Below are 114,159 nucleotides of genomic sequence, written 5' to 3' on the forward strand. Positions count from 1 at the left end.
TGGAAAGCTTGGTTCCTCGCCCCCACAAAGTGGGGGAGAGGTGGCTCGGCGAAGCCGAGACGGAGAGGGGGAGCGCCATATGCGATTGCCCTGCCACGAGGGGGGAGATTGGCAGCTTCGGCGTTCAGACCAGCCCGCGCTTGGCCATCATCGCTTCGGGCGAAGGCATCTTGCCGCGGAAGGCGGTGTAGAGTTCTTCCGGGTCCTTCGAGCCACCCGCGGCATAGATGTTCTTCCTGAGCCGCTCGGCCAGCGCCGGATTGAATGGGTCGCCGGTTTCCTCGAAGGCGGCGAAGGCGTCGGCGTCGAGTACCTCCGACCACATGTAGGAGTAGTAGCCGGCCGAATAGCCGTCGCCGGAAAATATGTGGCCGAATTGCGGGGTGCGATGGCGCATGGAGATGGTGTCGGGCATACCGAGCTTTTCGAGCGTTTCGGCTTCGAAACGAAGCGGCTGGTCCGGCGCATCCGGCCGCGCATGGTAGGCCATGTCGACCAGCGCCGACGCAGTGAATTCGACTGTGGCGAAGCCGGCGCCGAAGGTGCGCGCGGCCAGCATCTTGTCGACCAGCGCCTTCGGCATCGGCTTGCCGGTCTTCACATGCAGCGCATGCTTTTCCAATACCGCCGGCACCGTCAGCCAGTGCTCGTAGAGCTGTGATGGCAGTTCGACGAAATCGCGGCTGACCGAGGTGCCGGCGACCGAAGGCCAGGTGACGTCGGTCAACATGCCATGCAGCGCATGACCGAATTCGTGGAACAGGGTCTTTGCCTCGTCGACCGACAACAGCGCTGCCTCGCCTTCCGGCGGCTTGGCGAAATTCATGATGTTGTAGATGATGGGCTTGGAGCCATGGCCAAGCTTGTAGCCGGATTTCAGCGCGCTCATCCACGCGCCGGAGCGCTTCGAGGGCCGCGCGAAATAATCGGCCAGGAACAGTCCGCGCTCGCTGCCATCGGCATTTTTCACTACGAAAACACGGGCGTCCGGGTGCCAGGTGGCAATGCCTTTCTTCTCCTCGAAGGTGATGCCGAACAATCGTGTCGCAACGTCGAAACAGGCGTCGATGACGCGGTCGAGCTGCAGATAGGGCTTCAACTCGGCCTCGTCGAAAGCGAATTTCTCGGCGCGCAGCTTCTCCTGATAGAAGCGCCAGTCCCAGGCCGCGAATTCTTCGTTACTGCCGGCCTCGGCCGCCAACCGCTGCAATTCCGCCTGGTCGCTTGCAGCCTTTTCCAAGGCTTTTTCCCAGACCGGGTCGAGCAGCATATGCACCGCCTCCGGCGTTTTCGCCATGGTGTCGTCGAGCTTCAGCGCGGCGAAGGAGGCGTAGCCGAGCAGCTTCGCCTTTTCGGCGCGCAGGCGCAGCATGTCGCGCACCACGGCTGTGTTGTCGCTGGCGCCGCCATTCTGGCCGCGCATGGTAAAGGCGCGGAAGGCGATCTCGCGCAGGTCGCGGCGTTCGGAGAAGGTCGAGAACGGCTCGTAGATCGAGCGCGACAAAGTGACGGCATAGCGGCCCTTCTGGCCGCGCATCTCGGCGGCCTCCGCCATCGCGCTTTTCAGGAATTCCGGCAGGCCGGCAAGGTCGGCCCCGTCAAGAAACAGTGCCCAGTCGCGCTCGTCGGCTAACAGGTTCTGGCCGAAAGTGGTGCCGAGCGACGACAGTTCCTCATTGATCGCCGCCAGCCGCTTCTTGCCCTCGGCGTCGAGCTTGGCGCCGGAGCGGACGAAGCTTTTCCAGGTCTTTTCCAGCACCCGCAGCGTCTCGGCATTGAGCTTCAGCGCCTCCCGGCGCTGGTAGAGGTCGTCGATGCGGGCAAACAGCCTCTCATTCATCGAGATCGCCGAGAAATGCCTGGACATCTTTGGCGAGATCTCGCGCTCCAGCGCCTGGATCGCTTCGTTGGTGTGGGCGCCTGCCCGGCACCAGAAGATCGACGATACATGGTCGAGCGCCTCGCCGCCAAGCTCGAGCGCCGCGAGTGTGTTCTCGACGGTTGGCGTCTCGGCATTGCCTGATATTGCCTCGATCTCGGCCTCATGCGCCTTCAATGCCGCATCGAAAACCCCGGAAAAATCGCCGTCGCCGATGCGGGTGAAATCGGGCAGGCCGAGCGGCCCTTGCCAAGTGGTCAGCGGATGGGCGGCGAGGTCGACGGCTTTTGTGGACGGCATGGACAAATCTTTCGCTGAGATGGCTGTAGAGGCAGGGCGGGATCATCACCGATGTAAGGCGCTGGCTTGCCGCACGCAATATCGCGGCTGGCCCGCTCAATAGCCGTCGCAGTTTTCCGCGATCGCCGCCTGCGAACTGGCGGTGATGCGGTTGTCGGCGATCGCGAAGGTTTCCTGCATCAGCATGTCGTTTTTGGGAAAATCATAGCAGGCGATCACCGTGGTGACGCCACCCTCGGTCTTCTCGATCCGATGCCGGATTTCAGCCCCGGCGACAGCGCCTTTCCATTCGTCGATCGCGGCGATGAACTCCTGCTTGGTCTGGACGACGCCGAGGTCATCGAGTTTTATCCGGACGTCGTCGGCGAGCAGGTCCGACAATTCCGTGCGATCGGCGACCAGCAGCGCCGCATACCAGCGCCCGATGAGCGCGCCGTCATCGGCGCGGGCGGACATGACTGAAAACAGCAGCGCCGTTACGGCGAAGGCGATCGGACGGCATGCCATGCAATCCTCCTATGAGATTTCCGGCCGCTCGAAGTCACCGGTGTCCTTGTTCATCACCCAGAGCTCGCCGGTCGAGATGTCGAACCAGGCGCCATGCAGCGACAGCCGTCCCTTGCCTTCCAGGATCGAGACGCAGGGGAAGGTCCTGAGGTTGGCGATCGAATAGCGGATCGAAATGCGCTCCAGCGCGGTCTGGCGCTCCGTGGCCGTCATGAAGGTGCTGGAGGAGACGGTCTCGGCCGCCGGTGCAATCAGGCTCATCCATTTGCCGATGAAGTCGCCGGGCGACAGCGGCGCGGAATTAGGATCGAGTGCTGCGCGGATGCCGCCGCAGCGACCATGGCCCATCACCACGATGTTCTTCACCTTGAGGCTCTGCACGGCGAATTCGAGCGCCGCGGAGGTCGAGTGGAACTGGTCATCGGGTGCATAGGGCGGCACCAGATTGCCGACATTGCGCAGCACGAAGAGTTCGCCGGGGCCGGCGTCGAAGATCGCCTCGGGAGCCGCGCGGGAGTCGCAGCAAGCGATTATCATTGTTTCGGGTGACTGGCCCTCGCGAGCGAGCGAGCGATAGCGTCCGCTTTCTGCGAGATAGCGGCCGCTCATGAAATTTTGGTAGCCGGTGAGTAGATGGTCAGGGAGATGAGGCATGGGCAGCGTCTGGAGCCTTTCCGGGTTGGGCGGCAGCTCTTTAAGTCAGGAAGGCTCTAGCGGCAAAAGCCGGTCGCGAGCAATGCCGAATTGCACAGGACTGCAATTGCCATGCTGGAAAGCTCCTCTCATTCGGCCTTCGCCCGATGCGGTTGCCTCAGCAAATTCATGCCCAAATGGCGACAGGAATGCCAAAACGATCGGCGAGCGGCGGATCCGGAAACGGCCTTGCCTCACCGCTGGCGATGCGGCCAGCGATCAGCATCATCACCGCGGCGTCGAGAAAGTCGTCGGCAGCGGCGCCTCGCGGCGGCGACCGATCGAGAAAGGCCCTGGTATAACCGCGCCGGCAAAGCAGCGCCTTGCGCTCCGCCATACCGGCCGGGTTGACGGCGCCTTTGATCTTTTTCGGCAAGTGCATTGCCTGATCGTTATTCAGCCGGCAGAAGGCGACCTCCGGATGCGATTCGAACACGCGGCTGCGCAGTTCGGGACGCGCGATCAGCACGGCATCGATCTCGCGGATCTTGGCGAAGATGCCAAAGGCCTGGATCGAGACGCCACGCGGCGGATCGGAGGTCGCCTTCGCCACTTCACTTGCCCGGCGATGGGCGGCATACCAGGCCTCGATCGTGGTGAAGCCATCTGTGTGCGCGTAAAGCGCCGCACGCGAAGGGATGCGGAAGACGCTGGATTGCCTGTTACCGAGCAGCGGCCGCACCAGCGCCTCCGGCCCGCGTCCGCCTCTTTGCGAAAGGTCGGGCAGGCCGATCGGCATGTCGATGGCGACCATCGCATCGGCCGGCAATGCGTCGAGAAGTGCTGCGAAGCTTGGAAAAACCGCTACCGAGGGTGCTGCGTCGGGGTTACGAAGTATCGAACCGGGGTTACGAGGTGTCGAACCGGGGTTACGAGATGTCGAACCGGGATCGCGGCAAACGGCGATCCAGCCGGCCTTGCAGCCGTCGACGCCGACAAGCGCGACATTTTTGGCAAAAGTCACGCCCTTTTGTCCCGCCCCGGATGCAGGAGATGGCGAAGCTGCACCATCGCCATCGGGTGCGACAGGCTCTGTGCATCGGTTTCGAGCTGCAATTCGTCGCCGCCGCGCTTAGCGGTGCGCGCCAGGATCTCGTAAACCGCCGCCGTGGTCGACTGCAGCGCCTTGATCGCCGGCTGGCCGGATAGGATGCGCGCCAGATAGACGGCCGCGGTCAGGTCGCCGAGCCCATTGGGCGGCTTGTCGATGAGGCGATGCTCGGCCAGCAACGCCTGGTTGCCGTTGAGCAGCAGATTGCCGGTGCCGCCGGCCATCATCGCCGGCGCCGAAGTGACCAGCATGGTCGCTGGCCCGGCATGAAGGGCGGCCGTCATCACCGCTTTCAGGTCGGGCAGCGGCGCTCCCGCCATCCATTCCAGCTCGTAGCGGTTGGGCGTGGCGACGTCGGCGATCGGCATCAGCCGGTCGCGCATGGCGCGGGCGGTGGTCTCGGGCACATAAAGCCCACCCGAATCGCCCATCACCGGGTCGCAGATATAGACGGCATCCGGCGTCTTCGCTTTGACCGCGCCAACCAGCGAGGCGACGGCGTCGGCCTGGCCGCCTTCACCGAGATAGCCGGACAGCACCGCGCCGACCTCGCCCAGCCACGGCGCGCGCTCGAGATCGGCCATCAGCGCCTTGAATTGATCGAGCGGCGGCACGATGCGCGTCGCCCGTCCATGGCCGGGATGCCAGGGCAGGATGACGGTCGGCACCGCCCACACCGGAAAGCCCAGCGTCTCGAGTGCAAAGACCGCGGCGCGGTTGCCGACCGAGCCGCGCGCGACATGGCTGGAGATGACGATGACCGCGCGCGGCGCGTCGTGTTCTTCGGTGTTCACGGGATTCCTAACTTTGGGTGATGAAAAGCACGAGCCAGATCAACAAACCAATGGCGATAAAGAGCCCTAGCGCCCGGCCAATGCGCGTGCCCCAATATTCGATCGGGTCCGACCGGTCGGCATCCACTGCTGCGACGTGATCGCGCGCGCCCTTCGCGGCTCCGCTAGTGAACGAGGTGCCGCCCGGATCGGTCTCACGTGCCACGCGCTCGATGATGCGGCGCGATTCGTCGTCGCTGTCCTGGCGTCCGGCCATGGCGAATGTCCTGTTTTCGCGGCGACTTTAACCCGTTCGCCCGGCCAATCACAGGGCCTTGCAGCGAATGATAAAGAACCAGTAACGCTTCCACGCGGAGGTCATGTTCTTGCGCGTGGATTGTGGTAATGCTTCGCCTGTCAGTCTTCTTGAGGGATCTTACCATGCTTGCCCAGCGTCTTTCCTCTCCTTTCGTCTTCCGCAATCTGCCAGCCTTGCTGATGATGGCGATCGTGCTGCCGCTGCTTGCCGGCTGCGGTTACAACACCATCCCGACGGCGGAGGAAAACGCCAAGGCCGCATGGAGCCAGGTGCTGAACCAGTACCAGCGCCGCGCCGATCTCATTCCCAATCTGGTCGAAACGGTCAAGGGCTATGCCGCGCACGAGAAGGATACGCTCGATGCCGTGGTCGAGGCGCGCGCCAAGGCGACGCAAGTGACGGTGACGCCGGAAACGCTGAGCAATCCGGAGGCCATCAAGAATTTCCAGGACAGCCAGGCCGGCCTGACCAGCGCGCTGTCGCGGCTGCTGGCTGTGGTGGAGAATTACCCCGACCTCAAGGCCAACCAGAATTTTCTGGCGCTGCAGGCGCAGCTGGAAGGCACCGAAAACCGCATCGCGGTCGCCCGCCGCGACTATATCCAGGCGGTGCAGGAGTACAATCTGACGCTGAAGACCTTCCCATCGATCATCTGGGCGACCTTGTGGTTCCGCGGCAACCAGCCGTTCGCCAACTTCACCATCGAAGAAGACAAGATGCAGACGCCGAAGGTCGATTTCGGCACGACGCAGGGCGGGTGATCGGCACTTAGTGAGCGCAGTTTCTATTGACCTTGTACTCCGTCGCGCCCCCCTCTGCCCTACCGGGCATCTCCCCCACTTGGGGGGAGATTGGCAGCTTTGGCCTCACCGCCCATTCTGCAACGTTGGAGGTTGGCGAAAACAGCCGTGACAGCCGATCTCCCCCCAAGTGGGGGAGATGTCCGGCAGGACAGAGGGGGGCGCGAAGGAACACCAGCCTGGTATTCCTGTTTGTCGTTCTAAGCCTTCTCTTCCTCCCTCTCGCCGCGCTTGCCGCCGAATTGCCTGCGCTGACCGGGCGCGTGGTCGACAATGCCGGCATCCTCGATGCCGCGACCGAGGCGGCGCTGACCCGGAAGCTTGCGGATTTCGAAGCCAAGGGCTCGGACCAGATCGTCGTCGCCACCGTCCCCAGCCTCGACGGCGAGGAGATCGAGCCCTACGCCAACCGGCTGTTCCGCGCCTGGAATCTCGGCCAGGCCGGCGAGGACAATGGCGTGCTTTTGCTGGTGGCGCCGAACGACCGCAAGATGCGCATTGAGGTCGGCTACGGGCTGGAAGGCACGCTGACTGATCTGCACACCAAACTGATCATCGAAAACGACATGGTGCCGGCCTTCCGCGCCGGCGATTTCTCCGGCGGCATAGTCAAGGCCGTCGACGACATGATCATGGTGCTGGAAGGCAATCCCGAAGAGCTGGAAGCGCGCGGGACCCGCAACCAGCAGGCGCCGTTCAACGCCGACGATCTCTTCGTCACGGTATTCATCGCCATCTGGGCGATCATCTTCTTCGGCAGCATCGCCGCCTCCATCCTGCCGCCGATCTTCGGCCAAAAGATCGGACCTGGCCGCTATCGCTGGCTGGGCATGACTTTCGAGCCGAGCCGGCGGTCGTCCAGCGGTTGGTCTGGCGGCGGTTGGTCGTCGGGCGGGGGAGGCTGGTCGTCCGGCGGTGGCGGCTTTTCGGGCGGCGGCGGCTCGTCCGGTGGTGGTGGCTCTTCGGGAAGCTGGTGAGAGACAACATGGCGACACGACCGATCAGCCCTGAGGATCATGACCGCATCGCCGAAGCGATCCGCGCCGCCGAGACAAAGACCGACGGCGAAATCTACTGCGTGGTGGCCTATGCCAGCGACGGCTATTTCTTTCCGGCCGCCTTCATGGCCACGCTGGCCATGCTCGTCGTAAGCCTCGCGGTCAGTTACGGGCTGGAAGTGTGGTGGCTGTCGATCCGCTTACCGCATTTCGTCATTGCGCAGCTCCTGGCGATGGCCTCGGTGCTCGTTCTGTTGTGGGCGCTGCCCGGCTTGCGCATCCATCTGGTGCCGAGACGGCTGCGCTACCAGGCCGCGCACGCCAATGCGATAAAGCAGTTCCTTGCCCGCAACGTCCATCGCACCACGGCGCGCACCGGCGTGCTGGTCTTCGTCTCGATTGCCGAGCGCTACGCCGAAGTGGTCGCCGATAGCGGCATCGACAGCCGTGTCGGCCAGGATGTCTGGGACAGTGTCGTCCGCGACCTTACCGCGCATGCCGGCGACGATCGTCTCGCCGATGGCTTCATCAAGGCAATCGAAGCGACGGGCGCGGTGCTGGCCGAGCATTTCCCGGTCTCGGCCGGCGACAGCAACGAGCTCGACGATCATCTGGTCGAAATCTGAGTTCGTTACGAACGGGGTTCATTCAGCGTTCAACGGCACCTCGATGGCCTGTGCGAAAGCCTGGGAGCCGCTGACCGGACTCTTGCAATCGGGCGATGCGGGTTTATGGTTAACCAATCATGAACACGCTGAGCATCGACATCAGGAAAGCCGAGCCGCGCGACGCAAGCGCCATCGCCGACGTGCACCTGCTGGCCTGGAGCGGCGCCTATGCCGGCATCATCCCGCACCGCACGCTGACATCGATGATCAACCGCCGCGGCGCCGACTGGTGGGCGAACGCCATCCGTCGCGCCGCCACCGTTCTGGTCGTCGAGATCGGCGGCAAGATCGCCGGCTACGCCACGATCGGCAAGAACCGCGCCCGCGAGCTCAAGCAGCAGGGCGAGATCTACGAACTTTACGTGCGCCCGGAATATCAGGGCATCGGGCTCGGCAGTCGGCTACTCTCAGCCGCACGAGCGCGATTGGCCGACCACGGGCTGAAGGGGATGGTGGTGTGGGCGCTGGAGGACAATCAGAACGCACTCACCTTCTATGCCGGCGCCGGTGGCCGCGACGTCGCCGAGGGCGTCGAGATCTTCGAGCAGAAGGCCCTGAAGAAGGTCGCCTTCGTCTGGGAATGACGGCTCAACACGCCTCCCGCTAAAGCCCTCAGTCTGTCTTCAGTACCATTCGCCGCATTGCACCATGCGCCGCCGCCCGCTATCGGTCTCCAATCGAAAGAGGGACAAAAACCATGCGTATCGAAGCCATAGCCATCGGAAAGAACCCGCCGGAGGACGTCAACGTCATCATCGAGGTGCCGATCGGCGGCGAGCCGATCAAGTACGAGATGGACAAGGAGGCCGGCACGCTGTTCGTCGACCGCTTCCTGCACACCTCGATGCGCTATCCCGGCAATTACGGCTTCGTGCCGCACACGCTGTCGGGCGACGGCGACCCGATCGACGTGCTGGTCTGCAATACGCGCGCGCTGGTGCCGGGCTGCGTCATCAATGTGCGGCCGATCGGCGTGCTGGTGATGGAAGACAATTCCGGCCAGGACGAGAAGGTCATCGCGGTGCCTTCGCCCAAGCTGACGCTACGCTACCAGAACGTCACCGAATACACGCAGCTGCCTGACATCACGCGCGATCAGGTTCAGCATTTCTTCGAGCACTACAAAGACCTCGAACCCGGCAAATGGGTCAAGATCGAGGGTTGGCACGATGCCGCCTACGCCAAGAAGATGATCGTCGAGGCGATCGAGCGGGCGAAGGCGAGCAAGTAGGCCAAGGCCCGAAGGACGAACGATGGGCCGTCGCAACCGTTGAGGTTGGCCAAAGCCCCTCAGCCTCGTCATCCTGGGGCGGAGCAAGGAGCGTAGCGACGCAGCGCAGACCCCTGGATCCATTCCGTGACGTCAAAGTGCCGCTACGGTGCAGAATTCTGGTCCGCTGCGCACTTCGGTTGATGTCACGGAATGGATCCCAGGGTCTGCGCTCCGCTTCGCGTCGCTCCGCCCAGGGATGACGAAGTCAGTTATCGACGCGCCCGAAGGCTGGGACGTCGCCGACCGTCACGCGCATGTCCGTGCCACAGACGAAGCTCCGCGCCTTCTCGTCGGCGAGCTTGCGCGCCTCATCGTTGGCGGCCGGATTGCCGGTGGCCAGCACCAATGCGACCGTACAGCCCTCATACTTCTCCGGCTGGGAGACCTTGGCGACGACCAGCACCTCGGTCGATTTGTTCTCGTCCTCGGGATTGCTGATCGAGCGGCGGTGGATGACGGCGAAGGGAACGGCGAGATCGCCGTTCGTCTCGATGCGCCATTCGAGTTTGGGTCCAGCCGAATTGAAGCCGACGAAGCTCTCCCAGACCGTGGTCATGTCGCTGGACGGAAAACCATAGAAAAGCGATTCGCGCGCATCGTCGTAAGCGATCAGCACCGGGTAGCCGCGATAGCCCGAACAGGTGAGGCTCGCCCAGTCGCCATCGCCTTCCTCTGCCTGCGCATAGGTCACACAGTCCTTCTTCGCGTCGAGATCGGTGTAGGCGCTGGAAATATCGCCGGCCTGGGCAGCCTGGCTGAGGGCGGCGAGGGCAAGCGGGATCATCAAAAGAGCACGCATCGCAGGCAACTCCGTTTCGGGCTGCCGCAGCGTATCGCATGACCGCGAAAATCGAAACCGATTTCGGAAAGGATCATGCGCAGAATCAAAGTGTTACAGCGTCCTTTGCGCGTCCGAAAGGACGCGCGGCGCTGTAATCCAAACGCTATTTCTTCAAGCTCGCTTCGATCAGGAGGTCGGCGTTGCGGGCGACGGATTTCGCCGGTCCGCCGGCGCCGAACAGCTGCCCGCTGATATAGGCGCCCTCGATCAGAAGCAGCAGCCCGTCGCCCAGCGTATCGGCGTCGCCGGCACCCATCGCCGCCGCCATGGCGCGCAGGCGTCTTCGCAATTCCTGCTTGTTGGCCTCGCTCACCACGCGGGCCGGATGGCCGTGCTCGGGATATTCGACGGCCGCATTGGTCATGCCGCAGCCCCGGTAATCGGGTTTTTGCGTGCGCTTGCCGATGCGGGTCAGGAAAGCGGCGATCTGCGCGCGCGGATCGCCGGGATGGGCAGCCACCGCCTCGTCGAAGCGGGCCCAGAACTCGAGGTCGTATTGCCGCAGATAGGACGCCGCCAATTCGTCCTTGGAGGGAAAGCTGCGATAGAGGCTGGGCTTGGTGACGCCGGCACGCCGTACGATCTCGTCGACGCCGATTGCCCTGATGCCTTGCCGATAGAACAGGTCGCGGGCCACGCGAAGGATTTTCTCGCCGGCCCTCGGCAAGGCTAACGCGCGAGGGTCCTTGATGGACGTTTCAATATTTTTGTCCGATGGCATGCAACAACTCGCTTGACAATGTTACTGACCGGTACGTATTGATGGCCTCAAGCAATTGCAACGTACCGGTCAGTAACATGATAGCTCAATCTCGCCCGTTTGGCCAGCGCTACGCTTTCGTCGTGGTCGCCGTCATTTTCCTCTGCCTGTTGATCGCAGCAGGTCTCCGGTCGGCACCGTCGGTCATGATGCTGCCGCTGGAGGAGAGTTTCGGCTGGCGGCGCGATGTCGTCTCGCTCGCCGCGGCGATTGGCATCTTTCTCTACGGCCTGACCGGGCCGTTTGCCGCGGCACTGATGGAACGGATCGGGCTGCGCCGCACGCTACTGGCTTCGCTGGTGGTGATGTCGGGCTCGACGGCGCTCAGCCTGTTGATGACCGAGCCGTGGCACCTGCTTCTCACCTGGGGCGTGTTTTCGGGCGTCGGTTCCGGCGCGGTCGCCACGGTGCTTGGCGCCACCATCGTCAACCGCTGGTTCAAAACCAATCGCGGCCTAGTGATGGGATTGATGTCGGCCTCCGCCGCCACCGGCCTGCTGGTGTTCCTGCCGCTGCTCGCCGCGCTCGCTCAATGGGGCGGCTGGAAGCCGGTCGCCATCGCCATCGCGGTCGCCACTGCCTGTCTGGTGCCGCTGGTATGGCTGCTGGTGCCGGAGCGTCCGGCTTCTATCGGCATGGTGCGCTACGGCGCTGACGCCGACGACGTGCCGCCGGTTCCGCCGGCCTCGCAGGGCAATTTCCTCTCGCACACGCTCAGCACGCTGCGCCGTGCCGCCGGCACCCGCGTGTTCTGGTATCTGTTTGCCACCTTCTTCATCTGCGGCTTCACCACCAATGGACTGGTCGGCACGCACCTGATCGCGTTTTGCGGCGACATGGGCATCGGCCAGGTGCAAGCCGCCGGCCTGCTGTCGCTGATGGGCATCTTCGACCTGATCGGCACGACGCTGTCGGGCTGGCTCACCGACCGCTTCGATCCCCGCAAGCTGCTCGGCGTCTATTATGCGATCCGCGGCCTGTCGCTGATCTATCTGCCCTATTCCGGTTTCTCGTCGACCAGCCTGATCATCTTTGCCGTGCTCTACGGATTGGACTGGATCGCCACCGTGCCGCCGACACTCAGACTGTCGAACGAGGCGTTCGGCGACCGCAGCGGGCCGATCGTCTTCGGCTGGATCGTCGCCGGCCACCAGGTGGGTGCGGCGACCGCCGCTTTCTTCGGCGGCACCATGCGTGAATTGCAGGGCAATTACGAGCTTGCCTTCCTCATAGCCGGCATGACGGCAATAGCCGCAGCCTGTATCTCGCTGTTGATCAACACCAGTAGGCCGGCATTCGACCCGGAACCGCAAGCGGCTTAAGGTGTGACGGCTGAGCGCTAATCTCCCCCCTCGAGGGGGAGATGGCCGCGAAGCGGCCAGAGGGGGTCGGTCCGACCGGGCTCGGCCCCATATTGCAGACGCATGAGGTCGGCGCTCCACGCGAGACGACCCCCTCTGTCGCCTCCGGCGACATCTCCCCCTCGAGGGGGGAGATCGCCTGCTTGTCGATTGTCAGAAAACCTTCATGGTTTCGAGATGCGGCTGAAACATTGACCCTGGAGCTTGGCGGCGACGTTCAACGCCATCCAGGAGACAGCCATGAACAAGATTTCGCGCCGCGCTTTCGTCACGTCGGCGAGCGCCATTGGCCTCGTCGGCGCCTCGGGCCTCGCGCTGCCCTACTATTCGCGCGCCAATCAGCGGCCGGCATTCACCCATGGCGTCCAGTCCGGCGACGTCGACGCAACCAGCGGCATGATCTGGACGCGCACCGATCGCCCGTCGCGCGTCATGTTCGAAGTCTCCTCGACCGAGAATTTCGCCAACGCCGTCCGCCTTGCGCCGCTCGATACCTCGCCGGCAAGCGACTACACGGTGAAGCGGCTGCTCACCGACCTCGCCTCCGATCAGGACATCTTCTACCGCATGACAGCGGCCGATCTCGCCGACATCAACGCCGTCTCCGAGCCGATCGTCGGCCGTTTCCGCACGGCGCCGGCCTCGAAGCGCAATATCCGGTTCGCCTGGTCGGGCGACACCGCCGGCCAGGGTTGGGGCATCGACGAAACCGGCATGAAGACCTACGCCACGATCGGCAAGCATACGCCCGACTTCTTCCTGCATTCCGGCGACACCATCTATGCCGACGGCCCGATGAAGGACGAGGCGGACCTGCCCGGCGGCGGCAAGTGGAAGAATACTGTTCTCATCGACGAAAAGCGCAAAGTTGCCGAGACGCTGGACGAGTACCGGGGTCAGTGGAAGTACAATCTGATGGACAGGAACGTGCTGGGGCTCAACGCCATCTGCCCGACCTTCTACCAGTGGGACGACCACGAGGTGGTGAACAACTGGTCGGATTCGAAGGACCTGAGCGCCGACGACCGCTACTCGGAAAAATCCATTCATGTGCTGGCAGCACGCGCGGCACGCGCCTTCCACGAGATGACGACGATCCGCTACGAGCCGTCGGAACCCGGCCGGGTCTATCGCAAGATCGCCTATGGGCCGTTGCTCGACATGTTCTTCCTCGACATGCGTTCCTATCGCGGCGCCAATGGCCCTGGCATGCAGGATACGGTGACGCCGCAATCGCGCCTCCTCGGCGAGCAGCAGACGAAGTGGCTGAAGCGCGAACTGGCAAATTCCAACGCGACCTGGAAAGTCATCGCCGCCGACATGCCACTCGGTCTCGTCGTCTGGAACGACGCCACGGAGAAGGCCGGCGCCGAAGCCGTCAGCAATGGCGACAATGGCCCGGCCAAGGGCCGCGAACTGGAAATTGCAGACCTTCTTCGCTATATAAAGAACGCTGGCATCAGCAACACCGTCTGGTTAACCGCCGACGTGCATTACACGGCGGCGCATTACTACAATCCAGACAAGGCGCAGTTCCAGGACTTCAATCCGTTTTGGGAATTCGTCTCGGGTCCGCTCCATGCCGGCACGTATGGACCCAATGATTTCGATATGACCTTCGGTCCGGAGCTGAAATTCATCAAGGCGCCGACAGCCGAGCAGGGGCAGAACCTGCCGCCGTCAGCCGGCCTGCAGTTCTTCGGCCTCGTCGACATCGACGGCGCCACCGAACAGATGACGGTGCGGCTGATGGATCGCGACGACCACGAACTCTACAAGATGACGCTCGATCCGGTGCGATCGGCGTGAGGAGCCATCCTCGGGCGGAGAAACGCGAAGCGGAGCGCAGATCCAAAGTCCCAGGCGTCGAAGCGCGGCGTCGCTTCGCTCTTGCTACGCTCCGGGATGACGACTGCGGACGGCGGCAGTCAGTCCGGATAGCAGACGGTTGGAATCTCGGGCCAGACCGCGCTGTCGCAGCCGGCGTTTTCCTGCCTCTGCTTGAAAGCGGCGCTGACCGGTCCGGTCACCACCGGGTCGACGCCATCGGGAGCATCGGCAAAGCGCTGTTCCGCCAGACGCGTATCGGACGGCAGGGCAAAGCCTGCTTCCAGCGTCGCGGCCGAGTGCGCCGCGCCAGCCGCAAGGAGGACGGCGAGGGCAGCCCATGCGAGGATTGGCCGATATCCGATGCCCGTTTTGCTCATGAAATTTGAACTGTCCCGACCGCGAAAGGTTCCGCTTTGGTTAATAAATCCATTTCACACCAAGACGCTTAAGATTTGGTGACCATGTATTTGGTGGCACGCCTCCTCTTTCGCAATTGCGAAAAACCCTGTATGAGCCGCCCAACCGAAAGAGGCAGCGCCTTTTGGCCTGCTGCCTGCAACGCTCCCGAGACCACAACATGAAAATTCGTAATATCGCGATCATCGCGCACGTCGACCATGGAAAAACCACCCTCGTCGACCAGCTTCTGAAGCAGTCCGGCTCGTTCCGCGACAACCAGCGCGTCGCCGAACGTGCCATGGATTCCAACGACCTCGAAAAAGAACGCGGCATCACCATCCTGGCCAAGGCGACCTCGGTCGACTGGAAGGACACCCGCATCAACATCGTCGACACCCCCGGCCACGCCGATTTCGGCGGTGAAGTCGAGCGCATCCTGTCGATGGTGGACTCGGCCATTGTGCTGGTCGATGCCGCCGAGGGGCCGATGCCACAGACCAAATTCGTCGTCGGCAAGGCGCTCAAGGTCGGATTGAAGCCGATCGTCGTCATCAACAAGATCGACCGGCCGGACGCCCGCCATGTCGAGGTGGTCAACGAAGTGTTCGACCTGTTTGCGGCGCTCGACGCGACCGACGAACAGCTCGACTTCCCGATCCTCTACGGTTCAGGCCGCGACGGCTGGGTCTCGGAAAACCCTGAAGGTCCGAAGGACCAGGGCCTGTCGCCGCTATTCGACCTCGTTATCAAGCATGTGCCGGCGCCGACCGTTCATCCCGGCCCGTTCCGCATGATCGGCACCATTCTGGAGGCCAACCCGTTCCTCGGCCGCATCATCACCGGCCGCATCGAATCCGGCACGCTGAAATCCAACCAGGCGGTCAAGGTGCTGCACCACGACGGCACCCAGGTCGAAACCGGCCGTATCTCGAAGATCCTGGCTTTCCGCGGGCTCGAGCGCCAGCCGATCGACGAGGCGCAGGCGGGCGATATCGTCGCCATTGCAGGCCTGTCGAAGGGCACCGTCGCCGACACGTTCTGCGACCTGTCGGTGACTGAGCCGCTGCATGCGCAGCCGATCGATCCGCCGACCGTGACGATGTCGTTCCTCGTCAACGATAGCCCGCTGGCCGGCACCGAGGGCGACAAGGTGACCAGCCGTGTCATCCGCGACCGCCTGCTGCGCGAGGCCGAAGGCAATGTCGCGCTGAAGATCGAGGAATCGCCTGATAAGGATTCGTTCTTCGTCTCAGGGCGCGGCGAATTGCAGCTTGCCGTGCTGATCGAGACGATGCGCCGAGAAGGGTTTGAGATTGCCGTGTCGCGTCCGCGCGTCGTCATGCAGCAGGGCGAGAACGGCGAATTGCTGGAGCCGGTCGAGGAAGTCGTTATCGACGTCGACGAGGAGCATGCCGGTGTCGTCGTGCAGAAGATGTCGGAGCGCAAGGCCGAGATGGTCGAATTGCGGCCGTCAGGCGGCAACCGCCAGCGCATCGTCTTCCACGCACCGACGCGTGGCCTGATCGGCTATCAGTCGGAACTGTTGACCGACACGCGCGGCACCGCTGTCATGAACCGGCTGTTCCATGCCTACGAGCCCTACAAGGGTGAGCTGCCGGGCCGCACCAACGGCGTGCTGATCTCCAATGAACAGGGTGAATCGGTGGCCTATGCCATGTGGAACCTGGAAGACCGCGGCCCGATGGTCATCGATCCGGGCGTCAAGGTCTATCAGGGCATGATCATCGGCATCCATAGCCGCGACAACGACCTCGAGGTGAACGTGCTGAAGGGCAAGAAGCTGACCAACATCCGCGCCGCCGGCAAGGATGAGGCGGTGAAGCTGACGCCGCCGATCCGCATGACGCTGGAACGCGCGCTGGCCTGGATCCAGGACGACGAGCTGGTCGAGGTGACGCCGAAGACGATCCGGCTGCGCAAGCTCTATCTCGACCCGAATGAGCGCAAGCGTTTCGAGAAGTCGGCGAAAGTGGTCGGCGCGGCGTAAGCTTTTTTCTCCGGAAACAATTGTCGAGGGAGGGAGCATTGCTCCCTCCCTTTTACCCGCCGGCGGCCGAGATAATGGCCTCGCGGTCGGATTCTGCGGCAAGATCGATCAGGATCGACGTTCCCTCGCGCGCCGGCTTGCGCAAGGCCTTGGCCTCGTCCAGACCGACGACCAGCAATCGCTTCTCTTCCCAAGCCTGAAGCCGCGATCGCGAGATACGGAGTTCGCTGGCGAGCAGCCGGTCGAGCCGCAAGGCTGTCGGCATCTCCAGCCCGAGTTGGAGTTCGAGAGCGGTGTTTCGCGGCCTGCCGCCGAGCACCTCCTTATGAACGGCTGCTTCAGGAAACTCCTCGACGCGCCCGATCCTGCTTCGCAGTGCGACAACATCGAAGGCATGGCGATGCGCCAGGGCGGGGTCGTTGCTTTCGAGCGCCTGCAAAAGCGCAGGCTCGATGTCGCGGCGGTTGCACCGCTCCAGAATGCCGAAATTCCAGGAATTTTCGCAATCGATGCAGCGGTAGATCAACCACGCATCGATGCGTTTGCCATTGGCGTTGACGCGGAATTTTCCGCTGCTGTGATAGGCCTTCAGGCCGCCGCAGCGGTTGCAGTTGATCAGAGGTCGAGGTGCGGTCTTGGGTGCGATCACCCAGCGGATACGCAGTATCGAAGACATGCCGAAAAGCCCTTCCCGTCGGGAAGTTCGTCAGATCGGCGATGTCGAGATGCCCATGCGGGCACGGCGTGGCGAGAGGCTGCGGCGATCGGGAATCAGGTGTCGCGGATGCTTGTGCGCGACAGCGGTTCAGCAGTGCCAAACCGGTCTCGAACCGCCACCCTGAAGAACACGTGATATGAAACAGAGGTCGCGAATGCGGCGCCCTGCATTGTGTCGGGGGAGTTGACGAGACCGGCGGTTACGTAGGCAAAATGAAGCTCGAAATTGTGTTGGGGCGCAACTTCTAGCCGTGGGGCGGCGAGCCGACAAGCCCTTTCCACTATCGATGCTACCGCTGCGGGGACAGTTGGGTTAATATCGATCGGTCAACTCCCAAGCAAAGATCCCGGTCATGCAGTTCACGTCGCTTCTGATCTTCGCCGCCGCTCTCTTCGTCGCCGCTGGCTCGCCTGGCCCCTCGATCGCTGCTTTGGTGGCGCGGGTCATCGCAAAGGGCTTTCGCGACGTGTTCCCGTTCCTGCTCGCCATGTGGATCGGCGAGGGCATCTGGCTGTCGCTGGCGGTGTTCGGGCTGGCGGTGGTGGCGCAGACCTTCCATCTCGCCTTTGTCGTGCTGAAATGGGTCGGCGTTGCCTATCTTGCCTACCTCGCCTGGAAGATGTGGACCGCCCCGGTCGAGGCGCGTGAGGGCGAGATGCCGCGCGAGGAGTCGGCCGTCAAACTGTTCTTTGCCGGCATGGCGGTGACGCTCGGCAATCCCAAGATCATGATGTTCTATCTGGCGCTGCTGCCGACCATCATCGATCTCGCCTCGGTAACGGTCGTCGGCTGGATCGAGCTGACGCTGACCATGGCTGTGGTTCTGGTCGCCATCGACCTCGGCTGGGTGCTTGCCGCGGCGCAGGCGCGGAAATTGCTGAAGAGCAGGCGGGCGATGAAGATCGCCAACCGCGTCAGCGCCGGCACCATGGCCGGCGCCGCGGCGGCGATCGCAGCGCGGTCCTGAGCCGGCGCGTCACATCATTTCGATGATTGGGGCGATCTCGACGCTGAAACCCGGATCCGTCAGGATAGGACAATCCTTGGCTTTGGCGACGGCATCGTCGATGTCGTTCGCTTCGATGATCGTGTAACCGGCGGTCGGATTGCTGCCGCCATTGTTCTCGACCTTGCCGCCGGGCAGCACGGTCTTCGACATGCCAACCGGATTGCCGCCGTCGACAACGGCCGAGCCAAGCTTGCCGTACCAGCCGTTCCAGGCATCCATCGCTGCCTGCCGCTCGGCCTCGCCGGTCGGCATCTTGCCCGAGCCGTGATAGACATAGAGAAACTTCGCCATGGTCTCCTCCGTTGATCGCGGCATCGAACCGGCATGCGGCACGCCGCATGGTGATCATCGGACCAAACCGGCAAACAAGCAACGAAAATGAGGACTATCTAATATACCGCGGGTTGGCGCGCTGCGGCCATGCCTCGTAGAGCCATCGTGTGATATTCACCATTTCGGCCGCACGGTTATAATCGTGCTTAAGCAGGTCCTGGGCCCTATCCATCCCGTTAGAACCGGGGCCGGAGCCCAGCTAATTGGGCAGCACGCCGGCCGTCGGTACCGTTGCACTCTTCGGTGCCTGCGGCCCACCCTGGTAGAATTTAGACGCGGGATTGTCCTGCATGAAGTCATAGGCAACCATGCCGAGCGGGCGCTTTTGCCGTTCGGCGGCCGGCTGGCGCCAAGGGATCAGCTGGCGGAGCGCTGCCAGAGCGGCAGTTGGCGCTTCGCCGAATTTCCGGCCCGGGTCCTGCGCCTTGCGCAGCTCCATCCAGTAGCTCGCCGTCAGCAGATCCTGCGCCAGAAGGTGAAACGACAGATCGACCGCCTGGCGGGCGCGTGCTGTCTTGATCCGCGTCTGAGCCTCCAGATCCTCGACTGTCGCGACGATGGCCTGTCCGGCAGGCGTCACCGGCGTGCCCATGCCGGCGAGTTCCTGCCACAAATCGGTTGCCAGATAGCCGTCGAAGGTGGGAATGTCCTTGCGTTCGTCAGCGTTCAGGACATCGGCGGGTTTGATCACGGTGAAGAACGGGTTGCGGAAGCGCTCGATGCGCTGGGCGACGGCAACCCCCAGATTGGTCAAGGCAATGGTGAAGGCCTCGACCTGGTTGGCCATCGGATACGGATCCCAGTTGGCGTTGGAGAAGATGTAGCCGGACTTGCCGTTACTCAGCGGCCCCCCCTTGATGTAGTATTTCATGAATTGCGGCGTGCTCAATTCCCAAGAGCTTTCGGGCGTCAGGCCAGGCAGGACGGCTGGATTGTGGTCGGAGGAATTGATGGACAGCAGCACGGAATCGCGTAGCTCGGCCCAGGACTGCCACGCCGAGCCCTGGCGCTGGCTCGAAGCCCGCATGCTTTCCGGATCCTGGATGATGCGGGCTGGATCCTCGTCAAACAGGTAGCTGCCCTTGATCATATTCATGATCCGGGCGGCGTCCCACGTCAGCCACTCGTAGGGCCGCATCGATTGCACCGGCACGGAGATCGGCGTGACGCTGGAATTCATACCGGTAAGGCCCATCGCGTAGCTGAGATCCGTCCACTCCAGGAGCTTTCGTGCATCCTCGACCAGCAGGACCGCCTGCGCCTGCGCATAGGCGTTGGTGCTGATGAGCGCCGCCTGGTCGGCCGCAAACGGCTCGAGCGGCTTCAATCCGGCTTCGGCAAGCGCCTGCGCCGCCGGCATGCGGACGCCGCGGTAATGGGCCTCGCCCTCGCCGACCATGGCGGCGGCGATGTTGCCCATCGTCGGGAGGTCGCCTTCTCCCAGCGTACCGCGCGATTGCACGACCGGCGTCACGCGCTTGTTCAGCATGTCGACAAGGCTGCGGGTCAGTTGCGGGCTTGCTGCCTCATAGGACATCGTGTTGGCCCGGATTGCCATGATGGCGCGTACCAGCGCTTCCTCGTCCATCTCGGGCCCATAACCGCGCGTCACGCCGCCCTTGAAGCGGGCCAACTGCTGGTCTTTCAGCAGTTTGGTGTTTTCGGGCGTGGTCGGATCGCCAGAGAAGATCACCGTTTCGCGCTGGTCGCCGGCGCCACGGTTGAACCAGTAGATCGTCACGCCTTCCGCCGCGCCCTGCAAAAGCAGGCCGTATGCATCGGCTGAACGCTGCAACGCTTCGGCGCTGAGCTCGACCTTCGCGCCGTTGCGCGCGATATCGACGACCTGTTCGATGGTCAGGTCGCGGCCGGTGAGCTTGATCGTCTTGCCGGCGGCGGTCTCGGTGATGGGCTGGTAGATTTGGGTCGCTTCGAAGGCGAGCGTTGGTGTCGCGACGAGCGCCCATGTCATGGTCAGGGCGCATAGAAAAATCTTGGGCGTATGAGCGGAAATTCGGTCCAGCATAACGGCTCCCATCTCTGAAGCTAGGTTTCAGGTACGAGTTTCACCCCCTGGAAATTTTGTTTCCTAGAAAACTAGCCGGCGGCGCCTGCCTGTCAAACGATTGTTGGCCCCAGGACCGATAGTGGGACCGCCGTGGCCCTATCGTGCCATCGCGTGGTATTCATCGTTCGGCCGCATGTCGACTGCCGCCGCCACCCGGTTCGACATGTTGAAGAAGGCGGCGGTTGAGGCGATGTCCCAGATGTCGCGGTCGGAAAAGCCGGCCTCGCGCAGCGCTGCCCGGTCGGTCTCGACGATCTTAGCCGGCTCTTCGGTCAGCTTCACCGCGAATTCGAGCATCGCAATCTGTTTCGCAGAAAGGTCGGCGGCGCGGAAATTCATCGCCATCATCTCGCCGAAGGCCGGGTCCCCGGAAAGCTGGCGTACCGCCGCGCCATGCGCGGTCAGGCAATAGTAGCAATGATTGATCGAGGAAACTGCCACCGCGATCATCTCACGCTCCAGCTTCGACAGGCCGGATTGGCCCAGCATCAGATCATTGTACATGTCGGTGAAGGCGCGCAGCTTCTTCTCGTCGAAAGCGTAGGCCAAGAGCACATTGGGAACGAGGCCGAGTTTCTCCTCGCATTTGGCGAAATAGGCTTTTGTCGCTTCGCTCAGCTCCGCGGTTGCGAGATCGAGTGCGGTGATTTTGTCCGTCATGGCGGATTTTCTCCTCATTTTCAGGCGACCGCAGGCGAATTCCGACATTTCGTCGCAAGCCGTCAAACCTTTGTCGCCAAATATCGGTCATCTGCTACCATAGTTGCAAAAGCATGTGACGGGAGGGAATTAGCGCCTATGGCCAGCCTGAAATCAGCAAGCCAGTTGAAAAAGATGAGCACGGCCAAGGGCAGCGAAAAGCCCGGCAGGCTTGCCGATTACCTGCTGGCACGAGCGCCGGCCGAAGATGTCGCCGCTTATGATGTCACCGACCTCGAACGCGCCGCCGATCTCGCCGGCCGCGCCGTAGCCCGTCACAAGAAGGGTGATTGCGTCGTCGCCATAGAGGTCGATTCCGGTGTTGTCCGCCAGGGCAGGCCGATGACCGTGATCACCGTCGTCAATGACAACATGCCGTTCCTGTTCGATTCCATCCTCGGCGAGATCACCGAGAGCGCCGGCGAACCGCTGCTGGTTACCCATCCGGTGATCGTCGTCAGGCACGGCAAGAGCGGCGTCGACGAAATCCTCGGCGATGGCGGCTTTGCCAAGGGCGATCATAGTCATGAACGGCTGAGCGTCATCCACGTCCATATCGGCCGTCTTTCGGCCGAGCAGGCCGAAGCATTGGCCGGGCGGCTGAAGAAGATATTGGAACAGGTGCGCGCCGCGGTCACCGACTGGAAGCCGATGCTGGCCCGCCTCGACCAAGCGATCTCGGAGTTCCGCTACGCTCCGGTGCCGCTCGACAAGGCCCATGTCACCGAAGCAATCGCCTTCCTCGAATGGCTGCGCGACGACAATTTCACCTTCCTTGGCATGCGCGAGTTCAAATACACCGGCGGCGAGAAGAGCGGCACGCTGGAGCGCACCGAAAAGCCCGGGCTCGGCATCCTCTCCGATCCCGACGTGCTGGTGCTGCGGCGCGGCACCGAAGCGGTGACGACGACGCCGGAAATCCGCGCCTTCCTGCACGGACCGGAACCGCTGATCGTCACCAAGGCCAACGCCAAATCGTCGGTGCACCGCCGCATCTATCTCGATTACATCGGCATCAAGACCTATACCGCCAAGGGCGTGCTTTCGGGCGAGTTGCGTATCGTCGGCCTGTTCACCTCGACCGCCTACACGCGCTCGGTGATGAAGATCCCTTATCTCAGGTCGAAAGCCGCAACCATCATCGCCAAATCCGGCTTCAACCCTGAAGATCATTCCGGCAAGGCACTGATCAACGTGCTGGAGAGCTATCCGCGCGACGAGCTGTTCCAGGTTCCGGTGCCGGTCCTGCGCAAGCACGCCGAAGCCCTTCTGGGGCTGATCGAGCGGCCACGGATCAGGGCGCTGGTGCGCGTCGACCAGTTCGACCGCTTCGTCTCGGTCCTCGTCTTCGTGCCGCGCGACCGCTATGACAGCATCGTACGCGAGAAGATCGGCACGTATCTGAAGACGGTGTTCGAAGGCCGGTTGTCGGCCTACTACCCCGCCTTTCCGGAAGGCGGACTGGCGCGCGTCCATTTCATCATTGGCCGCTCCGGCGGCAGAACGCCGAAGATCGAGCAGGCGACGATCGAGGCCGCGATCCGCGACATCGTGCGGACCTGGGACGATACGCTGCGTGAAGCCGCCGCCGAGACCGGCGCTGAGGCGGCGCTTACAACCATCGCCTCACGTTTCTCGGAAAGCTATCGCGACAGTTTTCCGCCGGCCGTAGCATTGGCCGACGCTGAACGCATATCGAGGATCAATGCCGACAATCCGATCGCCATCGACTATCACCGCCATGCTGACCAGAAGCCGCATCAGGCCGCGCTGAAGATCTACCATCACGGTGAGCCGGTGGCGCTTTCCAGGCGGGTACCGGTTCTGGAAAACATCGGCTTCCGTGTCATCAGTGAGCGCACCTTCGAGGTCGGCGACCAGACCTCAGGCATGATCAATAGTGATCAGCCGGGCATGGTCTTCATCCACGACATGGAGCTCGAAAACAGCTACGGCGAACCGATCGACCTTAGCGACGGCGGCGCGCTGTTCGAGGACGCCTTCCTTTCCGTCTGGCGCGGCGACATCGACAATGACGGCTATAACGGCCTTGCCCAGACGGCGGGGCTGTGGTCGAGCGAGGTCACCATCCTGCGCGCCTATGGCCGCTATCTGCAACAGGCCGGCATTCCGCAGAGCCAGGATTTCATTGCCGCCGCGCTCAACCGCTATCCCGACATCGCGCGGGGCCTGCATGCGCTGTTCGTCGCGCGCCTCGGACCGACGGCCGACACCGAAGGGCTGATCGCGGCCAAGCACCTCAAGGCCAAGATCAAGGATGCGTTGGAGGAGGTTCCCAACATCGATGACGACACAATCATCCGCCGCTACCTCAACCTGATTGAAGCCTCGCTACGCACTAATCATTTCGTTGCCGATTTGAAGGAGAAGGGCCAGTCGCTGGCGATCAAGCTCGATTCGCAGGCGGTTGACGGCCTGCCGGCGCCGCGGCCGTGGCGGGAGATCTTCGTCTACGGTTCCGAGGTCGAGGGCGTGCATCTGCGCTTCGGCCCGGTCGCCCGCGGTGGGTTGCGCTGGTCGGACCGCGCCCAGGATTACCGCACCGAGGTGCTCGGCCTGGTCAAGGCGCAACAGGTCAAGAACGCGGTGATCGTGCCGGTCGGCGCCAAGGGCGGCTTCTATCCGAAGAAGCTGCCGATGAGCGCCGGCCGCGACGCCATCTTCGAAGCCGGCACCTCGGCCTACAAGAACTTTGTCTCGAGCCTGTTGTCGATCACCGACAATATCGGCCTGGACGGCGTCATTCCGCCAGCCGGCGTGGTGCGGCGTGACCAGGACGATCCCTATTTCGTTGTTGCCGCCGACAAGGGCACGGCGACCTTCTCCGACACAGCCAATGCGATCAGCGAGAAGCATGGTTTCTGGCTCGACGACGCTTTTGCCAGCGGCGGCTCGGCCGGCTACGATCACAAGAAGATGGGCATCACCGCCAAGGGCGCCTGGGAAGCGGTCAAGCGGCATTTCCGCGAGATGAACCGCGACATCCAGACCACACCCTTCACCGTGGTCGGCGTCGGCGACATGTCGGGCGACGTGTTCGGCAACGGTATGCTCCTATCCGAGCAGACCCGGCTGATCGCCGCTTTCGATCATCGCGACATTTTCATCGATCCCGCTCCCGACACGGCGGCTTCGATGGCCGAGCGCCGGCGGATGTTCGCGCTGCCGCGTTCGAGCTGGCAGGATTATGACAAGACGAAGCTGTCGGAAGGCGGCGTCATCGTCTCGCGCGGTCAGAAGTCGATCACGCTGCCGCCGGCCGCGGCCGCGGCGATCGGCCTCGGCAAGACAACGGCCACGCCGGTTGAGATCATGAGCGCCATCTTGAAGGCGCCGGTCGACCTTTTATGGTTCGGCGGCATCGGCACGTATCTGAGGGCTTCGACGGAAACCAACCAGGAGGTCGGCGATCGCGCCAACGATGCTATTCGGGTGACCGCGCTCGACGTGCGCGCCAAGGTCATCGGCGAAGGCGCCAATCTCGGCGTGACGCAGCGGGCCCGCATCGAATTCGGGCTGAATGGCGGACGCTGCAATTCCGACGCGATCGACAATTCGGGCGGCGTCAACTGCTCCGACGTCGAGGTCAACATCAAGATCGCGCTGGCATCCGCCATGCGCAAGGGAGTGCTGACCCGCCCAGTGCGCAACAAGCTTCTTGCCGAGATGACCGACGAGGTGAGCGGGCTGGTGCTGTCCAACAATTACGAACAGACGCTGGCGCTGTCCCTTGCCCGCAAGCGCGGCCTTGCCGACATCGCCCATCAGAGCCGTTTCATGGCCGCGCTCGAGGCGCGCGGCCTGCTCGACCGCAATGTCGAAGCTCTGCCGTCGCCGGCAGCCCTTGCAGAGCGCGAGGCGCGCAGCGAGCCGTTGACCAGGGCTGAGCTCGGCGTGCTGTTGGCCTATGCCAAGATCGTGCTGTTTTCCGACATCGTCGCCAGCGACGTGCCGGACGATCCGCATTTCGACCGTGACCTGATGGGCTATTTTCCGGACCGTATGGCGAAGAAATACGCGGCCGAGATCCATGGCCATCGCCTGCGCCGCGAAATCATCGCCCGTGTCGTCGCCAACGATCTGGTCAATCGAGGCGGCCCATCCTTCGTCAACAGACTGCAGGAAGCGACCGGCCGCAGCGCGGCCGACGTGGTCCGGACCTTTGCGGTCGTGCGCGACGGCTTCGGCTTGCCGGCACTCTACCGCCAGATCGACGCGCTCGACAACCAGATCGACGGACAAGTGCAGCTCGATCTCTATCAGTCCGTTAGCCGGCTTACTTATGTGGCCAGCGGCTGGTATCTCAAAAACGATACCAGCACCGCACCGCTCGGCCAGCGGATCGGCGAACTGCAGGACGCGCGCAAAGCACTGGAGCCGAAGCTCGTTTCGCTGCTGCCGGCCTTCTCGCGCGAACGGATCGAGGAACGGCGGCATGGTCTGGCCAAGGGCGGCGCGCCCGAAAGCCTGGCCGAACAGCTGGCGCTGACCGATGTGGCTGGCCTCGTCCCCGACATCGCGCTGACCGCACGGACGGCGGATGCCGACATCGTCGTCGCCGCGAAGGCGTTTTTCGCGGTCAGCGACGCCTTCCGCATTCCGCGCGTCGAGGATGCGGCACGGTCGATCTCGCCGTCCGACTATTACGACCAATTGGCTCTCTCCCGCGCCACCGACACGATCGGCGCGGCCAGGCGCGGCATCGCGGTGGCGGCGCTGACCGGCCATGCCGAGGCGACGGACCCGGTTGCGGCATGGCTGGAGGCCGGCGGCGAACGGGTCGCGCGCATCCGCGAGCGGCTGCAGGCGCTGACCGAGGGCGGCGACATCACCGTGTCGCGGCTATCGGTGGCGTCGGGGCTGATCAGCGACCTGACGGGAATGTGAGAAGTCTTCGACATCGCGCGGGATTGCCGACAGGAACTGCGCTATAGAGCGAAGCGGTTCCCTGCTTCGGGGCGCCGTTCGCGGGAGGGCACATGGCCGAAGTAGCAGTGCAGCGGGCATCGGGACGCGGCATCTGGGGATGGATGCTGTTCGACTGGGCGGCGCAGCCGTTCTTCACTGTTATCACCACTTTCATCTTCGGGCCCTATTTCGTCTCGCGCATGGCGAGCGATCCGGAAACGGGCCAGGCGGCATGGGGCTACGGCATCGCCGCAGCGGGTCTGGCCATCGCCGTGCTGTCGCCGATCCTCGGCTCGATCGCCGACCAGACCGGCCCGCGAAAACCGTGGATCGCCTCTTTCGCTGCGATCAAGATCGCCAGCCTCTGCCTGCTGTGGTTCGCTGCTCCCGGTTCGAACATTTTCCTGGTTGTGCTGTTCTTCTCGCTGGCTTCGGTCGCGGCGGAATTCTCGACCGTTTTCAACGATTCGATGATGCCGCGCCTGGTGCCCAAGAGCGAAATCGGCCGAATCTCGAACATGGCCTGGGGTCTTGGCTATCTCGGCGGCATGGTCGCGCTGATCTTTGTCGTCGCCTTCATGGCCAGTTCCCCGGAAACCGGCAAGACGCTTCTCGGCCTCGATCCGATCCTCGGGCTCGACCCGAAACTCGGCGAAGACGCACGGGCAACCGGACCGCTCTCGGCAGCCTGGTATTTCCTGTTCATCCTGCCGATGTTCTTCTTCACGCCGGACGCGGCGAAGGGCATTCCCCTACGACCGGCGGTGCGCGAGGGACTGTCGGAACTGCGATCGACGCTGGGCGAAATACGCAAGCGCAGCGGCATCTTCCGCTTTCTCGTCGCCCGCATGATCTATCAGGATGGCGTCAATGCGTTGCTTGCGTTGGGCGGTGCCTTTGCGGCGGCAATGTTCCATTGGTCGATCACCGAGATCGGCCTGTTCGGCATCATCCTCAACGTCGTCGCCATCGTCGGCTGCCTGGTTGCCGCACGCCTCGACACGGCGCTTGGCTCCAAGACCATCGTGATGATTTCGCTTGTTCTGCTGAGCATCGCCACGATCGGCATCGTTTCAACCGGCCCGGGCTATACGCTGTTCGGTGCCTGGACGATGCCTGGAGCCGATAGCGGCGGGTTGTTCGGTACACCGGCGGAAAAAGCCTACATCTTCTTTGGTCTGCTGATCGGGATTGCCTTCGGGCCGGTGCAGGCATCTTCGCGCTCCTACATGGCGCGTAGCGTCACGGCGGCCGAATCGGGCCGCTATTTCGGCATCTATGCGTTGGCCGGGCGGGCGACCAGTTTTGCTGCGCCGTTCATGGTGGCGACAATCACGCTGGCCAGCGGCTCGGCGCGGCTCGGCATGGCGGCTATTATCCTGTTCCTCGGTGTCGGCCTGGCGATCCTGGTCCGCACGCCGTATCCAGCGGACCAGCCGGCGGAGTAGCTGCTCTTGCCTTCTCCCCTTTGTGGGAGAAGGCAAAAGTTCTCAATGCCTGAAATGTCTCACACCGGTAAACACCATGGCGATGCCGTGCTCGTCGGCGGCGGCGATGACATCGTCGTCGCGCATCGAGCCGCCGGGCTGGATGACGGCGGTGGCGCCGGCTTCGATCGCCGACAAAAGCCCGTCGGCGAAGGGAAAGAACGCGTCTGAGGCGACAACAGAACCTTTGGTCAATGACTCCACCAGGCCGGTAGCCTCGGCCGCGTCGAGCGCCTTGCGCGCGGCAATGCGCGAGGAATCGACCCGGCTCATTTGGCCGGCGCCGATGCCGACGGTGGCACCATCTCTGACGTACACGATGGCGTTCGACTTGACGTGTTTTGCGATGCGGAAGGCGAATTTGAGATCGGCCATCTCGGCCGGCGTCGGCGCGCGCCTGGTCACTACTTTCAGGTCGAGGTCATCGACAACCGCATTGTCGCGGCCCTGGACGAGCAATCCGCCGGAAACGGATTTCACGGTGGTGCCGGCCGAGCGCGGATCGGGCAGGCCGCCGGAGATAAGCAAGCGCAGATTCTTCTTGGCGGCGACGATGCGGATTGCGTCTTCCGAGGCGCCCGGCGCGATGATGACCTCGGTGAAGGTTTTGACGATCTCCTCGGCGGCTTCGGCATCGAGGGTACGGTTCATCGCGACAATACCGCCAAAGGCCGACACCGGGTCGCAGGCAAGCGCCTTGGCATAGGCCGTCTTCAGCGAAGTACCCTCGGCGACGCCGCACGGGTTGGCATGCTTGATGATAGCGACAGCGGCGGAGCGCGCCGGGTCGAACTCGCCGACCAGTTCGAAGGCTGCATCGGTGTCGTTGATGTTGTTGTAGGAAAGCTGCTTGCCCTGAAGCTGGCGCGCCGTCGCGACGCCCGGCCGCTTGTCGCCATCGACGTAGAAGCCGGCGGCCTGGTGTGGGTTCTCGCCGTAGCGCATCACCTGGTCCAGCCTGCCGCCGAAGGCGCGCCAGGTAGGATGCTCGATCTCCAACGCCTCTGCGAACCAGCCGGAGATCGCCGCATCATAGGTGGCGGTTCGGGCAAAAGCCTTGGCTGCCAGCTTCTTGCGGAAATCCAGCGAGAGCGAGCCGAAATTCATCTCCAGGGCGTTGAGCACCGAGGCATAGTCCTCGGGGTCGGTGACGATGGCGACGTAAGCGTGGTTCTTGGCGGAAGCGCGGATCATCGCCGGGCCACCTATGTCGATGTTCTCGACGATCGAGGCATAAGCAGCGCCGGATCGGCGGACATCCTCAAACGGATAGAGATTGGAGACGACGAGATCGATCGGCTCGATGCCATGAGCGCGCATCGCCGCGGCGTGTTGGGGATCGTCGCGCACGCCAAGCAGCGCTCCATGCACCGACGGATGCAGCGTCTTGACGCGGCCGTCCATGATCTCGGGAAAACCGGTGAGGTCGGAGACGTCGCGTACCGCCATGCCGGCCTCAGCGATTGCCTTTGCCGTGCCGCCGGTTGAAACCAGCTCGACACCGGCCGCGGCCAGCGCCTTGGCGAAATCGATGAGCCCGGTCTTGTCGAAAACGGAAAGCAGCGCGCGACGCACGGGAACTAGATCGGGCGCGGGAATGTTCTTGGCGGCGACGGCCATGGGCTGGCGGCCTTTCACGGCTGGTTGGGAAAGTGTCGGCGCGCCGTAGCACATGACATCAGGAAATCAAGCCGCTACAGCATTCCTGCTCCAGGCTCGGACCATTCGCCACGGGCAGTTTCAGCTTTTTTCCGGATAGCCGGCGATGACGGTCCGCGTCAGTTGCCAATGGACCTCGGAAATCTCCGATGCCTTGAAGGCCAGTACGATCTGCCGGCTGCGGCGCGGGCCGCCAAGGCCTGCGAAATAGATGGATTCATCGACCTCGGGCGCCACTTCGGTACAGGTAAACACCCAGCTGTCGGCCTGGTCGGCGGCCAACACCAGGCGGCCGTGCTCGTCCTGGAGCAGGCCAATGTCGGGATGGATGTGGAAGCGCACCGTGACGAAATCGCGGCCGTTGTTGCGGATCGCAGCATTGCCCGGCCGCAGAAAGCGATCCCTGCCGGCGAGCACATTGCCGTTCGCCGACAATTTCAGCTCGCGCTCATGCAGCAGGCCGAAGCGCGCGACATAGCCGTCGTGGCGGGCCAAAAACCCTTGGCTGCCCTGCTGGTCGGTGCGCTTGCAAGGCACATGCTGCGGGCCGCCGATCAACGGCGTGCCGAGCAGATCGTTGACGCGCAGCGAATGGCTGAAACGCGCCGACGACGTATCGTTGATGGTGGCGGTCGAATGGGCGGCGGTGGCGCGGGCAAGCGGCCGGAATTCGGCGGCGCCATAAGTGTCGACGCCAGCGTTGACGACATAATGCTGACGGCCGGAGGACAGCTCGAAGGCCAGGCATCCGGCGTGCGCCGCGTTGGAAACATCGATGGGGGGCGGCGGGCCGGTATCGGCGATCACGGTGACGCCGCCCATGGAGAGGCGCTCGTAGCCCGAATGCGGCGCGTGCAGCAACGGCGCGCCGGCGGTGTCGTCGTGGCGCAGAATGGTGGCGATGCGGTCGTGGATGGTGGCGCCCATGCCGTTGAAGCGGGCGAGGCTGCCGTCCTGGTGGCGAAAGAAGCGCAGCGCCGGCAGCATACGGTCGATGGCGCCCATCAGCGCCGGCGGCGGTGTTTCGGCTTGATTGGCATAAGTCTGGCGCAGCGGCAGAAGGTCAGCGAGAATTTCAAGAACAGCTATCGGATTGCGGGAAATATGGCCGCCATCCGGCAGGATCTGGCGGTCGAGTTCCTCGGCGAGATTGCGGGTCGCGCCGCGCAGCGTCGATGCCGACGCCGGCAGCGACAAGGCCGCGAAGGCGAGCGCGATGCGGGCGCGCAGCAGTTCCTTGCCGTCCGGCATCTCACGTGCCATCGCCCTGAGATAGCGGATCTGCACGGCCAGCGATTTCAGGAACGCCCGATAGAAGGGAAATTCAGCGCCCTGCAGCACCACCGAGGAATGCTGCAGCCAGGCAATGACGCGCTTGGCCGTGGTGCCGGGCTCCCAGGCAACACCGGAAATATGGCTGCCATGGATGGTGATCCAGTCGGAGACCAGCGCGCGGGCATTGGCGGCGGCGAGTTCGGTGCCGGCGGCGCGCATATGGCGCAGCCAGCGAAAGCCGTGCAGCGTCTTTTGCCAGCCGGGATTTTGCACGGCGATCTGGAAGGGCGACTTGCCGCCGGTCTCGACCAGATGTCCCGACAGCGGATAGCGGCCATAATAGATCTCGAGCGCGATCTGCGGGTCGGCCAGGCGCAGGTCCGGCGGCGCGATCAAAACGCGTTCCGGCGTGCGGCCGGAATAGCGCCAGCGATAGATCGGCCCGGCACGCAGGCGCCGGCGCGCCTTGCGCCAGAACTCCTTCGCGACAAGCGTCCATAGGCGCGTCGTGCTGCCGGCAGCGATCGCCAAAAGCCCTCCTCAAGTCCTCATCCGAGAACAAGCTTATATGATTCAAGAACTTATGCGAAGGCGAATTCAACGGAAGCCTTGGAGTTCAGCCTGTTTTCCGCAGGATTCTTCCTAAAACAGTCGGCGATTTTTCCGTGTTAGCCAGCCCTGCGCATGCGAGCGGCGAAGAAGCCGTCCAGGCCTGACCGTTCCGGTGTGCCGAGTTCGAGATCGGCGGGCGTGGTGCGCAGCGTGCCTTGCGGCGTCAGGAACGGATCGATGCCGGCGATCTCGCCCGGGCGGAGCGGATCATCGGCGATATCGGCCGTGCCGGCGAGGAAGGTACGGTGAAGCGCCTCGCCTTCGAGCGGGTCGAGCGAACAGTTGGAAAAGACGATCCGCCCTCCGGGCCTGACCAGGGTGACGGCGCGGGCGAGCAGCCTTCGCTGCAGATCGGCCAGCTTTTCGACGTCGGTCGCTGTTTTCGTCCAAGGCACGTCGGGATGCCGCCGCACGGTGCCGGTCGAAGAACAGGGTGCGTCGAGGAGAACGGCGTCGAACAGTTGTTTCTGCTCGTATTTGAGCAAATCGGCCTGGACGATCTCTGCGGACAGACCGAGCCGTTCGAGATTCTGCGAAAGCCGCGCCAGCCGGTTTTTTGAGGAATCGATCGCGGTGACCTCGGCGCCGCCGAGAATGAGCTGAGCGGTCTTGCCGCCAGGGGCGGCACAGAGGTCGGCGACGCGCAAACCCCTTATGTCGCCCAGGAGCCGGGCCGGAAGGCTCGCGGCGGCATCCTGAACCCACCAGGCGCCGTCTTCGAAACCGGGCAGCTCGGTAACCGAGGCGCTGAGTTTTTCCACCCGCACCGTGCCGGTCGGCAGCACGATGCCGCCGAGCCGCTCGGCCCACAGCGCCGGATCGGACTTGACGGTGAAATCAACCGGCGCCTCGTACCGATGGGCAGCGAGGATTTGCCTGGCCTTGTCGACGCCATAGGCGGCTTTCAGGCGGTCGGAAAACCATTTCGGCGCTTCGTCGGTAGCGGCAAGCGCTGCGGCCAGTTCTGTCTCCTTGGATCGGGCCAGCGTGCGCAGCACGCCATTGACGAGACCGGAAAAGCGCACCGTGCGCGGATCCGACTTGGCGTGGGTCACGGCAAGGTCGACGGCGGCGCTGTCGGGAATGTCGAGGAACAGGATCTGCGCCGCCGCCACATGCAGAATATGCGAAAGCGCGGTGGCGTTGGGCGGCAGCGGCTTTTCCAGCCGACGCCCCAGCAGCCCCGATATGGTCATGCGGAAACGCAGCGCAGTGACCAGTATGGCGCGCACCAGCGCCCGGTCGCGCAGGTCGAGCGTCTTGTATTGCGGATGGCCGTTCTCGTGGTCGGTCAGCCCGTCGAGCGGCGTCTTGGCATCGATGACGGCGGCAAGCAGCCTTGCTGCCGCCTTGCGCGCCGCAAGGCCGGCAACGGGCTCGCCGGGGCTCACCGCATGGTTTTCATGATCGCCTGAAATTCGATGTCGGCGTTTCGCTTCGCTCACGACCACGGACCATTGGGTCCGGTCGGATTGCGGCCCCAGGGATTGGATTTCGGGCGAGCCGGTTGCGCCGGCGGCTGCTCAGGCTGCTGTGCCTTCCCCCACGGGCCGGATGGCTGCTGCTCGCCAGCCTGCTTTGGCATCGGAGTTTGCGGCCGCGGCGGGGCGGATGCGCCACCAACCGTCATGTCCCGCGCCATCGCCTGCAGGGCTGCGATGCGGTTATCGGTGTTTGGGTGGGTGGAAAACAGGCTGTCCATGCGCTCGCCGGATAGGGGATTGATGATGAAGAGGTGGGCGGTCGCCGGATTGCGCTCGGCATCCGGGTTGCGGATGCGTTCGGCGCCGCGGGCGATCTTGTCAAGCGCCGAGGCAAGCCAGAGTGGCTGTCCACAGATTTCGGCACCGCGCCGGTCGGCCTCATACTCGCGGGTGCGGCTGACCGCCATCTGCACGATCATGGCCGCGAACGGCGCGACGATCATCGCCACCAGCACGCCGACGAAGCCGAACGGATTGTTGTTGTCGCGGTTGCCGCCGAAAAAGAAGGCGAAATTGCCGAGCATCGAGATCGCGCCGGCAAGCGTGGCGACGATCGTCATGGTCAACGTGTCGCGGTGCTGCACATGGGCGAGCTCGTGCGCCATCACCGCGGCGACCTCTTCAGGCGACAGCTGCTGCAACAGTCCGGTGGTGGCGGCGACCGCGGCATTCTGTGGGTTGCGGCCGGTGGCGAAGGCGTTGGGCTGCGGGTTGTCGATCAGATAGGTTTTCGGCATCGGCAGGCCGGCCTGTTTGGCCAGGCTCTGCACGATGGCGTAATATTCCGGCGCGTTCCTTTCGTCGACCTCGACGGCGCGGTTCATCGACAGCACCATCTTGTCGGCGTTCCAATAGCTGAACAGGTTCATGCCGGCGGCAATCAGCAACGCGATGACCATGCCGCCCGATCCGCCGATCATATAGCCGACGCCCATGAACAGCGCAGTCATAGCGGCCAAAAGCATGGCGGTGCGAAGTGTGTTCATTGTCTGCTCCGTTTCTGCCTGCGCTGCGTAAAAGGGGTCGATCCTTGTCGACTGATCGCTATATGATGGGAAACGCTGGCCCCTGTTTCAATTGGCGCCGGTTTCTCTGTCGGGAATATCGCATGATCGACGAATCCAGTAAAACAGGCCAAACCAGCAATACAAATACCGATCCCGGTTACGATGCGTCGCGAACGACGCTAACGCCGGCAGCCCGTCGCGCTTTGGCGGAAGCAGAAGCACGGCGCGACCGCTATCGCCGGCAGGAAGCCGCAATGCCGCGGGAGATCGGCGGCCGTGGCGGCAAGGAACCCGGCCGCTATGGCGACTGGGAGGTCAAGGGCCTGACCAGCGATTTCTAAGGGCAGGTTGAGATTCAGGTGATGCGGGCCTGCGAATAGCGGGTTCCTGCGCTCCCGGTACTTGTGTTGTCGATCACGCACGTCGGAGATTGCCGGAAACGCCCTTCCTTTAGGAGGCTGCGGCCGCCAGTTGTTGCGGCTCAAGGGCGATCCAGCCGCGGTCGTCGACGGCGATGCCGATCGCGTCGTAACCGGCGATCGCAGCATGCGGCGTTTGCAGCGGGTGCTGGTGCGTGGCGCTGATCACCATGACCGTAGCCCCTGCGGCCTCGGCCGCCGATATTCCGGCCGGCGCATCTTCGAAAACGAGGCAGTCGCGCGCGTCGACGCCCAGCTGCTCGGCCGCCAGCTGGAAGCAATCGGGCGCCGGCTTGCCGCGGGAAACATCCTCCGCCGCAACAAGCACGGCGGGAAGCGGGATGCCGGCTGCTGCGATGCGCAGGAGCGCCAGTTCGCGCGGCGCGGAGGTGACGATGGCCCAACGCTCGGGCGGCAGCGACGCCAGAAACGCCGCGGCACCGGCGATCGGAAGGACACCGTCGACGTCGGCCACCTCCGCCTTCAAAAGCGCATCAGCTTCGCGCATCGGATCAACGCCTGGCAGCGCCAGCCGGGCGATGGTCTCGATCGCCCGCACGCCGTGGATCGTCGGCAGGAATGCGGCAACGTCGAGGCCTTGCCGGCGTGCCCAATCTGCCCAGACCCTTTCTGCCGCGGCAATCGAATTGACCACCGTGCCGTCCATGTCGAAAAGGAAGGCTGCGAATTTCTTGCCTGCGAACATCTGCTATTCCGGTTGTTTGGAGGGATCAAAGCCTGTTGGGCGACCGTAACGTCGCATCGGCTGCATGGGAAGCGCGAGACCGCGTTTTCGACGATGCCAGGGAACCACGACGAGCCCTCACGCGTTCACCAGACTGCCTTCCATGACACTCAACGGGGGAACCGCGATGCTGATTAGGCTCGGCTATGAAATCGCCATCGATTGTGCCGAAGCCACCCCAGTGATTTCGCTGCTCGAGATCCACAAGGAGCGCCAGGCCGACATCAAGCGGCAGACGCGCGTGCTGACCTCGCCGTCGGTCCCAACCACGGTCTATCACGATCTTTATGGCAACACCTGCCGCCGCTTCACGGCGCCCGGCGGCGGCTTTCGCATTCTCTACGATGCCGTCGTCGAGGACAGCGGCGAAACCGACCAGGTCAACACACTGGCCAGGGAAGTGCCGGTGACGGAGTTGCCCGACGATGTGCTCTGCTATCTGCTCGGCAGCCGCTATTGCGAGACCGACCATCTCAGCGATCTGGCCTGGCAGGTTTTCGGTCCTGTTCCATCCGGCTGGGCGCGGGTGCAGGCGATCGTCGACTATGTCCATAATCGTCTGTCGTTCGGTTACGGCTATGCGCGCCCGACCCGCACGGCTGCGCAGGCACATGAAGAGCGCGTCGGCGTGTGCCGCGACTTCGCTCATCTGGCGATCACGCTTTGCCGCTGCATGAACATTCCTGCGCGCTACGTGAACGGCTATCTCGGCGACATCGGTGTGCCGGTCGACCCGGCGCCGATGGATTTTTCGGCGTGGCTGGAAGTGTTCCTCGACGGCAAATGGTACACGTTCGACCCCCGCCATAACATCCCGAGGATCGGCCGCGTCGTCATCGCGCGCGGCCGCGACGCGACCGACGTGCCGCTACTGCACAGTTTCGGCCCGCATCGCCTCAGCCTGTTCAAGGTCTGGACCTACGAGCAGGAAAGCAACCTGTTCAACCCACCCCATCGCGGCGTCGACAGAACCGTCAGCGCGCAGATGCTGGCTTAGAAGCATTGCGATGATCGGGGCTGTCCTGCGGTCTGATGCGTCTGATCCGCTCCGGCACAGCCCGCCTGTGCCGGATCGGGACCGAGTACTTATGCTCCGCGGCACACGGAAGGTTATGGTAAGCGCTTTGTAAACAAAACCGCCGCAGGGGCTTGTCGTTTACCGGCTGTTCACCCTGCCGCAATTCGAAGCCAAGCAAAAACAATGAGTTGACGGCGAGCCGCCGGTGTTGGCCGCTTGGCGGCGCCGTTTCGGCCGGAATCCTGCAATGCGCCTCGCACGGCCTTGAGGTCGTGGCGAACGGAGGCGAAAAGCATGCGGCATTTTGGGGGTCTTGTTGACGCGATCGGCGGCTTTGCCAGCGATCGAAGCGGAAACTTCGCGGTTCTGTTCGGCATGGTCGCGTCGGTGCTGGCACTGAGCGTCGGCTTTGGCGTGAACGTTTCCCAACTCTATAACGCCAAGTCGAGCCTGCAAGGTGTGGTCGATGCGGCGGTGACCTCGACGGCCCGCGACCTGACCACCGGCGTCATTAAGGAGGCCGATGCCAACAGGTCGGTGCAGGCTTTTCTCGACGCCAACGGAACGGCCGGCATCCTGGAGGCCGACCAGATCGTTCTCGACAAACTGACCGTCAACAGGACCGCCAAGACGGTCCAGGCAGACGCCCACGTCAACGTCGGCCTTTATTTCCCGATCTTCGGCCTTGAAAGCGCTCGGCGAGTCACCGCTACCACCACCGCCCTCTATTCGGATAAGACGGTCGAGGTGGCGATGATGCTCGACATCACGGGGTCGATGGCGAAGAAGGGCAACGTCGACAAAATCGGCGATCTGAAAGCAGCGGCGAAAAACGCCGTCCGGACTATGCTTCAGAACCAGGATCCGAAGAACCCCCGCATCCGCGTCGCGCTTGTGCCTTATGCATCCGCCGTGAACGTCGGCAAGCTGGCGGAAAACGTCTATTCCGAGAAGCAGGGGGGCTCTGACCTGCCGCCCGTCGCCGGTAGCTCGCTTCTCGTCGCCAAGACGGGCAACAAGCTGCTGCCGTCTTTCAGCGACTACATCTCCATTGTTGGCGCGGCGATGCCTCGTTCCGATGATTGCGCCACGGAGCGCAAGGACAAAAACGGCGATCCGGATTTTAGCGCCGACGGCCCCGAGACGGTTCGCACGAACACGAACGGCAAGAAATACTACGCCCTGGTCAACCGGGATGATCATCTGAGTGGCGGAGGAATGAACAAGTGCCCCGATGCGACGGTGATCCCGCTGACCGCCGATTCCAGCGCATTGCTTGATTCGATCGACGACTTCCGGGCCGATGGTTATACGGCCGGCGCGATCGCCATTCAGTGGACCTACTATATGCTGTCGCCGCATTGGCGTGCGGCGATCAAGAATGCCGGTCTCGGCAGCGGCCCCTCGGATGCCAATGCGAAGAAGATTGCCAAGGTCGCGATCCTGATGACCGATGGCCAGTTCAATACCGCCTTCGCCAGCGCGTGGGGCAGCTACAACAGCCAGGGCAACCTGGCGCGCGGCAACGCTGAAACGCTATGCGACAACATGAAAAGTGACGGGATCGAGATTTTCACCATCGGCTTCGATCTGAACGGCAAGGATATGTCGGCAACCGAACGGAACCAGGCGAAGGCGGTGCTGAAGAACTGTTCGTCGAGGGACGCGTCCGCCACCAGACATTATTTCGAGGTGTCCACCGGAGCAGAATTGGACGCGGCCTTTCAGGAAATCATCCGCAACACCGAAAAGATCAGGCTGACGCAGTAACTCGCTAAGGAAAAGGCCGCCGCTTCTTGCGAAGCTGGCGGCCTTCCGTGTTTCCGTCCATGGCGCGGCTCATTGGCGGCGACGTTTTGCGTCACCCGCCGCGCATCTCGCGCCTTAACGGGAAGACTGCTTCCCGAAAGTGCAATCCGCTGAGGCCACGTTCTGGAAAACGAAATCACTCGACATCGGATCACCTCCTTTCGATTTGTTGAACACACCCTCATGATGGGGTGTCGGTCGGCGAATGGCAAGGCGCGATGGTGAAAATGCCGCGCGGGCGTGTCGCTGGCGGCTTGCGACGATCCGATCGGACAGGCAAAGTCGACGTAGGGTCGCCAGCGTGCCAACAGGGGAGGACCAGGGATGGAGGCAGCCGAAAGGGCCGCGCGGATCGTTCGAACCGTCATCGAAACGCTAAAGCCTGGCTTCGCGGTCAAGCTGTGGACCGGCGAGCGGATCGGGCCCGCCACCGGTCCCGTGCTCACCATCAACGACCAGGACATCGTCTGGCAGGTGATGCGCCGGCCCAATCTCTCGACGCTGATCGAAATGTGGATTTCCAAGACCATCGACGTGGAAGGCGGATCGCTGTTCGATTTTTACGCCCTGCCTTCGCAAGGCAAGCTCAGGACGAAGCTAAAGTCGTTGCCCAAGCTTGCGGTCCTGCGCGACCTGCCGGCCGTGCTGTTTTCGAGAAAGCAGATGGCGGCGCGGACCGACCTTTCCGGGCGCAATCCTTTCGTCAGCGGGTCGAACAGGCAAGCGATCCAGCACCACTACGACATTTCGAACGCCTTCTACCGGCTCTTCCTCGACGAACGCATGGTCTATAGCTGCGGCTATTTCACCGATTTCGCCAACGGTATCGACCAGGCGCAGAAGGACAAGCTCGACCACATCTGCCGCAAGCTCCGGCTGAAGCCGGGCGAAAGGCTGCTCGACATCGGTTGCGGCTGGGGAGCCATGCTCATCCATGCCGCGAAAAATTACGGCGTCGTCGGCCACGGCGTTTCGCTCTCGGAAGCCCAGACCCAGCTCGCCCGCGAGCGCATCCGCGCCGAGGGGCTGGAGGATCGCATCACTATCGAGATAAAATCCTACGCCGAGCTGTCCGGCTCCTTCGACAAGATATCGTCGATCGGCATGTTCGAGCATCTGGGGCTCGCCAACCACGCCACCTATTTCTCGACCATCCATCGCCTGCTCAAACCGGGTGGCATCTATCTGCACCACGCCATCACCCGGCGCGACAAGGGCAACATCAAGAAGACCCTGCGCAAGGGTCCGGAATTCAAGGCGCTGATCAAATACATCTTTCCTGGCGGCGAGCTAGACACGATCGGCATGACGCTCGGCAATCTCGAAGCGCACGGCTTTCTCGTCTACGATGTCGAGAATCTGCGCGAGCATTACGCCCGCACCTGCCGCCTGTGGGCTGAGCGCCTCCACGCTCGTTTCGACGAAGCGATCGCCGAGGTCGGCGAAGCCAAGGCGCGCCTCTGGCTGCTTTATCTCACCGGCTGCTCGATCACCTTCGAACGCGCTTCGGCGCAGATATTCCAGACCGTCGTCACCAAGCGGGCGCGGGGACCAAGCGGTCTGCCGCCTACGCGGGCGGATTTGTATCGGTAGCGCGAGAGGGGAGGCATAAATGGCTGAGCGGAAGGTCCTAGACATCGGTGTGCCGTGGCTATTGGCCATAGCAACCCTGGTGATGTGGTTTGTTACTATTGCGCTAATGTGGAACCGGCTCAACGTGGATGAGACCACATGGGGCCGCATGATGTCCATCATGACGGCGCTTCAGTCGCTGGCGTTTGCCGCTGCCGGGGCGCTATGGGGCGTCAAAGTGCAATCCGTCGAGACTGACAAGGCCAAGGACGGTGAGGCCAAGGCAAAAGAGGATAAAAGCAAGGCTGTTGATGTTGCCAGGGAAGGCAAGACCCTTGCAGACATGTTGGACCAGGCGTTAGCCAGGGGCGGCTCTGGAACGATCAACCTTCGCGCGGATGATGTTGGCATGTCAGGCCTAAGGGAGCAGGCCCGGAAAGTCCGAGCCATGGCACTGCCCTAAACCAAGCGCATCGTTGCGCCGATTTCTACCCGCGCCGGCCTGTCCACCGTGCAATAGACGCCGAGATTATGCGCGTTGTGGCGGACCAGGTTGCGCAGGATTGCCGGGTCGTTGTCGAAGCCGTCCTGGGCGATGATAGTGAAGCCGCAGCGACGGCATGGTTCGGAGATGGTCAGCAGCAGATCGCCGATCGCCAGCTTGCGTCCGATCCATTCCGTCTCCGGGAATGATCCGTCGACTGCCGCCATGTCGACGACGATGTTGGGGCGGAAACGGCGCGGGTCGGCGGCGCCTTCCGGATGCAGCGCCTTCAGACGCGCCAGCGAAGCGGTGGTCAGGAGATGGATAGGCGCCTTGCGGTAACGCTCGGCGGTCAGAAGGCCGGCGTAGTCAGGCGCATCTTTCTGGCGAAACGGCCGGATCGAGGCCGCAAAGCCGAGAAAGGCAGAGACGGCATAGTCGCTCTCGACGCTCGGCGCCGTCAGCCACTTGCCACCGGGAACGGCAATCTCAAGCGCACGGTCACCACTCAGCCGGGTCCGAATGAGCGGCACCTTGTGCCATTTCCCCTCGCGGTCAGGCCGCGCGATCTCACCGTCAGAGGCGTCGACAAGGCCGAACAGGCGGTCGCCGTCGATGGTCTCGAGGCCGACGGAGATCACATCCTGGCGTTCGCCGGCGAGCGAACTCGCCGGATAGCGCCAGAGCTCGCTGACAGTGCCGATCCTCGTCGAGGCGGGCATCAGGCCCTCTTGTTCTGCCGGTTGGCGACGAGGTCGTCGACGACCGCCGGGTCAGCCAGCGTCGAGGTATCGCCAAGCGCTGAAAAATCGTCCTCGGCGATCTTGCGCAGGATGCGCCGCATGATCTTGCCCGAACGGGTTTTCGGCAGACCGGGAGCGAACTGGATCTTATCGGGCGTGGCAATGGCGCCGATATCCTTGCGGACATGGGCGACAAGTTCCTTGCGCAGCTCCTCGCTCGGCTTCTCGCCTGCCATCAATGTGACGTAGCAGTAGATGCCCTGGCCCTTGATGTCGTGTGGGTAGCCGACGACTGCGGCTTCCGAGACTTTCTCGTGCGAAACGAGTGCGGATTCGACCTCGGCCGTGCCCATACGGTGGCCGGAGACATTGATGACATCGTCGACGCGGCCGGTGATCCAGTAGTAGCCGTCGGCGTCGCGGCGGCAGCCGTCGCCGGTAAAGTATTTGCCCTTGTAGGTCGAGAAATAGGTCTGCACGAAGCGTTCGTGGTCGCCATAGACGGTGCGCATCTGGCCCGGCCATGAATCGGCGATGCAGAGATTGCCGCTTGCAACACCTTCCAGCACCTTGCCGTCTCCGTCGACCAGTTGCGGCTTGACGCCGAAGAAAGGCCGCGTCGCGGACCCCGCCTTGAGGTGGGTGGCGCCGGGCAGCGGCGTGATCAGGATGCCGCCGGTCTCGGTCTGCCACCATGTGTCGACGATCGGCACCTTGCCGCTGCCGACGACGTTAAAATACCACTCCCAGGCCTCCGGATTGATCGGCTCGCCGACCGTGCCGAGCACGCGCAGCGACTTTCGCGACGTCTTGGCGACGTGGGCGTCGCCGGCGCCCATCAGCGCGCGCAACGCCGTTGGCGCGGTGTAGAAGATGTTGACCTTGTGCTTGTCGACGACCTCCCAGAAACGGGAGTGCGACGGGTAGTTCGGCACACCTTCGAACATCAGCGTGGTGGCTCCGTTGGCGAGCGGCCCGTAGACGATGTAGCTGTGGCCGGTAACCCAGCCGACATCGGCGGTGCACCAGTAGATATCACCGTCATGGTAGTCGAAGACATGTTGGTGGGTCATCGAGACATAGACGAGATAGCCGGCAGTGGTGTGCAGCACACCTTTCGGCTTGCCCGTCGAGCCTGATGTATAGAGGATGAACAGCGGATCCTCGGCCTTCATCTTCTCCGGCTTGCATTCCGCCTTAACCGTCGCGACCTCGTCGTGATACCAGACGTCGCGCCCGGCCACCCAACCGGTCTTGCCGCCGGTGCGGCGCACGACCACGACCTTCTCGACTTTCGTTCCGGCCTTGGCCGCGATCTCGATCGCCTTGTCGGTGTTCTCCTTCAGCGGGATTGGCTTGCCGCCGCGCACGCCCTCGTCGGCGGTGATGACGAAGGTCGATTTGCAGTCGTCGATGCGGCCGGCCAGCGCGTCCGGCGAGAAGCCGCCGAAGACCACCGAATGGATGGCACCGATGCGTGTGCAGGCGAGCATCGCATAGGCGGCTTCCGGGATCATCGGCATATAGATGGTGACGCGGTCGCCCTTCTTGACGCCGTGCTTCTTCATCACATTGGCGAGTCGGCAGACATGTGCGTAGAGCTCGTTATAGGTGATCTTCCTGTCGTCGTATGGGTTGTCGCCTTCCCAGATGATGGCGGTCTGGTCGCCGCGCTTCTTCAGATGCCGGTCGATGCAATTCCACGAGACATTGGTTTCGCCGTCCTCGAACCATTTGATCGAGACCTTGCCGTCGAACGAGGTGTTCTTGACCTTGCTGTAAGGCTTGAACCAGTCGATGCGCTTGCCGTGCTTGCCCCAGAACTTGTCCGGGTTCTTCACGCTGTCGGCGTACCATTTCAAATAGGTGTCATTGTCGATCAGCGCATTCTTCTTCCACGCCGGCTGGACGCGATGGACATGAACCTCGGACATATTTTCACTTTCCTCCCAAAACCAGGCCGCCCGGCTTCACCGCCGGCGGCATCGCGGCGAAGCGGCCACGAATTCGCGCGCATTATTAACAGTTCCGCGGTGACGGCAACATTAGACGTTGGGTTCGCGCGGCGGGATGCCGCAGAAGCTTTCCTCGCCGCTGTCAGCACTCAGGCTGGATCGCTGCTAACTGCATGTTTTTATGTAGTAAATCCGGTCTACGCCACAAAAAATCAATAGACGATTAAGCAAATAGCGCGCACAATTTTGCATTGGGAGGAAAGGAGAATCAACCCAGAGGATCGAAATGCGCGACCAATCGGAAATGGACCTGATGCTTAGGGGATATGGCTTGACCACGGCCAAGATTCTTTATCATTTTCCCGATCATCCGCATCTGCTGCAGAGCTTCATCTGGCAGGACTACGACATCGCTCCGAAATTTCCGGTGCTGATCCGGTTCATCGAGTTTTGGCAGACCAAGCTCGATGGCCCGCTGCATTCGGTGAGCTACACGCACCAGAAGCTGATTGCGCCCAATGAATGGCACAAGGTCGACGGCGAGTTCGTGCTGCATTAAGGGCTACGGCGCTGAAGTTTGACGGACCGTTGCGTCAGCGGATCCCACGCCTTGGCGATTGGCGAAAACATCAACCACTTCGTCATCCACGGGCGGAGCAAGGAGCGTAGCGACGCGGCGCAGACCCGAGGATCCATGCCGCGACTTCCGAGCGCTGCTGCGGTGCAGAATTCTGCTCCGCTGCATACTTCGGCTAAGGTAACGGCATGGATCCCAGGGTCTCCGCGACGGAGCTTCGCTCCTGCTGCGCCCTGGGATGACGAAGTTGGGGTCACCCGAAACGAATGATCGAGCGGGTTCACACCGCGGGCGGGCTGAGCCTGGCGAAACCTTCCTGCCGGCGATAGGGAAAATAAGGATAGGGCGCGGTGACTTCGCTTGCCGTGTCGAGCTTCTTCATCTGCTCGGCCGTTAACGTCCAGCCGATCGCGCCGAGGTTCTGGCGCAGCTGTTCCTCGTTGCGCGCGCCGATGATGACTGACGACACGGTCGGGCGCTGCAAGAGCCAGTTGATGGCGATCTGCGGCACGGTCTTGCCGGTTTCCTCAGCTATCGCGTCGAGCGCATCGACCACCCGGTAGAGCTGCTCGTCCTCGACCGGTGGCCCAAAGCTTGCGGTGTCGTGCAGCCGGCTTTTCTCCGGCAGCTTCTCGCCGCGGCGGATCTTGCCGGTCAGGCGGCCCCAACCGAGCGGGCTCCAGACCAGCGCGCCGACACCCTGGTCGAGGCCGAGCGGCATCAGCTCCCATTCATAGTCGCGCCCGACCAGCGAGTAATAAACCTGATGGGCGACGTAGCGCGGGTAGCCATGCTTATCCGCCAGACCGAGCGATTTCATCACTTGCCAGCCGGAAAAGTTGGAGACGCCGACATAGCGCAGCTTGCCGGCGCGCACGAGACTGTCCAGCGTCGACAGCACCTCCTCGATCGGCGTTGCGGCGTCGAAAGCGTGCAGCTGCAAAAGGTCGATGTAGTCGGTGCCGAGACGCCTCAGCGCGTCTTCCACCGATTTGATCAACCGCGAACGTGAGGAGCCGTAGTCGGCCGGCCCGTCACCCATCGGCAGCGAGGTTTTGGTCGAGATCAGCACCGCGTCGCGGCGGCCCTTGATGGCTTCGCCGAGCACTTCCTCGGAAGCGCCGTTCGAATAGACGTCGGCGGTATCGAACAGGTTGACGCCGGCCTCGAGGCAGATGTCGATCAGCCGCCGGGCCTCCTTGGCATCGCTGTTGCCCCACGCGCCGAACAGTGGCCCCGAACCGCCGAAGGTTCCAGCGCCGAACGAGAGCGCCGGGACCTTCAGGCCCGATGCGCCGAGACGTCGATAGTCCATGATCTTATCCTTTTGAGTTGCGAGCTAGGCAGCCGATGTTCCGCTCAGTTTTTGACCAGCATATTGAGGTCGATGGCGTCGGCCATGGCCCGGTTTCCGTTGTCGCCCGGATGAAGATGGTCGCCGGAATCGAACTCGGGCAGCAGGCGCGTCGGATGCGATGGGTCGCGGAGCAAGAGGTCGAAGTCGACTACGGCATCGAAGGCGCCGCTGGTTCTGATCCAGCTGTTGACCTTCTGGCGCAACGCCTCCTTTTCAGGCGTGTAATAAGCATCGAGAGGCGTGCCGCTCAACGCACCCTCGAACGGGGTCAACGTGCCGCCGACAATACTGAGATTGTGAGCGTGAGCCTGGGCAGCGAGTTGCAGGTATCCGCTAATCAAGCTTTCGAACGAAGGCAGGGATTTTTCGGGCGCGAATGGCGTTCCGGGCCAACTGATGTCGTTGATGCCGATGAGCAGGATCACGGCCTTGACACCGGGCTGAGCAAGGACATCGCGGCTGAAGCGGGCGGATGCTTTCACTCCCATTGCATCGTCCAGCAGCCTAGCCCCGGATATGCCCGCGTTGACCACCGCCATTTGTTTCGGGACGAGGCGCTCGGCGAGGAAGTCGGGCCAACGGTTGTCTGTGTCCAGCGAAGCCCCGTTCCCGTCGGTGATCGAATCGCCGATGGCGACGATGGCACCGTCATTTGCGGGCGCATCAACCAGGATTTCGGTAAGCAGGATACGTGCGTCGGTGGTTTGGGTGGTCGCGAATGCTTCCGAAGTCGTCTGGTTGCCGGCGCCGATGTAAGCAGTCTGCTTGCCATCCCAATGGAAGGTGGAGAGCGGCGTTTCCTGCGGCAGATAGACCGACACGGAAAGGTGGCTCAGAGCGTCGACGGGCAAGTCCACGGGGTCGCTGGTCAGGGATGCGCCTGACGGAATTATTGCCTTCTCCCGCCCGCCGAAAGTCATTACGCGATCGGTGCCGGAGACAATTTTTGAGCCATCGCCGGCGACCGCCACATGAGCTTCGCCGATCTGCACCGGCGTGCTTGCATACTCGTTCGACAACACGACGCGGAACCTCTGGCCGCCAAGGCTGATCCTGGCTGTCTGGCGGATGGTCTGGTTCCCAAGCTTCGGCGGTATCTTAACCGGCAGGGCAAAATCGGCTCCCCATGTCGATTGAGGACTGGCCAGCCAAGTGCCCACCCAAGCCTGCTTTTCGCCGGCGATGGCCGGATCGAATATTAAGGAAGCTACCAATGCGAGCAGAGCGAGCTTCAAGTGCTTGGTTGTCACGGCAGTGATGGCGCGGCGAACCGGGTATCTCATGCTGGTCACAACGGTCTCTCCTCTTGGGTCGTGTCGTGGTTTCTGTCGGGATCGGGCATTCGGATCATTCGGGCAGCAGTTACTCCGTTGTGCCGGGGCAGACAGCGACCGGTGCGAATCGCTCTTCGCTTCTTTCGAGACGCAGCGCCAGTGTGGCGACGCCGAGCGCCGCGACCGGCAGCAGGGCGGCGACCCAGGTGACGGCGCCCAGGCCGGGGCCATGGGCGATGACCACGCCGCCGAGCCAGGCGCCGGCGGCATTGCCGAGATTGAAGGCGGCGATGTTGAAGGACGAGGCGAGGCTCTGGCCGGCGCCTTGCGCCTTCTCCAGCACCCACATCTGCAGCGGTGCCACGGTGGCGAAGGCGGCGGCGCCGAGCAGGCCGACATAGATGACGGCCATCGCCTGGCTGTGCAGGGCAAAGGTCATCGTGCCGAGCACCAGCGCCAGGACGACGAGACTGCCGAGAACGGAAGGCACCAGCCAGCGGTCGGCGAACTTGCCGCCGAGCAGATTGCCGGCGATGAGGCCGCCGCCGAAGACAAGCAGGATCGGTGACACAGCGGCTTCCGCAAAACCGGTGATCTCGGTCAGCAAGGGGGCGATATAGGTGAAGACGGCGAAGACGCCGGCATAGCCAAGTACGGTGGTGGCGAAGCCGAGCAGAACCGGTGCGCGGCCGAGCACGGCGAGATCGCCGCGCAAATTGCTCTTCTCAGGCGCCGCCTGGCTGCGCGGCACCAGCAGCAGAATGATGGCGAAGGCGACGATGCCGACCAGGGTTACCGCCCAGAAGGTCGCCCGCCAGCCGAAGGCCTGGCCGAGCCAGGTGCCGAAGGGCACGCCGAGGATGTTGGCAATGGTCAGGCCAGTGAACATCAGGGCGATCGCCGAGGCCTTCTTGTTGGGCGCCACCAGGCCGGTCGCAACGACCGAGCCAACGCCGAAGAAGGTGCCGTGGGCAAAGGCGGTGAGCACGCGGGCACCCATCAGTGTCCAGTAGTCTGGGGCGAGCGCGCAGGCGAGATTGCCCAGCGTAAAGATCGCCATCAGCGCCAGAAGCACGGTCTTGCGCGGCCAGCGGCCGGTGGCGATGGTCAGCAGCGGTGCGCCGATGACGACGCCGAGCGCATAGCCTGAAATCAGCTGGCCGGCGGCCGAGATCGAGACGCCGAGATCGGTGCTGACGTCGAGCAGCAGGCCCATGATGACGAATTCGGTGACACCGATGCCGAAGGCACCGGCGGCGAGGGCATAAAGGGCAAGAGGCATGGCGGTTCCCACTTCGATCGCGGCCGTTTTACGAAGGGACGCCGCGTCCTAAGGCGCCCCGACCCGGAAGATCGTGTCGCCATGTGCTGTGAACCAGTCTTGCATTGGGCACATTGTCTGTGAAATAGATTCACGAATGGCGAGACCCGACATCAACCGCTCCGGCGAGATCGAAGTGTTCGTCCGCGTCGTCGAGGCCGGCAGCTTTTCGGCCGCCGCACGCGCGCTGCGCATGACGCCATCGGCGGTCAGCAAGCTGATTGCGCGGCTGGAGGCGCGTCTTGGCGCTCGGCTGGTCAGCCGTTCGACACGCAAGCTGCAACTGACACCGGAGGGAGTGGCCTTCTTCGACAGCGGCGTGCGCATCCTGGCCGACATGGCGGCAGCCGAGCGCGAGGCGGCGGCGGGCGCTGCCCCGCGTGGGCGGCTGCGCGTCAACAGCTACGTGCCGTTCGGGCAGCACCGGCTGATCCCGCTTTTGCCGCGTTTTCTAGAGCGCTATCCGGAAATCGTAATCGATCTGGTTTTGACCGACAGCGTCATCGACCTGATGGAGGAGCGCGCCGATATCGCCATCCGCGCCGGGCCGCTCGGCGAATCACGGTTGGTGGCGCGCAAGCTCGGGCAAAGTCCGGTGGTCGTCGTCGCCGCGCCATCCTACCTCGGGAGGCATGACACGCCGCGAACGCCGGCCGATCTCGATCGTCACAATCGGATGGGTTTCTGTTTCGTGCGCCATGTCGACGGCTGGCCTTTCGTCGACGCGACCGGCAAGGCTGTTTTCGTGCCGATCACCGGAAATGCACTGGTCAGCGATGGCGAGGCGATGCGGCTGATGGCGCTCTCCGGAGCGGGCATCGCCCGGCTGGCGCGCTGGCATGTGGAACCCGACATCGCAGCCGGGCGGCTGGTACCGCTTCTGGAGGACTTCAACCCCGGCGACGAGGAGCTTACCCACGCCGTCTATGTCGGGCAGGGCAAGCATTTGCCGGCGCGGGTGCGGGCCTTTCTCGATTTTCTGGTCGAGACGGTCCGGCTGCCGTGAGGCCAAAAGGGATCGGGAGCCCTGCCGGCTCCCGAAACATCAATCGAAGGGTAAGATTGAATTATTTTTTCGGCGCAAAGGGCGCCGGCCGCCGCCCCGCCGCCTGACGCTCGAGCATCCAGCCCGGATATTCGGCCGGCAGAGCGCTGACCTCGTCGAGGCGAGCAAGATCATCGGCATCGAGCTTCAATTCGGTGGCGGCAAGGTTCTGTTCGAGCTGCTCCATACGGCTGGCGCCGATGATCACGCTCATCACGAACGGTTTGGCCAGCACATAGCCCAGCGCGACCGTGGCGACACTGACGCCGTGCTTGCCGGCGATCTCGCGCATGACGGCAACCGCCGCCCAGGCGCGATCTTCATTGACCGGTGGGAAATTGAAGCTGGCGCGGCGGCCCTCGCCATTGCCGGGAGCACCCGGTCCGTATTTGCCGGAGAGCAGACCGCCGGCCATCGGCGACCAGACCATCAGCCCAAGCTTTTCCTCGTTTAACAGTGGAACGATCTCGCGCTCCAGATCGCGGCCGGCTATCGAGTAGTAGGACTGGACGGTCTCGAAACGGGCAAAGCCTTTGCGCTCGGCAATGCCGAGCGCCTTGGCGATGCGCCAGGCTGCCCAGTTCGAGACGCCGACATAGCGGACCTTGCCGCTGGCAACCAGATCGTCGAGCGCCCGCAGCGTCTCGTCGATCGGCGTCACCGTGTCGGTGCCGTGAAGCTGGTAGAGATCGATATGGTCGAGCTGCAGCCGCTCGAGGCTGGCATCGACCGAGTCCATGATGTGGCCGCGTGAGGAACCGCGCTGGTTGGGGCCGTCGCCCATGGCGCCATGGACCTTGGTGGCGATGATCACATCCTGGCGCTCGACGCCGAGGTTCCTCAGCGACTGGCCGAGAAGCCGTTCCGATGCGCCGAAGGAATAGACGTCCGCCGTGTCGAAGAAATTGACGCCGGCGGCAAGCGAGCGCTCGACGATCCTGTCGACGCCATCCTGGTCGAGGCTGGCGATCAGGCCCCACTGGGCGTTTTCGCCAGCGGCGCCGAAGGTCATCGTGCCGAGGCAAAGTTCGGAGACGAACATCCCCGTGTTTCCGAGTTGGTTGTAGCGCATGGTGCTGCTCCAGAAATTTGGTGTGACGTCAGGCAAATAGGAACGGAACGTTTCGTTTCAAGTCTGCTGGCGAAACGAATTTCGGCCTGGCAGAAGGCCAGTGCCGTTACGAACAGCAAAGCCGCCGCCTCAACCGGCCAGGCGCGCCACGATCGCAAAGGCCGTCATGCCGAAGGCGACTGCGGCGAGCGGCAGGAGGAGCTCGACCAGCGCGGTCTTGGCGCTCACGCGACCTTGCCCGGTGTCGAATTCGCCGGCGATCCAGTCCTCGAAGCTGTGGGCGGCTGTGCCGCCACGGTGATGGTGCCGAAGCCAGACACGCCCGGCAATGGCCGGCAGCGCCACCGAGATGATGATAAATCCGGTCATGACGACGAGAAGATAATCGGTATAGCCGCCGTCGCCGAAGCCTATCCAGGCCGACAGCGCGTACCACGCGGCAAGCCCGACCATCGCCAGATAGACGTGCGGGTGCAGCCCGTGGGAGACATATCGATTATGGGGGATGCGTTCAGTGCTCATGATGCCCTCCTTCGGCGTGCAAAGGAACGGCCATGCTTGGTCGCTCGGATTCTCCCTCGGAGCTAGCGCGCGACCAGGGCCTCGCAATGCGGTGCTATGACGCGGCCGCGTTGTCCCTGCTACCGAAGATTGCCGACCCGACCCTGACGCTGGTTGCGCCGAAGGCGATCGCCGTCTCGTAATCGCCGGACATGCCCATGGAGAGCTTTTCGACGCCGGCCTCAAGCCCAAGTTTCTCCAGCAGCGCGAAATGCGGGCCGGGATTCTCGTCGGCCGGCGGAATGCACATCAGGCCCTCGATGGCGAGGCCGTGAACCGTACGGCAGCGGGTAACGAAGGCGACGGCTTCGCGCGGTTCGATCCCTGCCTTTTGCGGTTCCGAACCGGTGTTGACCTGAACGTAGAGTTTTGGTGATCGGCCCTGTCTGGCGATTTCCTTGGCGAGTTCGGCGGCGATTTTTTCGCGATCGACCGTCTCGATAACGTCGAACAACGCGACCGCTTCCTTCGCCTTATTCGATTGCAGCGGACCGATGAGATGCAGCTCGATGTCGGGGAAAGCTTCCTTCAGCGCCGGCCATTTTCCTTGTGCTTCCTGGACGCGGTTCTCGCCGAAGATACGCTGGCCGGCCTCGATGACCGGGCGGATATCGTTAGCGTCGAAGGTCTTCGAGACCGCGACCAGCGTCACCGCGCCGGCCTGCCGTCCCGCCTCGCGCTCGGCAGCTGCGATCTTCGCCTTGACCGTGAAAAACTGTTCGACGGCGCTCGTCATGCCTATATCTGCCTCTAGTTTTGATACTCGCCGGATCGCCGCAGTTGACGGGTCCGGCAATCCATGGTGAACACCGCGACGACATTTCCTGAGCCGCCGGGCATTGTCCGGCCGTTTGCGCCTGCTTTTAAGTGAAAAACATCCAATGGCAACTGAACGATACAATCCGCGCGCATCAGAGCCCAAATGGCAGAAGGCCTGGGCTGAAAAGAAGCTGTTTGAAGCGCACAACGACGACCCGCGCCCGAAATACTACATGCTGGAGATGTTCCCCTATCCATCGGGGCGCATCCATATCGGCCATGTGCGCAACTATACGATAGGCGACGTGGTGGCGCGCTACAAGCGGGCCAAGGGTTTCAACGTGCTGCACCCGATCGGCTGGGATGCCTTCGGCCTGCCGGCCGAAAACGCGGCGCGCGACAACAATGTTAATCCACGCGATTGGACCTACGCCAATATCAAAACGATGAAGGGCCAGTTGAAGTCGATGGGTCTGTCTTGGGACTGGGCCCGCGAGTTCGCCACCTGCGATGCGAGCTACTACAAGCACCAGCAGAAGATGTTCCTGGATTTTTGGAAGGCCGGGCTGGCCGAGCGCAAATCGGCGAAGGTCAATTGGGATCCGGTCGATATGACGGTGCTCGCCAATGAACAGGTCATCGATGGGCGCGGCTGGCGATCCGGCGCACTGGTCGAGCAGCGCGACCTGACGCAATGGTTCTTCAAGATTACCTCGATGGCGCAGGAATTGCTGGACGGCCTGTCGACGCTGGAGCGCTGGCCGGACAAGGTCAAGCTGATGCAGGCCAACTGGATTGGCCGCTCGGAAGGCCTGCTGATACGCTGGCCGCTGGCTGCCGCTACGGCGCCCGCCGGCGAGCGCGAGCTTGAGGTCTACACGACCCGGCCCGACACTATTTTCGGCGCCTCGTTCATGGCAATTGCGGCAGATCATCCGCTGGCGAAAAGGGCTGCGGAAGACAACTCCGAGTTGGCCGCCTTCATCAAGGATATCAAGCGCGGCGGTACGGCGACTGCTGAGATCGAGACCGCCGAGAAAAAGGGATTTGATACTGGCATCCGGGTCGTTCATCCGTTTGACGAGAGCTGGACGCTGCCGGTTTATGTCGCGAATTTCGTGCTGATGGACTATGGCACCGGTGCCATCTTCGGCTGTCCATCTGGCGATCAGCGCGATCTCGACTTCGCCAATAAATACGGGCTGCCGGTCATTCCGGTAGTGATGCCGGAAGGCGCCGACGCCACGACCTTCCAGATCACTGAGGAGGCCTATACCGACGACGGCGTGATGATCAATTCGCGCTTCCTTGATGGTATGACGCCAAAGGCCGCATTCGATGAGGTAGCGACCAGGCTGTCAGGCATCGCTATCGGCAGTCGGCCGCAGGCCGAGCGCAAGGTGCAGTTCCGGCTGCGCGATTGGCTGGTGTCGCGCCAACGTTGTTGGGGCGCGCCAATACCGGTGATTTATTGCGACGATTGCGGCGCCGTGCCCGTGCGCGCCGAGAATTTGCCGGTCGAGTTGCCGGATCACCTTTCCTTCGACAAGCCAGGTAATCCGCTAGACAATCATCCGACGTGGAAGCATGTCGACTGTCCGCAATGTGGCAAGCCGGCGCGACGCGACACCGATACGATGGACACGTTTGTCGATTCATCGTGGTATTTCGCGCGCTTCACAGACCCGTGGAACGAGTCTGCGCCGACGACGATGGCCGCGGTCGATGGCAAGAACGGCTGGCTGCCGGTCAACCAATACATCGGCGGTGTCGAGCATGCGATCCTGCACCTGCTCTATTCGCGCTTCTTCACCCGCGCCATGAAGGCGACTGGCCATCTCAATGTGGTCGAAGAGCCGTTCGATGGCCTGTTTACCCAAGGCATGGTTGTGCACGAGACCTACCGTATCGGCAGCGGCGCCAACGGCCAGTATGTCACTCCGGCGGAGGTCAGGGTTGACATGGTCGAAGGGGAGCGAAAGGCGGCTTTGATCAGCGACGGCACGCCGGTAGAGATCGGCGCGATCGAGAAAATGTCGAAGTCGAAGAAGAATGTCGTCGATCCCGACGATATCTTGGCAAACTACGGCGCTGATACCGCACGCTGGTTCGTGCTGTCCGACTCGCCGCCCGACCGCGACGTGATCTGGACGGAAGCTGGCGTCGAGGGCGCACACCGCTTCGTACAGCGCGTCTGGCGTCAGGTGTCGGAGGCAGCGCCCGCGCTGGCAGGGGTATCACCTGCACAAGGCGTTTCCGGTCCTGCGCTTGAACTGTCGCGTATGGCGCATCGTGCCGCCAAGCAGGTGGCGGAGGATATTGAGAGGATCGCTTTCAACAAAGGCATCGCGCGGCTCTATGAATTGGTCAATGCTATCCAGGCGCTTGCGCCCGCCGGCGCCTTCACGGCCAGCAAAAGTGAGCTCAGCGGGGACAATGTCTTGGGTGGCAGAAGTCTGAACCCGGAAAATGCTCCAGCGTTGCGTCAGGCACTGGAAATGCTCGTCATCATGATCGCACCCATGATGCCGCATCTGGCTGACGAATGCTGGTCGACCTTGGGCGGGACAGGATTTGTCGCCGAACGGCCGTGGCCGGTCTATGATCCGGCGCTGGTCGTCGACAGCGAGATCGTGCTGCCGGTCCAGGTCAACGGCAAGAAGCGCGGCGATTTGACAATTGCCCGCGACGCGGACCAAGGTGCGGTCGAAAAAGCGGTTCTGGCTCTCGACTTCGTGCAGAAAGCGCTCGAAGGTAAGGCGCCGCGCAAAGTGATCATCGTCCCGCAGAGGATCGTCAATGTCGTTGCCTGACTTAGGGAAGACAGAAGTGACGCATTTGCTGCGCCGTATCGCCCTTTGCGGCCTGGTCGCTTCGGTTGCGCTGGTTTCGGCCTGCACGGTGCGCCCGCTCTATTCGAGCGCGCCGCTGTCGGCCGGCTCGCAAGTTGGCGCTGCCGCCGAACTCGCGTCCATCTCGATCAAGCCGGTCAACACCCGCTACGCCCAGCAGGTCCGCAACAACCTGATCTTCGCGTTGGGCCAAGGTGCGGGGGAGCCGGCTTCACCTGCCTATTCGCTCGATCTCGGCGTTTCCGAAATTGTCGAGTCCGCCGCGACTGTGCAGATCACGACCGATGAGGACGAGCCGACGGCGGGCACGGTGACGCTGACCGCGAATTATGTGCTGACCGACGCCAAAACCGGCACGAGGATTGCGATCGGCAGGCGCTCGATAGCGTCGTCCTACGACAAGCCCCGTCAGGAGTTTGCCACCTATCGGGCGCAAATCGATGCCGAGAACCGCGCGGCGCGCGAACTGGCGGAGCTGCTGCGCCTGTCGATCGCCCAGGATCTGGTCAAGCACGGCAAGACGGTGGCGGGTTAACTTTCCGGCCTCGATCAAGACGTTCCGGTTCTCGCCCACAGCCATTTGCTGGCGCACAAAAAAGGCCGATTGCTCGGCCTTTCTCATGAACGCGGCGTCTTCGCTTCAGCCGATCTTCTGGCCGGTCTTGGCCCAATCAGCGAGGAACTGCTCCAGGCCCTTGTCGGTCAGCGGGTGCTTGACCAGCGCCTTCAGCGTTGCCGGCGGCGCGGTGATGACGTCGGCGCCGATCAGTGCGGCCTGCTTGACATGGTTCACGGTGCGCACCGAAGCGGTCAGGATCTCGGTCTGGAAATCATAATTGTCGTAGATGGTGCGGATGTCCGAGATCAGTTCCATGCCGTCCCAGCCGGTGTCGTCGATGCGGCCGACGAAGGGCGAGATGAAGGAGGCGCCGGCCTTGGCAGCGAGCAGCGCCTGGGTCGCCGAGAAGCAGAGCGTGACATTGACCATGCGGCCGTCCGACCGGATATCCTTACAGGCTCTCAGGCCGTCGAGCGTCAGCGGCACCTTGATGCAGACATTGTCGGCGATCCTGGCCAGGATCTTGGCCTCCGCCATCATGTCCTTGTATTCGGTGGCGACGACTTCGGCCGAGACCGGGCCTTTGACGATCTCGCAGATCTCCCTGGTGACGTCGGCGATCTTGCCGCCGGATTTGAGGATTAGCGAAGGATTGGTGGTAACGCCGTCGAGCAGCCCCAGATCGTTCAGGTCACGGATTTCCTTGACATCGGCAGTGTCGACAAAAAATTTCATGGCGGGTCTCCTGAAGATTTTCATGTGCATGCCATGCACATTTGGGGTCGGCCTTTGCTCTAGACCAAAGTCGGGGCAAGGTCACGCCTGATGATGGAAGATTCGCCCTATGTCGCGGCTGCACCGGTCCTGGTGCCGATGCCCGCCGAGCGCCCCTACACCTATGCCGTGCCCGCCGGCATGTGCGTGGTGCCGGGTTCGATCGTGCGCGTGCCGCTCGGCCCGCGTCAGGTTGCCGGCATCGTCTGGGACGGCGCCGTCGAAAAGGTGGATGCCAAAAAACTGCGCCCGATCGAGCAGGTCTTCGACTGCCCGCCGATCGACCAGGCCATGCGCCGCTTCGTCGACTGGATCGCGCAATACACGCTGTCGCCGCCCGGCATGGTGGCGCGCATGCTGCTGCGGGCGCCGGAGGCCTTCGACCCCGAACCGTGGATCGAAGGGCTGCAACGCACCTTCGCCAACCCCGACCGGATGACAGGTGCGCGGATGCGCGTGCTGGAAACAGCCGAAGGCGGGCTCGCCTGGACGCGGTCCGGGCTGGCGCATGCGGCCGGCGTGTCGTCGACCGTCATCGACGGGTTGAAAGCGCAAGGCGTGTTCGAGACGGTCATGATCCCGCCGCGACCGGTGGTCGCAGCACCCGACCCCAGCTACGCCCAGCCTTCGCTGATGCCGGACCAGAGCGATGCGGCCGCCATGCTGCGCACCAATGTCGCGGCCGGCGCATTCGGCGTCACGCTGCTCGACGGCGTGACCGGGTCCGGCAAGACGGAGGTCTATTTCGAGGCGGTGGCGGCGGCGCTCGACCGTGGTAGCCAAGTGCTGATCCTGCTGCCGGAGATCGCGCTGACCCACGCCTTCCTCGATCGCTTCCAGGAGCGATTCGGCGCCAAGCCGGCGGAATGGCATTCGGACCTGCCGCCAAGGATGCGCGAGCGTGTCTGGCGGCAAGTGGCGGAAGGCGGCGTGCGCGTGGTTGCCGGCGCGCGTTCGGCTCTGTTCCTGCCGTTCCGGGAACTCGGGCTGATCGTCGTCGACGAGGAGCACGACCCCGCCTACAAGCAGGAAGACCGCGTCTTCTACAACGCCCGCGACATGGCGGTGGTGCGCGGCCATATCGGCGGCTTTCCGGTCGTGCTCGCCTCGGCGACGCCATCGGTCGAGAGCCGGGTCAATGCGAGCCAGGGCCGCTACAGCAGGGCAGTGCTTTCGGCGCGCTTTGCCGAGGCGGCGCTTCCCGACCTGAAGACGATCGACATGCGCCGCGCCCCGCCGGCGCGCGGCAGCTTCCTGTCGCCGGTGCTGCTTGGCCATATGCGGCAGACGCTGGAGAAAAAGGAACAATCGCTGCTGTTCCTCAACCGGCGCGGCTATGCGCCGCTGACGCTGTGCCGGGTCTGCGGTCATCGCTTCGGCTGCCCGGTCTGCTCGGCCTGGCTGGTCGAACATCGCTTTCGCGGCCAGCTCGTCTGCCACCATTGCGGACATAATGAGCGGCGCCCCGAGGCCTGCCCGGAATGCGGCACGCTCGACCATCTGGTCGCCTGCGGGCCGGGCGTCGAGCGCATCGCCGAGGAGGTCGTCGCCCATTTTCCCGACGCCCGCACCATCGTCTTGTCGTCCGACCTGATGGGCGGCGTGCGGCGGCTGAGGCTGGAGCTCGAAGCCATCGCCAATGGCGACGCGGACATCGTCATCGGCACGCAGCTCGTCGCCAAAGGCCACAACTTTCCCAATATGACTTTGGTCGGCGTGGTCGACGCCGATCTCGGTCTCGCCAATGGCGATCCGCGCGCCGCCGAACGCACCTTCCAGTTGCTCAGCCAGGTGACCGGCCGCGCCGGAAGAACCGGCAAGAAGAGCCTCGGCCTGCTGCAGACCTTCCAGCCCGACCACCCGGTGATGCGGGCCATCGTCTCGGGCGACGCCGAGGCTTTTTACGAGCGCGAGATCGCCGAGCGCGAGCGGGCAGCATTGCCGCCTTTCGGCCGGCTCGCCGGCGTCATCGTCAGTGCAGCGACGCGGGCGGAAGCCGAGGGCCATGCAAGGGGCCTGCGCCGCGCCGCGCCAGAAGCCGCCGACCTGTTCGTGCTGGGGCCGGCCGAGGCGCCGCTGTCATTGCTCGGCGGCCGTCATCGCTTTCGCCTGCTGATCCAGGGCGAGCGGCGCGCCGACATGCAAGGCTTCATTCGCGCCATGCTGGCCGACGGGCCGAAGATACGGGGCTCGGTCAGGGTGCAGGTCGATATCGATCCGCAGAGCTTTTTGTGATGGCCGTCGGTTGATGCACTTTACGCAAATTGCCGACGCCCGTCTGGCGCATGTTTCTTCCTTCGCTAGAATGCCCGAATTCGAAACGGCAATTTACGAGGGGGACAAGATGGAATTTGCGTTTCCATGGCCGATGAGCCAGGGCGAGTGGCTGGCATGGTCGAGCGCCGTCGTGACCTTGCTGTTCGGGCTGCTGCTGTTCCTGGCGCCGGAGCTGGCCTTCCGCATCCTGCGGCTGCAGGTCAAGCCCGAAAGGGTGGCGGCGATCGCCGAAGGGCGCGGCAGGATGTCGGGCTTTTATCTCGGCGTCAGCCTGTGTTGCATTCTGCTGGCGCAGCCGCTGCTCTACATGGCGCTTGGCTTTTCCTGGCTGTTCACCGCCTTCGGCCGGCTGCTGTCGATGATGTCGGACGGCGCCAACACGCCTTTCAACTGGGTTTCCATTGCCTTGGAACTGGTGCTGGCGGCGCTGCCGCTTGCCTTCGCCTTCGGCTTTGTGTCTTGAATCCAAAGGCTTCGACTGAACTCCGCCGCCGGATGCGACAATAGTGCCCGAAAACCATGCAGGACGACGCATTGCGGTCTTAAAATGCCTGTGCTAGACGGCAATCGACTTTCGGCCGGGGATAGCGGAAGCCGCGCCTCCGTGCTTGGAAAAATGCAGTAAGGTCAAAGATTTAGCCAGAGTTTTCGCTCGCGCCAACAATCTGCGGCCCCTCAGATAAGAGAAAAGACGGTCCGTGGCCCAATCGTCATCGCCAATCTCAGGTGTCGCAGAGCGCTATGCAGGTTCGCTGTTCGAACTCGCGCTCCAGGCGAATTTGGTCGCCAAGGTCGAGGCCGACCTCAACAGTTTCGCGGCGATGCTCGAAGGCAGTGCCGACCTTACCCGCCTGATCAATAGCCCGGTGTTCTCCAGCGAGGACCAGGCTAAGGCCATTGCTGCGATCGCCGACAAGGCAGGGATCACCGGCCTCACCGGCAATTTCCTGCGCGTCGTCGCCCAGAACCGCCGGCTGTTCGCGGTGCCAGGCATGATCAAGGCGTTCCGCCAGATCGCCGCCGAGCATCGTGGCGAGACATCAGCTGAAGTCGTCTCGGCGCATGCGCTGACGGCGGCTCAGCAAACCGAGCTGAAGGCGGCGCTGAAAAGCGTTGCCGGCAAGGATGTCGCGATCACCGTGACCGTCGATCCGTCGCTGCTCGGCGGGCTGGTGGTCAAGATCGGCTCGCGCCAAATCGATACGTCGCTCAAAACCAAACTCAATTCGCTCAAGCTTGCACTGAAAGAGGTCGGCTGATGGACATCCGCGCCGCGGAAATTTCCGCAATTCTGAAAGACCAGATCAAGAATTTCGGCAAGGAGGCCGAGGTCTCCGAAGTCGGCCAGGTTCTGTCCGTCGGTGACGGCATCGCCCGCGTCTATGGCCTCGACAATGTCCAGGCCGGCGAGATGGTCGAGTTCCCCGGCGGCATCCGCGGCATGGCGCTCAACCTCGAAGCCGACAATGTCGGCGTCGTCATCTTCGGCGCCGACCGCGACATCAAGGAAGGCGACATCGTCAAGCGCACCGGCGCCATCGTCGATACGCCTGTCGGCATGGGCCTGCTCGGCCGCGTCGTCGACGCGCTCGGCAATCCGATCGACGGCAAGGGCCCGATCCAGGCGACCGAACGCAAGCGCGTCGACGTCAAGGCGCCCGGCATCATTCCGCGCAAATCGGTGAACGAGCCGATGTCGACCGGCCTCAAGGCTATCGACGCGCTGATCCCGGTCGGCCGCGGCCAGCGCGAGCTGGTGATCGGCGATCGCCAGACCGGCAAGACCGCGATCATCCTCGACACGATGCTCAACCAGAAATCGGTGCACGACCACGGGCCGGAGAAGGAAAAGCTCTACTGCGTCTACGTCGCCGTCGGCCAGAAGCGCTCGACCGTCGCGCAGTTCGTGAAAGTTCTCGAAGAGCGCGGCGCGCTCGACTATTCGATCATCGTCGCCGCCACCGCTTCCGATCCGGCGCCGATGCAGTTCCTGGCCCCGTTCACCGCCTGCACGATGGGCGAATATTTCCGCGACAACGGCATGCATGCGCTGATCAGCTACGACGATCTGTCGAAGCAGGCCGTCGCCTATCGCCAGATGTCGCTGCTGCTGCGCCGCCCGCCGGGCCGCGAAGCCTATCCGGGCGACGTCTTCTACCTGCACTCGCGCCTTCTGGAGCGGGCCGCCAAGCTCAATGACGACAATGGCGGCGGTTCGCTGACGGCGTTGCCGATCATCGAGACCCAGGCCAACGACGTGTCGGCCTACATCCCGACCAACGTCATCTCGATCACCGACGGCCAGATCTTCCTGGAAACCAATCTGTTCTTCCAGGGCGTCCGCCCGGCGGTCAATGTCGGCCTGTCGGTGTCGCGCGTCGGCTCCTCGGCGCAGATCAAAGCGATGAAGCAGGTCGCCGGCTCGATCAAGGGCGAGCTCGCGCAGTACCGCGAAATGGCGGCCTTCGCTCAGTTCGGCTCCGACCTCGACGCCGCCACGCAGCGCCTGCTCAACCGCGGATCGCGCCTGACCGAACTCCTGAAGCAGCCGCAATTCTCGCCGCTCAAGGTCGAGGAACAGGTCGCGGTGATCTTCGCCGGCGTCAACGGCTATCTCGACAAGCTGGCGATCGACCAGGTCAGCAAGTTCGAGCATGGCTTGCTCAGCCATATGCGCTCGGCCGGCAAGGACGTGCTCGACGGCATCCGCAAGGAGAAGGCGCTGTCGGACGATCTGCGCGCCAAGCTGAAGGCGGAGATCGACACCTTCGCCAAGACCTTCGCTTGAACGAAGCCGGACGGACGGGATCAGGTTTGAAGCATGCCTTCACTAAAAGACCTTCGTAACCGTATCGCCTCGGTCAAGGCGACGCAGAAGATCACCAAGGCGATGCAGATGGTCGCCGCGGCGAAGCTGCGTCGCGCGCAGGAGGCGGCGGAAGCGGCGCGCCCCTATTCGGAGCGCATGGGCGCGGTGCTGGCCAACATCACCCAGGCGATCGGTGGCGGCGGCGAGGCCCCGGCGCTGATGACCGGCACCGGCAAGGACGACGTGCATCTGCTCGTCGTCTGCACCGCCGAGCGCGGTCTGTGCGGCGGCTTCAATTCGCAGATCGCACGCTTTGCCCGCGACCACATCCGCAAGCTTCTGGCCAACGGCAAGAAGGTCAAGATCATCTGCGTCGGCAAAAAAGGGTTCGACATCCTGCGCCGGGACTACGCAGAGCTGATCATCGAGCGCGTCGACCTGCGCGAGGTGAAGACGCTGGGCTTCGTCAATGCCGATGCCATCGCCAAGAAAGTCATCCAGCTCTTCAACGAGGGCGGCTTCGACATCTGCACGCTGTTTTATTCGCAGTTCAAGTCGGTGATCAGCCAGGTTCCTACGACGCAGCAGATCATCCCGGCAGGCGTGCCTTCCGCTGCTACCGAGACGACCAACGGCGGCAATGCCGTCTATGAATACGAGCCGGAGCCGGGCGAAATCCTCTCCGACCTCATCCCGCGCAACATCTCCGTGCAGGTCTTCCGTGCGCTGCTCGAAAACGCGGCCGGCGAGATGGGCGCCAAGATGAGCGCCATGGACAATGCGACGCGCAACGCCGGCGACATGATCAACAAATTGTCGATCACCTATAACCGCCAGCGGCAGGCGCAGATCACCAAGGAATTGATCGAAATCATTTCGGGCGCCGAGGCGCTCTAGGCGTGCTCCCATGAAGGTCAGCGACCTTCAGGCGGATCGCGTGAGAAACAAAGAGACGAAAAGGGTAAAGACGATGGCGAAAGCAGCGACCCCCCAGAAGGCGGCCCCGAAGACCGCCGCGAAGGCAGCAGCCCCGGCAAAAGCTCCGGCAGCGGCAGCGAAGGCCGCTCCGGCCAAGAAGGCGGCAACACCCGCCAAGGCCGTTGCGGCGAAGGCACCGACCGTTGCCATCAAGAAGACTGGCTTGGCGGGCAAGGTTCGCCAGGTCATCGGCGCCGTTGTCGACGTGCAGTTCGGCGAACATCTGCCGGCGATCCTGAACGCGCTGGAAACGTCCAATGTCGGCAATCGCCTCGTGCTCGAGGTGGCCCAGCATCTCGGCGAGAACACCGTGCGCTGCATCGCCATGGACTCGACCGAAGGCCTGGTTCGCGGCCAGGACGTCTATGACACAGGCGCGCCGATCACCGTGCCGGTCGGCCCGGGCATGCTCGGCCGCATCATCAACGTCATCGGCGAGCCGGTCGACGAGGCAGGCCCGGTCGACGGCATCGAGATGCGCTCCATTCACCAGCCGGCTCCGACCTATGTCGAGCAGTCGACGGAAGCGCAGATCCTGGTCACCGGCATCAAGGTTCTCGACCTGCTTGCGCCCTATGCCCGCGGCGGCAAGATCGGCCTGTTCGGCGGTGCCGGCGTCGGCAAGACGGTGCTGATCCAGGAACTGATCAACAACGTCGCCAAGGCGCATGGCGGCTTCTCGGTGTTTGCCGGCGTTGGCGAGCGCACCCGCGAAGGCAACGATCTCTATCATGAGTTCATCGAGTCCGGCGTCAACAAGAAGGGCGGCGGCGAAGGCTCCAAGGCGGCGCTCGTCTATGGCCAGATGAATGAGCCGCCAGGCGCGCGCGCCCGCGTCGGCCTGACCGGCCTGACGGTCGCCGAATATTTCCGCGACCAGGGCCAGGACGTGCTGTTCTTCGTCGACAACATCTTCCGCTTCACGCAGGCCGGTTCCGAAGTGTCGGCGCTGCTCGGCCGCATTCCTTCGGCCGTGGGCTACCAGCCGACGTTGGCCACCGACATGGGCGCGCTGCAGGAGCGCATCACGACGACGACCAAGGGCTCGATCACCTCGGTGCAGGCGATCTACGTGCCGGCCGACGATCTGACCGACCCGGCGCCGGCGACCTCGTTCGCCCACCTCGACGCGACGACCGTGCTCAACCGCGCGATTTCGGAAAAGGGCATCTATCCGGCCGTCGATCCGCTCGATTCGACCTCGCGCATGCTCGACCCGATGGTCGTCGGCGAAGAGCACTACCAGGTCGCGCGTCAGGTGCAGTCGATTCTTCAGCGCTACAAGTCGCTGCAGGACATCATCGCCATCCTGGGCATGGACGAGCTGTCGGAAGAGGACAAGCAGACGGTGGCCCGCGCCCGCAAGATCGAGCGCTTCCTGTCGCAGCCCTTCTTCGTCGCCGAAGTGTTCACCGGAGCGCCGGGCAAGCTGGTCGATCTCGCCGACACCATCAAGGGCTTCAAGGGTCTCTGCAACGGCGACTATGACCACCTGCCGGAAGCCGCCTTCTACATGGTCGGCGGCATCGAGGAAGCGGTCGAGAAGGCACAGCGCCTGGCGGCTGAAGCGGCTTAATTTAGGGAATAGGGAGTAGTCAGTAGTGGGTAGGGAATAGCAGCTGCGTGATGTGGGCCGGTTAGGGCCACTTGCTACTGCCTGGTTCCTATTCCCTACTCACTAAATTGACATGGCTGAAGCTTTCCAATTCGAACTGGTCTCGCCGGAGCGCCTGCTGGTTTCCGAGCAGGTCGAATCCGTCGTCATCCCGGGCGCCGAAGGCGAGATGACCGTGATGGCCCATCACGCGCCGGTCATGACCACGATCAAGCCGGGCGTCGTCACGGTTAAGACCGCCGCAGGCAAGGAAGAGCGCTACGTCGTGTTCGGCGGTTTTGCCGATATCGTTCCTGCCGGCTGCACGCTGTTGGCAGAATCGGCGGTCGCCGTGGGTGATATCGACCGCGCCGACCTTGCCCGCCGCATCCAGGAAGCCAGGGAAGACGCCGCCGACGCGAAGGACGATCAGACCCGTACCAAGGCCGAGCAGTTCCTTAGCCAGCTCACCACGCTCGAAGGCGCGATATTGCCGGCATAAAGGCAGGGCTAATCCCTCGTCATTCAGGGCGAAGCGGAGCGAACACCCTGGAATTCATGCTACGACATTAGAGTGCGACGGCCGTTTGTCGCGATCCTTCGCGCCCCCCTCTGTCCTGCCGGACATCCCCCCACAAGGGGGGAGATTGGCAGCTTCGGCGCACTAGCCGTCCCTGAAACGTTAGAAATTGGCGAAAGCCGCAGTGGCAGCCAATCTCCCCACCTGTGGGGGAGATGTCCGGCAGGGCAGAGGGGGGCGCTGTCCCGCCGACATCAAAGTTTCTGGATCGCCCGCTACGCTCTAATCATTCGCAGCCTGTATGCCCAGCGCCGTGAGAGCAGCGGCCACTCCGCCCCGCCGCAGGCGCTCGAGATGGGCGGCCGCGAGGTCGACCAGCGTCAGGCGCTCGGCACCGCCCTTGGCGAAGCCGGCCAGGTCGAACACCGCCATTGCGGCGTCCTTAGCCGACTGGCGCCGGGTGTCGAGCGCGGCCAGCGCCGCATCGAGCGGATCGGTAAAATGGTTTTCCGGCAAGGCATTGCCGCGCGCCTCGCAGGCGGCGATCCAGGCGGCCACCACCAGCATGAGATGCGCGGGCAGGGCGCCGCCGCTCAGCCGTTCCATGGCGGAGGCGACGATGCGCTGCGGCAGTTTCTGGCTGCCGTCATTGGCGATCTGCGCCGTCCGGTGGGCAAGCGCGGTATTCGAAAAGCGCTCGGCGAGCTGGGCCGTGTAGTCGGCCGTATCGAGCCCGACATCTTGCGGCAGCGTCGGAATAGCCTCGGCCCACAATCCGTCGACGAATTGCCGGATCGCCGGATCGGCGAAGGCGCGATCGACCGTCTCATGACCGCTGAGCAGGCCGAGATAGGCGATGGCCGAGTGCGAGCCGTTGAGCAGGCGCAGCTTCATGTCCTCGAACGGTCCGACGTCGCCGACCATGGTGACGCCGAACTTTTCCCAGGCCGGCCTGCCGGCCGGGAAATCGTCTTCGACCACCCATTGGCAGAACGGTTCGGTCATGACAGGCCAGGCGTCCTCAACGCCGAGCTGGCCTGATATCCGCGCCCGATCGGCACCGGTGGTCGCCGGCACGATGCGATCGACCATGCTCGACGGAAACGCCACCTCGTCGGCGATATGGCGGGCGAGATCGGTGTTGCGCAAAGCGGCGAATTCGACCAGCAGCCGGTGCAATGTGGCGCCATTGGCGGGGAGATTGTCGCAGCAGAGCACAGTAAATGGCTGGATGCCGGCGGCGCGGCGGCGCGAAAGCGATTCGACGAGGAAACCGTGCGCCGTTCGCGGCAGGTCCGGGTTGGCCAAATCGTGGACGATATCGGGATGGGCTGTGTCCAGTCCGCCACCCGCCGCCCTGAGATAGGCCTTTTCGGTGATCGTCAGCGTGACGATGCGTGTGCGCGGTTCCGTCAGCGCGGCCAGCACCGCGCCCGGATCTTGCGGGGCCACCAGCATCGACAGGATAGAGCCGACGACGCGCAGGCCTTCGCTGCCGCTGCTCCTGACCGCCAGGGAGTAGAGCCCGTCCTGCGGCCCCAGCGCGTCGCTTGTATCGGCGCTGCGCAGCGAGACGCCGACAATGCCCCAATCCGTCTCTCCTGCCATCAGGCAGTCGTCGATATAGGCTGCCTGATGGGCGCGGTGGAACGCGCCGACGCCGAGATGGACGATGCCCGGCACGATCTGGTCGCGATCGTATCCAGGGATTGCGACCGAAGCCGGCAATGCCTGCAGCGTGTTGTTCGAAAGGCGTCTGTTGGTCATGGTGCGGTGGTCGTCCGGAGGCATGGTTGGCAGCGGCGTAACATTCGTTTCCCTCCCGCACAATGGGTCACCGCCATCAAGTCATCATATAACAATCTGATTTTTGTATGTTGACATTATTTCTTTCCAATCCTACCGATTGCCGCATTGGGAGGATTGATGGTGGCCGTACTGACCGATCCGGATTTGCTGTTTCCATCGGAGACGCGTCCGCGTTCGCTTGCCCGCGATCTTTACGCCGGAGTGAAGGACCTGCCGATCGTCAGCCCGCATGGTCACACCGATCCGCGCTGGTATGCGCTCAACGAGGCGTTTGCCGATCCGGCGCAATTGCTTGTTGTGCCGGACCATTACATTTTCCGAATGCTGTTCAGCCAGGGCATCCGTCTTGAGGATCTCGGCGTGCCAACGCTCGACGGCTCACCGGTGGAGGCCGACGGCAGGACAATCTGGCGGCGCTTCGCCGAGCACTATTATCTGTTCCGCGGCACGCCGACGCGGCTGTGGCTCGACCATGTGCTTGCGCATCTGTTCGGCATCGAAGAGCCGCTGACGGCCGCAACCGCCGACCGTCATTACGACACGATCTCGACCTTGCTGCAGCGGGAGAATTTTCGCCCGCGAGCGCTGTTCGAGCGCTTCAACATCGAGGTCATCGCGACGACAGAAGGCGCACTCGACGATCTCAGATGGCACCAGATGATCCGCGACAGCGGCTGGGAGGGACGCGTCGTCACCGCCTATCGGCCAGACGCGGTCGTCGATCCCGATTTTGAAGGGTTTTCCGCCAATCTCGACCAGCTCGGAGCAATCACCGGCTGCGACACCGGCAGCTGGGCCGGCTATCTCGACGCGCATCGCCAGCGGCGAGCCTTCTTCAAGAGTTTCGGCGCGACCGCGTCGGATCACGGCCATCCGACGGCGGAAACCGCCAATCTTTCGGATGCCGCTGCCGCCGAGCTGTTCAGCCGTATCCGCCGAGGCTCGGACGACGAGCGCGAGCGAAAACTGTTTCGCGCCCAGATGCTGACCGAAATGGCCAAGATGAGTCGCGACGACGGGCTCGTCCTGCAGATCCATCCCGGCTCCTGGCGCAACCATTCGCCTGCCGTCTTCCAGAGGTTCGGCAGGGACAAGGGCTTCGATATCCCGACCAGAACCGACTATGTAACGGCGCTGAAGCCGCTGCTCGACTGCGTCGGGCTGGAGCGCGACCTCACCGTCATCGTCTTCACGCTCGACGAGACCAGCTATGCGCGCGAGCTGGCGCCGCTCGCCGGCGTCTACCCGGCGCTGAAGCTCGGACCGGCCTGGTGGTTCCACGACAGCCCGGAGGGCATGCGCCGGTTCCGCGAGATGACGACCGAGACCGCCGGCTTCTACAACACGGTCGGCTTCAACGACGACACCCGCGCCTTTCCATCCATCCCGGCTCGCCACGATGTGGCGCGTCGGGTCGATTGCGCCTTTCTCGCGCGTCTCGTCGCCGAGCACCGGCTCCGCGAGGACGAGGCGCACGAGCTGGCGCAGGATCTGGCCTATACGCTGGCAAAAAAGGCGTACCGGCTCTAACGGCGCTTGCCGCCATCGTTCAAACGGGAGGAAACCAATGCTGCATTTTTCCAGACTGGCGGGAGCTACGCTGCTTGCCGCCGCACTGATGGCCGGAACGGCAAGCGCTCAGACGGTTCTGCGCTCGTCCGACACGCACCCGGACGGCTATCCGACGGTCGAGGCAGTCAAATATTTCGGCGAACTTGTAAAGGAGCGGACGGCCGGCCGCTATACGGTCGAGCTCTATCATTCCGCGCAGCTCGGCGAGGAAAAGGACACGATCGAGCAGGTGCGCTCCGGCGTGATCGACCTCAACCGCGTCTCGATGGCGCCATTCAACGGGCTCATCCCCGAAACCACCGTGCCTTCGCTGCCCTATATCTTCCGCACGGAAGACCATATGCACAAGGTCATGGACGGTGCGGTCGGCGACCAGATCGCGGCGGCGTTCGAACAGGTCGGGCTGGTGCTGCTCGCCTTTTATGATGGTGGCGCGCGCTCCTTCTACAATTCGAAGAAGCCGATCAACTCTGTAGCCGATCTGGCCGGAATGAAGTTTCGCGTCATCCAATCCGACATCTTCGTCGACATGGTGGCGGCTCTCGGCGCCAACGCGACGCCGATGCCGTATGGCGAGGTGTATTCGGCGATCGAGACCGGGGTCATCGACGGCGCGGAGAACAATTTTCCGAGCTACGACACCGCCAAGCATGCGGAAGTCGCCAAGTTCTATTCGCTCGACGAGCACACGATGGTGCCGGAAGCCTTCGTCATGGCGAAGTCGAGCTGGGACAAGCTGACGCCGGAAGATCAGGCGATCTTCAAGACGGCCGCCAAGGAAAGCGTCGCCAAGCAGCGTGAGCTGTGGGCCGCCAAGGTCAAAGAATCGCGCGCCAAGGTCGAGGCAGCCGGTTCGCAGATCACGACGCCGGACAAGCAGCCCTTCATCGACGCGATGGGTCCGGTCTACGAGAAGCACGTCAAGGACGACAAGCTGAAGGCGATGGTCGAGGCCATCAAGGCCGTGCAGTGATCTAGCGGCGGCGCGGGCATTCCGCGCCGCCTTCCTCTTGCGGAGAAAACCGGTGGCCTCCAGCCCAGAACAAAGACCGCTCCTGTCCGGCGTCGCGCGCATGATGTCGCGCGTCAGCACGGCGGCGCTGTGGATTGCCGGCGTCGGGCTGGTACTGATGACCGCCTTCGTCGCCTGGCAGGTGTTCGGCCGCTATGTCCTGAACCGCTCGCCGAGCTGGACCGAGCAGGGTTCGGTGATGCTGATGAGCTGGTTCATTTTCCTCGGTGCCGCCGTCGGAGTGCGCGAGAACTATCACCTCGGCTTCGACGTCCTGCTCTACGTGCTGCCGAAAGGCGGCAAGCGTTGGCTGAGGATGATCTCGGACCTCGTCGCGCTCGCCTTCGGCATCGGCATGATCTGGTATGGCAGCCAGCTGGTCGCCTTGACCTGGGGCACCACCTTGCCGTCGCTCGGCATATCGGGAGGCTGGGACTACGTCCCGCTTGTGGCGGGAGGCGCGCTCATCGTGCTCTTCACGCTGGAGCGCATCGTGCTTCGCCTGTCCGGCGCGCCGATCGACGATGCGCTCGATGAACTGCCGCCGGCAGAAGTCGCAGCCGAACTCGATACAGCTGATGTGAAGGTCTGACGCCATGGAACTCTGGATACTCTTCGGCGTCTTCACCGTTCTGATGCTCATCGGTACGCCGATCGCTTTCTGCCTCGGCGTCGCAAGCTTTGCCACCGTCCTCTATATAGGCCTGCCGCCGCTCATCGTGTTCCAGCGCCTGAACTCCGGCATGAGCGTCTTTTCGCTGCTGGCCATCCCGTTTTTCATCTACGCCGGCGACTTGATGGTGCGCGGCGGCATCGCCAGCAAGATCGTTGCCTTCGCCGGCTCGCTGGTCGGCCACATGCGTGGTGGTCTCGGGCAGGTCAACATCGCAACGGCTACACTGTTCGGCGGCATTTCGGGCTCCGCGGTGGCGGAGGCTGCGGCGGTCGGCGGCTTGATGATCCCGCAGATGAAGGCGCGTGGATATGGCGCGGATTACGCCGTCAACGTCACCTCGATGGCGGCGCTAATCGCGCTGCTGCTGCCGCCGTCGCACAACATGATCATCTACTCGATCTCGGCAGGCGGAAAGATCTCAATCGCCGACCTGTTCACGGCCGGCATCATCCCAGGCCTGCTGTTGGCCCTGGCCCTGATGGTCACCGCCTATTTCGTGGCGCGCTCGCGCGGCTATCCGACCGAGCCGTTTCCGGGTTTCGCCGCCGTCGCGCATCTCTTCGCCGTCGCGGTGCCCGGCCTGCTGCTGATCGCGATCATCTTCGGCGGCGTGCGATCGGGCGTCTTCACGGCCACCGAGAGTTCCTGCATCGCCGTCATCTATGCGTTGCTGGTTACTGTCCTGGTTTACCGCCAGATGACTTGGGAAGGTTTCGTTCATGCCACCCATGGCGCCGTGCGCACCACCGCCATGGTGCTGCTCATCATCGGCATGGCGGCGGCGTTCTCGTGGCTGATGGCCTTTCTGAAAGTGCCGGCGGCACTCATAGCCTCGATGAACGCGATCTCGGAGGATCCGCTGGTCGTGCTTCTCCTGCTCAACATCTTGATGCTGTTTCTCGGTACCTTCATGGATATGGGGCCGACGATCATCATCTGCACGCCGATCTTCTTGCCCGTGGCACAGGCTTACGGCGTCGATCCGGTGCATTTCGGCGTCATCATGATCCTCAATTTCGGCATCGGACTGAACACGCCGCCGGTCGGCGCCGTGCAGTTCGTGGCGTGCGCAGTGGGCAAGATATCCGTCTGGGAAGCCATGCGCTCGATCTGGCCATTCTATGGGGCAGGCCTCGTGGTGCTGGGGCTCGTCACTTACATTCCGGCGATCTCGCTCTGGCTGCCAAGCGTGTTCAAATAGGGGTTGGCAATGGCATCTGACATGGCGACCAGCCTGAAGGTCGAACGCAAGCCCAAGCTTTCAGAAACCGTGGTCGCGGCGCTTCGAAAGCAGTTGCATGCGGGCGAGATCCAGCCTGGACAGAAGCTGCCGACCGAGGGTCAGCTGACCGAAACCTTCGGCGTCAGCCGAACCGTCGTCCGTGAAGCGCTGGCCAAGCTTGCGGCCGACGGTCTGGTCGAGCCGCGCCAGGGTGCCGGCGTCTTCGTCACCGAGCATATCTCGACGATGTTCGGCGCGCTGGCCGCGGATATGGGAGCCAAGGACTCGATCGCGCTCAACGTGCTCGAGGTGCGCCTGGCGATCGAGATCGAATCCGCCGGGCTCGCCGCTATCCGTCGCAATGCAGCGCAGGAAGCGGCGATCCAGGAGGCGTTCTTCGAGTTCGAGCGATTGCTCTTGAACAGCGAGCCGACAGGCCCAGCCGACCTTGCCTTCCACCGCGCGATCGCCAGCGCCACCAACAACCCGTTCTATGTCGAGATGCTCGACGTGCTCGGCCGGCGGGCCATTCCGTGCGACGTGACTTCACCCTGGTCCACCGAGCTCGCCCAATCCGACGCCTACCAGCGGGGGCTGCAAGGCGAGCATCTGGTGATCCTGAATGCCATTACGTCAGGCGACGCGGAGTCCGCGCGCGAAGCCATGCGCTCGCATCTCACCGCAAGCCAGCAGCGCTATCGTGAGCGCCTGCACGCACGTCAGAGTTTTTATGCCGAGTCGGTCAAGGCCGCGGCAACCGAATGACCAATGAGGCAGAAATGAATCACACCGACAATCACACGGACCTCACCTCGCGCTTCGCCATAGACCCTGTTACCGCCGCGGCGATGGGGACGGACGAGCTTCGTCATAATTTCCTGATCGAAGGTCTGTTCCAGCTCGGCCGCATCGGCCTGACCTACACGCATTACGACCGCATGATCGTCGGCGGCGCCATGCCCGCGGGCACCCCGCTGCCGCTGCAGGCGATCAAACCGACCGGGACCAAGAACTTTCTCGATCGCCGCGAAATGATCGCCGTCAACATCGGTGGCGCCGGCACCGTGAAGGCCGACGGCCAGTCCTATGAGCTGCAGCCGCGCGACATGCTGTATCTCGGCATGGGCGCCAATGAGGTGTCGTTCGCTTCAGTCAATCCGGCCGAGCCGGCCAAGTTCTATCTGCTCAGCGCGCCAGCGCATCAGAGCCATCCCAGCCAGTTGATCCGTATCGGCGATGCCAAGCGGCTCGATCTCGGCAGCCAGGCGACCTGCAATGAGCGTTCGATCTTCCAGTTCATCCATGCCGACGGCGTCAAAACCTGCCAGCTCGTCGTCGGCATGACCCAGCTCGCGTCAGGTTCGGTCTGGAACACCATGCCGTGCCATGTGCATGACCGGCGCATGGAAGCCTACCTCTATTTCGACTTGGCCGATGCGGCGCGCGTGTTTCATTTCATGGGCGAGCCGGACGAAACGCGCCATCTCGTCATACGCAATGAAGAAGCGGTGCTCTCGCCGGGATGGTCGATCCATTCGGGTGCCGGCACCTCCAACTATGCCTTCATCTGGGCGATGGCCGGCGACAATGTCGACTATACCGATGTCGATCCGGTAACGATGGACGAGCTGCGGTGAGCGGCCTTTCCGCCTTCAGCCTGGCGGGCAAGCGCATCCTGGTGACCGGCGCCAACACCGGCATCGGCCAGGGCATCGCCCTATCGATCGCCCGCGCCGGCGGTGCAGTGGTCGGCGTCGGCCGTTCGGCGATGGACGAGACAGCGGGAAAGCTCGCGGCGGCGGGCGGGACGTTCGCTGCGGTGGCCGCCGACCTCGGCGATCCCTTGGCCGCCGCCAGCATGCTCGACCGCGTTTGGGACGAGCATGGGCCGCTCGACGGGCTGGTCAACAATGCCGGCATCATCCGGCGCGCCGATGCGGTCGAATTGGCCGAGGCCGATTGGGACGACGTCATGGACATCAATTTGAAGACGGTCTTTTTTCTCAGCCAGAGCTTCGCCAGACGCGTGCTTGCCGGAGGACGCAAGGGCAAGATCGTCAACATCGCATCGGTGCTCAGCTTCCAGGGCGGCATTCGCGTCGCCTCCTACACAGCCTCGAAACACGGCGTACTCGGCATCACGCGGCTGCTCGCCTGCGAATGGGCACCGAATGGTATCAACGTCAACGGCATTGCGCCCGGCTATATCGAGACCAACAACACCGAGGCGCTGCGTGCCGATCCGGACCGCAGCGCTGCCATTCTGGCGCGCATTCCGGCCGGGCGCTGGGGCGAGCCGGAAGACATCGGCGACGCGGCCGTCTTCCTGCTGGCGCCGGCGTCCAACTACATGCATGGCGCGGTGGTGCCGGTGGACGGCGGCTGGCTGGCGCGATGAGAGAGCGATGAGGATTTGGCAATGACTGCAACGAAGGTTTTTGCGCATGCCGGCGAGGGCGCATGGACGCCGACCCCGGATGGCAATCGCAGGCGCGTGCTTCTGCACACGGACGAATTGATGATGGTCGAGTTCGGTTTCGACAAGGGTGGTGTCGGGGCGCTGCATTCGCACCCGCATGTCCAGGCGAGCTACGTCGCCGAAGGCCGTTTCGAGGTCACCATCGACGGCAGGACCGAGCTCCTGGAAGCGGGGAGCAGCTTCATTGTCCCATCCAACCTCGTCCATGGCGTCAAGGCGCTCGAGGCCGGGCGCCTGGTTGACAGCTTTACGCCGCGCCGCGCCGATTTTCTCGCCTGACGGCATTCTTGCAAACGAAATCCCGCGCCTCCGGAGAGGCGCGGGGCTGTTGCCTAGGCGCCTTGCGGCGCCGCGGTACTCGAAACATCGCCGCAGTGCCCGAAGCTGCCGAATCTTGGTGAAGATAGGATTAACCGGCCGGAGCGCTGCGTTCCTTGTACGAAAGAAAACAGGGCTGGAATCACGATCCAATATCAGCCAATGAAGGGGATGCCTCTTCAGCCACCCTCCACGCCGTCTTTCCGGGCGGCGCCGATCGTAGAACTTCCCTGATGCAGGTATCGGCGGCGAGTATCCCGGCGGAGGATCCCAGGCGGCGCGTCCTGAAGGACGTGTTCGGCTTCGACGATTTTCGCCCCGGCCAGGATGCTGTGATGGAGGCGCTGCTGGCCGGGCGTCATGTGCTGGCTGTCATGCCGACCGGCGCTGGCAAATCGCTGTGCTACCAGGTCCCGGCGCTGGTCCTGGGCGGGCTCACCATCGTCGTTTCGCCGCTGGTGGCGCTGATGCAGGACCAGGTCGCCGCGTTGCGCCTTGCCGGCGTGGCGGCCGATACGATCAATTCCTCGCTCGACCGCGATGCCAATGTCGCCGCATGGCGCCGCGTTGCCGCGGGCCAGACGCGCCTGCTCTATCTCGCGCCTGAGCGGCTGATGACCACGCGGATGCTCGAGGCGCTGGCCAGGCTCGATATCAGGCTGATCGCTGTCGACGAGGCGCATTGCATCTCGCAATGGGGTCCGGCGTTCCGGCGCGAATATGAAGAGTTGTCGCGGCTCTCCGGTATCTTTCCCGATGTGCCGATCATCGCGCTGACGGCGACAGCGGACGAAGCCACGCGCACCGACATCGCCGCGCGGCTGTTCGCGGGGAGCGTCGAGAGCCTGGTGCTGGGTTTCGACCGGCCGAACATCAAGCTTGGCATCGAGACCAAGCAGAACAGCAAGCGCCAGTTGCTGGAGTTCGTGCAGCGTCACGCCGGCCGCAGCGGCATCGTCTACTGTCTGTCGCGCAAGAAGACGGAAGAAATGGCGGCGTTCCTCGAACAGAACGGCGTACGCGCGCTCGCTTATCATGCCGGCATGAGCAAGGACGCGCGTGAAGCGAACCAAAACGCTTTCATGACGCTCTCCGGCGTGGTGATGGTGGCGACCATCGCTTTCGGCATGGGCATCGACAAGCCTGACGTCGCCTATGTCTTCCACACCGATATGCCGGGTAGCCTGGAGGCTTACTATCAGGAGATCGGTCGTGCCGGCCGCGACGGGCGGGAGGCGGTGGCGCATATGTTGTTCGGGCTTGGCGACATCCGCATGCGGCGCCTGTTCATCGACGAGGAGGATGCAGCGGCGGAGCACAAAAGACGGGCGCATCGCCGGCTCGATACGCTGATCGGCTATTGCGAGACGGCGCAGTGCCGCCGCCAGGTGCTGCTTGGCTATTTCGGCGAGGAAGCGTCGCCATGCGGCAATTGCGACAATTGCCTAGATCAGGTGCCGCGCGCAGATGGCACTGCTGAGGCGCGCATCATCCTGGGGACGGTCGCTGAGAGCGGCGAACGCTTCGGTGCGGCCCATGTCATCGACATTCTGCTCGGCCATGAAACCGAGAAGGTGCTGGCCAGAGGCCATGAGAGGCTCGCCAGCTTTGGCGCCGGAGTGGCGCACAAGAAGGATTTCTGGCTATCGCTGATCCGTCAGCTTGTCGCGGGCGGGTTCCTGGAGCCGGATCCGTCCGGCCATGGCGGTCTTGCCATCGCCGAAAAGGGCCATGCGCTCGGCCGTGGCGAGGTGCCGTTCCAGTATCGTGTCGAAACGCGGCATCGCGCCGCGCGCGGCAAGCTGCGTTCCACCGGAGGTACCGCCGCGGGCACCACAGGCCTTGATGCTTCGCTATTGGCCGCGCTCAAGGCGCTGCGGCTCAGCCTCGCTAGGGAACGCCAGGTGCCGGCCTATGTGATCTTCTCCGATCGTACGCTGATCGACATGGCCGAACGCTGCCCGCGCGACCTCGACGCGTTCGCCGAAGTGAACGGCGTCGGCGCCGCGAAACTCAAGGAATTCGGCCAGACTTTTCTGAGTGCAATTGCCGCGCATCAATCCGGGGCGTCGGGCTGAGGGCTGTATCAACGCGATCATGCCGACAGCCGTCGGCGCAATCAGCACTTGCTTCGTCTCGCTGCTGCGATCGCAGCCTCCTGCTGCCGCAACTGCTCGATTTTCGCGCTCTGGCGGGCAGTGACGGTAGAGGCGACACGCCGGGCTCCCAATAGCCAGCCCGGAATATTGGTTTTCGCGACTTTGCCCCGGGTGATCGCTGTCGCCGACATCTCCTTGGCGACTTCGCCCATGGCCACGTTGAGTTCGATGCAGCTCATCTTGTCGTATTTCGCGGCATCAAAGGATGCACTGAAGGGCGAGGCGCAACCTCCTACAATTACGAGGCTGCATATCAGGGGCGTGGCTCTGGTGATCGGCTTCATATTTTTAACAAGCAGGTTTGACGCCGAATGGGGCTGGTATCAGAGGGGTCCCGATCTCGGACCGCAGAGCGTTCCCGAGGTTTTGCGTAACGGAAGCATGTGAACCTCTACAATACTCTGTTCGACGCGTCATTCCCCCTAATTGTCCTCGAAGAATTTCGAGAGAGCCGTTGCGGTCTGACGAGGGTGCTCTTCCGGAAAGAAGTGCCCGCCCGGGACAGGGCTTCCTTCAACTCTGTCGGTCCATTTTCTCCATATAGCCAGCGGTCCGCCTTCCTCCGCATACCAGTTCTCCAGGCCGCCTTCGCTACTCCACAATGCCAGTAGCGGACACTCGATGCGACGACCGTTTGCCTGATCCAACGCGTCATGTTCACGATCGATCGTGGCGGCGGCCCGATATTCTTCGCATATCGCGTGAACATGAACGGGATCGCGAAGCGCATCGACATAGGCGTCCCTGACCTCCGTAGAGAACATTTCTTCCGGCGACCCCCACTGCACAATCGCATTGTCGACGATGGCGTCGGGCGCTGCGCCTATCAGCCGCTCCGGCAGCGGCTCCGGCTGCGCGAGAAGGCTCCAGGGCCAGAAGCTCAGAGCAAGCCTGGCATCCGCCCTATCCCACGCGGCGGCGGTGGGGATGACGTCGAGGACGGCGACTTTGGAGATTTCGCCGGGATGGTCGAGCGCCAGACGATAGGCGACCCGCCCGCCACGATCATGTCCGGCAACCATGAACTGCTCAAATCCCAGCTGTTTCATGAGTTGAACCATGTCGCCAGCCATGGCGCGCTTGGCGTATGGGCCATGATCGGCAGAGGAGACCGGGCACCCGCTTTGCCCATAACCCCGAAGATCGGCGGCGACCACCGTAAAACGGGGCGCCAATGCTACCGCGATATCCCTCCACATCAGATGCGTTTCGGGAAAACCATGAAGCAGCAGCAGCGGCGGCCCCGTCCCGCCGACCCTTGCGAAAATGGCCGTGTCGTCCAGTTGCAAGCTGGTGGCTCTGAAACCCGCAAACACCGTTCATCTCCTCGATGGGCCTCAGGCAACAACGCACAAAGTGACAGAAGGATCACGGCCAGCTGCCGTGTCTGGTGGAGGGGCGGTCCTGGAATTCTCCTCAATCTTGACTGCGGAAGGTGCGGGCCACTGATATTTCGATCGGCGCACCCCATATGAGCGGCAAGAGTGTCGCTTAAGGGTTTGCTATGATGATTTCGCGTTCGAGCCGGTTTGCCGCTTTGTTTGCAGGGCTGTTCCTGGCATTTTCCATGGTCACGGCCGATTACGCCGAGGCGCGCCGTGGCGGCAGCTTCGGCAGCCGCGGCACGCGCACTTTCCAGTCGGTCCCGCCGACCAGGACGGCGCCACAGCCGGCCGCGCCGGTCGAGCGCTCGATGACGCCAGCGACGAACAATGCGGCCCGCCAGACGCCGGCATCCCAACGACCAAGCTTCTTCAACGGCCTAGGCGGTTCGATGATGCGCGGCCTGCTGCTCGGCGGCCTGATCGGACTTCTTTTGGGCCAGGGGTTCGGCGGCCTAGCTGGCATGTTGGGTCTGCTGCTTCAGGGACTGCTCATCGCCGGCGCGATCATGTTGGCCATCCGCTTTTTCCGGTCGCAATCGGCACGCAACCAAGCGCCCGCCATGGCCGGTGTTCCGCGCAGCATGGGGAGCTTCGGGCGAAACGCCGCAGCCCAGCCCGAGGCTGGCAACGTCTCGTCTTTCCCCATTCCAGGCATCGGGTCTGGATTTGGCCGGTCGGCTCAAGCCTCCGATGAAATTACAATGACGCCGGCCGACCTCGACACATTCCAGCAACGGTTGACGGAGGTTCAGGAAGCATTCGGGCGCGAAGACCATGCTGGCCTGCGCCGGCTGGCGACCCCCGAGATGGTGTCGTACCTGTCCGAGGAACTTGCCGATAATGCCAAAAACGGCATCAGAAACGAGGTGTCGAACGTCAGCCTTCTGGAGGCCGATATTGCGGAGAGCTGGCGGGAAGATGGTCGCGACTACGCCACGGCTGCCCTGCGCTACGAGTCCCATGACGTGATGCGCGATCGCGCCAGCGGCAAGATCGTCGCCGGCGAAGCCGATCGGCCGACGGAAACAACCGAATTGTGGACTTTCACGCGCCAGAACGGTGGCGACTGGAAACTCGCAGCAATACAGCAACCCTGACCCGTTACACCGGGCCCTGACGAACAGGAAAGCACCCAGCAATTTTGTAGTCAGGGCAACCGATGCCGCAGCAGTCGGCGGCGCTGCGTACCGTTTGCCGAGCTATCGATCTATCGGGAATATGATGATCGACGTTGCGACCGGCGAGGGCGCCCCTGGTGCCAAGCCCTTTGGGGTCAATAAGTTGACCTTTTCGCACATGTTTGATAGCGCAGTATCTCCGCTGCGTCTCGGCGGTGTGGTCTGGTGGGTTCCTGTGACAATCGCGTGCTCGGGATGTTCCTGTGTTCTGCTCTTCCAGACAAAGGGAAGAGGGATGCATGTCGCTGCCGGTCAGTTCACGGCTTCGGCAAGCGTGTGATGCCGCCCAACCTGACAACCATCTTTCTCTCCGAGAAGCGCTCGCTGATGGGCAGTGTCATGCGCATCGTTCGGGATCCCTCGACGGCGGAAGATCTTGCGCAGGAAACATATCTGCGCACCCGAAAGGCGCTTGAGGCGGGGCCGATCGATCGCATCGAAGCCTTCCTGCATCACACCGCGCGCAATCTGGCACTGGACCATGAGAGGCGCCGCAGGACACGCGCGCGCTATGAGCGCACGGACCTGGAGGTCCAGGATTGTACCGAAATTCCAGCCGAAACGCCGTCGCCGGAAACCATAGCCATCGAGCGCGAACGGGTGCGCCACCTGGCCGCAGCACTCGAAAAATTGCCGGAGCGGACCAGGCGCGCCTGGATGCTGGCCCGCGTGGAGGGATGGCCCTACCCGAAGATAGCCGAGCATTTGGGCGTTTCGCAGAACACGGTTTTCAACGACGTCAAACTGGCGATGGGTCATTGCCACGACGCCATGCGAAAGCTTGGCAGCCTCTAGCCCTTGGCAGCCAGTAGACAGGCCGATCGAAATCCTCGCGTTTCTGATCATAAGGGGTCGATTTTAGGAGATCGACCGTTCTAGTACGTCAAGGATATGACGATCAAAAAAAGGACCGCAAGGTGGGGAGACAGGATACCGATCCGTACCGACATCAGGATTCCGTTGTCGACGCGGCCCTTGATTGGTTTGTGCGCCTGGAAGCCAATTCCGATGCTTTGACACGCCTCGAATTCGAACGCTGGCTTGAGGCCGATTCAAAAAATGCGAAGGCCTTCGAGCAAATCGAGCAGATGGCGGGCTCGGCGGCTTTGCGCGAGGCCTCGACGATCGATGCGGAAAAGCTGGCATCCCTCGACCGATCGAATGTCGCAAGCACAGCACACGAGCAGCGGGTTGGGCGGCGGCTCGGCGCGAAGGCATGGTTTTCCATAGCCGCGGCGCTGGCGGTTGTTGCGGTCGGAGCCGTACAGCTTCCTGGTCTGATGCTGCGCTGGCAAGCCGATTACATGACCGCCACCGGAGATTTCCGCCAGATTTCCCTGCCCGACGGTTCGGTCATGATGCTGAATACGGCCTCTGCCGTCGCCATCGATTTCGACAACGGACGGCGCGGCGTGCAACTGCTGGAAGGCGAGGCGTTCTTCGAGGTTGTGCCTGATCCAGCCCATCCGTTCGTCGTGTCGGCGGCCTTCAGCCATGTGCGGGTCACGGGCACCGCCTTTGCCGTGCGGGCCGGATCGCAACTGGATACCGTCACACTGGAACGAGGCCATGTCGAAGTAAGCCGCCTCAACGATGCGGCCGATGCGGCTTCACTCGACCCCGGTGAAATGATCGAGGTGACGTCTGATGCTCTTTCGCCGGTAACGCCGGTGGACGCGAAAAGCGCCCTGGCATGGGTGGGTGGACGCATTGTCTTTCAGAACAGACTTTTGTCGGCCGCGGTGCGGGATCTGGGACGTTATTATCCGGAGCCGATCTTTGTCCTGAGTTCCAAGGTCGGCGATATCAGGATAAGCGGCAACTATCGCCTTGACGATCCGGAAGGCGCGATCCGCAATCTGGCCGAAGCCGCGGGAGCCAAAGTCAGTCGCCTTCCCGGCGGTGTTTTAATCCTGCGTTAATTCATCAACTTTTTTTGTGAGATATACGCCAGCCATGCGTCTTCTCATTGAAGGGGCGTTTGTCGAGCGGGCAGGCGCCCTTGCATTGATGGAAGGGCGCCTGGCGATGGGGACTAAGGGAACAGCACGTGATGGAGAGCCTGTCGGCAGCCGTGACGACAAAGGAAGGCGCCGCAAGGCGGCGTTGCTGCAAGCGCTGATCGCGATATCGGCAGCGGCGCTGCCCATGCCGGTCCTGGCGCAGCAGGCTTCCGTCAGCCAGCCCGTACGGTTCTCCATTCCCGCCCAGCCGCTGCCATCGGCCATCGAAGCCTTCATCCGGGCGACAGGCTGGCAGGTCGGCTATGCGACGGGCGTTGCCGGCGCCAAGAGGTCGAACGCGGTATCCGGCACCATGCCGCCACGGCAGGCATTGCAGGCGATGCTGAGCGGGACGGGCCTTCAGGTGCGGATGACGGGCGCCGCGATTGCCGCCGTCGTCGCGCCACGGGCCGACACGACCGGCGCCGTCGAGCCTGCCGATGGAGCGCAGGTGGTGCTTGATCCCATCGACGTCCAGGGGCGCATCGAAACGGCCTGGGGGCCGGTCGAGGGTTATGTCGCGACCCGCAGCGCATCCGGCAGCAAGACCGACACCCCACTGATCGAGACGCCGCAGTCGGTGTCGGTAGTCACCGCGGATCAGATTGCCAACCAGAAGGCGGTGTCAGTGGCCGAGGCGCTGTCCTACACGCCTGGAATCACCATGCAATCGCAGTCCTTCAGCCGGATGGTCGACGACGTCAACATACGCGGCTTCGATGCCGCAGGGCCGAGCGGCAATCTGCTTCGCGACGGCATGAAATATCAATCCGCCGTCTATGACCTTGCAACAGAACCCTACGGACTGGAACGGCTCGACGTGCTGCGCGGCGCGTCCTCGATGCTTTACGGTCAGCTTGCGCCGGGTGGTGTCATCAACGGCATATCCAAGCGTCCAACCGACACGCCGCTGCATGAAGTAAACGTCGAATATGGCAGTTACAACCGCAAGCAGGTTTCGGGCGATTTCGGTGGGCCGCTCAATGCCGGCGGCACGCTGCTCTACCGCCTCACCGGGCTTGTCCGGGACGCGGACAATTGGGTGAATGACACGCCGGACGACAAGGTCTACATCGCCCCGGCGCTGACCTTCAAACCCGATGACGCCACGCAGCTTACGCTTCTCGCCAACTACCAGCATGTGAAGACGCGGTTTTCGACACCGCTCATGCTGGAGGACATCTCAACCGGCCGCATCCCGCGCGACCTGTTCCTGGGCGAGCCGGATTTCGACACCTATGAGGGAGACAGCTGGTCCGCCGGCTATCTGTTCGACCATGAGTTCGACAACGGAATCAAATTCCATAGCAAGGCTCGATATTTTGCTTCCGACGTCCAATGGGACTACATGATCGGCAACCTCGCGCCCGTTACTGACGGGCAGCTCTACCGACTTGCCAGTGTCCGTGACGAGAAATCCAGTGGCCTGACGGCCGACAACTCGCTGGAGAAGACCTTCGAGTTTGGCGATTGGGAACATAACGTGCTGGCCGGCTTCGACTACTACCGGCGCGGCTATGATACGCACCGTTATCGCGGAACCGACTACATTCCTCTGGATGTCGATAATCCCGTATATTCCGGCGCGCCCGTTATCGACTATTCGATCGACAGGGGTACCGATACGACAGCCAACAATTACGGCGTCTATCTGCAGGACCAGATCAAGTTCAGGGAAAAATGGGTCTTTCTGTTCGGCGGGCGCTATGACCGGGCGGACAGCGAAACGACGTCCTATCAGAGCGGCGATGTGACGGAGCAGGACGATGACGCCTTCACCGGGCGTGCCGGGCTCGTCTATCTCTTCGACAACGGCATCGCTCCCTATGCCAGCGTCAGCCAGTCCTTCCTGCCGCAGGCGGGTGTAGATTCGCGAACAGGCGACGCGCTGGTCCCGACCAAGGGTCTGCAATATGAGGTCGGCGTCCGCTATCAGCCGGCCGATTCCAACCTGCTGCTCAGCGCCGCCATCTATGACCTCACCCAGACCGATCTCGTCAGCTATGATCCCATTACCTTCCTGCCCTATCAAGTGGGCAAGGTGCGCTCGCGAGGCCTTGAGCTCGAAGCGCGCGGGCAGTTCGACGAACTCGGCCTGGTTGCGGCTTACGCCTATACGGACACCAGGATCCTGGAGAGCGCCGTGCCCACCGAAATCGGCCAGCAGGAAGAGCTTACCCCCCGTAATATGTTTTCCATCTGGGCCGACTACCGCATGGATACGCTCGGGCTGACGGGGCTGACGCTGGGCGGCGGCCTGCGTTACATCGGCAAGACGAACCTGCTCGATAGTGCCGAGGACGTGCCTGGCTACCTGCTCGCCGACGCCATGGTAAAATATGATTTCGGGGCAGTCGATCCGAAGTTCGAGGGTACGACGCTGAACGTCAATGCCCGCAACCTGTTCGACAAGCAATATTACACCTGCGCAGGCGCAACCGGCTGCCGCTATGGCGAGCCGCTGACGGTCACGGCAACACTTTCGCGCAAATGGTGAAGCCGTGCGGCGAGGTCTCCTTCACCGGCGGGCTCTGATCGGGGCGGCACTCACCGCCCCTTTCATCTTGTCCGGCCAGCGCAAGGCGCTTGCGGCGTCCACGCGGCGGGTGGTTTGCCTGGACTTGCTGCCCACCGAGCTTTTGCTGACGCTGGGCGTAACGCCGCTGGCGATCGCCAACCGTGCCCTTTACATCAGGCTGGTGGCAGAACCCGCTTTGCCGGAAGGGGTCGACGATCTCGGGCCGCTGACTGAGCCCAATGCGGAGTTCCTGCAGATATTGCGGCCGGAGCTTATCCTGCTCGCATCATGGCAGCAGCCGGTGCTGCAACGGCTCTCGGCAATAGCTCCGCTGCTCCCGCTGCAGAGTTCCGCCGGGGAGACGCCGGCGGTCGCCCATATGATCAACCTGCTGCGCGAAGTCGGTTCGGTCACGGATCGGACGACTGAGGCAGCATTGTGGGCGGAGCGAGCCGAGGAAACCCTGGCGCAGGCGAAGCAGGCGTTGGTGTCGCGCTCGGGAAGAGCGCTCTATGTCTGCCGCTTTGCCGCCAACGGCCGCAATGTGGCGGTGTTCGGCGGCAATGGCCTGATCGGCGACGTCCTTTTGCAACTCGGTCTGAAAAATGCCTGGCAAGGCAGGGTGAACGCTTCCGGCGTGGTTTCCGCCGGTATCGAGCAACTGGCCGCCGATCCCGAAGCGCGGATCGTCCATTTCGACCGTGGCGCCGAGACGATCGAAGCCATGCGCAACCTCGCGCAGAGCTCGCTGTGGAATGCGCTGCCGGCGGTGCGCCAAGGGCGCGTCACCGCCATGCCGGTGATCTATCCGAGCGGCGGCGTCTTCAGCGCCATCCGCATGGCGCGGCAGCTTGCCGAGATCCTCCCGCAAGAGAGGAACGCCAATGGCTGACGCGGTGCTTGTCCAGCCCTTGTCCGGGGTCAACCGTGCGCCGCTGTTGGGTGCGGTCATCATCCTGGCGGCAACGCTGTTTCTTGCCGCCAACCTGCATGCGCTGCTGCCGTTCAATGCCTGGGGCAGAGTGTTGCTGACGCCGGAGGAGGGCAATCTTCGCCAATTGATGGCGCGCGACGTTCTGCTGCCGCGTTTTGCGGTGGCGCTTTGCTGCGGGGCGGGGCTTGGTCTCGCGGGCACGCTTTTCCAGCAGGTGCTGCGCAATCCGCTGGCCGAGCCCAGCACTTTGGGCGTCTTTGCCGGCGCTAAATGCAGTCTGGTCGTAGCCACGCTCTGGGCGCCGCAGCTTCTTGTCCTGGGCTGGGATTTCGCCGCCCTCATCGGTGCTACCGCTGCGATACTCCTCGTATTCGCTCTGTCGGCGCGGCGCGGGTTTTCGCCGCTGTCGCTCATTTTATCCGGCCTGGTCGTTTCCCTGAGCCTCGGCTCTTTCGGATCGATGCTGATGATGACCCATTTCGATGCGGTCAACGATCTCTATGTGTGGGAGGCGGGGTCGCTGGTGCAGAACAGCTGGAGCACCACGCTTGGCCTGCTGCCTCGGCTGGCCGTGGCGCTGGCGGCGGCTGCATTGCTTTCGCGGCGGCTCGCGCTGCTCGACCTCGATGAGGCGGGCGCGCGCAGCCTTGGCGTGCCGCTGCTCTCCACCCGTCTGCTGGGGCTTGGCATTGCCGTGGTGCTCAGCGCCATGATTGCGGCGGCGGTCGGCCTCATCGGGTTCGTCGGCCTTGCCGCACCGACGATCGCGCGTCATGCTGGGGCGCGGCTGTTCGGTGAAAGGCTGCTGACCGCGCCGCTGATCGGCGCCGGCCTGCTTGCGGTTACCGACCAGGCGCTCGTCTTGATGACCGGTGGCGTGGAAGTGCCGGCGGGTGCGATCACGGCCATTTTCGGCGCCCCGCTTCTCATCTGGCTGATGCGCCAGATAAGCCCGGCCGCCGAGGGGCCGGCACCGAGCGGGCCTACAGCCCAGGCTTTTCCCATGGCCGTCACCGATCGGTCGAAAATTCTGCTTGGCTTTGCCTTACTTCTGGTGATTGCCGTCGCGCTTTTCGTCGGCCGAACCCCTGAGGGCTGGCACATCGCTTTCGGTGGGGATTTTGCCGATCTCATGCCGTGGCGGCTGCCGCGCGTTGCCGCGGCTGCGATGGCGGGGCTCATGCTGGCGCTCGCCGGCCTGCTGATTCAGAAGATCACCGGAAATGCGCTGGCCAGCCCCGAGCTGCTCGGCGTTTCCTCCGGTGCCGGGATTTTCCTGATCCTCGCAGCGTTCCTGCTGCCGCCGATGGATCGCGTCTCAATGGCGCTTTTCGCTTCCTGCGGCGCCTTCGCCATGCTGATGACAGTGCTGTGGCTCAGCCGTCGCTCGACCTTTTCATCCGAGCATCTTCTTTTGACCGGTGTGGCGCTCGGCTCGATCGTCGCCTCGATGCTGACCTATCTCACCGCCCTTGGCGATCCCCGCATTCTCAACGTGCTCGTCTGGCTATCGGGTTCGACCTATGCCGTAACGCCGGGCCAGGCGGCCTTCGCCTGCCTTCCAGCCCTCGCGGCACTTGCCATTGTGCCGTTCGTATCGCGCTGGCTCGCCATTCTACCGCTCGGCCGTGCTGCCAGCGCTGGGCTCGGCGTGCCGGAATGGCAAAGCCGGATCCTGCTGCTTCTGGTAGCGGCGGTCTTGACCGGTGCGGCCACCGTGCTGGCGGGACCGCTAAGTTTCGTTGGCCTGATGGGGCCGCATCTCGCCAGGCTCAGCGGGTTCAGGAAACCGGTCGCGCAGGCCTACGCCGCCGCCCTCATCGGCGCGGCGCTGATGGTGCTCGCGGACTGGATCGGCAGGACGGTCGCCTTTCCGTGGCAGGTGCCGGCCGGCCTGGTGTCGACTGTCATTGGAGGGGCGTTTTATGCGGCGCTGCTTGCACGGCGATGATCCCGGCATTGGCCGCGTTCTTTCCCGGCAAGCTTGCCGCAATTGCTGAGTCGCTGGTGCTGGAGGACGACCCCCGGCCTCATGTGCCGGGAGCCGCATTCCTGGATGGAGACAGACTGCGGCAAGTGCTTGACGCCTTCGCAGCGAACTATGCCGAGCCGGATGAGCAGGCCGTGGCGACGCAATGGTCGAAGTGGCATTTCTCGCAGTTGCTGCCTCCCGTCCTCATTGCCAACATCGCCGCCGATTGGCTGCTGCCGACCGCCATCGATCGCATCGGCATCGTGCTTTCGCCGGACAGAAGGACATTGGCCATTCGCTTGCCCGGCGAAGGCGCGCGCCTGCCCGTCTCAGGCGTGCAGAGATTTTCGCCGCTCGTCGAAGATCATCTGGCGCCTCTGATCGCCGCGGTTTCGCGCGCCAGCGGCCTGCCAGCCAAGACGTTGTGGAGCAATGCCGGTAATGTCGCGGAAACCGTCGTCAGCGAATGCGCGGCTTTTCTCGGCGAAGCGCATCCCGGCGTCACCGATGCCAGAGCGTTGCTTGCCGCGCGTCTCTGGCCTGACGGCCGCAGGAACGAATTGTTCGAACCCATCCGCTACCGCGAAGGCCGGCGCCGCCGCCGGATCTGCTGCCTCAGATACCGCATAGCCTCGCTGCCTCTGTGCAAGTCATGCCCGCTGGACAGCATACCGTCGAGGAGCCGCCGCAGCGGGAAGGAATAACAGGGAACGAGCTAGAAGTTACCAGAACCGCCACGGGCTTGCGCTACGCCGAGCGGAATTCGCGTTCATGCGCCGTGGCGGCAGCTTTGGCAGCGGCGGCACTTCACGCGCCAGATCGGTGGCGACTGGAAGCCCGCGGCAATACTGCAGCCCTGACCGATACACTGCAGCGGCGGCCGTTCACGTCCTCTTGCGCGCCACGATGTAGGGGCGGTTGTCGTTGCCCTCCGTTGCGTGGTTTTCGGTGGCAAGCACGTCGAAGCCCGCGGCAGATATATGCTGGCTCAGGTCTGCCGCCCGAAAGACACCTGCATGGGGTGCTTTGCCGATCGCGCGCATCGCGGGCAACAAGGCAAGCCGGATGAGTGGGTTCATATCGCCGACGCAGGGTGTCTTGGAGATGAACAAGCCCTCCGCTGCAAGCAAGGCGTGGATGCGGCGCAGGGTGCCAGGCAGGTCGCGGACCAGATGGAGATAGTTGAATCCCAGAACCGCGTTAAACTGTGCCGCGTCAGGCGTAAGCTGTTCCACGGTCGCCATGCGGAAGACAAGGTTCGGGATGGGGCCGGCAGCATGTTTCTCATTGGCGATCGCGATCATTCCAGCGGAAATATCCGTTGCAAGATAGTCTTGAACATCGCCCGCAAGCCGAAGCGCTGTTGTTCCTGTTCCGCAGCCCAGCTCCAACACCCTGTCGCCTGGTCCCAACAGGGCGCGGATCCGGTCCAGCGTGCGCTCATAGCCGGCCTGATCGGCAATCGCGCCCATGGCGTACTTCCGCGAACTCCGGTCCCAGAAACGGGCGTCGCCCGTTATGCTCATGATGGTTGCTCCTCAGATCGCGAGCTTGCCCTATTCGGCATTGAAGTCGGCAACCAAGAATGTCGGAGACGAGTCGTGTCCGTCTAAGCCGTGCAGAAGCTCGCTCGGCTATCGGCGGTGATTGCTATCTCGCAGAATAGCGTGGAATCGCGGAATCTCGAGCCGAGTGCAATGAAAATGGCAACTATGCCTACGCCATAGCTGCTCGCGTTGCACGGGAACTTGACAACCTTCCTATCAGAAGGTAGGTAGAGACATGAGTAACTTATCTACCACCTCTGACGACATCCTGGCTTGCGCGCGTTCTCTGATCGTCGCGGGCGGCTACAACGGTTTCAGTTATGCCGACATCGCTGATGTGGTCGGGATTCGTAAGGCGAGCATCCATCACCATTTCCCAAGCAAGGTCGATCTGGTCCGAACGCTGGTTGCGCGGTATCGGGAAGAAGCTGATGCGGGGATGGCGAATCTGGAACTTCAGGTATCCGATCCGCTCGAACAGCTTCGGCTCTACGCTGGCTATTGGGAAGCCTGCATCGCGGACGCCACCGCTCCGTTTTGTGTCTGTGCCCTATTGGCAAGCCAGCTGCCCGTTGTGCCCGAGGAGGTTGGCCTTGAGGTTCGGGCGCATTTCCGCTCCCTGTCTGCATGGCTGACATCCGTGCTGGAGCGCGGTGCGCGGCACGGCCAACTCCAACTGATGAGTACCCCTCGTGCCGAGGCTGAAGCGTTCATGGCGACGGTCCACGGCGCGATGCTTTCGGCGCGGGCCTATGGCGATCCGAAGATATTCGGCGCCGTGACAGGCCCGCTCTTGGAGCGGTTCGCCCCGCGCTTGCCTCCAGATACGGTCCGAGCACTCGGCTAGCCAAGCCGTGATCGCTCGGCACGCTCGCCTACAATCCCTACCTACTAGTCGAAAGGACAATCCAATGACGGTTTACAGTGGCGATCTTTCCCGCGCCAGCCAGGAACAATGGCTCAAGCTCTATTACTTCGCCCGGACAGCGTTCTCGGCCGTCTGGGTGGCGGCTGCCTTTATAGTGGGGCAGAATTCCTGGGTGATCGCGGCGGTTTTGCTCGTGGCCTATCCTGCCTGGGATGCCCTTGCCAATTTTGTCGACGCCTCGCGCAGCGGAGGATTGGGACAGAACCGCACGCAGACCATCAACGTCGTGGTCAGTGTGGCGACGACGCTCGCGGTCGTTTCCGCGCTGGAGCTGAGCATGAATTGGGTGCTCGGGGTGTTCGGCGTATGGGCAATCCTGTCCGGCCTGCTTCAACTCGGCACCGCAATCCGCCGTTGGCAGAGCTATGGCGCGCAGTGGGCTATGATCCTGAGCGGCGGGCAATCAGCGCTGGCAGGCACGTTTTTCATCGTGCAGGCGCGGATGCCGATGCCGCCATCCATCACCAACGTGGCCGGCTATGCCGCAGTGGGCGCCCTCTACTTCCTGGTTTCGGCGGTGTGGCTGAGCGTGAGCCAATTGCGGCGGAAGGCGGCATAGAACCGCGATCTTAAGCCATACTGACCCCGATTAGAGGTGCTGTCGGCCGCTAGTATCGGCTCGCCAATCTACGATCCACCCTGTGCCGGTAATGTCGCCGAGACTATCGTGAGCGAATGCGCGGCTTTTCTCGGCGAATCGCATCGCGGGGTCACTGATGCCAGAGCGTTGCTTGCCGCGCGTTCTGACCTGACGGCCGCAAGAACGAGCTGTTCGAAACCATCCGCTACCGCGAAGGCCGGCGCCGCCGCCGGATCTGCTGCCTCAGATACCGCATGGTCTTGCTTTTTTTGTGCAGGTCATGCCCGCCTGCCCGTCGATCGCAAAGCCAACCATTGCACAGCCGCCCTTCGACATGCGAGTTTATCAACCGATTGGCTCATCGTGGGAGTCTCGTCATGCCTATTCGCCGGATTGCGTTGACCTCGGCAGCGGTCACGTTTGCCTTCACAGCCCTCGCCCAGGCCCGGCCGGACACCCGCACCATGACTTGTCAACAGACGCAGGCGCTGATCCAGAGCCACGGCTCGGCGGTGCTGACCACCGGCCCGAACACCTATGCTCTCTATATCAGCCGCCAGTACAGCAACGCGTGCGACTGGTCGGAAATCCCAGCGGTAGCGTTTGTGCCGACGCGCGACGGCCAGTGCTTGGTTCATCGATGTAGAGAGCCGCTCTTCACTCCTCGCAGCTGACGGTGACGAGCGCCTGTGAAGCGCGTCTCGACGCGTTCATCACCACGTCGGCGTGCCGACCCTTATCAGGGAGCAATCGTGCGATTGGGGCTGACGCCTCGACCTGCCAAATGGGGAAGAAAGCGGGAAGGCTGCCGAAATTCTAAAATTGTTAGTGGAATATGAGAATGGCGGAGAGGGAGGGATTCGAACCCCCGATGGGCTTGCACCCATGCCGCATTTCGAGTGCGGTGCATTCGACCACTCTGCCACCTCTCCGCGGTCATGGTCCGCCGTTGCCGGCGCGGCGCACTAGATAACGGCTGGGCGGACAGGTTACAAGGGCCAATCTGCCCGACGATCCGGCTTCTTGTCGGACTTGCCGTGCCGCTCCGTGGTGTCGCCGCTTGGCTTGAATGGGTTCGTGGCCCGCGAGCTGGCCGCTTGTCTTGACTTGCGCTCAACCTTCGGTTAGGGACAGCGCGCAATCGGCGTGGAGGGTTCTTCCGCGCCGCTTGTTTTTTGAACCCGCAGACTGACAAAAAGACGGCCGAACCGCCTGAAGCGGTTCATCAAGGCCGACCGAACAGCGAAAGGCAAAAAATGTTCGCAGTCATCAAAACGGGCGGCAAGCAGTATCGCGTCGCCGCCAACGATCTCTTGAAGATCGAAAAAGTCGAAGGCCAGGTCGGCGATATCGTCGAGATCGGCCACGTGCTCGCGCATGGCGAGGGCGAGAATGTGACGTTCGGCGCACCGTTCGTCGACGGCGCCTTGGTCACCGCCGAAGTCGTCGAACAGGGCAAGAATCGCACCGTCATCGCCTTCAAGAAGCGCCGCCGGCAGAATTCGCGCCGCAAGATCGGCCATCGCCAGCTTTTGACCACCGTGCGGATCGCCGAGATCCTGCTGGATGGTGCCAAGCCGACGAAGAAGGCCGCGGCCAAGACCGAGGCAAAGGCTGCTCCGAAGAAGGAAGCCAAGGCAGAGGCTGCGCCGAAGGAAACCGAGGCCAAGGCAACCGAAACCGCCGCTCCGCTGTTCAAGGCGCCGAAGGGCGAACCGGACGACCTGACCGTGATCAAGGGCATCGGCCCGGTTGCGGCCGGCCAGCTGAACGAGCAGGGCATCACGACCTTTGCCCAGATCGCCAAGCTGTCCGACAAGGATGTCGCCAAGATCGACGAACATATGCCGTTCAGCGCCGACCAGATCACGGACTGGCGCGAGCAGGCCAAGGAATTGGCGAAGAAGTAAAGCGAGCCGGCAATCGTCGCCGGATCGGACTTGAAACGGAACGCGAACGCGTTCATAAGACCTTTTAAGCGCCCTTGCGGCGCATCGGAGTTAGTTAGATGGCACACAAGAAAGCTGGCGGTTCGTCGCGCAATGGTCGCGACTCCCATTCCAAGCGGCTCGGCGTGAAGAAGTTCGGTGGCGAAGCCGTGATTCCGGGCAACATCATTATTCGTCAGCGTGGCACGACGTGGCATCCCGGCGTCAATGTCGGCATTGGCACGGATCACACGCTGTTTGCGCTCGAAGCTGGCGCAGTCACCTTCAACAAAAAAGCCAATGGCCGAACCTACGTATCGGTGAACCCGATGACGAAGGCCGCGGAGTAGCCGGTTCCGTACGAGAACACCGGCACCCATCTCGGGAACCGGTGTCTGGCCAAGCCAGGAAATGGATCAGGGGAGATGGGTTTCCATCTCCCCTTTTTCTTGTGCCTGGAGGACTGACATGGTTGCCGAAGCGGAAGACACAGACGGTGAAAGTTACGCGATAGATTGCCCGGTCGTGATGACCGAGCGCCTGGTCCTGCGGGCGCCGCGCGAAAGCGATATCGAGCAATTGGTGGTGCTCGCCGACAACCGCCATGTCGCCGAAATGCTGGCCCGCATGCCGCACCCCTATGGCGAGGCCGAGGCACGCGCCTTCCTCGCAATGACGGCATCGCGCCGGGCCGGGATTGCCTATGCCTTGACGCTGGCCGGTACAGAAACCTTCGTCGGCTGCGCCGGGCTCAACACCACCGATCGCGGGCTGGAGCTCGGCTACTGGATCGGCGAGCCCTACTGGAAGCGCGGCTATGCGACAGAGGCAGCACACGCGCTGGTCGACCTCGCCTTCCAGAAGACGTCGATCCAGGTGCTGCATGCCTCGACGCGGGTCATCAATCCGGCCTCGCGCCGGGTCATCCACAAATGCGGCTTCCAATATGCCGGCCAGGGCATGCTGAACTCGATCGTCGCCGGCCAGGTGCCGGTCGAGCGCTACCGTCTCGACCGCAAGACCTGGACCAGCCTCCGGAACTGGGTGCATTTCTGATGGACGCTGGTCAGACCATCTCGACCCAGACCGGCAGGTGGTCCGAGCCGACCGCTTGCCGGTCGACCCACAGGCGCTTCAGCGATTTGGCGAGCGAGGCGCTGGTGAAGACGTAGTCGATGCGCTTGTGGCGGCTGATGTCGTCAGGCCGCTTGGGGTCGACCCAGGTGATGAGATCGGCGCCCGTAGCGGCAAGGCGCGCGGCTGCATCGACGGCAAGATCGGCAGTCACCGGCATGCCGAATTCGTGATCCGGGTGGCCGGCGAGTTCGACATATTCCGGCGATCCGGCCAGCATGTTGAAGTCGCCCATGACGACGAAGGCTTCGGGACAAGGAAGGTCCGGCAGGCCCACCTCGGCGACGCCGGACAGCGCGCCGCCTTCGATTGCATAGTTCAACAGGCGCTGGCGCAGAAACCGGAGCTGGCTCAAGCGTTCGACCGGGCTGCGATGATCGAGATGAGTGGAATAGAAGCGGATGAAGCCAAGCGGCGTCTCGATCAGCGCCTCCAGCGCGCCGCGCTGGAAATTCATCACTTCGAAGCTGCGGCTGCGCGGCAAGAGGAGATTGCGCGACAGATGAACGGGCGTTTTCGACAGCACCATGTTGCCGAGTTGGAAGGTGGTGGTGACGGCGCGGCCGTTTTCCAGGCGCGAGCCGACATTGGCCTCGAAATTGCTGCCGTAGACGGCGAAGTATTCGGGCAGCGCCTCGCCGAGCTCGGCCACCATGTCGCGGCCACCATTGTTGGGATTGTTGCGCGAGACCTCCTGCAGCGCGATCACGTCGGCGCCGCGCACGGCATCGGCAATGCGGTCGACATCATAGCGCCCGTCGAGGCCGACGCCGTAGTGGATGTTGTAGGTTACGAGCTTCATTGCGACTCCGGCCATGTTCATAAACAGCCCTCGCCCTTCGCCCCGCCTTGGTTTAGAGCAGTGCCAAAGGTTTAGAGCAATGCCGCAAGGCCACTAGCAGAAACTCAGCAATCCGATGAAATTTCTCGATCAAGCCAAGGTCTACATCCGCTCCGGCGACGGCGGTGCCGGTTCGGTGTCGTTCCGGCGCGAAAAATTCATCGAGTTCGGCGGTCCCGATGGCGGCGACGGCGGCCGCGGCGGCGATGTCTGGGTGGAGGCGGTCGATGGGCTGAACACGCTGATCGACTATCGCTACCAGCAGCATTTTAAGGCCAAGACCGGCACGCACGGCATGGGTCGTAACATGACCGGCGCCAAGGGCGCCGACGTTACGCTGAAAGTGCCGGCGGGAACGCAGGTCTTTGCCGAGGACAATGAGACGCTGATCTGCGACCTGACCGTCGTCGGCCAGCGCTTCCTGCTGGCCAAGGGCGGCAATGGCGGCTTCGGCAACCAGCATTTCAAGACCTCGACCAACCAGGCGCCGCGCCGCGCCAACCCCGGGCTGCCGGGCGAAGAGCTCAACATCTGGCTCAGGCTCAAGCTGATCGCCGACGCCGGTCTGGTCGGGCTGCCCAATGCCGGCAAGTCGACTTTTCTGGCCGCTGTGACCGCGGCCAAACCGAAGATCGCCGATTATCCCTTCACCACGCTGCATCCGGGCCTGGGTGTGGCCCGCATCGACGGGCGCGAGTTCGTCATCGCCGACGTTCCGGGCTTGATCGAAGGCGCCCATGAAGGCGTCGGCATCGGCGACCGTTTCCTCGGACATGTCGAACGCACGCGCGTCCTTCTGCACCTGGTCTCCGCGCAGGAAGAAAATCCGGGGAAGGCCTACAAGACCGTGCGCACCGAACTCGACGCCTATGGCCATGGCCTGATCGAGAAGGTCGAGATCGTCGCACTTTCCCAGGTCGACACGCTCGACGCCGACGCACGCAAGAAGAAAGTCGCTTCGCTGAAACGCGCCGCCGGCCGCGCGCCAATGCTTTTGTCCGCGGTCACCGGCGAAGGGGTCGAAGCGGTTCTGCGCGCGCTGATGGCGGTTGTGGCCGAGGCCCGCGAAGCTGCCGCCACGCCGGTCGAGACGCGCTGGAACAGATAGCCATGGCCGCGCAGTCGCTGAGAAAATACCGGCGCATTACCGTCAAGATCGGCTCGGCGCTGCTTGTCGACCGCACGACGGGCCTGAAGCGCGACTGGCTGGCTTCGCTTGCCCAAGACATCGCCGTGCTGGCTGAAGGCGGCGCCGAAATCCTCGTCGTGTCGTCCGGCGCGATTGCGCTGGGCCGCACCATTCTCGGCCTCGGCAAGCGGGCGCTGAAGCTCGAGGAGAGCCAGGCTGCGGCCGCGGTCGGGCAGATCGCGCTGGCCGGCGCCTGGTCGGATGCGCTCGGCAAGGGCGGCCTGAGATCGGGCCAGATCCTGCTGACGCTCGGCGACACCGAAGAGCGCCGCCGCTATCTCAATGCGCGGGCGACGATCTCGACGCTGCTCAAGATGAAGGCGGTGCCGGTCATCAACGAGAACGACACGGTGGCGACCTCCGAAATCCGCTATGGCGACAATGACCGACTGGCCGCGCGGGTGGCGACGATGATGGGCGCCGACCTCCTGGTGCTGCTCTCCGACATTGACGGGCTGTATACGGCGCCGCCGGCCAAAGACCCCAGCGCAAAGTTCATTCCGGTCGTCGACCGCATCACCCCTGATATCGAGGCAATGGCCGGTGCGGCGGCGTCCGAATTGTCGCGCGGCGGCATGCGGACAAAACTCGACGCCGGCAAAATCGCCACCGCCGCCGGCACTGCCATGATCATCACATCAGGCACACGGTTATCGCCGCTAATGGCGATTGAGCGCGGCGAGCGGGCGACTTTCTTCCGGCCGAGCGCCAATCCGGTCAAAGGCTACAAGACGTGGATCGCCGGGCAGCTCGAACCGGCTGGCCGGCTGACTGTTGACGCCGGCGCCATCGGTGCATTGTTGTCGGGCAAGTCGCTGCTGCCGGCGGGCGTCAAGCTGGTCAGCGGCAATTTCTCGCGCGGCGACACGGTGGCGATCCTGTCGTCCGAAGGTCGCGAGATCGCGCGCGGACTGGTTGCCTACGATGCCGCCGATGCCGTAAGGATCGCTGGCCTGAAGACGGCCGAAATCGAAACCGTGCTTGGCTACGAAGCGCGATCGGCAATGATCCACCGCGACGACCTTGTGGTGAGCCATTCCGGTGACCAAGTAGGGACCGGTGACCAGGTAATCGGTGACCAGGTACATAGCGGAGGATGAGCCATGCTGAAGCTGCATGAAAAATCCCGGGACGACACTGCCGCGCTGATGGCCGATATCGGCCGTCGTGCCCGCGCTGCTGCCCGACCGCTGGCCATCGCCACGACCGCCGCCAAGAACGTCGCACTTGCCGCCATGGCGGAGGCGATTATCCGCCGCGAGCAGGATATTCTCGACGCCAATGCCATCGATATCTCGAACGGCCGCGAGTCGGGCCTTTCCGCCTCGTCCATGGACCGGTTGAAGCTTGATCCCGCGCGCATCCACGCCATGGCCGACGGCATCCGCGAGATCGCCGAACTCAGCGATCCGGTCGGCGACGTCATCGCCGCATGGGATCGCCCGAACGGCTTGAATATCGAGCGCGTGCGCACGCCGCTCGGCGTCGTCGGTGTCATCTATGAGAGCCGGCCGAACGTGACCGCAGATGCCGGCGCGCTCTGCCTCAAGGCCGGCAATCCGGTGATCCTGCGCGGTGGTTCGGATTCGCTCAATTCCTCCGCCGCGATCCATGCCTGCCTGATCGAAGGGCTGAAGGCGGCCGGTCTGCCGCAGGATGCCATCCAGCTGGTGCCAACCACCGACCGCACCGCCGTCGGCGAAATGCTGAAAGGCCTCGGCGGCAATCTCGACGTGATCATTCCGCGCGGTGGTCGCAGCCTGGTCGAGCGTGTGCAGAACGAAGCTCGGGTGCCGGTCTTTGCCCATCTCGAAGGCATCTGCCATCTCTATGTCGATCGTTCGGCCGATCTCGACATGGCGGTCAAGATCGCCGTCAATGCGAAGATGCGGCGCACCGGTGTCTGCGGTGCGGCCGAAACGCTTTTGATCGACCGTGCCGTCGCTTCCACCCATCTGGTGCCGATCCTCGACGCGTTGCGCGCGGCCGGATGTGAGATCCATGCCGACGCCGAAGTGCTGAAGCTATTCTTCGACGCCAGTCCGGCAACCGATGCCGACTGGATCACCGAATATCTCGACGCGATCATAGCGGTGAAGCTGGTCGATGGCGTTGCGGGCGCGATCGAGCATGTCGAGACGTATTCCTCGCACCACACCGAGGCAATCATTGCGGAGGATGCGCAAGCAGTCGAATGTTTCTTCAGCGAGATCGATTCGGCGATCCTTCTGCACAACGCCTCGACGCAATTCGCCGATGGCGGCGAGTTCGGCATGGGCGCCGAGATCGGCATTGCCACCGGCAAGATGCACGCGCGCGGTCCGGTCGGCGTCGAGCAGTTGACGTCGTTCAAGTACCGCGTGCGCGGGTCGGGACAGGTGCGGCCTTGAGCACTGATCTTACCCTCCCCCTTGTGGGGAGGGTGGCGAGCATTGCGAGCCGGGCGAGGGTACGACGCTGAACACTGCAGCACCCCCACCCCGCTCCGCTTCGCGGATCGACCCTCCCCACAAGGGGGAGGGTAAGGAACTCGTTCCCTCCCGCTATCTCAAAATGCCGCATGCCGAAAAAGGCCTGGCTGTCGGCCTGTTCGGCGGTTCGTTCAATCCGCCGCATGCCGGCCATGCGCTGGTCGCCGAGATTGCGCTCAGGCGCCTGGCGCTCGACCAGTTGTGGTGGATGGTGACGCCGGGCAATCCGCTCAAGAGCGCGCGGGAGCTGGCGCCGCTGACTGAACGGCTGCACTTGTCGGAGCAGATCGCCCGGAACCCGAAGGTCAAGGTCACCGCCTTCGAGGCGACCCATCACGTCCGCTTCACCGCCGACACGCTGGCCCTGGTCAAGGCCCGCAACCCGGGCGTCGACTTCGTCTGGATCATGGGCGCCGACAGTCTGCGCGACTTTCACCACTGGCAGCGCTGGCGCCAGATCGTGATGACGTTTCCGATCGCGGTGATCGACCGGCCTGGCGCGACGCTGTCGTTCCTGTCGTCGGTCGTCGCCAAGACCTTCGATTACGCACGTGTCGACGAGGGCGACGCGCCGCGGCTCGCCCGCATGAAGGCGCCGGCCTGGACCTTCATCCACGGCCCGCGCTCGTCGCTATCGTCGACTGCGATCCGCAAGATGGCGAAGAGATAGGAGTCTCCCTTCTCCCGCAACAAGGGGATAGGGGAAGCTCACTGATGTCGCTTTTGCGGCGGCCTTTCGCCGTCGGGTAGGTGATCCTGTGCGGGCATGACGATTATCGAGCAAAACCAGACCAGACCCGATCCGGCCCAGGGCAACCCACCAGCCCCGGTGATCGCCATTGCCAGCGTCGTCCTGTCGATGGCACTGGTGGCGGTCGGCAACGGACTGATGTTCGCCTATATCCCAGTCCGGCTCGGCGCCGACGGCTTCGATCCGACCTGGGCCGGGCTGATCGTCACCGGCCTTTCGGCCGGCGGCCTGGCGGGCTGCATCCTGACCGGTCCGCTGGTACGGCGCGTCGGCCATGCGCGCGCATTCATGGTGCTGTCGGCGTTGATCGTGTTGTCGAATGCCGCCGTCGGGGCCGGGCCGCACCCGCTGTCGTGGATCGCGGCACGCGCGCTCTACGGCTTTGCCATATGCGGCCTGTTCATCGTCGCGCAGAGCTGGCTAAACGATGCCGTCGCCAACGCCATTCGCGGCAGGGTCATGGCGGTGTTCTATGTCGCCTATGTCGCCGGGCTCGGCATCGGCTATGCCACGCTGGCACTGATCGACATAAGGGCGGCGGACGCGCCTTTGATCGGCATTGCGTTCACGGCGCTTTCGATCCTTCCGGTTGGACTGACGCGCCTCGCCCAGCCGCCGGCTCCGCATGCGGCGTCGGTGGCAATTGTCCGGGCGTGGCGGATTTCGCCGGTTGGCGTTGCCGGCATGCTCGCGGTCGGCGGCCTGTCGATGACCATTTCGGGGTTCGCGCCGATCCATGCCACGACCAAGGGTTACAGCCAGGCGGATGTGGCGCTGCTTTTGTCGGCGATGCCGGTCGGCACGCTGATCCTGCAGATCCCGCTTGGCTGGATTTCCGATCGCACCGACCGGCGCTATGTGCTGATTGCAGCCTCGGCGCTGGCCCTGGCGGCGGGCCTATTTGCTCTCGGCTTCGACAGCGGTGCGCTGGCGGCGCTTGTCGTCATCTACATAGTCTGGGACGGTGCCTCGGAATCGATCTATTCGCTGGCCAGCGCGCATGCCGCCGACCGCGCCGGCAAGGATGACATGGTGGCGCTGTCCAGTTCGCTTCTGTTTGCATGGTCGCTGGCGGGCTTCGTCGTGCCCGCCATCGTGACCGGGCTTTCCGCTGTCTATGGAACGCAGGCCTTCATCTTTGTGGCTATTCTCATTGCCGCTGCCTTCTGCCTGTTCGTGCTGTGGCGCGTGATGACGACGGTGGCCGTTCCAGCGGCCGAGACCGGCAATTTCGCGCCGATGAGCGCGCAGGCGCCGCTGCCGGTGGAGCTGGCCTTCGCGCCGGAGGAACAGCGCGGTCGCTCCGGCGATTAGAGCCTGCGGGCACAAGCCCGGGCATCAGTGCAGATGCCTGAGCTTGTCGGGATTGCGCACGACATAGATTGCCGCGATCTTTCCGCCCTCGATTTCGAGTGCTGTCGTCTGGAGTTCGCCATCGGCTTCCAGCGTGATGAAGCCTGGCAGTCCGTTGACGAAACCAACACGGACGAGTGTCGAGCCATTCTCACGCAACCAGGCCGCCACTTGCCCGTATTGCTTCATAACGGCGTCGAACCCGAGGGCCGGCTCGGTCGCTGCCGGACGCTTGCCGCCGCCATCGGCATGGGAGCTGACATCGGCCTTCAGCATCGCACCAAGCGCCTTCAAGTCGCCGCTGCGCGAGGCGGTGTAGAAGGCTTCAGCGAGCTCAAGACCGCGTTGTTTTTCCATCTGGAAGCGAGGGCGCGCCTCGCGCACATGGCTGCGCGCACGGGAAGCGAGCTGGCGACAGGCCGCAGGATCGCGCTGGATAGCGGCTGCAACCTCCTCAAATCCCAGACCGAACACATCATGCAGCAGAAAGGCCGCGCGCTCGAGCGGAGAAAGACGCTCCAGCGCGAGCATCAGTGGCAAGGTGACGTCTTCTGCTTCTTCGTCTTCGACGACGGGATCGGGAAGCCAGGGTCCAATATAGGTCTCGCGCTGGCGTCGTGCCGATTTGAGCTGGTCCAGACAGAGACGCATGACCGTGCGGCGCAAGAACGCCTCGGGCTCGCGCACCTCTGTGCGGTCGGCCCTCATCCAGCGGATGAAGGCCTCCTGTACCATGTCTTCGGCGTCGGCCACGGAGCCAAGCATGCGGTAGGCGACGCGCATAAGCTTTGGACGCAGCGGCTCGAAATTCGCTGCCGCATGCTTGGACTCGGCGTTCATCATCATCAGGCGGCGGCTGCCTTGGCGGCGGACCTTACAGCCGCCGGATCGGTCCAGGCACTGAAGCCAACGGCAAGGCGATTGTAGCCGTTGGTGACATTGATCATCAAGGTGAGCTTGACCTGCTCCTCCTCCGTAAACTCCGTCTTCAGGGCGTCATAGGCATCTTCGTGCGTATGACCTTCGGACATCCGCGTCAGCGCGTCGGTCCAGCCGAGTGCGGCGCGTTCACGGTCGGTATAGCAAGGCGCCTCGCGCCAGGCCGGCAGCAAGTTGATGCGCTGCTCGGTCTCGCCGTTTTCGCGTGCAAACACGGTATGCATATTGAGGCAATTGGCGCAGCCGTTGATCTGAGAGGCGCGAATCTTCACCAGCTCGCTCAGGCTGGGCTCGAGGCTGGAGGAAATGGCGAAGGCCGCGCGTTGCCATTCCTTCATCAGGGAAGGGGCGGCGGTGAAGAGATCAAGTTTGGCAGTCATGATTGGCTTCCTTCTGTTGGTTTCGACATCATGACGAGCCAGGATCCGCTGGTGTGACATGCACGATAATTTTTGTGCATGGGGCGAAGCGCGGCTCGGCGCCATGCCGCAAGATAGTGAGAAATCCTGGACTGGGCGAAGGAATCCAACCATCGGCCCCGCTGCCGAAGGACGCTGGTGGCCGCGCGGCCTGGTGTGGCGCCGCGTCCGTCCCGGCTATTGCCTTGTGGCGGAGGGCTCTTGCCGTGGCGCTTCCGGTGGCGGCGCCGGTATAGAAATGCCTTCGCTGTCGAACGCCTGCTTGGCGCGTTTGGTGAGATCGATCTGGGTGGCGAAGAAATCCGCGGCTGAGGTCCAGTAGCGCAAGGTGATGGCGACATTGCTGTCGCCGACGGTCGCCACAAAGGCAATCGGCGCTGGCTCTCGCCTGACACGTCGTTCGATGGCGGCGACGCCAAGCATGGTCTTCTGCGCCAGATCGATATCGTTCCAGGAACCGATGGTGAGCGTGATGTCGCCACGGCGGACGCCGTTGCGCGTATAGTTGCGGACTGGCAGGTTCCACAGCGTCGAATTGGGCGCGAGGATGTAGACGCCTTCGACTGTCCGCAGCTGCGTGGCGAACAGTCCTATTTCCTCGATCGTCCCGGAAATGACGCCAACCTCGACATATTCGCCGATGCGGAATGGCCGTAGCGCCAGCAGCATAATGCCGGCGGCAATGTTCTGCAGCGTGCCTTGCAGCGCCAGGCCGATGGCCAAGCCGATGGCGCCGATGGCGGCAATGATCGAGGCCGTCTGGACGCCGAACTGGCCGAGCACCATGATAACGACGAGGATCAGTATGGCGTAGCGGGTGATCCTCGAGAAGAAGTGGCGCAGCGTCGCGTCGAAGCCATGAATATGGCCGAGACCGGCATAGATCGAGCGTTGGGCGAGGCCGGCGACGATATAGCCGAGGACCAGCAGGATGACGGCGCCAATGGCGGAGAATGAGTAGGAGACGATTAGCGTACTGAGCTGTGCAAGCCCGGCCTGCACGGAGACAACGGCGTCCTGGGGATCGATCGGCATGGCGGGGGGATCCGATTGGTCAATGCGCCGATAACCCCGGCACGGCGGCAAGAGTTCCGTTTTTTCTTCAACTGCGGAACCGCAAGAAACGACACTTCGCTGGCCACCGTGCGGTTGCCGTCTTGAAACTGCAACCTAACTCTGCCTATCTAAGGGGTGTCACCTGCTTTGAAGGGTGATTTGGTTGTTCTTGCTGCGAAAGGAAATACACTGAGAACAGCACTTCGGAAGAAGGCCGACATTGTGCCTTCGCCGGCCGGGATCAGCGTAAACGACGCCGTGTCCCGCGCCATCAAAACAGTCCTTGTCAGTCTGGAAGACTCCAAGGCCGAAAACATCGTCTCAATCGACATTCAGGGAAAATCGAGCCTCGGTGACTATATGGTCATCGCGTCCGGCCGATCGCACCGTCATGTCTCGGCTGTTGCCGATCATCTCCTCAAGGCGCTCAAGGATGCCGGTCTTGGCACGGCGCGCGTCGAGGGACTGGCCGGCGCCGACTGGGTCCTGATCGATTCGGGCGATATCATCGTCCATGTCTTCCGTCCTGAAGTCCGCGACTTCTACAATCTCGAAAAGATGTGGCAGGCGCCGGACCTCGAGGGGGAGACCCTCCACTGAGTCGCATTTGGTTGATGCATGTCGTTTCCCAAAACCGGTGACCACTTTTGGTGACATGCATTAGCGGCTCTTCGAGGCAGGGATGAAAATTACCGTTCATGCCGTGGGCCGGATGAAAGCCGGCCCCGAGAAGCAGCTCGCCGACCGATATTTCGAGCGCTTCGCCAAGAGCGGGCAGGCTGTGGGGCTCGAATTTTCGGGTGTTGTCGAGATTCCGGAGGGCCGCGCCCAGACCGCCAATGAGCGCCGGCGCGAGGAAGGCCAGAAACTGCAGACGCAGTTGCAGACTGGTACTGCGCTGATGCTGCTGGACGAACGCGGCAAGAACTTTTCCTCCGAGGATTTCGCCGGCCGCATCGGACTGTTGCGCGACGGCGGCCGCAGGGCACTTGTAATTGCTATCGGCGGTGCCGACGGTCACGACCAGTCGCTGCGCGATCAGTCCGATCTGATGGTGTCGTTCGGCGCGCTGACATGGCCGCACCAGCTGGTCCGTGTCATGTTGGGCGAACAGCTTTACCGGACGGCCACGATCCTGTCCGGCCATCCCTATCATCGCTCGTGAGTTTTGCAGTTTCCAATCCGAAACCGGTGGATCGGCGTGAGCCGCCCGGATTTTCGCCTCAATGCGTCACGAGGCTGTTTGCGGTCGGCGGGGCTCTCGAACATGGTTGATGGTTCGTTAACGAAGCCACACATAGAGTCGGGCTTCAATGTCTGAAGGTTGGAAATCGCGAACGGGCTTTTGGCGCGTGCGCTGCGGCTTGGCAGCGGCGGCGCTCGCGCTGTCGCTCGGTGCCGTGCTGGCGCAGGACAGGCTCGACATGGCGCCCGATCCGGACCAGAGCCGGGCCGAATACGAACGCGTGTCGAAGGAGATCACGCTGTCGTCCGAGCGGCTGGCAAAGCTCGCCGCCGACATGGCGACCGTCAAGAAGGATCATGCCTCGATTACCGCTGCGCTGATCCAGTCGGCGATGACCGAGCAGAAGCTCGGCCAGGACATCGAGGACATCGGCGCTAAGCTAGAAGGGCTGAAGGGCGAGGAGCAGAAAATCCGCGCGTCGCTGGCCGCGAGACGCGACGTTCTGGCCGAGGTGCTGGCCGCGCTGCAGCGCATGGGGCTCAATCCGCCGCCAGCCATCCTGGTCAAGCCGGAGGACGCTCTGTCGTCGGTGCGCAGTGCCATCCTGCTCGGCGCCGTGGTGCCGGAACTGCGCCAGCAAACCGAGATATTGCTGGCGGATCTCAAGGAGCAGTCGCGGGTGACGGCTTCGATCGAGGCGGAGCGGGGGCGGTTGACGGCTGCGGTTGGCGAGCAGGCGGCGGAAAAGAAGCGGCTCGGCATGCTGCTCGAAGCCAAGCAGAAGCTCGAGGCCGAGACAGAGACAGCGCTGGACGCTGAAAAGCAGCGGTCCGCAGCTCTGGCGGCAAAGGCCGGCAGCTTGAAGGAACTGATCGCCTCGCTCGAGGCCGACAAGGCCCGCCAGGCGGCGAAAGCGGCGAAGGCTGCCGAGCAGAAGGCCGCAGACGCCGACAAGGTCCCGGCACAGGATACCCCGCCACAGACGGAACTGGCGGCCCTGCCGGTCCCGGAAGCCAACCGGCTCACCGCCGCCGCGCCGTTTTCGGCGCTCCAGGGGCAGATCGCACTGCCTGTAATCGGCAAGATCAAGCGGCGGTTCGGGGCCAGCGACAGTAACGGCGCAGTGATGTTCGGTGACATGGTTGCGACACAATCGGGAGCCATCGTCACCGCGCCAGCAGACGGAAATGTGCTTTATGCGGGACCTTTTCGCTCCTATGGTCAACTCTTGATCCTGAACGCGGGTGACGGCTATCATGTCGTTCTGGCGGGGATGAGCAGAATCAGCGTCGCGTCTGGCCAGTCAGTGCTCGCAGGAGAGCCGGTCGGCGCGATGGGAGAGGCCCGGGTGGCGAGCACCTCGGCATCGAAGAATGGAAATGCCACGCCGGAGCTCTATGTTGAGTTCCGCAAGGATGGAAAACCCGTCGATCCGACCCCATGGTGGGCGGACCGTTTCTCTGGAAGGACGTGAGATGATGCGGAAACTGTCGCTTCTGTTTGCCGGTGCGCTGATGGGCGCATCCGCGATGAGCCTGGTCTATGGCGCGCCCGGCTCTACGGCGAACGCTGCGGGCTCCGAAACCTATAAGCAACTGGCGATCTTTGGTGACATCTTCGAGCGGGTGCGGGCGCAGTATGTGACGCCGCCCGACGACAAGTCGCTGGTCGAAAACGCCATCAACGGCATGCTTACCTCGCTCGACCCGCACTCCTCCTACATGAACGCCGAAGAGGCGCAGGATATGCGCGTCCAGACCAAAGGCGAGTTCGGCGGCCTCGGCATCGAGGTTACGATGGAGAACGATCTGGTCAAGGTAATCACGCCGATCGACGATACGCCGGCCGCCAAGGCGGGTGTGCTTGCTGGCGACTATATTGCCAAGATCGACGGCGAGGAGGTTCGCGGCCTGAGCCTCAACGACGCGGTCGAGAAGATGCGCGGGCTGGTCAACACGCCGATCAAGCTGACCATCCTGCGCCAGGGCGCCGACAAGCCGATAGAGCTGACGGTGGTGCGCGACATCATCAAGGTCAAGGCGGTCAAGTTCCGGGTCGAGAACGACGTCGGTTACATGAAGATCACCTCCTTCACCGAAAAGACCCATGACGATCTCGAGAACGCAATCGAGACCATCAAGAAGCAGGTGCCGAAGGAAAAGCTCAAGGGCTACGTGCTCGATCTCAGGCTCAATCCGGGCGGGCTGCTCGACCAGGCGGTGAGCGTGTCCGACGCCTTCCTCGACCGTGGCGAGATCGTCTCGACACGCGGCCGCGATCCGAAAGACGTCACCCGCTTCGACGCCCGGCCCGGCGACGACATCGACGGCAAGCCGCTTGTCGTGCTCGTCAATGGCGGCTCGGCCAGCGCGTCCGAAATCGTCGCCGGCGCGCTGCAGGACCTGCGCCGCGCCACGGTGGTCGGCACGCAGTCCTTCGGCAAGGGTTCGGTGCAGACCATCGTCCCGCTCGGCGAGAACGGCGCGCTGCGCCTGACGACGGCGCTCTATTACACGCCGTCCGGCAAGTCGATCCAGGGCAAGGGCATCACCCCCGACATCAAGGTCGATCAGCCGTTGCCGCCGGAACTGCAGGGAAGGGATCTGACGCGCGGTGAGTCGGACCTCAAGGGCCACATCAAGGGTACCGATGAGGGCGATACCGGTTCGGGCTCGGCAGCCTATGTGCCGCCGGAGCCGAAGGACGACCTGCAGCTTATCTTTGCCGAGCAGTTGCTGCGCGGCGAGAAGACCGATCCGGCGTTCCCGCCGAATCCGGACAAGGCTGTTTTGAACCAGTAAAGGTCGATCAGCCGGACAACAGGTCTGGCTGCCCGATCGAAGCGATGCAATGCTGCCGGGGCCGCAAGGCCTCGGCAGTTTGATTCGGGGAACCGCGGCTGGGGATGCGGCTTGGCTGACATCGGCAACGACATCGAACGTCCACTCGGGCAGACCGTCCGACCGCAGCGTGCGGCCGGCCGGATCAGTGCCGGCGCGGTCGCGGCCATTCTCCTGGTGCTGGCCGTGATCGGCGTCTCGGGCGCGATCGCATTGCGTGAAAAGCCGTTTCGAAAGCTGGAAGAAGTCGCCGTTTCGACACCGAAGACGACAGCGATGGTCGAATCCACGGCGCCGGCTACTGAGCCTGCGCCGCCATCGAAGGCGCAAACTAAACCCGAGACGAGCGCGTCCACGACGGGCGGGCCGCAGATCATCCATCTGCAAACCGAACAGGACGGGGGTCCGCCCAGGGCGGCCATCGTCATCCGCGACCCTTCGACGGTCGGCCAGAACCTGAGGGTCGCGCATATTCCCGACAGGGCGCTGATCGAGACCGGCGAGACCGGCCCGTTGCCGGTTCGCGCCGCCGACGGAAGGCGGCCGTTCGATGTCTATGCCCGACCGTGGTCCGGCGCGCGCGGCGCGCGCGTGGCGATCGTCATCGGCGGGCTTGCGGTGTCGCAGACCGGCACGCAGGCGGCAATCGCCAAGCTGCCGGCCGAAGTGACGCTGGGCTTTGCGCCGCAGGGCAACAGCATCGGCCGCTGGATGCAGGCGGCGCGGCACAAGGGCCATGAAATTGTCATGCAGGTGCCGCTCGAACCGTTCGACTATCCGAACGTCAATCCGGGCCGTAATACGCTGACGGTCGCGGCGACGCCGCACGAGAATTTGAAGAATTTGCGTTGGGCGCTGTCGCGGACGACCAACTACACGGGCGTCATGAATTATATGGGCGCACGTTTTTCGGCTGATCCGGCGGCGATGGGGCCATTTTTGGCCGAGCTTGGCAAGCGCGGCCTGGCTTATGTCGACGACGGTTCGTCGGCGCGCAGCGTCGCGCCCGATCTGGCGCTGAAGGATGGCGTGCCCTTCGTTGCCGGCGACACCTCGATCGATGCGGTGCGGGACCGCGGCGCCATATTGAAGAAGCTGGACGAGCTGGAATCCACCGCGCGGGCGAGAGGCTTTGCTGTCGGCATCGGCTCGGCTTTCGACCTGACGGTCGACACCGTGTCGGCCTGGGTGATCGAGGCCAAGAAACGCGGTATCGAGATCGTGCCGATTTCGGCAGTGGCGATCGATCCGGAAAAAAGCTAGCAGCTGCCTTGAAACCCGCTCCACGGCTGGAAAGACCGAGTGATGGCAACAAGAAATATCGATCCCGAGACGCTGCCTTATCGTCCCTGTGTCGGACTGATGGTCCTCAACGGCGACGGCCTGGTCTGGGTCGGCCATCGCATTGCCGAGGCGGATAGCGAATTCGCCGGTACGACACAGCTCTGGCAGATGCCGCAGGGCGGCATCGACAAGGGCGAAGAGCCGCTGCAGGCGGCGAAGCGGGAGCTCTACGAAGAGACCGGCATGCGCAGCGTCTCGTTGCTGGATGAGGCACCGAACTGGATATATTACGACCTGCCGGCCCATCTGGTCGGCGTCGCCTTCAAAGGACGATATCGCGGCCAGACGCAAAAATGGTTTGCCTTCCGCTTTCACGGCGACGAGAGCGAGATCCAGATCAATCCGCCTCCGAGCGGCCATACAGCCGAGTTCGATCAATGGAGCTGGCGGCCGATGCGCGAACTGCCCGACCTGATCGTGCCGTTCAAGCGCAAGGTCTATGAGGACGTGGTGGCGGCGTTCCGGCATCTGGCGGCATGACGTGCGGATCAGACGCCAATGTTGCGACCCACATGATCTGTCCTTACTGATAGGCTGATCCGCCAGAGATCGGGACTGGCCAGAACTCGGGTGCCAGAATTTAGGGGCTGGCCGGAATTTAGGGGCTGGGATGAGCAGCGCGTCCGGAAAATCGCCGCGTCGAATGGATCAGAGCAGTTCGCAGCCCGTCAGCGAAGCGGCGGCGGGCGCCCTATTGACCATCGATCTCGGCGCCATCCGCGAGAACTACCGTCGCTTGAAAGCTCAGCTGGGGGGTGTGCGTTGCGCCGGCGTCGTCAAGGCCGACGGATATGGGCTTGGCGCCGGGCAGGTAGCAACGGCGCTGATGGCCGAAGGCTGCGATACTTTCTTTGTTGCGCATCTGACGGAAGGCGCCTTGTTGCGCCAGGCGCTCGGCTCAGCTGTGACGATCTACGTCTTGAATGGCATCCCGCCGGGCGCCGAAGCCGAAGCAGTCGAAGCGGGGCTAGTGGCGGTCATAAATAGCGCCGGCCAGCTCGCCGCATGGCGCGCGGCGGCTGAGCGTTCAGGCCGCACGCTGATAGCCGCGATCCAGGTCGACAGCGGCATGTCGCGGCTCGGCATGGCGGCGGTTGAGGTGGAAGCCGTCACTGCTGATCCACGGGCTTTCGACGGCATCGACGTCGCTCTCGTGATGAGCCATCTCGCCGGTGCCGACGAGCCCGGGCATCCGGCCAACGAACAGCAGCGGCTTGAGTTTGAACGGCTGCGCAGGATGCTGCCGAAGGCCCCGGCCTCGCTCGCCAATTCCTCCGGCATCTCTCTTGGCCATCCTTTTTGCTACGACCTCGCCCGGCCCGGTGCGGCGCTCTACGGCATCAATCCGACGCCGGGCAAGCCTAACCCGATGCTGCCGGCGGTGCGGTTGGAAGCCAAGGTAATCCAGACGCGGATGCTGAAGGCCGGCGCCGGCGTCGGCTACGGCCATGCCTTTCATGCGCCGGCCCCGCTGGCTGCCGCGACGATCTCGCTCGGCTATGCCGATGGCTGGCATCGACGCGCCTCGGCGGCGGCGTTTTTCGATGGTGTGCGACTGCCCTTCCTCGGACGCGTATCGATGGACTCGATCATCCTCGACATTTCGGCGCTGCCGCCCGACCGGCTGAAGGCGGGCGATCTCGTCGAATTGATCGGGCCGTCGCAGACGGTCGACCAGGCGGCAGGCCATGCCGGCACCATCGGCTACGAAATCCTGACCAGCCTAGGGCATCGCTTCCACCGGCGCTATGTCGGCGGTTGAGCGGTTTCGCCGCGCTTGACAAGCGAGGGCTTCTCGGCAAGGCTTCGTGCATGAGCAACCTCGCCCATATCAGAACCTGTTTCAGGGTCTGCCCCATCGCGGGAGCGTAGCCCCGGGACGGCTGCCGTTTGGCGGCCGCCTGAATCGGGGCATCTAATCACTGACATCATCATCGAGCCTTCAGCACGTTGCGGCTGCCGGCTCTTCATCTGGCCGTCGCTGACACGACGGCAGCGCGCATTCATTCGGTGCGCCGAGCTCACGAGGTTTGCCATGCAACATGCAACGACACGGCCTGGTCCGCGAAGCCGGATTGTGGTCAGCGACGCCGATTACGACCGGCTGACCGGCTTGGCCAGAGCCTACCTCGAGCGCGCACCCGCCATGGCCGAAGAGCTGCTGGCGGAAATGGATCGAGCCAGGATCACGAGGGCGGCAGCGATGCCGGCAGGCGTGGTGCAGATGGGTTCGACGGTGACGATCCTCGGAAATGACGGGAGCACGCAACGCATTACGCTGGTCTATCCGGGCGAAGCCGACATTACCGAGAGCAGGATTTCGGTGTTGACGCCGCTCGGGACGGCTCTCATCGGAGCAGCCGCCGGCCAGGTTGTGAGCTGGCGAAGCCGTGACGGCAGAGACCTGTCGGTAACCATCGACGCTGTCGAGGCGCTCTCATCCGCCCGACTGCCTTGATCGGAGATTTTCATGACAAGCATTTCCATGACAGCCACAAGCTGTCGTCTGACGATAAAGGATTTCTCCGTGCTTGAAGCAATTCTGGCACGTCGGCGAGCATTCGCCGACCCGATCGTGCCGATACTTGAACACAAGCTCTCGCACGCCCGCATCGTCCCGATCGATTCGGTCGAGCCCAATGTCGTGACGCTGAATAGCAGGGTGGTCTTCCGCATCGATTCCGGGCCGTCGGAGACGCGAACGCTGGTGCAAAACGAAATGCGCGGGCCGGTCGGATCCAGCTTGCCGGTTACAACCAGGCGGGGGCTTTGCATGCTCGGCATGGCACAGGGTGAGACTGCGCTTGTCGAGCAGCCGGACGGCAGGCGGGAATTGATGCTGATCGACACCGTGCTTTATCAGCCTGAAGCAGCGCGGCGAGCGGCAGAGGAAAAGCGGATGGGTGGGTGGCGGCCGCACAAACTCACCCTTGTCCATAGCGCCGCAGCCAACGACAGGCCACTTGGCGAAATGGGTAAAATCCGGCAGACAGGGGAGGACGATCCCGGCCCGTCGGCGGCGTGATCGGCCTTTAAGGAGCGAGCGATGAAGATCTTCGTGCTGGGCGGTGGCGTCATCGGGGTGACCACCGCCTACTATCTTGCCGAGGCCGGCCATGAAGTGACTGTCATCGACCGCCAGAAGGGGCCTGCGCTGGAAACCAGCTTTGCCAATGCCGGCGAGATCTCGCCCGGCTACGCCTCGCCCTGGGCCGGTCCCGGCGTCCCGCTGAAGGCGGTCAAATGGCTGTTGATGAAGCATGGTCCGCTGGTGGTGCGACCGACGTTCGATCCGCATATGTGGATATGGCTGGTCAGGATGCTGCGCAACTGCACGGCCGAGCGCTATGCGGTGAACAAGGCGCGCATGGTGCCTTTGGCCGAATACAGCCGCGACACGCTGAAAGCGCTGCGCGAGGCGACCGGCATCGCGTATGACGAGCGCGCCAAGGGAACGCTGCAGCTGTTTCGCACGCAGCAGCAGCTTGACGGCACGTCAGGCGATGTCGAGGTGCTGAAGACCTATGGCGTTCCTTACGAGATACTCGATCCCGACGGCTGCATCGCGGCCGAGCCGGGGCTGGCAGGGGTGCGTGAAAAATTCGTCGGCGGCCTGCGGCTGCCGGGCGACGAAACGGGCGACTGCAAGATGTTTACCGACCGCCTGGCGGAGCTCTGCGTGGCGCGCGGCGTTACCTTCGAATACGACACGTTGATCAGGCGCATCATCCGCAAGCGCAACAGTATCGCCAATATCAATACCAACAAGGGTTGGAAGAAAGCCGACGCCTACGTGATGGCGATGGGCAGCTATTCGGCCAAGTTCATGCGCATGCTGAGGCGGTCCATACCGGTCTATCCGGTCAAGGGCTATTCGATCACCCTGCCGATCAAGGATGCTGCCGCAGCACCGGTGTCGACGGTGATGGACGAGACCTACAAGGTGGCGATCACCAGGCTCGGCGACCGCATCCGGGTTGGTGGCACGGCGGAAATTTCCGGCTTCGACATGAGGCTGCATGAATCACGGCGCCGCACGCTCGAACATTCGGTCGGCGATCTTTTTCCCGGCAGCGGCGACATGCGGTCGGCCAGCTTCTGGTGCGGGTTGCGGCCGATGACGCCGGACGGGCCGCCGCTGATCGGCCGCACCGAGTTTTCCAACCTCTATCTCAACACCGGTCACGGCACGCTTGGCTGGACCATGGCCTGCGGCTCGGCCAGGGTGCTGGCCGACATCGTCTCCAACCGGGTGCCCGACATCAATGTCCGCGATCTCGGGCCGGAGCGATACCAGCGGTAGGATCAGAAGGCTTCTTTCATCCAGCCTTTGAAGGCGGTGACTTCGGGCGCCGGTCAGTCTCGTCAGACGAATAATCCCCGTTCCCGTTCCACCGCCTTGGTGATGAAGCTGGCGACGATCTGGACGCGGCGCAGCGGCCTGACCGATTCATGATAGACGAGCCAGTAGGCGCGGCGGATGGGCGAAACGATGTCGACAGCCACCAGTTCGGGGATCGAACGGGCGACGAAGGTGTGCAGGATGCCGATGCCGGCGCCGGAGCGCACCGCTTCGGCCTGGCCGAGTGCCGAGGAGATGGCGAAGCTGGTGCGCCAGTCGGCGCTGAACTCGGCCGCATAGTCGAGCGACGGGCTGACGATGAGGTCCGGCACGTAGCCGATCAGCGTGTGCCGGCCAAGCTCGGCAGGCGTTTCAGGCAGGCCATGCGCCTCGGCATAGGCGCGGGACGCGAACAGGCCGAGCGTGTAATCGACCAGCTTGCCGGCCACCAGCCTGCCTTCTGTCGGTCGCTCCACGGTAATGGCGATGTCGGCCTCGCGCCGCGACAACGAGAAGGAGCGCGGTACCGGCACCAACTGGATGGTGAGTTCGCGGTGGAGCGCCGTCAGTGCGCCGAGGCGCTTGGCCAGGAAGGCGACGCCGAAACCGTCAGGCGCGCCGATGCGCACGGTGCCGGAGACATCGTCGCCTTCGCCCGCCACGGTCGAGCGCGCGGCGATCATGTCGCCCTCCATGCGCTCGGCGATGTCGAGAAAGCGCTCGCCCGCCGGCGTCAGCTCGCTACCGGTGGTAAGCCGGCGAAAGAGTTTTGTGCGCAACGCATCCTCGAGCGCGGCGATGCGGCGCGAGACGGTGGCGTGGTTGAGTTCCAGCCGCCTGGCCGCCCCGAGGATCTGGCCGGCACGCGCCACGGCGAGGAAGATGCGAACGTCATCCCAGTTCATGGGGATGGTCCGGATGGCAATGATTACGGCAGCACTCCACGGCGCCCCCCTCTGTCCTGCCGGACATCTCCCCCACTTGGGGGGAGATCGGCCGGCCGCTCCGGCGGCGACTTTCTCGCAACGTTGCGGGTTGGCGAAAACGGGGATGACAGCCAATCTCCCCCCTCGTGGGGCTGTTGCAAAATGGGGAAAACCGGGAACAAACGACCCGTTTTGGATTCTTTCTGTTCTTGTTCCGATTCCGGTTCGATTCCTTTTGTTCCGAATATTGCAACAGGCCCCTCGTGGGGGAGATGTCCGGTAGGACAGAGGGGGGCGCGAAGAAACTCAACTTCTCAATCCTTGCTGTTAGGGACCTACATTCTTACCATTTGCGCGATTTAATGCACAGCCGCGCACCGCGCTCTATTTCCCGCACAACGGTTGCGTTTTCGCTCACGTTGCCATCGGCCACGCAAAAGCGGACAATGCCGCATCACAAATACAGGGAGAGAAACCATGATCGAATACGGTCATTTCATCGGCGGCAAGCGTGTCGACGGGACCAGCGGTCGCAAGCAGGACGTCATGCAGCCGATGGACGGCACGGTGCGCGGCACGGTGGCGCTGGCTTCGCAGGCGGAACTGCGCGCGGCGGTGGAAAACGCCAAGGCGGCGCAGCCCGGCTGGGCGGCGACCAACCCGCAACGGCGCGTGCGCGTCTTGATGAAGTTCCTCGAACTGGTGGCCAAGGAATATGACGCGCTGGCCGATATTCTGGCGCGTGAGCACGGCAAAACCATCGCCGACGCCAAGGGCGACATCCAGCGCGGGCTGGAAGTGGTCGAGGTCTGTATCGGCGCGCCGCACATGATGAAGGGCGAGTTCACCGACGGCGCCGGCCCCGGTATCGACGTCTATTCGATGCGCCAGCCGCTCGGCGTCGTTGCCGGCATCACGCCGTTCAATTTTCCGGCGATGATCCCATTGTGGAAGATCGCGCCGGCCATCGCCTGCGGCAACGCCTTCATCCTGAAGCCTTCGGAGCGCGACCCGGGCGTGCCGCTGCGCATCGCCGAACTGTTCATCGAGGCCGGCCTGCCGGCGGGCATCCTCAACGTCGTCAACGGCGACAAGGAGGCGGTCGACGCCATCCTCGACGACCCTGATATCAAGGCCATCGGCTTCGTCGGCTCTACGCCGATCGCCCACTACATCTATTCGCGCGGCACCGCCTCGGGCAAGCGCGTGCAGTGCTTTGGCGGTGCCAAGAATCACATGATCATCATGCCCGACGCCGACATGGACCAGACCGTCGACGCGCTGATCGGTGCCGGCTACGGTTCGGCCGGCGAGCGCTGCATGGCGATCTCGGTGGCTGTCCCGGTCGGCAACGACACCGCCAACCGGCTGATGGAAAAGCTGGTGCCGCGTGTCGAAAGCCTGAAAGTCGGTCCGTCGACGGATTCTTCCGCCGATTTCGGCCCGCTAGTCACGGCGCAGGCGCTGGAGCGGGTCAAGGGTTACGTCGACATTGGCGTCAAGGAAGGCGCCAAGCTGGTCGTCGACGGCCGCGGCTTCTCGATGCAAGGCTACGAGAACGGCTACTATATGGGCGGCTGCCTGTTCGACAACGTGACGTCAGACATGCGCATCTACAAGGAAGAGATCTTCGGGCCGGTGCTCTCGGTGGTGCGCGCGCCGACATACGAGAACGCGATCAAGCTCGCCAACGACCACGAAATGGGCAACGGCGTCGCCATCTTCACTCGCGACGGCGATGCGGCCCGCGATTTCGCCTCGAGGGTCCAGGTCGGCATGGTCGGTGTCAATGTGCCGATCCCGGTGCCGATCGCCTATTATACGTTCGGCGGCTGGAAAGCGTCTTCCTTCGGCGACCTCAATCAGCATGGGCCGGACGCGTTCCGTTTCTACACCAAGACCAAGACGGTGACCTCGCGCTGGCCGTCCGGCATCAAGGACGGCGCCGAATTCGTCATCCCGACGATGAATTAGCCGGACGGTTCCCTGTTTGCGCGTCCTCGCCTTTGGCTGCGGGCGCGTGGGCGGGCGTCAAGGACGGCGCCGAATTCGTCATCCCGACGATGAATTAGCCGGACGGTTCCTTGTTTGCGCGTCCTCGCCTTTGGCTGCGGGCGCGCGGGCGGGCATCAAGGACGGCGCCGAATTCGTCATCCCGACGATGAATTAGCCGGACGGTTCCCTGTTTGCGCGTCCTCGCTTTTGGCTGCGGGTGCGCGGGCGAGCAGATTAAGACTGAAGACGAAAAGGTCCGGCCAAAAACCGGGCCTTTTTTGCCGGCCTGTCGCAGCCTGCATATTCCTGAACGCTAATGTGATGGAACCAGGCGGGCAGCGGACGTCTTAACTTGCAATCCTGCCGCGAAGGACGCGCAGCAGGTCAACCAACGGCGCTGGCGACAGCTCGGGGGTGTCGGTCGGCGCAAGGAGGTGTCAGATGACACGTCTTATGGTGACGACACTTTGCGCCGCGGCTGCGGCGTTTTCCGCAGCCCCGGCAATGGCGGCGGAACAATGCGCGGCCCGAGCCGACATGATCAAGGCGCTCGGCGAGAAGTTCCACGAAAGTCCGACCGCGCTCGGTGTCGTCAATCCGAATGTGATCGTTGAAGTCTTCGTGTCCGATCAGGGCACCTGGACCATTCTCGCCAGCGACACGCGCGGTCAAAGCTGCGTGGTTTCGGTGGGTGAGGGCTGGGAGAGCGGACTGACGACAGCGGCGCTGCCAGGCACCTGAGCCGTTTGGAGCAAGACGGGTCCGCATTTCTGCGACGCCAAGCCATTCAACTTGGCTGCAAATGCTAGCGCGTGGCGGCCGTCTCGGCGTGGCCACGCAGCAGCGCCATCAGGCGCTTGGCATCCTTGGCGGCGGCATCTTCGTCTCCGGCGAGGATCGAGCGGATCAGCGCGACGTGGTGCTCGGCCGATTCCGCCAGGCCCGTATCAGCCTTGTAGCGGAACCAGAACCGGCGGCTGTGGGTCTGCAAGGGAGCAGCCAGGCGGGCGGCGAACGGGTTGTCGGCAGCCAGTGCCAGCGCCTCATCGAGAGCTTTGTCGGCTTGAATGAAGGCCAGAACATTGCCTGATATCACCGCCTTCTGCATGGCCAGCGCCGCATCGTGGAACAGATCAGCGGCCTCGCGGGTGACGAAGCGGGCGGCCGAGCGGGAAAGAACCACCTCGATGCCACGCCGTGCATCGAGAACGCGCAACCAGTCGCCGGGATGGAGCGGGGCAATGGCGATGCCGGCACGCGGCCGGACATCCAGCAGCCCTTCCCAAGCCAGCCGTTGGATCGCTTCGCGCACCGGCGTGCGGCCAAGTCCCAGCCTGTCGATCAGTGAGCCCTCGGTGACGAAGCTTGCAGGCGCCAATTCGAGAGTCACGATCATATGCTCGAGCACGCGGTAGGCTTTTGCCGCCACGGGCTCAGATCGAGATATATCTTCCAACAGGGTCATTGTACCTCCTGATATATTTTGCATATATCATAGCAGATTCCGTGTTGACAGCGGTTTTCCTAACAAATATACGACTGATATATCAGTTGGAGCGACCGCTATGTGGACCGGAGTTTTCCCCGCCGTCACGACCAAGTTCACCGAGGACGACCACCTCGACCACGCCGAGATGGAGCGTTGTTTCGCCCTACAGATGGAGGCCGGCTGCGACGGCATCATCGTCTGCGGCTCGCTCGGCGAGGGGCCGATGCTGTCGCATGACGAGAAGATCGAGGTGCTGAAGACGGCGCAGAAGATCGCCGGTAACAAGCCGGTCCTGCTGACGGTCAACGAAGCCGGCACGCGCGAGGCGGCGGCGATCGCCCGCCGCGCCGCCAAAGAGGGCGCCAACGGGCTGATGGTGGTGCCGAGCCCGATTTATCATACCAACGCCGAGGAGACGGTCGCCGCGCTGCGCGCTGTCGCCGAGGCCGGTGACCTGCCGGTCATGATCTATTCGAACCGGCTTGCCTACCGCGTCGATGTCACCGTCGATCAGATGGAGGAACTGGCGAAGGACAAGCGTTTTGTCGCCATCAAGGAGTCCTCCGACGACATCCGCCGCTCGACCGAAATCATCAATCGCTTCGGCGACCGCTACGATCTGTTCACCGGCGTCGACAATCTGGCGTTCGAGGCGCTGTCGGTCGGCGCCATCGGCTGGGTGGCGGGACTGGTCACCGCATTTCCGCGCGAGACGGTCGCCATATATCAGTTGATGAAGCAGGGCCGCCGCGAGGAGGCGCTGAAAATCTACCGCTGGTTCCGGCCGTTGCTCGACCTCGACGTGTCGACCTATCTGGTGCAGAACATCAAGCTCGCGGAAGTCTTGGCG

At 63.3% G+C, this 114,159-nt stretch carries 104 protein-coding genes and 1 tRNA gene (1 of these 105 only partly in view); 67 read left to right on the top strand and 38 right to left on the bottom strand.

The window, feature by feature from the left end; genetic code table 11:
• Positions 1–124: 124 nt before the first annotated feature.
• The 6 genes from ABID19_RS19560 to ABID19_RS19585 form a co-directional block, all read right to left on the bottom strand.
• Positions 125–2,179, bottom strand: coding sequence for a M3 family metallopeptidase (locus ABID19_RS19560; RefSeq protein ID WP_354492577.1), 2,055 nt, complete (start codon positions 2,177–2,179; stop codon positions 125–127).
• Between the two features lie 96 nt (positions 2,180–2,275).
• Positions 2,276–2,686: a nuclear transport factor 2 family protein gene (locus ABID19_RS19565; RefSeq protein WP_354492578.1), complete on the bottom strand. Its 411-nt coding sequence runs from the start codon at positions 2,684–2,686 to the stop codon at positions 2,276–2,278.
• A gap of 9 nt (positions 2,687–2,695) precedes the next feature.
• Positions 2,696–3,340: a carbonic anhydrase gene (locus ABID19_RS19570; protein ID WP_354492579.1), complete on the bottom strand. Its 645-nt coding sequence runs from the start codon at positions 3,338–3,340 to the stop codon at positions 2,696–2,698.
• 166 nt (positions 3,341–3,506) lie between these two features.
• Entirely contained in the window at positions 3,507–4,343 is an 837-nt protein-coding gene (locus tag ABID19_RS19575; RefSeq protein WP_354492580.1) for a DUF429 domain-containing protein, read from the bottom strand.
• Positions 4,340–5,224 carry a pyridoxal kinase PdxY gene (gene pdxY / locus ABID19_RS19580; RefSeq protein ID WP_354492581.1) on the bottom strand — a complete coding sequence of 295 codons (885 nt, stop codon included), beginning with the start codon at positions 5,222–5,224 and terminating at the stop codon, positions 4,340–4,342. The genes ABID19_RS19575 and pdxY overlap by 4 nt, the downstream gene beginning before the upstream one ends.
• 7 nt (positions 5,225–5,231) lie before the next feature.
• Positions 5,232–5,480, bottom strand: coding sequence for a hypothetical protein (locus ABID19_RS19585; RefSeq protein ID WP_354492582.1), 249 nt, complete (start codon positions 5,478–5,480; stop codon positions 5,232–5,234).
• Between the two features lie 164 nt (positions 5,481–5,644).
• On the opposite strand from ABID19_RS19585, the gene ABID19_RS19590 reads away from it, so the two are divergent.
• The 5 genes from ABID19_RS19590 to ppa all read left to right on the top strand — a co-directional run bounded on the left by ABID19_RS19590 (position 5,645) and on the right by ppa (position 9,219).
• Positions 5,645–6,283, top strand: a complete 639-nt coding sequence (locus ABID19_RS19590) for a LemA family protein (protein ID WP_354493000.1) — start codon at positions 5,645–5,647, stop codon at positions 6,281–6,283.
• Between the two features lie 218 nt (positions 6,284–6,501).
• Positions 6,502–7,299: a TPM domain-containing protein gene (locus ABID19_RS19595; protein WP_354493001.1), complete on the top strand. Its 798-nt coding sequence runs from the start codon at positions 6,502–6,504 to the stop codon at positions 7,297–7,299.
• An 8-nt stretch (positions 7,300–7,307) separates the two neighbouring features.
• Positions 7,308–7,946 carry a TPM domain-containing protein gene (locus ABID19_RS19600; RefSeq protein ID WP_352928464.1) on the top strand — a complete coding sequence of 213 codons (639 nt, stop codon included), beginning with the start codon at positions 7,308–7,310 and terminating at the stop codon, positions 7,944–7,946.
• Between the two features lie 119 nt (positions 7,947–8,065).
• A complete protein-coding gene (locus ABID19_RS19605; protein ID WP_352928462.1) occupies positions 8,066–8,572 on the top strand; it encodes a GNAT family N-acetyltransferase in 507 nt (168 codons plus the stop codon).
• Between the two features lie 113 nt (positions 8,573–8,685).
• Entirely contained in the window at positions 8,686–9,219 is a 534-nt protein-coding gene (gene ppa, locus ABID19_RS19610; RefSeq protein ID WP_128241804.1) for an inorganic diphosphatase, read from the top strand.
• A gap of 247 nt (positions 9,220–9,466) precedes the next feature.
• Here ppa and ABID19_RS19615 read toward each other — a convergent pair whose 3' ends face one another.
• Together ABID19_RS19615 and ABID19_RS19620 are read right to left on the bottom strand one after the other, a co-directional pair.
• Positions 9,467–10,060, bottom strand: coding sequence for a hypothetical protein (locus tag ABID19_RS19615; RefSeq protein ID WP_354492583.1), 594 nt, complete (start codon positions 10,058–10,060; stop codon positions 9,467–9,469).
• Positions 10,061–10,205: 145 nt separating this feature from the next.
• Complete coding sequence (locus ABID19_RS19620; protein WP_354492584.1) at positions 10,206–10,823, bottom strand: TetR/AcrR family transcriptional regulator; 618 nt, start codon at positions 10,821–10,823, stop codon at positions 10,206–10,208.
• A gap of 77 nt (positions 10,824–10,900) precedes the next feature.
• Between ABID19_RS19620 and ABID19_RS19625 the strand changes: the two genes are divergently transcribed.
• On the top strand, positions 10,901–12,184 hold the full coding sequence (locus ABID19_RS19625; protein ID WP_354492585.1) for an MFS transporter: 1,284 nt from the start codon (positions 10,901–10,903) through the stop codon (positions 12,182–12,184).
• A 279-nt stretch (positions 12,185–12,463) separates the two neighbouring features.
• Entirely contained in the window at positions 12,464–14,032 is a 1,569-nt protein-coding gene (locus ABID19_RS19630; protein ID WP_354492586.1) for an alkaline phosphatase D family protein, read from the top strand.
• Between the two features lie 119 nt (positions 14,033–14,151).
• Here the strand turns inward: ABID19_RS19630 and ABID19_RS19635 are convergent, their stop codons facing one another.
• Positions 14,152–14,430, bottom strand: a complete 279-nt coding sequence (locus tag ABID19_RS19635) for a hypothetical protein (RefSeq protein ID WP_354492587.1) — start codon at positions 14,428–14,430, stop codon at positions 14,152–14,154.
• Positions 14,431–14,630: 200 nt separating this feature from the next.
• Here ABID19_RS19635 and typA point away from each other — a divergent pair, with 200 nt between their 5' ends.
• Positions 14,631–16,460 carry a translational GTPase TypA gene (gene typA, locus ABID19_RS19640; RefSeq protein ID WP_354492588.1) on the top strand — a complete coding sequence of 610 codons (1,830 nt, stop codon included), beginning with the start codon at positions 14,631–14,633 and terminating at the stop codon, positions 16,458–16,460.
• Between the two features lie 52 nt (positions 16,461–16,512).
• Here typA and ABID19_RS19645 read toward each other — a convergent pair whose 3' ends face one another.
• Complete coding sequence (locus ABID19_RS19645; protein WP_354492589.1) at positions 16,513–17,136, bottom strand: DUF1062 domain-containing protein; 624 nt, start codon at positions 17,134–17,136, stop codon at positions 16,513–16,515.
• Between the two features lie 394 nt (positions 17,137–17,530).
• Here ABID19_RS19645 and ABID19_RS19650 point away from each other — a divergent pair, with 394 nt between their 5' ends.
• Positions 17,531–18,145, top strand: coding sequence for a LysE family translocator (locus ABID19_RS19650; protein WP_354492590.1), 615 nt, complete (start codon positions 17,531–17,533; stop codon positions 18,143–18,145).
• Positions 18,146–18,154: 9 nt separating this feature from the next.
• Here the strand turns inward: ABID19_RS19650 and ABID19_RS19655 are convergent, their stop codons facing one another.
• From ABID19_RS19655 to ABID19_RS19665, 3 genes are all read right to left on the bottom strand, one after another.
• On the bottom strand, positions 18,155–18,478 hold the full coding sequence (locus ABID19_RS19655) for a YciI family protein (protein WP_354492591.1): 324 nt from the start codon (positions 18,476–18,478) through the stop codon (positions 18,155–18,157).
• A gap of 241 nt (positions 18,479–18,719) precedes the next feature.
• A complete protein-coding gene (locus tag ABID19_RS19660; protein WP_354492592.1) occupies positions 18,720–20,546 on the bottom strand; it encodes an aromatic amino acid ammonia-lyase in 1,827 nt (608 codons plus the stop codon).
• A gap of 138 nt (positions 20,547–20,684) precedes the next feature.
• Positions 20,685–21,248, bottom strand: coding sequence for a peroxidase-related enzyme (locus tag ABID19_RS19665; RefSeq protein WP_354492593.1), 564 nt, complete (start codon positions 21,246–21,248; stop codon positions 20,685–20,687).
• A gap of 138 nt (positions 21,249–21,386) precedes the next feature.
• Here ABID19_RS19665 and ABID19_RS19670 point away from each other — a divergent pair, with 138 nt between their 5' ends.
• Positions 21,387–26,195 carry an NAD-glutamate dehydrogenase gene (locus tag ABID19_RS19670; RefSeq protein WP_354492594.1) on the top strand — a complete coding sequence of 1,603 codons (4,809 nt, stop codon included), beginning with the start codon at positions 21,387–21,389 and terminating at the stop codon, positions 26,193–26,195.
• Between the two features lie 92 nt (positions 26,196–26,287).
• On the top strand, positions 26,288–27,664 hold the full coding sequence (locus ABID19_RS19675) for an MFS transporter (RefSeq protein ID WP_354492595.1): 1,377 nt from the start codon (positions 26,288–26,290) through the stop codon (positions 27,662–27,664).
• Positions 27,665–27,706: 42 nt separating this feature from the next.
• On the opposite strand, the gene purH is transcribed toward ABID19_RS19675, so the two are convergent.
• The 4 genes from purH to htpX form a co-directional block, all read right to left on the bottom strand.
• Positions 27,707–29,323 (bottom strand): bifunctional phosphoribosylaminoimidazolecarboxamide formyltransferase/IMP cyclohydrolase, encoded by a 1,617-nt coding sequence (gene purH / locus ABID19_RS19680; RefSeq protein ID WP_354492596.1) that lies wholly within the window; start codon positions 29,321–29,323, stop codon positions 27,707–27,709.
• 120 nt (positions 29,324–29,443) lie between these two features.
• Positions 29,444–31,168 carry a heparinase II/III family protein gene (locus ABID19_RS19685; RefSeq protein WP_354492597.1) on the bottom strand — a complete coding sequence of 575 codons (1,725 nt, stop codon included), beginning with the start codon at positions 31,166–31,168 and terminating at the stop codon, positions 29,444–29,446.
• A gap of 137 nt (positions 31,169–31,305) precedes the next feature.
• Positions 31,306–32,640, bottom strand: a complete 1,335-nt coding sequence (locus ABID19_RS19690) for an RsmB/NOP family class I SAM-dependent RNA methyltransferase (protein WP_435528755.1) — start codon at positions 32,638–32,640, stop codon at positions 31,306–31,308.
• Positions 32,641–32,690: 50 nt separating this feature from the next.
• A complete protein-coding gene (htpX, locus tag ABID19_RS19695) occupies positions 32,691–33,719 on the bottom strand; it encodes a zinc metalloprotease HtpX (RefSeq protein WP_354492600.1) in 1,029 nt (342 codons plus the stop codon).
• 122 nt (positions 33,720–33,841) lie between these two features.
• On the opposite strand from htpX, the gene ABID19_RS19700 reads away from it, so the two are divergent.
• A complete protein-coding gene (locus ABID19_RS19700; RefSeq protein ID WP_354492602.1) occupies positions 33,842–34,081 on the top strand; it encodes a DUF1674 domain-containing protein in 240 nt (79 codons plus the stop codon).
• Positions 34,082–34,190: 109 nt separating this feature from the next.
• Here ABID19_RS19700 and ABID19_RS19705 read toward each other — a convergent pair whose 3' ends face one another.
• The gene (locus ABID19_RS19705) at positions 34,191–34,865 is read right to left on the bottom strand and encodes an HAD-IA family hydrolase (RefSeq protein ID WP_354492603.1); all 675 of its coding nucleotides are present in this window, start codon (positions 34,863–34,865) and stop codon (positions 34,191–34,193) included.
• A gap of 166 nt (positions 34,866–35,031) precedes the next feature.
• Here ABID19_RS19705 and ABID19_RS19710 point away from each other — a divergent pair, with 166 nt between their 5' ends.
• The 4 genes from ABID19_RS19710 (at position 35,032) to ABID19_RS19725 (ending at position 39,766) form a co-directional block, all read left to right on the top strand.
• Positions 35,032–35,901 (top strand): transglutaminase-like domain-containing protein, encoded by an 870-nt coding sequence (locus ABID19_RS19710; protein WP_354492604.1) that lies wholly within the window; start codon positions 35,032–35,034, stop codon positions 35,899–35,901.
• A gap of 315 nt (positions 35,902–36,216) precedes the next feature.
• On the top strand, positions 36,217–37,692 hold the full coding sequence (locus tag ABID19_RS19715) for a TadE/TadG family type IV pilus assembly protein (RefSeq protein ID WP_354492605.1): 1,476 nt from the start codon (positions 36,217–36,219) through the stop codon (positions 37,690–37,692).
• A gap of 363 nt (positions 37,693–38,055) precedes the next feature.
• Positions 38,056–39,324, top strand: a complete 1,269-nt coding sequence (locus tag ABID19_RS19720) for a cyclopropane-fatty-acyl-phospholipid synthase family protein (protein ID WP_354492606.1) — start codon at positions 38,056–38,058, stop codon at positions 39,322–39,324.
• A 19-nt stretch (positions 39,325–39,343) separates the two neighbouring features.
• Positions 39,344–39,766: a hypothetical protein gene (locus ABID19_RS19725; RefSeq protein WP_354492608.1), complete on the top strand. Its 423-nt coding sequence runs from the start codon at positions 39,344–39,346 to the stop codon at positions 39,764–39,766.
• Here ABID19_RS19725 and ABID19_RS19730 read toward each other — a convergent pair.
• Positions 39,763–40,509, bottom strand: a complete 747-nt coding sequence (locus ABID19_RS19730) for an MOSC domain-containing protein (RefSeq protein WP_354492610.1) — start codon at positions 40,507–40,509, stop codon at positions 39,763–39,765. The genes ABID19_RS19725 and ABID19_RS19730 overlap by 4 nt on opposite strands.
• Positions 40,509–42,464, bottom strand: coding sequence for an acetate--CoA ligase (gene acs, locus ABID19_RS19735; protein WP_354492611.1), 1,956 nt, complete (start codon positions 42,462–42,464; stop codon positions 40,509–40,511). Before acs ends, ABID19_RS19730 begins: the two co-directional genes overlap by 1 nt.
• Before the next feature lie 307 nt (positions 42,465–42,771).
• On the opposite strand from acs, the gene ABID19_RS19740 reads away from it, so the two are divergent.
• Positions 42,772–43,044, top strand: a complete 273-nt coding sequence (locus tag ABID19_RS19740; protein WP_095487597.1) for an usg protein — start codon at positions 42,772–42,774, stop codon at positions 43,042–43,044.
• Positions 43,045–43,342: 298 nt separating this feature from the next.
• Here the strand turns inward: ABID19_RS19740 and ABID19_RS19745 are convergent, their stop codons facing one another.
• From ABID19_RS19745 to ABID19_RS19755, 3 genes are all read right to left on the bottom strand, one after another.
• Positions 43,343–44,377: an aldo/keto reductase gene (locus ABID19_RS19745; RefSeq protein ID WP_354492612.1), complete on the bottom strand. Its 1,035-nt coding sequence runs from the start codon at positions 44,375–44,377 to the stop codon at positions 43,343–43,345.
• A gap of 44 nt (positions 44,378–44,421) precedes the next feature.
• Complete coding sequence (locus tag ABID19_RS19750) at positions 44,422–45,411, bottom strand: SGNH/GDSL hydrolase family protein (RefSeq protein WP_354492614.1); 990 nt, start codon at positions 45,409–45,411, stop codon at positions 44,422–44,424.
• A gap of 370 nt (positions 45,412–45,781) precedes the next feature.
• On the bottom strand, positions 45,782–46,975 hold the full coding sequence (locus ABID19_RS19755; RefSeq protein ID WP_354492616.1) for an MFS transporter: 1,194 nt from the start codon (positions 46,973–46,975) through the stop codon (positions 45,782–45,784).
• A gap of 136 nt (positions 46,976–47,111) precedes the next feature.
• Here ABID19_RS19755 and ABID19_RS19760 point away from each other — a divergent pair, with 136 nt between their 5' ends.
• A complete protein-coding gene (locus tag ABID19_RS19760; RefSeq protein WP_354492618.1) occupies positions 47,112–48,020 on the top strand; it encodes a LysR family transcriptional regulator in 909 nt (302 codons plus the stop codon).
• Between the two features lie 61 nt (positions 48,021–48,081).
• Here ABID19_RS19760 and ABID19_RS19765 read toward each other — a convergent pair whose 3' ends face one another.
• From ABID19_RS19765 to ABID19_RS19775, 3 genes are all read right to left on the bottom strand, one after another.
• Positions 48,082–49,131: an aldo/keto reductase gene (locus tag ABID19_RS19765; protein ID WP_354492620.1), complete on the bottom strand. Its 1,050-nt coding sequence runs from the start codon at positions 49,129–49,131 to the stop codon at positions 48,082–48,084.
• 129 nt (positions 49,132–49,260) lie between these two features.
• A complete protein-coding gene (locus ABID19_RS19770; RefSeq protein WP_354492621.1) occupies positions 49,261–49,653 on the bottom strand; it encodes a hypothetical protein in 393 nt (130 codons plus the stop codon).
• Between the two features lie 94 nt (positions 49,654–49,747).
• Positions 49,748–50,428, bottom strand: coding sequence for a YggS family pyridoxal phosphate-dependent enzyme (locus ABID19_RS19775; protein WP_354492623.1), 681 nt, complete (start codon positions 50,426–50,428; stop codon positions 49,748–49,750).
• Positions 50,429–50,573: 145 nt separating this feature from the next.
• Between ABID19_RS19775 and leuS the strand changes: the two genes are divergently transcribed.
• Both leuS and lptE read left to right on the top strand, forming a co-directional pair.
• Positions 50,574–53,264, top strand: a complete 2,691-nt coding sequence (leuS, locus tag ABID19_RS19780; RefSeq protein WP_354492625.1) for a leucine--tRNA ligase — start codon at positions 50,574–50,576, stop codon at positions 53,262–53,264.
• Positions 53,251–53,838 (top strand): LPS assembly lipoprotein LptE, encoded by a 588-nt coding sequence (gene lptE, locus ABID19_RS19785; protein WP_354492627.1) that lies wholly within the window; start codon positions 53,251–53,253, stop codon positions 53,836–53,838. Before leuS ends, lptE begins: the two co-directional genes overlap by 14 nt.
• 105 nt (positions 53,839–53,943) lie before the next feature.
• On the opposite strand, the gene fsa is transcribed toward lptE, so the two are convergent.
• Positions 53,944–54,597 (bottom strand): fructose-6-phosphate aldolase, encoded by a 654-nt coding sequence (gene fsa / locus ABID19_RS19790; protein ID WP_354492628.1) that lies wholly within the window; start codon positions 54,595–54,597, stop codon positions 53,944–53,946.
• A 90-nt stretch (positions 54,598–54,687) separates the two neighbouring features.
• On the opposite strand from fsa, the gene ABID19_RS19795 reads away from it, so the two are divergent.
• The 7 genes from ABID19_RS19795 (at position 54,688) to ABID19_RS19825 (ending at position 62,796) form a co-directional block, all read left to right on the top strand.
• A complete protein-coding gene (locus tag ABID19_RS19795) occupies positions 54,688–56,871 on the top strand; it encodes a primosomal protein N' (RefSeq protein WP_354492630.1) in 2,184 nt (727 codons plus the stop codon).
• 109 nt (positions 56,872–56,980) lie between these two features.
• Entirely contained in the window at positions 56,981–57,376 is a 396-nt protein-coding gene (locus tag ABID19_RS19800; RefSeq protein ID WP_354492632.1) for an AGROH133_08824 family phage infection protein, read from the top strand.
• A gap of 235 nt (positions 57,377–57,611) precedes the next feature.
• The gene (locus ABID19_RS19805) at positions 57,612–58,172 is read left to right on the top strand and encodes a F0F1 ATP synthase subunit delta (protein ID WP_354492634.1); all 561 of its coding nucleotides are present in this window, start codon (positions 57,612–57,614) and stop codon (positions 58,170–58,172) included.
• Complete coding sequence (gene atpA, locus ABID19_RS19810) at positions 58,172–59,701, top strand: F0F1 ATP synthase subunit alpha (protein ID WP_354492635.1); 1,530 nt, start codon at positions 58,172–58,174, stop codon at positions 59,699–59,701. Before ABID19_RS19805 ends, atpA begins: the two co-directional genes overlap by 1 nt.
• 33 nt (positions 59,702–59,734) lie before the next feature.
• Complete coding sequence (locus ABID19_RS19815; protein ID WP_354492636.1) at positions 59,735–60,619, top strand: F0F1 ATP synthase subunit gamma; 885 nt, start codon at positions 59,735–59,737, stop codon at positions 60,617–60,619.
• Between the two features lie 73 nt (positions 60,620–60,692).
• Entirely contained in the window at positions 60,693–62,276 is a 1,584-nt protein-coding gene (gene atpD, locus ABID19_RS19820) for a F0F1 ATP synthase subunit beta (RefSeq protein ID WP_354492637.1), read from the top strand.
• 112 nt (positions 62,277–62,388) lie between these two features.
• A complete protein-coding gene (locus tag ABID19_RS19825; protein WP_354492638.1) occupies positions 62,389–62,796 on the top strand; it encodes a F0F1 ATP synthase subunit epsilon in 408 nt (135 codons plus the stop codon).
• A 300-nt stretch (positions 62,797–63,096) separates the two neighbouring features.
• On the opposite strand, the gene ABID19_RS19830 is transcribed toward ABID19_RS19825, so the two are convergent.
• Positions 63,097–64,581, bottom strand: a complete 1,485-nt coding sequence (locus ABID19_RS19830) for a mannitol dehydrogenase family protein (protein WP_354492639.1) — start codon at positions 64,579–64,581, stop codon at positions 63,097–63,099.
• 162 nt (positions 64,582–64,743) lie between these two features.
• On the opposite strand from ABID19_RS19830, the gene uxaC reads away from it, so the two are divergent.
• From uxaC to recQ, 9 genes are all read left to right on the top strand, one after another.
• A complete protein-coding gene (gene uxaC / locus ABID19_RS19835) occupies positions 64,744–66,153 on the top strand; it encodes a glucuronate isomerase (protein WP_354493002.1) in 1,410 nt (469 codons plus the stop codon).
• A gap of 37 nt (positions 66,154–66,190) precedes the next feature.
• The gene (locus ABID19_RS19840; RefSeq protein WP_352928378.1) at positions 66,191–67,168 is read left to right on the top strand and encodes a TRAP transporter substrate-binding protein; all 978 of its coding nucleotides are present in this window, start codon (positions 66,191–66,193) and stop codon (positions 67,166–67,168) included.
• A 100-nt stretch (positions 67,169–67,268) separates the two neighbouring features.
• Positions 67,269–67,799 carry a TRAP transporter small permease gene (locus ABID19_RS19845; RefSeq protein WP_354493003.1) on the top strand — a complete coding sequence of 177 codons (531 nt, stop codon included), beginning with the start codon at positions 67,269–67,271 and terminating at the stop codon, positions 67,797–67,799.
• Positions 67,800–67,803: 4 nt separating this feature from the next.
• Positions 67,804–69,084, top strand: coding sequence for a TRAP transporter large permease (locus ABID19_RS19850; RefSeq protein WP_354492640.1), 1,281 nt, complete (start codon positions 67,804–67,806; stop codon positions 69,082–69,084).
• Positions 69,085–69,093: 9 nt separating this feature from the next.
• Complete coding sequence (locus ABID19_RS19855) at positions 69,094–69,870, top strand: FadR/GntR family transcriptional regulator (protein ID WP_354492641.1); 777 nt, start codon at positions 69,094–69,096, stop codon at positions 69,868–69,870.
• 14 nt (positions 69,871–69,884) lie between these two features.
• Positions 69,885–70,742: a 5-dehydro-4-deoxy-D-glucuronate isomerase gene (gene kduI, locus ABID19_RS19860; RefSeq protein ID WP_354492642.1), complete on the top strand. Its 858-nt coding sequence runs from the start codon at positions 69,885–69,887 to the stop codon at positions 70,740–70,742.
• Entirely contained in the window at positions 70,739–71,503 is a 765-nt protein-coding gene (kduD, locus tag ABID19_RS19865) for a 2-dehydro-3-deoxy-D-gluconate 5-dehydrogenase KduD (protein WP_354492643.1), read from the top strand. Before kduI ends, kduD begins: the two co-directional genes overlap by 4 nt.
• 21 nt (positions 71,504–71,524) lie before the next feature.
• Positions 71,525–71,863, top strand: coding sequence for a cupin domain-containing protein (locus tag ABID19_RS19870; RefSeq protein WP_354492645.1), 339 nt, complete (start codon positions 71,525–71,527; stop codon positions 71,861–71,863).
• A 272-nt stretch (positions 71,864–72,135) separates the two neighbouring features.
• Positions 72,136–73,980, top strand: a complete 1,845-nt coding sequence (recQ, locus tag ABID19_RS19875) for a DNA helicase RecQ (protein ID WP_354492646.1) — start codon at positions 72,136–72,138, stop codon at positions 73,978–73,980.
• 41 nt (positions 73,981–74,021) lie between these two features.
• Here recQ and ABID19_RS19880 read toward each other — a convergent pair whose 3' ends face one another.
• Both ABID19_RS19880 and ABID19_RS19885 read right to left on the bottom strand, forming a co-directional pair.
• Positions 74,022–74,345 carry a hypothetical protein gene (locus ABID19_RS19880; RefSeq protein WP_354492647.1) on the bottom strand — a complete coding sequence of 108 codons (324 nt, stop codon included), beginning with the start codon at positions 74,343–74,345 and terminating at the stop codon, positions 74,022–74,024.
• A 138-nt stretch (positions 74,346–74,483) separates the two neighbouring features.
• Positions 74,484–75,377 carry an alpha/beta fold hydrolase gene (locus tag ABID19_RS19885; protein WP_354492648.1) on the bottom strand — a complete coding sequence of 298 codons (894 nt, stop codon included), beginning with the start codon at positions 75,375–75,377 and terminating at the stop codon, positions 74,484–74,486.
• 191 nt (positions 75,378–75,568) lie between these two features.
• Between ABID19_RS19885 and ABID19_RS19890 the strand changes: the two genes are divergently transcribed.
• The 7 genes from ABID19_RS19890 (at position 75,569) to fhuF (ending at position 84,755) form a co-directional block, all read left to right on the top strand.
• Entirely contained in the window at positions 75,569–76,543 is a 975-nt protein-coding gene (locus ABID19_RS19890; protein ID WP_354493004.1) for a Tim44 domain-containing protein, read from the top strand.
• A gap of 360 nt (positions 76,544–76,903) precedes the next feature.
• On the top strand, positions 76,904–77,419 hold the full coding sequence (locus ABID19_RS19895; protein WP_354492650.1) for an RNA polymerase sigma factor: 516 nt from the start codon (positions 76,904–76,906) through the stop codon (positions 77,417–77,419).
• 122 nt (positions 77,420–77,541) lie between these two features.
• The gene (locus tag ABID19_RS19900) at positions 77,542–78,546 is read left to right on the top strand and encodes a FecR family protein (RefSeq protein ID WP_354492651.1); all 1,005 of its coding nucleotides are present in this window, start codon (positions 77,542–77,544) and stop codon (positions 78,544–78,546) included.
• A gap of 34 nt (positions 78,547–78,580) precedes the next feature.
• Positions 78,581–81,124, top strand: coding sequence for a TonB-dependent siderophore receptor (locus tag ABID19_RS19905; protein ID WP_354492652.1), 2,544 nt, complete (start codon positions 78,581–78,583; stop codon positions 81,122–81,124).
• A 4-nt stretch (positions 81,125–81,128) separates the two neighbouring features.
• Complete coding sequence (locus tag ABID19_RS19910; RefSeq protein WP_354492653.1) at positions 81,129–82,037, top strand: ABC transporter substrate-binding protein; 909 nt, start codon at positions 81,129–81,131, stop codon at positions 82,035–82,037.
• The gene (gene fhuB, locus ABID19_RS19915; RefSeq protein WP_354492655.1) at positions 82,030–84,030 is read left to right on the top strand and encodes a Fe(3+)-hydroxamate ABC transporter permease FhuB; all 2,001 of its coding nucleotides are present in this window, start codon (positions 82,030–82,032) and stop codon (positions 84,028–84,030) included. Before ABID19_RS19910 ends, fhuB begins: the two co-directional genes overlap by 8 nt.
• Positions 84,027–84,755, top strand: coding sequence for a siderophore-iron reductase FhuF (gene fhuF, locus ABID19_RS19920; RefSeq protein ID WP_354492657.1), 729 nt, complete (start codon positions 84,027–84,029; stop codon positions 84,753–84,755). The genes fhuB and fhuF overlap by 4 nt, the downstream gene beginning before the upstream one ends.
• A gap of 180 nt (positions 84,756–84,935) precedes the next feature.
• On the opposite strand, the gene ABID19_RS19925 is transcribed toward fhuF, so the two are convergent.
• A complete protein-coding gene (locus tag ABID19_RS19925; protein WP_354492659.1) occupies positions 84,936–85,577 on the bottom strand; it encodes a class I SAM-dependent methyltransferase in 642 nt (213 codons plus the stop codon).
• 256 nt (positions 85,578–85,833) lie between these two features.
• Between ABID19_RS19925 and ABID19_RS19930 the strand changes: the two genes are divergently transcribed.
• The 3 genes from ABID19_RS19930 (at position 85,834) to ABID19_RS19940 (ending at position 87,780) form a co-directional block, all read left to right on the top strand.
• Entirely contained in the window at positions 85,834–86,445 is a 612-nt protein-coding gene (locus ABID19_RS19930) for a TetR/AcrR family transcriptional regulator (protein WP_354492660.1), read from the top strand.
• A gap of 64 nt (positions 86,446–86,509) precedes the next feature.
• Positions 86,510–87,085, top strand: a complete 576-nt coding sequence (locus ABID19_RS19935; RefSeq protein WP_354492661.1) for a DUF308 domain-containing protein — start codon at positions 86,510–86,512, stop codon at positions 87,083–87,085.
• A gap of 398 nt (positions 87,086–87,483) precedes the next feature.
• Positions 87,484–87,780 (top strand): hypothetical protein, encoded by a 297-nt coding sequence (locus tag ABID19_RS19940; protein WP_354492662.1) that lies wholly within the window; start codon positions 87,484–87,486, stop codon positions 87,778–87,780.
• A 168-nt stretch (positions 87,781–87,948) separates the two neighbouring features.
• Here ABID19_RS19940 and ABID19_RS19945 read toward each other — a convergent pair.
• Positions 87,949–88,038: transfer RNA gene (locus ABID19_RS19945), tRNA-Ser, on the bottom strand.
• A gap of 324 nt (positions 88,039–88,362) precedes the next feature.
• Between ABID19_RS19945 and ABID19_RS19950 the strand changes: the two genes are divergently transcribed.
• From ABID19_RS19950 to ABID19_RS19960, 3 genes are all read left to right on the top strand, one after another.
• Positions 88,363–89,016, top strand: coding sequence for a 50S ribosomal protein L21 (locus ABID19_RS19950; RefSeq protein WP_354492664.1), 654 nt, complete (start codon positions 88,363–88,365; stop codon positions 89,014–89,016).
• Positions 89,017–89,114: 98 nt separating this feature from the next.
• On the top strand, positions 89,115–89,384 hold the full coding sequence (gene rpmA, locus ABID19_RS19955) for a 50S ribosomal protein L27 (protein WP_095487526.1): 270 nt from the start codon (positions 89,115–89,117) through the stop codon (positions 89,382–89,384).
• A 118-nt stretch (positions 89,385–89,502) separates the two neighbouring features.
• Positions 89,503–90,090, top strand: coding sequence for a GNAT family N-acetyltransferase (locus tag ABID19_RS19960; protein ID WP_354492666.1), 588 nt, complete (start codon positions 89,503–89,505; stop codon positions 90,088–90,090).
• A gap of 10 nt (positions 90,091–90,100) precedes the next feature.
• Here the strand turns inward: ABID19_RS19960 and ABID19_RS19965 are convergent, their stop codons facing one another.
• Positions 90,101–90,970 carry an endonuclease/exonuclease/phosphatase family protein gene (locus ABID19_RS19965; protein WP_354492667.1) on the bottom strand — a complete coding sequence of 290 codons (870 nt, stop codon included), beginning with the start codon at positions 90,968–90,970 and terminating at the stop codon, positions 90,101–90,103.
• A gap of 115 nt (positions 90,971–91,085) precedes the next feature.
• Here ABID19_RS19965 and obgE point away from each other — a divergent pair, with 115 nt between their 5' ends.
• From obgE to ABID19_RS19990, 5 genes are all read left to right on the top strand, one after another.
• On the top strand, positions 91,086–92,117 hold the full coding sequence (gene obgE / locus ABID19_RS19970) for a GTPase ObgE (protein WP_352928330.1): 1,032 nt from the start codon (positions 91,086–91,088) through the stop codon (positions 92,115–92,117).
• A 2-nt stretch (positions 92,118–92,119) separates the two neighbouring features.
• Entirely contained in the window at positions 92,120–93,298 is a 1,179-nt protein-coding gene (gene proB / locus ABID19_RS19975) for a glutamate 5-kinase (RefSeq protein WP_354492668.1), read from the top strand.
• A 3-nt stretch (positions 93,299–93,301) separates the two neighbouring features.
• Positions 93,302–94,588, top strand: coding sequence for a glutamate-5-semialdehyde dehydrogenase (locus ABID19_RS19980; RefSeq protein ID WP_354492670.1), 1,287 nt, complete (start codon positions 93,302–93,304; stop codon positions 94,586–94,588).
• Positions 94,589–94,751: 163 nt separating this feature from the next.
• Positions 94,752–95,339, top strand: coding sequence for a nicotinate-nucleotide adenylyltransferase (locus tag ABID19_RS19985; protein WP_354492672.1), 588 nt, complete (start codon positions 94,752–94,754; stop codon positions 95,337–95,339).
• A gap of 96 nt (positions 95,340–95,435) precedes the next feature.
• Positions 95,436–96,734: an MFS transporter gene (locus ABID19_RS19990; protein WP_354492673.1), complete on the top strand. Its 1,299-nt coding sequence runs from the start codon at positions 95,436–95,438 to the stop codon at positions 96,732–96,734.
• A gap of 24 nt (positions 96,735–96,758) precedes the next feature.
• On the opposite strand, the gene ABID19_RS19995 is transcribed toward ABID19_RS19990, so the two are convergent.
• The 3 genes from ABID19_RS19995 to ABID19_RS20005 form a co-directional block, all read right to left on the bottom strand.
• Positions 96,759–97,616, bottom strand: coding sequence for a sigma-70 family RNA polymerase sigma factor (locus ABID19_RS19995; protein WP_354493005.1), 858 nt, complete (start codon positions 97,614–97,616; stop codon positions 96,759–96,761).
• Positions 97,617–97,618: 2 nt separating this feature from the next.
• Entirely contained in the window at positions 97,619–98,092 is a 474-nt protein-coding gene (locus ABID19_RS20000) for a carboxymuconolactone decarboxylase family protein (RefSeq protein WP_354493006.1), read from the bottom strand.
• Between the two features lie 216 nt (positions 98,093–98,308).
• Positions 98,309–99,166, bottom strand: a complete 858-nt coding sequence (locus ABID19_RS20005; RefSeq protein ID WP_354492675.1) for a mechanosensitive ion channel family protein — start codon at positions 99,164–99,166, stop codon at positions 98,309–98,311.
• A gap of 243 nt (positions 99,167–99,409) precedes the next feature.
• Between ABID19_RS20005 and rsfS the strand changes: the two genes are divergently transcribed.
• From rsfS to ABID19_RS20055, 10 genes are all read left to right on the top strand, one after another.
• Positions 99,410–99,787, top strand: a complete 378-nt coding sequence (rsfS, locus tag ABID19_RS20010; protein WP_354492677.1) for a ribosome silencing factor — start codon at positions 99,410–99,412, stop codon at positions 99,785–99,787.
• Positions 99,788–99,869: 82 nt separating this feature from the next.
• Positions 99,870–100,352, top strand: coding sequence for a 23S rRNA (pseudouridine(1915)-N(3))-methyltransferase RlmH (gene rlmH / locus ABID19_RS20015; protein ID WP_354492678.1), 483 nt, complete (start codon positions 99,870–99,872; stop codon positions 100,350–100,352).
• Between the two features lie 148 nt (positions 100,353–100,500).
• The gene (locus tag ABID19_RS20020) at positions 100,501–101,847 is read left to right on the top strand and encodes a murein hydrolase activator EnvC family protein (RefSeq protein WP_354492679.1); all 1,347 of its coding nucleotides are present in this window, start codon (positions 100,501–100,503) and stop codon (positions 101,845–101,847) included.
• Position 101,848: 1 nt separating this feature from the next.
• Positions 101,849–103,174, top strand: coding sequence for a S41 family peptidase (locus tag ABID19_RS20025; protein ID WP_354492681.1), 1,326 nt, complete (start codon positions 101,849–101,851; stop codon positions 103,172–103,174).
• Between the two features lie 111 nt (positions 103,175–103,285).
• Positions 103,286–104,476, top strand: a complete 1,191-nt coding sequence (locus tag ABID19_RS20030) for a divergent polysaccharide deacetylase family protein (RefSeq protein WP_354492682.1) — start codon at positions 103,286–103,288, stop codon at positions 104,474–104,476.
• 42 nt (positions 104,477–104,518) lie between these two features.
• Positions 104,519–105,037 (top strand): RNA pyrophosphohydrolase, encoded by a 519-nt coding sequence (locus ABID19_RS20035; protein ID WP_435528756.1) that lies wholly within the window; start codon positions 104,519–104,521, stop codon positions 105,035–105,037.
• Positions 105,038–105,200: 163 nt separating this feature from the next.
• A complete protein-coding gene (alr, locus tag ABID19_RS20040; RefSeq protein WP_354492685.1) occupies positions 105,201–106,319 on the top strand; it encodes an alanine racemase in 1,119 nt (372 codons plus the stop codon).
• A 273-nt stretch (positions 106,320–106,592) separates the two neighbouring features.
• On the top strand, positions 106,593–107,015 hold the full coding sequence (gene rnk / locus ABID19_RS20045; protein ID WP_354492687.1) for a nucleoside diphosphate kinase regulator: 423 nt from the start codon (positions 106,593–106,595) through the stop codon (positions 107,013–107,015).
• Positions 107,016–107,027: 12 nt separating this feature from the next.
• Positions 107,028–107,582, top strand: coding sequence for a nucleoside-diphosphate kinase (locus ABID19_RS20050; protein ID WP_354492688.1), 555 nt, complete (start codon positions 107,028–107,030; stop codon positions 107,580–107,582).
• 21 nt (positions 107,583–107,603) lie between these two features.
• On the top strand, positions 107,604–108,860 hold the full coding sequence (locus tag ABID19_RS20055; protein WP_352928305.1) for a D-amino acid dehydrogenase: 1,257 nt from the start codon (positions 107,604–107,606) through the stop codon (positions 108,858–108,860).
• A 62-nt stretch (positions 108,861–108,922) separates the two neighbouring features.
• Here ABID19_RS20055 and ABID19_RS20060 read toward each other — a convergent pair whose 3' ends face one another.
• Positions 108,923–109,804 carry a LysR family transcriptional regulator gene (locus ABID19_RS20060; protein ID WP_354492690.1) on the bottom strand — a complete coding sequence of 294 codons (882 nt, stop codon included), beginning with the start codon at positions 109,802–109,804 and terminating at the stop codon, positions 108,923–108,925.
• A gap of 498 nt (positions 109,805–110,302) precedes the next feature.
• Between ABID19_RS20060 and ABID19_RS20065 the strand changes: the two genes are divergently transcribed.
• Complete coding sequence (locus tag ABID19_RS20065) at positions 110,303–111,799, top strand: CoA-acylating methylmalonate-semialdehyde dehydrogenase (RefSeq protein ID WP_354492691.1); 1,497 nt, start codon at positions 110,303–110,305, stop codon at positions 111,797–111,799.
• Between the two features lie 462 nt (positions 111,800–112,261).
• A complete protein-coding gene (locus ABID19_RS20070; protein WP_354492692.1) occupies positions 112,262–112,561 on the top strand; it encodes a hypothetical protein in 300 nt (99 codons plus the stop codon).
• A gap of 64 nt (positions 112,562–112,625) precedes the next feature.
• Here ABID19_RS20070 and ABID19_RS20075 read toward each other — a convergent pair whose 3' ends face one another.
• Positions 112,626–113,285: a GntR family transcriptional regulator gene (locus ABID19_RS20075; protein ID WP_354492694.1), complete on the bottom strand. Its 660-nt coding sequence runs from the start codon at positions 113,283–113,285 to the stop codon at positions 112,626–112,628.
• 100 nt (positions 113,286–113,385) lie between these two features.
• Between ABID19_RS20075 and ABID19_RS20080 the strand changes: the two genes are divergently transcribed.
• Positions 113,386–114,159 carry the 5' portion of a dihydrodipicolinate synthase family protein gene (locus ABID19_RS20080; RefSeq protein WP_354492695.1) on the top strand. Its footprint extends 120 nt past the window's final position, so only the first 774 of its 894 coding nucleotides appear in the window; it begins with the start codon at positions 113,386–113,388; the stop codon falls past the right edge of the window.

It is taken from the genome of Mesorhizobium robiniae (assembly GCF_040545535.1).
Taxonomy (GTDB): domain Bacteria; phylum Pseudomonadota; class Alphaproteobacteria; order Rhizobiales; family Rhizobiaceae; genus Mesorhizobium; species Mesorhizobium robiniae.

What these genes read in the sequence shown, in the direction of transcription:
- ABID19_RS19935 (WP_354492661.1), top strand. Translation starts at nt 86,510, where the DNA reads ATGACGGTTTACAGTGGCGATCTTTCCCGCGCCAGCCAGGAACAATGG.
- ABID19_RS19980 (WP_354492670.1), top strand. Translation starts at nt 93,302, where the DNA reads ATGCTGAAGCTGCATGAAAAATCCCGGGACGACACTGCCGCGCTGATG.
- ABID19_RS19775 (WP_354492623.1), bottom strand. Translation starts at nt 50,428, where the DNA reads ATGACGAGCGCCGTCGAACAGTTTTTCACGGTCAAGGCGAAGATCGCA.
- rpmA (WP_095487526.1), top strand. Translation starts at nt 89,115, where the DNA reads ATGGCACACAAGAAAGCTGGCGGTTCGTCGCGCAATGGTCGCGACTCC.
- ABID19_RS20020 (WP_354492679.1), top strand. Translation starts at nt 100,501, where the DNA reads ATGTCTGAAGGTTGGAAATCGCGAACGGGCTTTTGGCGCGTGCGCTGC.
- rnk (WP_354492687.1), top strand. Translation starts at nt 106,593, where the DNA reads ATGCAACATGCAACGACACGGCCTGGTCCGCGAAGCCGGATTGTGGTC.
- ABID19_RS19760 (WP_354492618.1), top strand. Translation starts at nt 47,112, where the DNA reads ATGGCGAGACCCGACATCAACCGCTCCGGCGAGATCGAAGTGTTCGTC.
- ABID19_RS19600 (WP_352928464.1), top strand. Translation starts at nt 7,308, where the DNA reads ATGGCGACACGACCGATCAGCCCTGAGGATCATGACCGCATCGCCGAA.
- ABID19_RS19800 (WP_354492632.1), top strand. Translation starts at nt 56,981, where the DNA reads ATGGAATTTGCGTTTCCATGGCCGATGAGCCAGGGCGAGTGGCTGGCA.
- ABID19_RS20005 (WP_354492675.1), bottom strand. Translation starts at nt 99,166, where the DNA reads ATGCCGATCGATCCCCAGGACGCCGTTGTCTCCGTGCAGGCCGGGCTT.
- ABID19_RS19960 (WP_354492666.1), top strand. Translation starts at nt 89,503, where the DNA reads ATGGTTGCCGAAGCGGAAGACACAGACGGTGAAAGTTACGCGATAGAT.
- ABID19_RS19670 (WP_354492594.1), top strand. Translation starts at nt 21,387, where the DNA reads ATGGCCAGCCTGAAATCAGCAAGCCAGTTGAAAAAGATGAGCACGGCC.
- ABID19_RS19795 (WP_354492630.1), top strand. Translation starts at nt 54,688, where the DNA reads ATGATGGAAGATTCGCCCTATGTCGCGGCTGCACCGGTCCTGGTGCCG.
- rlmH (WP_354492678.1), top strand. Translation starts at nt 99,870, where the DNA reads ATGAAAATTACCGTTCATGCCGTGGGCCGGATGAAAGCCGGCCCCGAG.
- ABID19_RS19740 (WP_095487597.1), top strand. Translation starts at nt 42,772, where the DNA reads ATGCGCGACCAATCGGAAATGGACCTGATGCTTAGGGGATATGGCTTG.
- ABID19_RS19715 (WP_354492605.1), top strand. Translation starts at nt 36,217, where the DNA reads ATGCGGCATTTTGGGGGTCTTGTTGACGCGATCGGCGGCTTTGCCAGC.
- ABID19_RS19850 (WP_354492640.1), top strand. Translation starts at nt 67,804, where the DNA reads ATGGAACTCTGGATACTCTTCGGCGTCTTCACCGTTCTGATGCTCATC.
- fhuF (WP_354492657.1), top strand. Translation starts at nt 84,027, where the DNA reads ATGATCCCGGCATTGGCCGCGTTCTTTCCCGGCAAGCTTGCCGCAATT.
- ABID19_RS19585 (WP_354492582.1), bottom strand. Translation starts at nt 5,480, where the DNA reads ATGGCCGGACGCCAGGACAGCGACGACGAATCGCGCCGCATCATCGAG.
- ABID19_RS19830 (WP_354492639.1), bottom strand. Translation starts at nt 64,581, where the DNA reads ATGACCAACAGACGCCTTTCGAACAACACGCTGCAGGCATTGCCGGCT.
- ABID19_RS20060 (WP_354492690.1), bottom strand. Translation starts at nt 109,804, where the DNA reads ATGAACTGGGATGACGTTCGCATCTTCCTCGCCGTGGCGCGTGCCGGC.
- fsa (WP_354492628.1), bottom strand. Translation starts at nt 54,597, where the DNA reads ATGAAATTTTTTGTCGACACTGCCGATGTCAAGGAAATCCGTGACCTG.
- ABID19_RS19645 (WP_354492589.1), bottom strand. Translation starts at nt 17,136, where the DNA reads ATGTCTTCGATACTGCGTATCCGCTGGGTGATCGCACCCAAGACCGCA.
- fhuB (WP_354492655.1), top strand. Translation starts at nt 82,030, where the DNA reads ATGGCTGACGCGGTGCTTGTCCAGCCCTTGTCCGGGGTCAACCGTGCG.
- ABID19_RS19570 (WP_354492579.1), bottom strand. Translation starts at nt 3,340, where the DNA reads ATGCCTCATCTCCCTGACCATCTACTCACCGGCTACCAAAATTTCATG.
- ABID19_RS19940 (WP_354492662.1), top strand. Translation starts at nt 87,484, where the DNA reads ATGCCTATTCGCCGGATTGCGTTGACCTCGGCAGCGGTCACGTTTGCC.
- ABID19_RS19660 (WP_354492592.1), bottom strand. Translation starts at nt 20,546, where the DNA reads ATGCTGGACCGAATTTCCGCTCATACGCCCAAGATTTTTCTATGCGCC.
- ABID19_RS20000 (WP_354493006.1), bottom strand. Translation starts at nt 98,092, where the DNA reads ATGACTGCCAAACTTGATCTCTTCACCGCCGCCCCTTCCCTGATGAAG.
- ABID19_RS19905 (WP_354492652.1), top strand. Translation starts at nt 78,581, where the DNA reads ATGCGTCTTCTCATTGAAGGGGCGTTTGTCGAGCGGGCAGGCGCCCTT.
- ABID19_RS19890 (WP_354493004.1), top strand. Translation starts at nt 75,569, where the DNA reads ATGATTTCGCGTTCGAGCCGGTTTGCCGCTTTGTTTGCAGGGCTGTTC.
- ABID19_RS19655 (WP_354492591.1), bottom strand. Translation starts at nt 18,478, where the DNA reads ATGGCGAAGTTTCTCTATGTCTATCACGGCTCGGGCAAGATGCCGACC.
- ABID19_RS19620 (WP_354492584.1), bottom strand. Translation starts at nt 10,823, where the DNA reads ATGCCATCGGACAAAAATATTGAAACGTCCATCAAGGACCCTCGCGCG.
- proB (WP_354492668.1), top strand. Translation starts at nt 92,120, where the DNA reads ATGGCCGCGCAGTCGCTGAGAAAATACCGGCGCATTACCGTCAAGATC.
- ABID19_RS19625 (WP_354492585.1), top strand. Translation starts at nt 10,901, where the DNA reads ATGATAGCTCAATCTCGCCCGTTTGGCCAGCGCTACGCTTTCGTCGTG.
- ABID19_RS19720 (WP_354492606.1), top strand. Translation starts at nt 38,056, where the DNA reads ATGGAGGCAGCCGAAAGGGCCGCGCGGATCGTTCGAACCGTCATCGAA.
- purH (WP_354492596.1), bottom strand. Translation starts at nt 29,323, where the DNA reads ATGGCCGTCGCCGCCAAGAACATTCCCGCGCCCGATCTAGTTCCCGTG.
- ABID19_RS19930 (WP_354492660.1), top strand. Translation starts at nt 85,834, where the DNA reads ATGAGTAACTTATCTACCACCTCTGACGACATCCTGGCTTGCGCGCGT.
- ABID19_RS20055 (WP_352928305.1), top strand. Translation starts at nt 107,604, where the DNA reads ATGAAGATCTTCGTGCTGGGCGGTGGCGTCATCGGGGTGACCACCGCC.
- ABID19_RS19590 (WP_354493000.1), top strand. Translation starts at nt 5,645, where the DNA reads ATGCTTGCCCAGCGTCTTTCCTCTCCTTTCGTCTTCCGCAATCTGCCA.
- leuS (WP_354492625.1), top strand. Translation starts at nt 50,574, where the DNA reads ATGGCAACTGAACGATACAATCCGCGCGCATCAGAGCCCAAATGGCAG.
- ABID19_RS19605 (WP_352928462.1), top strand. Translation starts at nt 8,066, where the DNA reads ATGAACACGCTGAGCATCGACATCAGGAAAGCCGAGCCGCGCGACGCA.
- typA (WP_354492588.1), top strand. Translation starts at nt 14,631, where the DNA reads ATGAAAATTCGTAATATCGCGATCATCGCGCACGTCGACCATGGAAAA.
- ABID19_RS20025 (WP_354492681.1), top strand. Translation starts at nt 101,849, where the DNA reads ATGATGCGGAAACTGTCGCTTCTGTTTGCCGGTGCGCTGATGGGCGCA.
- ABID19_RS20035 (WP_435528756.1), top strand. Translation starts at nt 104,519, where the DNA reads ATGGCAACAAGAAATATCGATCCCGAGACGCTGCCTTATCGTCCCTGT.
- ABID19_RS20075 (WP_354492694.1), bottom strand. Translation starts at nt 113,285, where the DNA reads ATGACCCTGTTGGAAGATATATCTCGATCTGAGCCCGTGGCGGCAAAA.
- ABID19_RS19845 (WP_354493003.1), top strand. Translation starts at nt 67,269, where the DNA reads ATGATGTCGCGCGTCAGCACGGCGGCGCTGTGGATTGCCGGCGTCGGG.
- obgE (WP_352928330.1), top strand. Translation starts at nt 91,086, where the DNA reads ATGAAATTTCTCGATCAAGCCAAGGTCTACATCCGCTCCGGCGACGGC.
- ABID19_RS19730 (WP_354492610.1), bottom strand. Translation starts at nt 40,509, where the DNA reads ATGCCCGCCTCGACGAGGATCGGCACTGTCAGCGAGCTCTGGCGCTAT.
- ABID19_RS19990 (WP_354492673.1), top strand. Translation starts at nt 95,436, where the DNA reads ATGACGATTATCGAGCAAAACCAGACCAGACCCGATCCGGCCCAGGGC.
- atpA (WP_354492635.1), top strand. Translation starts at nt 58,172, where the DNA reads ATGGACATCCGCGCCGCGGAAATTTCCGCAATTCTGAAAGACCAGATC.
- ABID19_RS19745 (WP_354492612.1), bottom strand. Translation starts at nt 44,377, where the DNA reads ATGGACTATCGACGTCTCGGCGCATCGGGCCTGAAGGTCCCGGCGCTC.
- ABID19_RS19825 (WP_354492638.1), top strand. Translation starts at nt 62,389, where the DNA reads ATGGCTGAAGCTTTCCAATTCGAACTGGTCTCGCCGGAGCGCCTGCTG.
- recQ (WP_354492646.1), top strand. Translation starts at nt 72,136, where the DNA reads ATGCAGGTATCGGCGGCGAGTATCCCGGCGGAGGATCCCAGGCGGCGC.
- ABID19_RS19665 (WP_354492593.1), bottom strand. Translation starts at nt 21,248, where the DNA reads ATGACGGACAAAATCACCGCACTCGATCTCGCAACCGCGGAGCTGAGC.
- ABID19_RS19855 (WP_354492641.1), top strand. Translation starts at nt 69,094, where the DNA reads ATGGCATCTGACATGGCGACCAGCCTGAAGGTCGAACGCAAGCCCAAG.
- ABID19_RS19770 (WP_354492621.1), bottom strand. Translation starts at nt 49,653, where the DNA reads ATGAGCACTGAACGCATCCCCCATAATCGATATGTCTCCCACGGGCTG.
- ABID19_RS19560 (WP_354492577.1), bottom strand. Translation starts at nt 2,179, where the DNA reads ATGCCGTCCACAAAAGCCGTCGACCTCGCCGCCCATCCGCTGACCACT.
- ABID19_RS20070 (WP_354492692.1), top strand. Translation starts at nt 112,262, where the DNA reads ATGACACGTCTTATGGTGACGACACTTTGCGCCGCGGCTGCGGCGTTT.
- ABID19_RS19755 (WP_354492616.1), bottom strand. Translation starts at nt 46,975, where the DNA reads ATGCCTCTTGCCCTTTATGCCCTCGCCGCCGGTGCCTTCGGCATCGGT.
- htpX (WP_354492600.1), bottom strand. Translation starts at nt 33,719, where the DNA reads ATGAACACACTTCGCACCGCCATGCTTTTGGCCGCTATGACTGCGCTG.
- ABID19_RS19840 (WP_352928378.1), top strand. Translation starts at nt 66,191, where the DNA reads ATGCTGCATTTTTCCAGACTGGCGGGAGCTACGCTGCTTGCCGCCGCA.
- ABID19_RS19725 (WP_354492608.1), top strand. Translation starts at nt 39,344, where the DNA reads ATGGCTGAGCGGAAGGTCCTAGACATCGGTGTGCCGTGGCTATTGGCC.
- ABID19_RS20050 (WP_354492688.1), top strand. Translation starts at nt 107,028, where the DNA reads ATGACAAGCATTTCCATGACAGCCACAAGCTGTCGTCTGACGATAAAG.
- ABID19_RS19675 (WP_354492595.1), top strand. Translation starts at nt 26,288, where the DNA reads ATGGCCGAAGTAGCAGTGCAGCGGGCATCGGGACGCGGCATCTGGGGA.
- ABID19_RS19710 (WP_354492604.1), top strand. Translation starts at nt 35,032, where the DNA reads ATGCTGATTAGGCTCGGCTATGAAATCGCCATCGATTGTGCCGAAGCC.
- ABID19_RS19880 (WP_354492647.1), bottom strand. Translation starts at nt 74,345, where the DNA reads ATGAAGCCGATCACCAGAGCCACGCCCCTGATATGCAGCCTCGTAATT.
- ABID19_RS19870 (WP_354492645.1), top strand. Translation starts at nt 71,525, where the DNA reads ATGACTGCAACGAAGGTTTTTGCGCATGCCGGCGAGGGCGCATGGACG.
- alr (WP_354492685.1), top strand. Translation starts at nt 105,201, where the DNA reads ATGGATCAGAGCAGTTCGCAGCCCGTCAGCGAAGCGGCGGCGGGCGCC.
- acs (WP_354492611.1), bottom strand. Translation starts at nt 42,464, where the DNA reads ATGTCCGAGGTTCATGTCCATCGCGTCCAGCCGGCGTGGAAGAAGAAT.
- atpD (WP_354492637.1), top strand. Translation starts at nt 60,693, where the DNA reads ATGGCGAAAGCAGCGACCCCCCAGAAGGCGGCCCCGAAGACCGCCGCG.
- ABID19_RS19950 (WP_354492664.1), top strand. Translation starts at nt 88,363, where the DNA reads ATGTTCGCAGTCATCAAAACGGGCGGCAAGCAGTATCGCGTCGCCGCC.
- ABID19_RS19615 (WP_354492583.1), bottom strand. Translation starts at nt 10,060, where the DNA reads ATGCGTGCTCTTTTGATGATCCCGCTTGCCCTCGCCGCCCTCAGCCAG.
- ABID19_RS19565 (WP_354492578.1), bottom strand. Translation starts at nt 2,686, where the DNA reads ATGGCATGCCGTCCGATCGCCTTCGCCGTAACGGCGCTGCTGTTTTCA.
- ABID19_RS19895 (WP_354492650.1), top strand. Translation starts at nt 76,904, where the DNA reads ATGCCGCCCAACCTGACAACCATCTTTCTCTCCGAGAAGCGCTCGCTG.
- ABID19_RS19965 (WP_354492667.1), bottom strand. Translation starts at nt 90,970, where the DNA reads ATGAAGCTCGTAACCTACAACATCCACTACGGCGTCGGCCTCGACGGG.
- ABID19_RS19765 (WP_354492620.1), bottom strand. Translation starts at nt 49,131, where the DNA reads ATGCGCTACAACCAACTCGGAAACACGGGGATGTTCGTCTCCGAACTT.
- ABID19_RS19925 (WP_354492659.1), bottom strand. Translation starts at nt 85,577, where the DNA reads ATGAGCATAACGGGCGACGCCCGTTTCTGGGACCGGAGTTCGCGGAAG.
- ppa (WP_128241804.1), top strand. Translation starts at nt 8,686, where the DNA reads ATGCGTATCGAAGCCATAGCCATCGGAAAGAACCCGCCGGAGGACGTC.
- ABID19_RS19650 (WP_354492590.1), top strand. Translation starts at nt 17,531, where the DNA reads ATGCAGTTCACGTCGCTTCTGATCTTCGCCGCCGCTCTCTTCGTCGCC.
- ABID19_RS19630 (WP_354492586.1), top strand. Translation starts at nt 12,464, where the DNA reads ATGAACAAGATTTCGCGCCGCGCTTTCGTCACGTCGGCGAGCGCCATT.
- lptE (WP_354492627.1), top strand. Translation starts at nt 53,251, where the DNA reads ATGTCGTTGCCTGACTTAGGGAAGACAGAAGTGACGCATTTGCTGCGC.
- ABID19_RS19635 (WP_354492587.1), bottom strand. Translation starts at nt 14,430, where the DNA reads ATGAGCAAAACGGGCATCGGATATCGGCCAATCCTCGCATGGGCTGCC.
- ABID19_RS19700 (WP_354492602.1), top strand. Translation starts at nt 33,842, where the DNA reads ATGATCGACGAATCCAGTAAAACAGGCCAAACCAGCAATACAAATACC.
- ABID19_RS19985 (WP_354492672.1), top strand. Translation starts at nt 94,752, where the DNA reads ATGCCGCATGCCGAAAAAGGCCTGGCTGTCGGCCTGTTCGGCGGTTCG.
- ABID19_RS19995 (WP_354493005.1), bottom strand. Translation starts at nt 97,616, where the DNA reads ATGATGAACGCCGAGTCCAAGCATGCGGCAGCGAATTTCGAGCCGCTG.
- ABID19_RS19815 (WP_354492636.1), top strand. Translation starts at nt 59,735, where the DNA reads ATGCCTTCACTAAAAGACCTTCGTAACCGTATCGCCTCGGTCAAGGCG.
- ABID19_RS19705 (WP_354492603.1), bottom strand. Translation starts at nt 34,865, where the DNA reads ATGTTCGCAGGCAAGAAATTCGCAGCCTTCCTTTTCGACATGGACGGC.
- ABID19_RS20065 (WP_354492691.1), top strand. Translation starts at nt 110,303, where the DNA reads ATGATCGAATACGGTCATTTCATCGGCGGCAAGCGTGTCGACGGGACC.
- kduI (WP_354492642.1), top strand. Translation starts at nt 69,885, where the DNA reads ATGAATCACACCGACAATCACACGGACCTCACCTCGCGCTTCGCCATA.